This window comes from Micromonospora sp. CNZ280, from assembly GCF_011759515.1.
In genome coordinates this window covers 849,996-964,379 of record NZ_JAAOYP010000002.1, presented here as the reverse complement: position 1 = coordinate 964,379, position 114,384 = coordinate 849,996, and the positions used below count along the sequence as shown (strand labels likewise).

Here is a 114,384-nt window from a genome sequence, read left to right as displayed (position 1 = left end):
ACCAGAGCGCCGATCAGCATGGCCACCAGGCCGCTCTTCATGTCCGACGCGCCGCGGCCGTACACTGCTCCGTCTCGCACCGCGGGCGAGAACTGGTCGGCGCTGAAGGCGGGCACCACGTCGTAGTGGCCGTGCAGGTACATCACCGGTCCGGAGTCGCCGATCGAGCCGATGATCACGCGGTGCTCGTCACCCGACCGTGAGGTGTGGTGGCTTTCGAAAGGGATGCCGTAGCCGGCCAGAGTCCGCTCGATCCACGCCTGAGAGTCGACCAGGGATGAGCCCGGCGGATTCTCCGCCGGGATTGCGCAGAAGTCGATCAGTAGGCGGATCATCTCGTCACGCCGTTCGGCAACAGCGCTGCGGACACGCTCGGCGTGGACGGGGTCGATGGTCATGGCAGAGCCCCTTCGAATTGCATCGATGATGTCAAAGCGTCGGCGACGGCGGTGAGATCGCCGGCGGTGTGGCTGGCGGTGATGACGAACCGGATCCGGGCGCCGTCGGCGGCCGTGACGGGCGGCCCGAGTGGCAGCGCGAGAACGCCGGCCCGCAGCAGGGCGCCCGCGGTGCGCAGCGCAACTGCATAGTCCCCGAGAATGAGCGGTATCACGGGTGTCGGCGATCGCACCGCGAATCCCCGGCAGGCGAGGAGATCAACGAAACGGCGCTGATTCTCCCACAGCCGGTCGACCAGCGAGGTCGTGAAGATCAGATCAAGAGCGGCCAGCGCTGCCGCGGCCGTGGGCGGCGGCAGCGCCGCGGAGAAGATGTAGCCGCGGCCCCGGGCGCGGATCTGGTTGACCGCCCACGCCGGCCCGATGACCGCTCCGCCGAAGCCGCCCAGGGCCTTCGAGAACGAGCTGGTCGTGATCACGGCGTTCGGGTCGACGCCGGCGTGGACGGCGGTACCGCGGCCGTGGCCCAGCACACCGAGACCGTGGGCGTCGTCGACGACGATCAGGATGTCCTCGTCGGTACGTAGGTCGACCAGCGCCCGGACATCGGCGATGTCGCCGTCGACACTGAAGACGCCGTCGGTCACGATGAGCACTCGACGGGCGCCCGCAGCACGTGCGGTGGAGACGGCCTCACGAACCGCCCCGATGGACCCGTGCGGCACGATCCGCACGGCCGCACGGCTGAGCCGGCAGCCATCGACGATGCTCGCATGATTGAGCTGATCGCTGACGATGACGTCGCCCGCGCCGACGAGGGTGTCCAGGACGGCGTGGTTGGCGGCACTGCCCGACGGCATCACGACGGCCGCCTCGACTCCGAGGTGCCGGCACAGCGCCTGTTCCAGTTCCCCGTGCAGGACGCTGCGGCCGGAAACTGTCGGGCCCGCCCCGGGCCCTGCGCCGTATCGATCCAGGGCCTCGCGCGCCGCGGTCACCACGTGTGGGTGATCGGTGAGCCCGAGATAGTTCGGTGCCGTGATGTTCAGCAGGGTCCCGACGGTTGTCGCGATGCGGCGGCTGTTGGGACCCGTCAGATGAATTGATGTCAACGGCGGAATCCCGCCCGACGCTTTTTCGACCTCCAGCACCTCGACAGAATGACCAGGAAGTGGCTGGGGACGCACTAGCCAATTGGCGTACGATCGCCGGGTGAGCACCCCGATCGACCAGCTTCTCGACGGGTGGGTCCACCTGGAGGCCGAGAATCTCGCGGCGCGGCTGGCCCTGGCCCTGCGTCAGCTCATCGCGGTCGGGCTGCTCGCCCCCGGAGAACAGCTGCCCTCCGAGCGGTTGCTTGCCCAGTCCCTCCACGTCAGCCGGCCGACCGTGTCGGCCGCGCTCAACTACCTCCGTGACGCGGGCGTCATCGTGTCTCGGCAGGGCAGCGGTACCCGCGTGGCTGCCCGGACGGACCTGTCCCAACCAGCGGATCAGCCCGTACCGTTCACCAGTGCAGTGCTGGCGCCGCACACCGTCAACCTTGCGGCGGCCGTCCCGTTCGACGCTTCGCACCTACCCGGCCTGGCCCTGACCGCAACGGACCTGCTGACCGTTCTGCCTGACCACGGCGTGACGCCACTCGGCCTGGGCGCGTTGCGGCAGGCAGCCGCGAAGCACCTCACCGAGATCGGTCTGCCGACCGGCCCGGACCAGATCATCGTGACGGCCGGGGGTCACCACGCCCTCAGAGCCGCGTTCGACGTCCTCGCGTCGCCGACCGCCGCCGTGCTCGTTGAGGAGTACACCTACGGAGCGGTCGTCGACCTCGCCGAGCGCCACCGAGCAACTCTGGTCGGACTACCATCGGACGAAGACGGGGTCAGCCCCGGCGACCTGGAAAGTGCCCTGCGACGCACCCGGCCGGCGTTCGTCGTCCTCGCGACGTCGATCCATTCACCCACTGGCCGGTCCACCGCTCCAGAACGACTCCGCGAACTCGCGTGCGTGCTCAATGCCCACCAGGTGCCCGTCGTGGTCGACGAAACCTACGCGGACCTGCATTACCAGACGCGCCCAGTGCCACTGGCGAGCATGATCACCGGGCCCAGCATCACCATCGAATCGGTCTCCAAGACTGGTTGGGCGGGCCTGAGAACCGGTTGGATCCGATTTTCCGACGAGCTACGCCGACGCGTTCTCCCTGCCTTCGACCGCGACCTGGGGCAGCCGATTCCCAGTCAACTCCTGGCGCTTCGCGTGCTCGCCGCCTACGACCAGTTCCTGCCTGCCCGGCGGAGTGAACTCGCGCGGAAGTCGCGCCTGCTCTGCGAGCAACTCGCCCACCATCTGCCTGGCTGGCGGATCGTGGCCCCGGACGGCGGACTGACGCACTGGATCGACACCGGAGAGTCCGGCGGCGCGCGGATCGTCACCGCGGCGAGGGCGGCGGGACTGCTCATCGCGCCCGGGGAGATCTTTCATCATCGCCGTGCCACCTCGAGTTTCGTAAGGATCTGCCACGACCGTCCGGGCGCGGTGATAACCGCGGCGATTCAACGACTCGGCACGCTCGCGAGCCACTCGGCTTGATCACCAGCCTGGGCCTGTCCACCGTTGGGCTCCGACCCCGAGTCGATGCGGACATGACGTCCACTTGTTAGGCTGGCCTGGTGAACGGCCGCACCGACCTGTTGACCGGCAATCCGATCGGCGCTCGCGCGACCGGCGAACGGGCCGACGCGGCCAGGAACCGGGCGCGGGTGCTCGCCGCCGCGAGGAAATTGTTCACCGGTGGCGATGCTCGAAGCGTGACGATGGAGGACATCGCCCGCGCGGCGGGAGTGGGACGGGCGACTCTCTATCGGCGCTACCCCGACACCGCGTCGATCGCCCAGGCCCTCCTCGACGAGCACGAGCGCGACCTGCAGCAGCGGCTGATGTCGGGGCCACCGCCGCTGGGCCCCGGTGCCCCACCGGCAGAGCGGCTGGCCGCCTTCTACGCAGCGATGGTGGAGTTGCTCGAGGAGCACCTGCCGCTCGTGCTCGGTGCCGAGGTCGGGCCGGCGCGCTTCGCGACCGGGGCGTACGGCTTCTGGCGTGCGCATGTGCGGCTACTCCTCGTGCAGGCCGGCGCTCCGGAGGTCGACGCGCTCGTCGATGTCCTGCTGGCACCGCTGGCCCCCGATGTCTACCAGCAACAGCGCGAGCAGCGTCACGCCACGCCCGAGCAGATCACTGCTGCGCTGCGAGCCCTCGCCTTCGGCGTCCTCGACGGCCGATGAACCGTGCTGGCACGTCGGTGTGGCCAGCCGCGCCCGGCGGTCCCGTTGGTCGGCCTCCGGACCCACCCAGCGGCGACACCCGAGGGGCGGACGATGGCGCGACCTGGAGGAGACAACATGAACAAGATCGTCATCGTCGGCGGGTACGGCGCGGTTGGCCGCGAAGCTGCCAGCGCACTCGTCCGTGAGCTGGCCGAGACGACCGTCGTGGTGGCGGGGCGGAACCCGGCCGCGGCTCCACCCGTGCACGGAACCACGGCCGTGCGGGTGGACGTCGCCGATCCGCAAGGCATGGCCCACCTGCTCGATGGTGCCGACGCGGTGCTCATGTGCGCCGAGGTGAACAACGTCCCGCTGGCGCGCGCCTGCCTGGAACGGGGCATCCACTACCTCGACGTCACCGCGAGCGCCCCGGTCCTCGCCCAGTTGGCCGACCTCGACGCGCTGGCCCGGGCTCACCATGCCACGGCGGTGCTCAGTGTCGGTCTGGCCCCTGGCGTGACGAACCTGCTGGCGGCCCACTGCGTCGCCCACTCGGGCGCCGATGAGGTACGTATCGGCATCATGGCCGGCGCAGGCGAGCGGCACGGGCCGGCGGCCCTCCGGTGGACGCTGGACGGGTTGGGTCAACTGTCCGGCGCCTGGGCCATGGACTTCCCGGGGTACGGCCGTCGCACCGTGTACCGGATGCCGTTCTCCGACCAGTACACCCTGCCCGGCACCCTCGGCGTGGCCCGGGCGCGCACCGGGCTGTGCGGGGACTCCCGTGCGCTCACGACGCTGCTGGCGGCGGCGCGGTGGCCGGTCCTCGGCCGGGTGCTTCGGCACCGCGGCACCCGGGCGGCCCTGCTGGCCGCACTCACTCGCATCCATTTCGGCAGTGAGGCGTTCGCGGTGGCGGTCCAGGCCGGTGCCGCCACGGCGGCGTTCAGCGGGCATCGGCAGAGCCGGGCGACCGGGCTGGCCGCCGCACTGCTCATCCAGCGGCTGCCCGGGATGTCCGCTGGCGTCCGGCACACCGAGGAGGTGGTCGACCCGGTCGAGTTCCTCACCGAACTGGCGGGCCACGGCTTCGCCCTCACCCTTGCGTCACACCAGGGCACGCCACGTTAGTCGGCCCGGCCCGGGCTGCTCTCGAGGACATCGGAAGGCTCGGCCCAGCGGTTGTCCGGATCGATCCGCAAGCTGGCCATTTCCCGTCTTCGGCCGGGCAGCGGGAGGTTGCACGCTGGTCGTATGAACAGAGCACTGTTGGTCATCGATGTGCAGGAGTCGTTTCGCCAGCTTCCCGACTGGGATCTGGTCTCCGAGCCCGATATCGTCGGGCAGGTCAACCGTCTGGTGGACCTGGCCAGGGCGGAGGACGACCTCGTCGTCTGGGTTCTCGGGGGACGCCCCGGTTCGGGTACCGTCTTCGATCCCGCCCGGGGGTACGTCCGGTTGATGGACGGCCTGAGCCCGGCGCCCGACGAGCCGGTGTTGGTCAAGTCCGCCCACAACGCGTTCACCACCACCAACCTCCATCAGACGCTGACCCGGCGGGGCATCCGTGAGCTGACGGTCTGCGGTATCAAGACCGAGCAGTGCTGCGAGACGACCACCCGCCTGGCCGCCGACATGGGCTTCGACGTCACCTTCGCCATCGACGCGACGGCCACCTGCCCCATCCCCGACGAGGACGGCGGGCCCACCCTTGGGGTACGGGAGATCATCGAGCGCACCCGGTACGCGCTGTCCGGGCGGTTCGCGACCATCCGTACGGTGGATGACCTGACCGGCACGTCCATACACTGAACCTGCCATGCCCCGCGTCGCCTTCGTCCTCGTCCCCTCGGTGCATCTGCTGGAGGTGGCTGCGCCGGCTCAGGTGTTCTCGATCGCCACCGATCTGGGCCACGACTACCGGCTCCACTACGTCTCGGACGACGCCGAGGTGCCCAGCGTGCAGGGGCTGTCCCTGAACGTCGACGTCGACTGGCCACCCCTCGCCGCCGACGACCTGGTCGTCGTACCGGGCTGGCGTGGACCCGGCCGGGTGATCAGCGCCGCGAACGCCCGCCGGCTGCGTGAGCACCACGCAGCCGGCGGAACGGTGGTCAGCATCTGCGCCGGAGCCGATGCCCTCGGTCGGGCGGGCCTGCTCGACGGGCGGCGCTGCACCACCCACCACGCGATCCAGGACGAACTCGCCCGCGCCTACCCGCGGACGACGGTCGTGCGGGACGTCCTCTACGTGTCGGACGACCGGGTCGTCACCTGCGCCGGTGTGGCCAGCGCTGCGGACCTCGCCCTGCACCTGGTCGGCGTCCGCCACGGGCCGGCCGTGGCCGCCAGCATCGCGCGGGCCATGGTCGTCTACGTCGGTCGCGAGGGCGGCGATCCGCAGCTGAGCCCGATTCTTCGCCACCGGTCGCACGTCGACGAAGCGGTGCACCGCATCCAGGACCTGATCGACACCCGGTTCACCGAGCGGCTACCGTTGCGTCTGCTCGCGGATGTGGCCGGATGCAGCGAACGGTCCGTCACCCGCCTGTTCCGGCGGGCGACCGGCACCACACCCTTGGCATACCAGCAGATCCTGCGGCTGGAGAGGGCCGAGCACCTGATCGGTCGTGGGGCGACTGCGGATGCCGCAGCCCGTGAGGTCGGGTTTCAGGACGCGCGGATGCTGCGCACCATCCGAGCCAGGAGGCAGGCGCAGCACGGCTGATCCGCGGCCGTGCCGTCACCACCGGGTCCATCCCACCACCATGTGCGAGGCTTGCCCCATGCGCAGGATGTTTCTCCTCGATGCCCCCTCCAACCTCGGCCTGCGCCCGCCCCTCCCCGGCGTGGTCCCCGGTTGTTACAAGCTCGCCGGCGCACTACGCGATCAGCGACTCCTGGAGCGTCTGGGCGCGAGCGAAGGTGGCGTCGTGGTGCCGCCCCGATACGACCGAGGCGACTGGAAGCCCGGTGACGGCGTTTTCAACGCCCCGGCGATGGCGGCCTACAGCCGCCGGCTCGCGGACCGCCTGGAGATCCACCTCCACAACGGGGAGTTCCCGGTGGTGCTCGGCGGGGACTGCAGCATCCTGCTGGGAGCGGCGCTCGCGCTGCGCCGCACCGGCCGGCACGGGCTGGCCTTCCTTGACGGGCACTCCGACTTCCGCCACGCCGGCAACTCGGACGGGATCGGTGCCGCCGCCGGCGAGGATCTCGCCCTGGTGACCGGACGCGGCCAGCGCGACCTCACGGACATCGACGGCCTGGGGCCGTACGTGCGAGACGAGGACGTGTCGATCCTCGGCATCCGCGACGACGAGGAGGACCGGGACGAGCTGGCCGGACTGAACATCCAGTACGCCGTCGTCGAGGACATCCGGCGAGACGGTGCCGAGGCCGTCGCACGGATGGCACTGAGCAGGCTTGAGTCGCGGGAGCTGGACGGCTTCTGGGTACACCTGGACGCCGACGTCCTCGATCCGTCGATCATGCCCGCGGTCGACAGCCCGGACCCGAACGGGTTGACCGCCGACGAGGTGAGCCGGCTGCTGCGTACCCTGGCGGCTTCACCGCGGTGCGTGGGCTTCCAGCTGACGGTGTACGACCCGGATCTCGACCCCGACGCCACCGGCGCGGCGCTCCTCGCGGACATCCTCGAACACGCACTCGCCGGCTGAGTCTGCGCCGACGAGGCGCCGTTCGCGGCGACCGGACGGTGCCATCCGCCGCACGACGCCAACACTCGTGACCGCTGCGCACGGCTTTCTCGGCTGTGAGCTGGCCATACCGACGCGTCCCGAGGTCTGTCGGGACCCGGGACGCGTCGGGTTCTGAGGCAGGTCAGCGTAGCGCGCCGAGCCGCTGCTCGTACTCGTCGGTGTCGATCTCGCCTCGGGCGTAGCGTTCGGCGAGGATCCGGCGGGCGGAACCGAAGCTGTCGCCAGTTCCGCTCGGGTGGCTGCGGCTGGCGGCCAGCCACACCACCACACCCAGAGCCGCGATCAGCACCGGCCAGCCGACCATCATGCCGCCCATCGGCCACATCCATCCGATCCCGTGCATAACACTCACTCCTCTTCATATGTGTACTGCGGAAGCTGCGATGATCGCCGCTCACCGAGCGGCACCGCGGCCGGCAGCGTGGAGACGACGGCGGCAGACGGGCAGGCGAGGACGAGCAGACCGATCGCCAGGGAACTGGCGGGTACGCCGACTGCGAGCGCGCCGATGACCAGGATGGCCAGCGCTATGGGGTAGAGCGGCAGCTGCTGGCGTCTCGTCACCGTCTCCTCTTCGTGGGGCTACTGCCAACACTGCCGCCTGTTACCCCCGCCGGGTATGGCGCAAGGACCCTGACCCGGGGGCTGGTGGTCCCTACCCGCGGGGGTACCGGTCGAGGACAGTGGTACGGATCCATCGCCAACACCGACCAGCACCGAGCACTCCGGCCACCGACGGCGGATGACGGGCCGGCATCCTGGCGAGGGCTGTCCAGAGCCTGCGAGTAGCGGTCAGTCGGCCTCTGCTCGCACCGAGGGCGCGGGTCTCAGCGGCACCGCCAGCGTCTTCCCGCTGCTGATGGTCATCGGAGGGTGACCGCGTTCGGCCAGGTCGAGGGTGCCTGCCAAGGCGCCAGGCCGGTGGCTGCGAAGCACCACATCGAGGTCGAACAGCACCGCGTCGAGCCGTTCGAGCGGCAGACGCAGCGCGCCACCGTGGACCGTCTGGGTGCTCGTGTCCTGGTTGACCCAGACATGTCACCGCAGCGCGTTCAAGCGCCGGTGGTACTCCTCCGTGTCGAGTTCGCCCCGTGCGTAGCGCTCGCCCAGAATGCGCCGTGCAGAGTCCTGGCCATCCGACGCCGGGCGGCGGCCGTAGCCGGCGGCGAGCCACACCCCGCCCGCAACGATCAGTGCCAGTACCAGCCAGCCGATCAGCATCACGCCCATCGGCCAGACCCAACCGTTGCCGTGCATGGCATGTCCTCTCAGCGGTGCTGCGCGACGGCCGCGCCAGTTCCGGAGACGCTTGAGCGGGCGAACCTTCGCGTACCCCACCTGCGGCCGCACTCACCTGCTGTCCGGCGCCTCGTCGAGAGAGTCGGTGGGCGTCACTGGTCGCGGTGGAGTCGGGTGCGCACCGGCCGGGTGCCGTACCGCGGACCTCGCCGGTCGCTGGGGGAGTGGTGTGGTGAGCGGGCCGTAAGGCTGCCGACGATCAGTGATCGCGCTACTGGTGGTATGCCAGCGTTGCCATCATGCCGGCTTGACCGTGGTAGACGTTGTGGCAGTGGGTCATCCACCTGCCGGGGTTGGTGGCGTCGAAGTCAACGGCAACGGTCCGGTCCGGGGTGACGATGACGGTGTCCTTGCGGGTGCCGCTGCCGGTCACCGCGAACGTGTGCCCGTGCAGATGCATGGGATGGAACATCGTCGTGCGGTTGACGAATTCCAGCCGCACCCGCTCCCCGGGCTCGACCAGGAGCGGGTCGGCCTCATCGAAGGTGACGCCGTTGATCGTCCAGCGGTAGGGGGCCATCGACCCGTCCAGCATCAGCCGGTGCACCCGGTCGGGTCGCCGGCCGGTAAGCGCCGCGCTGTCGGCGGCGGGCAACGTGTGGGTGAGCAGTACGCGCCGGTCCAACTCGGCGAGCCGGGCCGTGACCGGAGCGGGGTCGCCCGGACAGGTGCGGATCAGGGCGAGGGCCTGCCCGGTCTTTCCCTCGGCGGCAGCTACCAGCGGAAACACCCCGGCGGTGAGCTCCACGACGACGTCGGCACGCTCGCCCATACCGAGCACGAGCGCGTCGGTCGTCGTCGAGGTGACCGGGAAGCCGTCGGTGTGGGTGACCGTCATCCGGTGCCCGGCGAGCGCGACCCGGAAGGCCGTGTCGGAGCCTGCGTTGATCAGCCGGATCCGCGCTCGCTGCCGTGGTCGGGCGCGGAAGGTGACCGGTGCGGCGGGGACGCGGCCGTTGATCAGGTAGTGCGGGTAGGCGACGTCGCCGGCGCCGCCGAGCAACGGGGAGGTCATCATTTCCATCCCCGCCATGTCCCCGTGGCCGCCGACGTCACCGGCACCGGTGTCCATGGCGCCGTGGCCCATGCTCGGCGTATGGCCCGCGCTGCCGTGGTCCATTCCCGGTGCGCCATCGTGGCCGGACATCGCCGTGAGGGCGGCGAGGACGTCGTCCGGGGTGCGGCCCGTGCCATCGACCCAGTCGTCGAGCACCACGATCCATTCGTGGTCGTAGTCGCCGGCATCGTGCGGATCGTCGACGATGAGGACTCCGTACAGCGCCCGGTCGAGCTGCAGCCCGGTGTGCGGGTGGTAGAAGTAGGTGCCAGCGTCGGGGACGGTGAACTCGTAGCGGTGCCGGGCCGCAGGGATGATCGGCGCCTGGGTGAGGCCGGGGACACCGTCCATGTCGTTGCGCAGCGCGACGCCGTGCCAGTGGACGCTGGTGCCGGCGGGCAGGTCATTGACCACGTCGACCCGAAGCAGGTCGCCGGCGCGGGCCCTGATCAGCGGTCCGGGCAGGTCGTCGGCGTAGCCCCAGGTTCGTACCTGCGGCCCGCCCAGGTCGATGGTGACCGGCCGGGGGTTCAGTGTCGTGGTGACCGTGGCTGCGTCACGACGGCGACGGGCATCGAGGGGGGACACTAGGTCGTCCTCGGGGCCTGCCGAGCCAGGATCGACGAAGTCGGCGGCCCGTGCGGCGCTGGCGGCGGTTGCGGACAGTCCCGCCGCGCCTGCCAGTCCGGCCAGCAGCCGACGGCGCGTGATGGCGGGCGTCATGACACCTCCTCGGTTCTCGGAAGCGGCGTCGACGGTCGTCGACGCGGTGGCGATGTCATGAGGAAGTCTCGCTGTAACCGTCCCCGTTAGGGCTGTTTTGAAGTTTCCATCCCCGATTGGGTAGTTGCTGCCGGCGGCGGGCGCGGCTGGCCAGGACTGCCTCGCTGCCGGCAACCGTGAAACACCCGCAGCATTCCCACCTCTCGTGCAGGCGGCTTCCATGCGTTCCTACTGCTGGGGGGTAGGGGTATTCGTAGGTGATGCCGGCCGAGGCGCTGACGCGGTGCGACGCAGGAGTTGGTCCTCGGGGCAGACGTACTTGTCGTATACCCCCAGGGGGTATATGGTGCTGGCCGGAGGTGGACGGCATGAGACACGAACACACAACCCACGCCGATGGCACGGTCATGACCGGTGCGGGGCATCAGGGCCATCACGTGCCGGTGGGCGAGCACCACGTCGGTGGACCGCACGACGGGCATCACGGCGGTGCCGGGCCGACGGGTGGCCACCACCACGCCGGGCACGGATCCGCCGGCGGGCACGGGGCCCATGACAAGCACGCGGGCCACGACCCGGAGCAGTTCCGGCGTAAGTTCTGGCTCAGCCTGGCGCTGACGGTTCCGATCGTGGCGACCAGCCACATGGTGATGGACTGGTTCGGCTACACCCTGGACTTCCCGGGCATGAGCTGGGTCGGCCCGGTGCTCGGCTCGGTGGTCTTCTTCTACGGAGGCTGGCCGTTCCTGGTCGGCGGCGTCCGCGAGGTCCGCGACCGGGCTCCGGGGATGATGCTGCTGATCTCGATGGCGATCGCGGTGGCCTACGTCGCCTCGATGGCCACCAGCCTCGGCGCGTTCGACCTGGACTTCTGGTGGGAGCTGGCCGCGCTCGTCACGATCATGCTGCTGGGGCACTGGCAGGAGATGAAGGCGATCGGCCAGGCACAGGGAGCACTCGCCGCGCTGGCGGCGCTCCTGCCCGACGACGCCGAACGGGTCGACGCCGACGGCACGGTGCACCGGGTGCCGGTGGGCGAGCTGCGGGTGGCAGACGTGGTCCTGGTCCGCTCCGGTGGCCGGATACCTGCCGACGGCCGGATCATCGACGGGTCCGCCGAACTGGACGAGTCGATGATCACCGGGGAGTCGCGGCCGGTGTCCCGCGGTGTCGGGGACCGGGTCGTGGCCGGTACGGTGGCGACCGACTCCGCGCTGCGGGTTCGGGTCGACGCGGTCGGGGAGGACACCGCGCTGGCCGGCATCGGTCGGCTGGTGGCGCAGGCGCAGGCCTCCAGCGGCCGGGCGCAGGTCCTGGCTGACCGGTTCGCCGCGATGCTCTTCTACGTCGCCACCGCCGCCGCGCTGGTCACCTTCGCAGCCTGGTGGGCCCTGGGTGACCTGGACCAGTCGGTGGTCCGGACCGTGACGGTCCTGGTCATCGCCTGCCCGCACGCCCTCGGGCTGGCCATCCCGCTGGTGATCGCGCTGTCCACGGCGGTGTCGGCGAAGGCCGGCATCCTGGTCAAGGACCGCCTCGCCCTGGAGCGGATGCGCACCGTCGATGCCGTGCTGTTCGACAAGACCGGCACCCTGACCAAGGGTGCCCACACCGTCACCGCCATGACCGCCGCCAGCGGCGTCAGCGAGGATGAGGTGCTCCGCGTCGCCGGCGCGGTCGAGGCCGACAGCGAGCACCCGCTCGCCAAGGCGCTGGTCAAGGTCGCGCAGGACCGGGGGCTGCGGGCGGTCGCCGGGAACTTCCGATCCCTGACCGGTCGCGGAGTCCAAGCGGTGGTGGACAGCACCACCTGGGCGGTGGGTGGTCCCGCCCTGCTGCGGGAACTCGGTGCGCAGGTTCCCGAGGACCTGGCCACCACCACGCAGGCGTGGTCGGCCCGCGGCGCGGCGGTGCTGCACCTGGTCCGGCTGCCGGAGACCGGCCAACCGGTCGCGGTCGGCGCGTTCGCGCTGGAGGACGAGGTCCGTGCGGAGGCTCGGGAAGCCATCTCCGACCTGCGCGAGCAGGGCGTCGCGAAGATCGTGATGATCACCGGGGACGCGCGCCCGGTCGCCGAGGCGGTCGCCGCGGACCTGGGGTTCCGGCCCGGGGTCGACGAGGTGTTCGCCGAGGTGCTGCCCGCGGACAAGGACCGGGCGGTGGCTGACCTGCAGGCCCGGGGGCTGACGGTGGCGATGGTCGGTGACGGCGTCAACGACGCGCCCGCGCTGGCCCGCGCCGACGTCGGCCTGGCCATCGGCGCAGGTACCGACGTGGCGATCGAGTCCGCCGGGGTCATCCTGGCCTCGTCGGATCCGCGCGGCGTCACTGGCGTGATCCGGCTGTCCCGGGCGTCGTACCGCAAGATGGTCCAGAATCTGGCCTGGGCCGCCGGATACAACGTGGTGGCGATCCCACTCGCCGCCGGCGCGCTGGCCTGGGCCGGGGTGACGCTCAGCCCGGCGGTCGGTGCGGTGCTGATGTCCGCGTCCACCATCGTGGTGGCGCTGAACGCCCAACTGCTGCGCCGGGTCAAGCTCACCCCCGGACAGCACTGACACACGCACGAACGGCGGCCCGGTCGGGATGCTCCGGCCGGGCCGCCGCGCGGCTGGGCGGGTGTCGCGACTGGTGTCGGGGTACTCGTTGGAGTGCAGAGGTGAGTACGGCTGATCTTGCAGAGGTCAGGTGTCGTGGTGGGCGCCTTGTTCGTCACGGTGGGTTGCGTTCTGCAGGCGTAGGCGGGTGAGGCCGAGCATGTCGATGAGCCATCCGGGTCCGCCGGTGATGCCGCGGGCGCGGAGATGGATGTCGACCTCGTGGTGGGTCGCCGGCCCGGTGTTGGCGAGGAAGTCCTCGCAGATCTGAAGCAGGAGCTGCAGCAGGTCGTCGTGATGGGTGTTGCTGGTGGTCGCAGGTTCGTCCGGGATGGCCGGGGTGGGCATCAGGCGACGTTCTCGATGGCGGTGAGGCGGTTCTTGAGTCGGTAGCTGGGGCCGTTGATGGGAACGACGTCGCAGTGGTGCAGGAGCCGGTCGAGGATGGCGGTGGCCAGGACCTCGTCGCCGAAGACTTGGCCCCATTCGCCGAAGCCCTTGTTCGACGTGAGCAGGGTGGAGCCCTTCTCGTAGCGTTTCGAGATCACCTGGAAGACGAGGTTGGCCTCGGGCCGTTCGAGGGGCTGATAGCCCACTTCGTCGATGACCAGGACGGTGGGGCGTAGGTAGGTCTGCAGCTTGCGGGCCAGCCGGCCGATCGCGTCGGCGGCGGTGAGGTGGCGGACCATGTCGTCGAGGGTGGTGAAGTAGACGGTGAACCCGGCTCGGCAGGCGGCGACCGCGAGGGACACCGCGATGTGGGTCTTGCCGACGCCCGGCGGGCCGAGGAACGCGACGTTGGCTTTGGCCTGCACGAACGCGAGGGTCGCGAGGTCACGGACCTTGCGGGGGTCCAGGTCGGGTTGGAAGCTGAAGTCGTAGTCGTCGAGGGTCTTGTGGTGCGGCAGCTTCGACAGGCGCAGCCCGGCGCGGAAGCGGCGTTCGTCGCGGACGGCGAGTTCCTCTTGCAGGACGAGGTCGAGGAACTCCAGGTAGCCCATGGCCTCGGTGTCGGCCCGACCGGTGAGCTCCTGCAGCGTCTTGGCCAGGTGAGGCAGGCCGAGTTTGGTGGCGCTGGCGTGGATGCGGTTGGTGACCAGCTCACTCACTTCGAGACGTCCTTCAGGTGTGGTCGGTTGGTGAACGGGCTGGCCGCAGCGATCTGCTCATAGACCGACAGCGGGCGGGCCTCGACGGCGATCTGGGCGGCGGCAGCCCGGTTGAGCAGGGCTTGCAGCGGTCCCTGGCCCCCGTCGAGGCGGGCGGGTCGGCGTGTGGTCGACTGCGGGCTGTCGGGGTCGCCGGTGGTGACGGCACGGGTGTGTCCGTCGGGCAGACCGTCCCAGTGGCTCTCATCGACCACGCGGGCGCCGCGGCCCACGGCCCGCTGGTGGGTGGCCAGCAGCGTGGCGCCGTCCAGGCCGCCGACGGTGGCGTGGATGGTGATGGTGGCGGCGGTCGCCCGGATCTCCACGAGTTGGCGATGGCGGACCCGTCGGGCCGGCACGGAGTAGAGGTTGCCGGCGTAGGCGACCAGGCAGTCCTTGCCGACGTGCCGCAGATGCCGGTCGGCGACCACATACGCCCTGGCCGGGATCGGTCGCAGCGCGGCGTGGTCACGGACCGCCCGCACGCCGATGATCTCACCGTGGGTGCGATGCCGCACGGCCCGCCGCTGCGGCACCCAGGCCACGAACGTGGCGTCGAGTTCGGCCAGCGACGCAAACGCCCGCCCGGCCAGGACATGATCACGGACGATGGTGACCTGCCGTTCGACCCGCCCTTTGCCGGTCGGACGGTAGGCGGCCAGCACATCGATGTCGAAGTCGTAGTGCCCGGCGAACGCGACCGCTTCCGGGTGCAGCGGCACCGCCTGACCCGGGGCGACGTGCCGACGGACCACGGTCTTGGTCCGGTCATAGACGATCACCCCCGGGACCCCGCCGAAGTGCGCGAACGCCCGCCGGTGACACTCCCAGAACGCGGCCAGGTCCTGGCTGGTGGTGAAGCAGCAGAACGGATCCCGCGAGTACGACAGCACCATGTGGAACGAGTACACCTTCGGGATCCCGACGTGGGCCAGGATGCCGCCCTCGTCGCCCCAGTCCACCTGCGCCTGCGCACCCGGAACGACCTCGAACCGGCGGTGCAGCCCCGCCAGCTGATCCGGGCTGATCCCCAACTCCGCAGCGATCCGCGGCCGGGCCTGCTGCAGATACAACTTCACCCGCTGGTAGTTACCGGTGAACCCGTACTGCTCGACAAGACGCTCATGGATCACCGTGCCCTTGAGCAGCAACTCCGCCCGCAACCACGCATCGACCACATGCGCGAACACATCGATCAACTGCCCACGAGCCGGCCGCGCCCGAACCGGCGGCACCACCTCACCGCCACCAGCAGCCAGGTACTTCTTCACCGTCCGCCAGTTCAGGCCCGTCTCACGAGCGATCTCCGAGACACTCGCACCAGCCTCGTGCAACGCCCGGAACCGGCGCACATCCAGCCACCGCTGCTCATCCAACGCCCCCACCGCCAGCCGCCCCACGCCGGTCCGATCACGACCCGAGCAGCCTCACCCTCAGTCACCCGCTGACGACGGACAAACAGTGCGCACCTCTGCAAGATCAGCTGTACCTAGCTCTGCACTCCAGGCCGTACCCCGACAACTGGGTTCAGGGCGTCATCTGCTGCCATGGCGCGCCGGTGTCGGCGCTGCGCAAAACCCGGCCGTCCTCCGTAGTCAGGTAGATGAGCCCCTCGTGCACGGTGAGTGCGACCGGGGCGGCCGGAGCGCGGCTGGCGGTGGACGACCAGGTTACCGCGCCGTCGACGCCTGCCCGACACGGCACGGGCATCCGACTGGTAGATGAGTCCAACGGGAGCGGGGAACCCGGCTACCTGCTGACCGGGGCCGGCTGTCAGCCCGTCCGCCTCCACGTGTCGTAAAGGTCGGTCGCGGTGGTCCACCGAGGCGGCGAGCGGGGCGTTCGTGCAGGGGACGTCACGACACAGTCGAGTCCCGCAGGCCCTGGACCGGGACTGACGGGCTCCGGTGGTGGTGGCGAGGCCGACAGCCGACACCTCGTCTCTCTGTCAACGTGGGGCGGGAAGCGGCGGCGGGATGGCGGGGTCGGCCCAGTCTGCCGCGAGGGATCGACTTGGCCGACCCCGGCGGTCAGTTGGCCAACTGGTAGCCGGCCTGGTCGACCGCCCGGCGGATGTCGGCGGTCTCCAGCGGGACGTCGCTGATGACGCTGACCACCCCGCGGGTGACATCGACCTCGACGGATCTCCCTTGCTCGTGGTGGGCTGCAAGGTGGATCGGGAGCGGGCCCAGCCGGCGGCGACGTGAGAATCAGCAATCCTGGCGTAGGGCCCTGGCCTGGGCCGGTCACCAGACACTGCGCCTGGTGCTCATCGATGGCCCTGGTTGCGCCGGTCATCCGGACCGCCGGGCCGTCCCATGGTCCGGCTTCGCTGTGGCCGTGCTCGCCAAGCCGTGCGTGCCTGGTCCCGATCTGCCTTGCGATCTCTCCGAGAGACTACCCATAGGGGGTATTGGACACAAGGAGCCCCATGTCCGCTCGTGGTTGACGTCGATCACTTGACACGGCATACCCCTAGGGGGTACACCTTCACCACCTACCCATACCCCCCAGGGGCATAGAGGAGTGGTTGTGATGTCGCACGGAAACAAGCGATGGTGGGCCCTCGGCCTCATCGCGCTCGCCCAGTTCATGGTCATCATGGACACGTCGATCATCGGCGTCGCCCTGCCTCGGATGCAGACGGATCTGGGCTTCTCGCCGGAGAATCTGTCCTGGGTGTTCAACGCCTACGTGGTGGCCTTCGGTGGCCTGCTGCTGCTCGGCGGCCGGCTGTCGGATCTGTTCGGCGCTCGCCGGATGTTCGTCGCCGGGTGGCTGGTTCTCTTGGTCGGCTCGGCCGCGGCGGGCCTGGCCGACGGCGTCGCCGTCGAGCTGGCTGCTCGCGCCATTCAGGGTGCCGGGGCGGCCCTGATCGCGCCGTCGGCGTTGACGCTGCTGATGATGCTCTTCGGCGCCGAGCCGCGGGAGCTCACCCGAGCCCTGGCCCTCTACGGAGCTGCCGCCCCCGCCGGTGGCACCGCCGGCGTGTTCCTCGGCGGTGTCATCACGGAGTACGTCAGCTGGCCGTGGGTCTTCTACATCAACATTCCCATCGCCCTGCTGGCCGTCCTCGCGACCCCGGCGCTGATGCCGGCGGGCGGCGCCCGTCGTGGCTCCCTCGACGTCGCCGGTGCCCTGACCGTCACTGCCGGTCTCGGTGGCGCGGTGTATGCCATCGTCCGCGCTCCTGAGGTCGGCTGGACGTCCGCTCAGACCTGGCTGGTGCTGGCCGGTGCCGTGGCGGCGCTGGTGGCGTTCGTTGCCATCCAGGCGGCCCGTCGCGAGCCGCTGATGCGGCTGTCCATCTTCCGCACGCCGAACCTCGCCGCGGCGAACGTGGCGCAACTGCTGCTCGGCGCGGCGTGGATTCCGATGTGGTTCTACCTGAACCTGTACCTGCAGCAGGTTCTCGGCTACAGCGCCTTCCCCAGTGGTGCCGCGCTGCTGCCGATGACAGTCCTCATCATGGTCGGAATGATCGCCATCGCGCCGCGGGCCATCGGTCGGTTCGGACCCAAACCGATGGTCGTGACGGGACTCGCGGTCCTCGCTGCCGGCCTCGGGTGGCTCGCCCTGATCCGGCCCGACGGCACCTTCGTCGCGGACGTCCTGCCCGCCTCACTCGTGGCGGCGCTCGGCATGTCCCTGGCCTTCATCCCGTCCCTCGGCACGGCGATCTCCAGCGCCCGGCCGGAGGAGGGCGGACTGGCCTCGGGCATCGTCAACACCAGCTACCAGGTCGGCTCGGCTCTCGGGCTGGCCGCCATGACCGCGGTCGCCGCCTCCTACGGCGCCAGCCAGCTCGGCGACGTGCCGGCCCTGACCGACGGCTACTCCGCCGCCTTCGTCGGCGCCGGCATCGTGGCTGCCGCGGCGGCTGTCATCGCCGGGATCACGCTGCGCACCGCCGCGCCGCGCCCGGAAACCGTCGTGACCCCGACGCCCGACCCGGCTGACCGGGCATCCGCACGCTGACCGATCCGATGAACTCCGTGGGGCGGCCGGCCGTCATGGCCGACCGCCCCACAGGTGGCCAACGGGGAGTGGCGGTCGCCGCCTGATATGGGGCGACAACGTCCGTCCTCCGATGTCACGGCCGGCTACGCAGGCCGGCGATCAGGGGCAGGTGCGCTTCATCCGGCGGCCGACGGCGACCATCATCTCGGTTGCCATCTCGTCGGCCCGGCCCTCGGCGGCCCCTTCGTGCATGCAGTGGCGCGCGTGCCCGTCGAGCAGGCCGAGCGCCACCTTGTCCAGCGCTGCCTGGATGGGTGAGGACGTCGATGCAGTACCGGTCGTCGTCGACCATCTTTCGATGCTCGGACTTGCCCCTCGGCGCGGCGTAGCCGCGCGAGCAGCCGGTCCTCGCTGGCGGTGTAGCCCCGGATCGGGGTCGGCGTCGGTGTGGTCATGGATCCCAAGGGAGCGTACCCCTCGGGGGTATGCGATGGCCGTGGACGGGAGTACCCCTGTCAGGGTTGACTGGCCGTTGCCGAGGTAGTGATGGCGTTGCACGGCTCGGATCACCGATGATGGAAACCGGCAACTGTTTGAGTACGAGGGCCACCATCGGGTGGCGGGCGGGTGCTACTCGCTAGCGCTTGGGCCGGGCAGGACCGGTACGGGGAAGTGGAGGTTGCGGTGACCGGGGTGGAGCTGATCGTGGCAGCGTTGGCGGGCGGCGCGGCGGCAGGTGTCACGGAGGTGACCGGCACTGCGATCCAGGATGGTTACGCGTCGCTGCGGGAAGCCTTGCGCCGCGCGTTGGCCAGGCGCGGCGAGCATGCCGTGCGAGCGCTCGACGCTGAGAGCAGTGACCCCGGCGTGTGGCGGGTGCGACTCGGTCAGGATCTCATCGACAGCGGCGCCGACCGCGACGAGCGGATCCTGGCGATGGCGCGCGAATTGCTGGCCCAGGTGGAGTCGGCCGGTAGGTATCAGGTGGACCTGTCACAGGCCAAGGGAGTCCAGCTCGGAGACAACAACGTCCAGCACAACACGTTCAACTGACGGCCGGCTACCGATGGCCAACATGGACAAGCCCGATCCGGCCCGGCCGGCGCTCGACGCACCGTACGCCCGGGGCCTCCAGGTCGGCAACAACAACATCCAGAACAACACCTTCCATCAGTACGGGTCGTTGGCGCGTTCGGCGTATCTGGAGCAGGTGCGGTCGCTCGCCCCCGTCGAACTGAAGGACCGCGAGCAGGAACTGCGGCAGATAACCGAGTTCTGCACCGGCGCGAGACAGCGCCCGTACGCGTGGTGGCAGGCTGATGCCGGCGTCGGCAAGACCACACTGATGTCGTGGTTCGTGCTGAACCCTCCTCCGGGTGTGCGGGTGGTGTCGTTCTTCGTCACGACCCGGCACGCCGGGCAGAGCAACCGTGCCGGGTTCGTCGATGTCGTAATGGAACAGTTGGCCGAGCTGCTGGGCGAGTCGATGCCCGCGCACCTGACCAGGGCTACCCGCGAGGCACACCTGCTCGGTCTGCTGAAGCGGGCGGCGCACGCGTGCCGGCGCCAGGGCCAGCGGTTGGTGCTGGTGGTGGACGGGTTGGACCAGGACTCCAGGGTTCGCGAGGGGGCGCGGTCGTACAGCATCGCCGGGCTGCTGCCCGCGCGGCCCGAGGCCGGGATGCGGATCGTCGTGGCCGGACGCCCGGCCGAACTTCCCGCCGATGTACCCACCGGGCATCCCCTGCGCGACCCGGGTGTCGTCCGGGTCCTTGATCGGCCCGCGTTCATGGTGAAGCAGGCTGAACTGGACGTGCTCATCGCGGCCAGGGCCGAGGAGCGCCGGCAGCGCTCGGAGGAGCAGCGTCTGCGTGCCGAGCAGGAGTTGGTGGCGCAGGCGGAGCGCGAACTGGCGCGGCTCAAGCAGGAGTGGGCCGCTGCCGAGGCCGACAGGCTGCGCCCGTTCGCTCGGATACGTGCGATGGCGATCGCCGTGACGATCACCGGCGGCTGGGCTCTCGCCGTCGTCGTCGTGGCATGGCTCAGTTTCGGCCTCTACGACGCCGACCTCGCGGTGGTCCTGACGCGGCAGGCGATGGCGGCCGGCGCGTTGGTCGCCATCGGCTTGGCCGTGCATGCCGCGCGCCTGGGCGCCGGGTACCGTCCCGCGCTGAAGGCGCGGACATCCTGGATTCCACGTCGGCGCGCCGCGCGCGCGGTCGGGGCGATGGCCGGCGGCGTCCTGCTCGTATCCAGCCTGATCGCCCACGATTACCTGGTCTACCGGGATGAGCGCCTGGTGCGCCCTGACCACGGGAGCCTGCCGTCCTTTGGTGAGCTGGTGACGATCGTGTTCCTCGTGCTGGCGGCGGTGGGATACGTGCTCGCCGGGCTGATCGGGGGTGCCGACCTGCTGAGTCCGTGGCGGGAGCGGCAGCGGGCGCGGGAGGCCGCGTACCGGACCGCCCTCGACGGCGCCGGACGCGCCACGGCCAGGGAGGGCTGGGACGCCGCGGCCGCGGCCACCAGGTCTCCCAACGCGGCGGTGCGAGCCAGGGCGTATCAAGAGGCGAGCAGTCTCCTGATACGGGACTATTCCCGCCTCGTCGACCGCGACGGGCGCAAGCGCCGCCGCTGAGGCCTTCGCCGGACCCACGAGGCGTGCGGCGGCCAGCAGTCAGCTCAGGATGTGCGCTGAAGCACGCGGCGGACGACGCCGACCGCGATCCAGCTGCCGCCGCCCAGGAGGCTCAGACCGAACAAGGCCACCTCGCCCGATCCACATCAGCATCGCAGGAGTGTCGCACCAACATCGCCTCTGGCGGGGCCAGGCGAGGACCGGTTCCGGCAACGGCGGGATGACCTGCGTCAGTCGTCGCAGACGACGAGTTCCACGTCGGCCGCGCGCAGCGCGTCGGCCACCGCCGGCGGTGGTGGCTGGTCGGTCACCACCATGTCGACCAGGTCGAACGTGACCAGTCGGATCGGGGCGGAGGTGGTGAACTTGGTGTGGTCGGCGAGGACGACCACCCGGTCGCAGATGTCGATCAGGGCGCGCTTGGTGGGGCGTTCCACGTCGGCGGCGACGTAGATGCCACCGGCGTTGATGGCCGCGGCGGCCAGGAAGAAGACCTCCGCGTGCAGGCCCTCCAGGCACCGGATGGTGATCTCACCGACCAGCGCCTGGCTGTCCGCGAGGAGTTGCCCACCGAGGGCCACGACCTGCACGTCGGGTAGGCCGAGCAGGTGTTGCAGCACGGGGATCGAGTGGGTGATGACGGAGCCCTGGAAGCCGGGTGGCAGGTGGGTGGCCAGCTCATACGCGGTGGTGCCCGCGTCGACGGCGACGGTCGCGTTGCGGTCGATCAGGGTCGCGGCGCGTTCGGCGATGCGTCGTTTGCTCTCCGCCTCCTGTCCGGCCCGGCTGGCGAAGCTGGCCGTGCGCAGGGTGCCGTGCGGCAGGCTCGCTCCACCGTGGACCACCCGCAACTCGCCGGTCTCCGACAACCGCTTCAGGTCGCGTCGGATGGTCATGTCGGAGACGCCGAACAGCTGGCTCAGGTCGGTGATGGAGGCGAAGCCGGTGGTGTGCAGGCGTCGCATTATCGCCTGACGCCGCGCCGCCGCGCTCGTCGGCGTGGCCACTTCGCTCGTCACCGCCACCGCCCTCTCCTCGTCGCGGTCGTCTCCGTTGCTGCGCCGGGCCCGTGCGGCCGCCATGTGGACCGGGGCGGGCGCGTCGGGCGCCGATGCGACCGCGGGGACTTCAACTCTACGGCCGAGCCTCGCACGCATTGACCGTCGCGTGTGCCGCGGCGTGCCCCGGGCTCCGCCGTACGTGCTCTGGTCATCCCACCTCCCCGATCCTGTGCCGGCCCACGCCGCCCCCTGGATCGTCGCTGAGCCTACCCCTGGGTGTTGACTTCCGAACACCCATATGTTTTGTTTTTAACACAGCAGGCGGTGGTGCCGGTCACCCTACCGCCCTTGACCAGCAGAAACACGTCGCGGAGGTCCGGATGGCGAGTAGCACGTCACCACCCCCGATCGTGTTCGTCGGCGCCGCCACCTTCGACGCGATCACGCTCGTCGATCACTTCCCGGAGCCGGACGAACGCCAGGTCGCCGCCGCCGTCCGGTACGCCGGCGGCGGCCCGGCCGCCACCGCCGCCGTCGCCGCCGCCCGGCTGGGCGTGCCGGCAGCCTTCGTCGGGGCGGTCGGCGACGACGACGAGGGGGAGCGGATCGTCGCCGGGCTGCGCGCCGAGGGCGTGGACACCACCGGGGTACGCGTCGTGCCCGGGCAGCCGTCCCAGGCCAGCGTCGTGGTCATCGACCGCTCCCGGGCCACCCGGGCCATCTGCACCCGCCCGGTGCCACCCCTGAGCCTCGGCGACGACCCGGCGCTGCCGGACCGGATCACCGGTGCCGCCTGGATGCACGTGGACCACCGCGGGTGGCCGGTGGCCCGGGCCCTGCTCGACCGGCTCCCGGCCGCCGCCCGACCCCGCATCTCGGTCGACGGTGGCAACCCGATCGCTGGCCTGCGGCTGGCCGACGTCGACCTGTACGTGCCCACCGTCGAGGCACTGACCGCCCGCTACGGGTCGCTGCCGGTGGCCGACCTGCTCGGCCGGGCGCTGGCCGAGGGCGCGAAGACCGTGGTGGCCACCCGGGGCGCCGGGGGATCGGTGGCCGCCCGGGCCGGACACCCACCGACGGAGGCGGCCGGCCTGCCGATCGACGTGGTGAGCACGCTCGGCGCCGGGGACGTCTTCCACGGCGCCCTGCTGGCGGCGTGGGTCCGCGACCTGCCCCTGGCGCAGTGCCTGCGCTACGCCAACGTCGCCGCCGCGCTGTCCTGCCGTGGGATCGACGGCCGCTCGGCCATCCCGAACCACGCAGAGGTGCTGTCCGCCCTGGACGGTGTCCTTCCCGATCGACAGGAGGAAAACCTGTGAGCTCAGGCCCCACCACCGCACCGGACCTGTCCGTGCTGCGCCGACCCTCAGGTGGGTACGCCATGCTCGCCATCGACCAGCGCGAGGCGATGCGGGCCATGTTCGCCGAGCACCAGGCGGCGCCGGTCAGCGACGAACAGGTGACCGCCTTCAAGCTCGCCGCGGCCCGCATCCTGACCCCGTACGCCTCCGCCGTGCTGGTCGACCGGCAGTTCGCCTTCGACCGGGTGGTCGCCGAGCGGGCGGTCGCTCCCGGCTGCGCCCTCATCGCCGCCGCCGACCGGTTCCACACCGCCCATGGAGAGCTCGTCGGCGAGGTCGACATCGACCCCGACGTGGTGCCCGAGCGGGTCCGGAACCAGGGCGCCGTCGCCCAGAAACTGCTGGTGCTCTACCGGCCCGACACCGACCCCGGCCCCCGGATCGCGATGGTGGAAGAGTTCGTCGACCGATGCCGGCGCGCCGGCCTGATCAGCATCGTCGAGCCCGTTTCCCGCCGGCCGCTCGACGGCCGTGCCTGGGACTGGGACGAGGGCGTGCTGGCCGCCGCCGCCGAACTCGGCTCGCTCGGCGCCGACCTGTACAAGGCCGAGGTGCCGCTGCGCGGCCAGGGCGACCCGGACGAGATCCGGCGCCGCTGCGCGCGGATCACCGAGACCGTGGCCAGCCCCTGGGTGGTGCTCTCCTCCGGGGTGCCCCAGGACGTCTTCCCCGAGGCGGTCCGGCTGGCCTGCGCCGAGGGCGCCTCCGGGTTCCTGGCCGGACGGGCCGTCTGGGCGTCCTGCATCGGCGCCACCGACCTGGAGACCGAGTTGGCCACCCACGCCGTCACGCGGTTGCGTCACCTCGGCGACGTGGTCGACGCCGCGATGGGGGAGCGGTGACCATGCCCCGCGTCGTGATGGTTCCGACCGCCCGCCCGACCTTCGTGATCGACGTGGCCCGGCAGCGGGCGGAGCAGGCCCGAGCGCTGCTGACCGACCTCGGCGCCACCGTCACCGGCCCGACCGACCTGGTGATGACCCCCGAGGACGTGGCCGGCGCGGCGCGCTTCGTCGACCCGGACGCCGACCTCGTCATCAACGTCTGTGCCTCGTTCTCCGACGCGACCCCGGCGCTCGCGCTCTACCGCGACCTGGGCCGGCCGGTGCTGCTCTGGTCGTTCCGGGAGCCCGGCCCGGTCGGCGACCGGCTCTGGCTCAACTCGTTGTGCGGAGCCAACCTCTTCGGCCACGCGCTGGTCGGCGTCGGTGCGCAGGTGCGCCTGCTCTACGGCGACCCCGACGAGCCGCAGGTCCGCGAGGCGCTGCGCCGCGCGCTGGCCGGTGAGCTGCCACCGGCGCCGCCGCAACCCGACCGCCACCGGGAACGCGGCGACCGCGCGGACGCCGAGCGCGCCCTGGCCACCCTGCGCGGGCGGCGCGTCGGCCTGCTCGGCGACGCGCCGCCCGGGTTCACCCCGAGCGAGTACGACCCGGCCCTGCTGGACCGCCTGTTCGGCCTCGACGTCGCCCCGCTGACCGTGGACGCCGCCTTCGACCGGATCGGCGCGGTCGGCGAGCCGCAGCGAGCGGCCGAGCTGGCGGCGGTGACCGCGGCCCGGCCCAGCCTCACCGGCCTCGATCCCACCGAGGTGGCACGGCACGCCGGGGTCACCTGCGCGATGCGGGACTGGACCGCGCAGGACTCCCTCGCCGCGGTGGCGGTCCGCTGCTGGCCGGAGTTTCCCACCCGGCTCGGCGTGTGCCCGTGCTCGTCGCTGTCCCGCCTGGCCGACGAGGGCACCCCGACCGTCTGCGAGCGCGACGTCTACGGCGCGGTGACGATGCTGTTGCTGGAGGCGCTCGGCTCGGGCACCACCTACCTGGTCGACACCGTCGACCTCGACGCCGCCGCCAACGTGGTCCGACTGTGGCACTGCGGATCCGCGGCGACCAGCCTGGCCGCTGACCCGGCCCGAGCGACCCAGGACGTGCACTGCAACCGCCGGATCGGGGTGGCGGGCAACTTCAGCCTGCGCACCGGCCCGGTGATCATGGCACGACTGACCGAGGTGCCGTCCGGTGACGGGCTGCGGCTCCTGATCGCCGCCGGTGAGTCCCTGCCGGCGGTCAACCGGTTCCAAGGCAACACCGCCGATGTCCGACTCGACACCGACGCCACCGCTTTCGTGCACGGGCTGGTCACCGGCGGCTTCCCCCACCACACCGTGCTCGCCTGGCGGGACGTCCGACCCGCGCTGCGGGCCGCCGCCGATCTGCTGAACATCCCCGTCGTTGAATGGTGACGACTCCGTCCCGAGGAGATGAGTCATGACTACCCACCCCCGTTCGTCCTACCGCCGCCGTGACCTGTTTCGCCTGCTCGGACTGACCGGCGTGGCCGCGGCCACCGCCGCCTGCGCCGGCCCCGGCGGCGACAGTGGCGGTTCCGGCGCGCCGAAGGCGGTCCAGACCGGCAAGCCGACCGGCGACGTCTCCTTCGCCCACTGGCGCGGCGAGGACCGGGAGACGTTCGACAAGCTGATGGCCGCCTTCACCGCGAAGTTCCCGGAGGCGAAGATCACGCAGGACATCGCGCCGTCCAACGACTACAACGCCCAGGCGTTGCAGCGGCTGCGCGGCGGCAACGTCGGTGACGCCTTCGCCACGTTCCGGGGCGCCCAGTTCGAGAACTTCGTCAAGGCGCAGGTCTACACCGACCTGTCCGGCTCCGCGATGCTCGACCGGTTCGAGCCGGGGCTGCTGCAGGCCGGCGCCCAGGGCGGCAAGCAGTACGGCCTGCCGTACCAGGTGGTCTTCCCGATGCCGCTGTACAACGCCGACATCTTCGAGCGGGCCGGCGTGTCCGAGCCGCCCGCCGACTGGGACGGCTTCCTCGCCCTCTGCGAGAAGCTCAAGGGCCAGGGCGTGGTACCGATCGCCTGGCCGGGTGGTGAGCCGGGCAACGCCGGCCAGCTGTTCAACTCGATGGTGTCCAACAACGCGCCCACCGACGACATGTGCACGAAGATCGAGCAGGGCGAGGCGAAGTGCACCGATGACTGGTTCCTCAAGACGTTGGACCAGTACGCCCAGCTCCGCCCGTACTTCCAGCCGAGCCCGACCGGCACGGCGGTGGAACCGGCGCAGCAGCTCTTCGCCACCGGCAAGGCCGCGATGCTCGCCACCGGCAGCTACCACCTCGCCGCGGTCCGCGCGCTCGGGGCGAAGTTTCCGATGAACGTCATCGCGCCGATCACCACCAGCAAGGACAAGGTTCGCAACGAGGGCGTCTACAACGCCACGTTCATCCTCGGGGTCAACGCCAAGTCCGACGTGCAGCCGGCCGCGCTGGCCTGGCTGGACTTCCTCAGCGACCCGGCCAACGCCGCCACCTACGCCAACGCCACCGCTCAGCACCTGACGGTCAAGGGGGTCGACTACACCAACGCCGACCTCAAGGCCACCCAGCCCTGGCTGAGCCGCAAGACGCTGCTCGCCCCCCGGTTCCAGTTCCTCGACCTGGACATCCGCAACGCCGTCGAGGGCGCCTGCGTCAAGGTAGTCGGTGGCACCGCACCCCAGCAGGCGGCCGAGGAGGCCCAGCGGATCGTCGACCAGCGCAGGTAAGTGCCGTGACCCCACGAACCGCACATGGACGCGCCGACCCGCCGGGTATCACCGGCGGCTCGGCGCGGCCGGGCGCCGCCACCGCCTCGCGCCCCGCCGCCCGGCGGCCGCGCCGCCGGGCCACCCGCGTGCACCCGGGCCTCTACCTGTTCCCGCTGCCGGCGGTCGCCCTGCTGGTCGTCTTCTTCGCCATCCCCACCGCGCAGGCCGTGCAGTACGCGATCACCGACTGGGACGGCTTCAGCGCCGGCTACAACGTCGTCGGCCTGGACAACTTCACCCGGGCGTTGACCGGCGACGACCTGTTCCGCAACGCGCTGGTCAACAACCTCAAGTTCATGCTGGTGGTGGTGATCGCGCAGACCGCGCTGTCGCTGCTGCTCGCCGTCCTGCTGGCCCGCAACTCCCGCGGCAGCGTCATCCTTCGGTCGCTGTTCTTCTTCCCCACCATCCTGTCCTCGGTGTCGGTGGCGTTCATCTGGAAGTTCGTCTACGACCCGAACTTCGGCCTGATCAACCGCTCGCTGGACGCCGTCGGGCTGGGCGGGATGCGCTCGTCGTTCCTCGGCGACGACCAGGCGATCTACTGGGTGGCGATCACCCAGGTCTGGTTCCACGCCGGGCAGATGATGGTGGTCTTCGTGGCCGGTCTGCAGTCCATCCCGGTCGAGCTCTACGAGGCCGCCGGCATCGACGGCGCCGGCCGGTGGGCGAAGTTCCGGCACATCACCTGGCCGATGATCGCGCCCGCGACGGCCATCGTGGTCGCCTACACCACGATCCAGTCGTTCAAGGCGTTCGACCTGATCCTCGGCCTCGGCGGCAACCCCCCGAAGTCGTCGCTGGACATCCTCTCCACCCGCATCTACACCACGTTCGCCAACTCGGACTTCGGTTACGCCGCCGCCGAGTCGCTGCTGTTCATGATCCTCATCGGGGTCGTGACCATCACGCAGCGACGCATGCTCCGGGCGACCACGGCGGACACCTGAGGGAGGCCCCATGCTCGCCACACTCGGCCGACGCGCCATCCTCGCCTGCTACGCGGTCCTGATCGTCGTACCGCTGACGGTGATCCTCTTCGGCACGTTCAAGACCACGGGCGCCCTGTTCGAGAACCCGTTCGCCCCGCCAACGTCGCTGTCGGCGCAGAACTACCGCACGGTGCTCACCGAGCAGAACCTCAGCGGCGCGTTCGTCAACAGCACCCTGGTGACCGTCGCGTCGGTGACGCTGACGCTGTTCCTCGGCAGCCTGGCCGCGTACGGGGTGGCCCGCATTCCCGGCTGGCGGGGCTGGCTCATCTTCGGGTTCCTGGTGCTGGGCATGTCCGTGCCCGCCCAGGCCAACATGATCCCGCAGTACGTGCTCTTCGGCCGGCTCGGCCTGCTCGACAGCCTGCTCGGCCTGATCCTGATCAACGTCGTGGTCACCCTGCCGGTTGCCGTGTTCATCCTCGGCGGATTCATGCGCACCCTGCCCAGCACCCTGTACGAGGCCAGCGCCCTCGACGGCTCCGGACCGTGGCGGACCTACCGCTCGGTGGTCATGCCGCTCTCCCTGCCGTCGCTGGCGGCCACCGCGATCTTCCTGTTCGTCATGCACTGGAACGAACTGCTCTACCCGCTGCTGTTCATCCAGTCCGCGGAGAAGCGGACCCTGCCGCTGGCGCTGCTCAGCTTCCAGGGCGAATTCCAGACCGACTACCCGCTGCTGTTCACCGGCGTCGTGCTCTCCTCGCTGCCGGTGGTGGTCGGCTACGTGCTGCTACAGCGCTACTTCGTCGCCGGTATGACCTCCGGCGCGGTGAAGGGGTGACCGGCATCGTGCACGACGCGGAAACGGGCACCCCCGAGATCCTGCGCCGGGTCAACCGGGTCCGCCGCGACGGCCCGGACGTCGTGGTCGACGTCGACGCCCACCCGGCCGTCCGGCTGCCCGGCACACCGGGTTGGCTGACCGGCGAACCCGTCACCGACCAGGGCGTGGAAACCACCATGCCCAACCTGCCGGACCTGCACCTGCCGCCGCTGACCACCAGAACCTGGCAGGTACGGGTGGCGTTCGCCGGGCCCCGCACCGTGCGGATCGTGGTGGCCCCCACCGGCGCCCGGGTGCTCACCGAGGACCCGACCTGGCTGGGGATCGTCACCGACCCCCGGCCGGAACCGGTCGACCCCCACATCGAGGAGCACCCCGCCCATCTCACCGTCAGCGCCGGTCAGGTGGGCGTACGGATCGGCCGGTTCCCGTTCGCCGTCACGATCACCGACGCCGACGGACGTACGGTGCTGCGCACCGGCGAACGACTGCGCCAGGTCGCCGGGTTCCCCATGGCCCCGCCCGTGCTCGGCGATGGCGAGCACACCACTCTGCACTGCGAACTCGGCCCGGAGGAGGAGATCACCGGCTTCGGCGAGCAGTTCGGCCGGCTGGTCAAGAACGGGCAGCGGCTGCTGCTGCGGGTCGAGGACGCGCTGGGCACCGGCACCGGCATGGCGTACAAGCCGGTGCCGGTCTGGCACTCCACCGCCGGTTACACCGGATTCCTCAACACCGGCGCCACCGTCACCGCGGACGTCGGGCACACCCGGCCCAGCGTGCTGGCCCTCACCGCCGCCGACGAGGCGATCGACCTGTACGTCTGCGTCGACCCCGACCCGAAGACCCGGCTCGGCGACTACACCGCGCTGACCGGCCGGCCGAACCGCCCACCGCTGTGGGCCTTCGGCTACTGGATGGGACGCTGCCGCTACCACTCCCGTACCGAGATGGAGGGCGTCGCCCGGGGCATGGCCGAGCACGACGTCCCCTGCGACGTGCTGCACCTCGACCCCGACTGGCTCGTCGTGGACCGGCTCAACACCGACTTCATCTGGAACACCGACCGCTTCGGCGACCGGGCCGCGTTCGTCAAGGCCCTCGACGCGTACGGCTGCCGGCTGTCGGTGTGGGAACTGCCGTACCTCGACCCCGCCTCCCCGCGCTACGCGGCGGCGGAGGCGGCCGGCTACCTGGTCCGCGACACCGGCGGGGCGACCGCCCGGTTGCGCGGCACCCCCACCCCGGACGGCCGGCCCCGCGCACTGATCGACTTCACCAACCCGCGGGCCCGCCGCTGGTGGCAGGACCTGCACGCCGACTTCCTCGACGACGGGGTGGCGGTGTTCAAGACCGACTTCGGTGAGGGGCTGCCCGACGACGCCGCCCTCGCCGACGGCACCCCGCCCCGGCACGCCCACAACCTCTACCCGCTGCGCTACAACGGCGCGGTCAGCGCGGCGATCGCCGAACGGACCGGCCGGGACCCACTGGTCTGGGGGCGCTCCGGCTGGGCCGGCTCGCACCGCTACCCCGGCCAGTGGGGCGGGGACGCCGAGTCCACCGTGGCCGGCATGCGCGCCACGGTCCGCGGTGGCCTGTCCTACGCGCTGTCCGCACCGGGATTCTGGAGCCACGACATCGGTGGCTTCTTCGGCCCCGAACTCACCCCCGCCCTCTACGTGCGGTGGACGCAGCTCGGCGCCCTGTCGCCGCTGATGCGCGCCCACGGGCTGCGCCCCCGGGAACCCTGGGCGTTCGGCCCGCGCGCGCTGGCCGTCAGCCGGGACTGGATCCGGCTGCGCTACTCACTGCTGCCGTACCTGTGGCGGGTCGCCACCGAGTCCGCGGCACGCGGCTGGCCGATGCTGCGGCCGTGCGCCCTGCACGACCCGCACGACCCGGTCGCCACCGGCCTCGACGGGCAGTTCCTGCTCGGCGAGGACCTGCTGGTCGTACCGGTCTTCGACGACGGCGACGAGCCGGTCCACCGCCGCTTCCACGTCCCGGCGGGACAGTGGACCGACCTGCTCACCGGCGAGCGCTACCAGGGCCCCGGCTGGCACCGAGTCGAGGTGCCGCTGGAGCGGATGCCCGTGCTGGTCCGCGACGGCGCGGTCATCCCCCGCGTCGACCTGCCGGAGGAGTTCCGCCGCACCGACGACCTGATCGGACTGCCGTGGACGCTGCACGTCTTCGGCGACGCCGACCACGACCTGCGCCTCGCCGGCTTCGACGGCACCGACACGACGGTGCGGATCCGGGGCGCGGTGGCAGAGGCGGCCGGCGGGCAGCCCGTCCGGCGGCAGGTGGTCCGGCATGGGTGACGACCTGCCCGGCAAGCTCGCCCGGCTGGCCGCCCTGGCCGACCGGCACGGCCTGGACACGCTGGTGCTGCGCGAGCCGGCGACGATCAGCTGGCTCACCGGCGCCCGCTCCCACGTGCCGCAGACCCTCGACGCGTCCTGCCTGGACATCGTCGTCGACTGCCGGGACCGGGGCGCCGACCCGGACGGTGGACGCCACGCCGCCGCCCGGCTGACCGTGGTCGCCAACGCCATCGAGGCGCCCCGGCTACGCGACACCGAGCTGGCCGACCGGGCCGTCGACTGGGCCGTCGTGCCGTGGTGGGAGGACCGGTCGGCGGCGTTGCCGACCGGTCCGGGCGTCGGCTCCGACCGGCCCGCTCCCGGCATGGTCGACCTCCGCGCCGACGTCGCGGCCCTGCGCCGGCAGCTCACCGCCGCCCAGGCCGAGACGCTGAGCGGCGTCTGCGCCGACGCCGCGCGGGCTGCCACCGCCGCCGCCGGTCGCTGCGTGCCCGGCATGACCGAGTACGCCGCCGCGGCGCTGCTCGCCGCCGAACTGCTCGACCGGGCGCTGGACCCGGTCGCGCTCTTCGTCGCCGCCGACCGCCGGGGGGCCGCGCACCGCCACCCGCTGCCCACCACCGCCAGCATCACCGACCGGGTGATGCTGGTCTGCTGCGCCCGCCGTGACGGCCTGATCGCCAGCGTCACCCGGATCCGCTGCTTCACCCCGCCCACGGGGGAGGACCGGGACGCCTACCGGCGGCTGCTCGACGTGGAGGCGGCCTTCCTCGACGCCAGCCGGGTGGGGACGCCGATCGGCGACGTGGTCGCCGCCGGCGTCGCCGCCTACCCCACGTACGGCTTCGACGCCACCGAGTGGCATCGGCACCACCAGGGCGGATTCTCCGGCTGGCAGCCCCGGGAACACCCCGCCCACCCCGGCTCGGCGGACCCGCTCACCGCGGGCAGCGTCGTGGCCTGGAACCCCTCGGCTGCCGGCTGGAAGGTCGAGGACACCTGCCTGGTCACTCCGGCCGGGCCGCGCCCCCTGGTGCACGACCCGGACTGGCCGAGCGTGACCGTCGCCGGCCGGCACCGCCCTGATCTGCTCATCGACTGAAGGAGGGTCACCGACGTGACGGGCACCATGCTCATCGACGGGACCTGGCACACCCCCGACCACCACCTCGACGTCACCGATCCGGCCGACGGCAGTGTCGTCGGCCAGGTCGGGTGGGGCGACGCGACCGACGCCCGGCGCGCCGCGGATGCCGCCGCCGCCGCGTTCGACACCTGGGCCGACACTCCGCCCCGGGTCCGCGCCGACCTGCTGCTACGGGCCGCCGAACTGATCGGCGAGCGGCAACGCTCCATCGGTGAGCTGCTGGCCCGGGAAGCCGGCAAGCGGCTGCCGGAGGCGCTCGCCGAGGTTTCCTTCAGCGCGGAGTACCTCCGCTGGTTCGCCGAGCAGGCCCGCCGGCCCCAGGGCGACCTGCTCACCAGCGAACAGCCGGGCCGCCGGCAGCTCACCCTGCGCCGCCCCACCGGGGTCGTGGCCAGCCTGACCCCGTGGAACTTTCCCTGCTCGATCCAGGCCCGCAAGCTCGCGCCCGCCCTGGCCGCCGGCTGCACGGTCGTCGCCCGGGTGTCGGAGAAGGCCCCGCTGGCGGTCACCGAGCTGATCCGGACGCTGACCGACGCCGGGCTGCCCGCCGGGGTGGTCAACCTCGTGCACGGACCGGCCGCGGAACTCACCGACGCGCTGCTCGACCACCCCGCCGTCCGGGTGGTCACCTTCACCGGTTCCACCGGCGTCGGCAGCCGGATCATGGCCCGCGCGGCGCGCCGGGTCGTCCGGCCACTGCTCGAACTCGGCGGCAACGCGGCGTTCGTCGTCTTCGACGACGCGGACCTCGACGCCGCCGTCGAGGGCGCCGTGCTGGCCAAGACCCGCAACACCGGCCAGTCCTGCGTGGCCGCCAACCGCTTCCTGGTGCACGAGCGGGTCCACGACGAGTTCACCGGCCGACTAGCCGAGCGGCTCGACGCGCTGCGCATCGGCAACGGCCTCGACGACCCCTGCCCCGACCTCGGCCCGGTGATCGACTCCGACCGGGTCGACGCGGTCACCGCGCTGGTGGACGAGGCGCTCGCCGCCGGCGCGCGCCGACTCACCGACGAACGGGCGGTGCCCCGGCACGGGCACTACCTGCCGCCGACCCTGCTGGCCGACGTGCCCGACCACACCCGCATCGCCCGCGAGGAGGTCTTCGGACCCGCCGCCGCCGTCTTCCGCTTCCGCGACGAGGACGAAGCCGTCGCCCGGGCCAACGCCACCGAGCTGGGCCTCGCCGGTTACGTCTACAGCCGGGACCCGGCCCGCATCTGGCGGATGGCCGACCGGATGCAGGTCGGCATCCTCGGCGCCAACGACCCGCTGCCGTCGGTGGCGTTCGCCCCGATGGGCGGGGTCAAGCAGGCCGGGCTCGGACGGGAGGGCTCCGCCGAGGGCCTGGCCGAGTTCACCGACCAGCGCTACCTCGCCTGGCGGCCGTGATTCCCGGTGACCTGGCTGCAGCTGACCGCACTCGCGGCGGCGGTCTTCGTCGGCGCGGGGACGCAGCGCGTCACCGGCCTGGGATTCGCGCTGGTGGCATCGCCGTTCGTGGTGCTGCTGACCGACCCGTTCAACGGGGTGCTCCTGGTGAACCTTTGCGGCACCCTCACCGCACTGGTCGTGCTCGTGCAGGTGTGGCGGGACGTGGACGTCCGGCGGGCCGGCCTGCTGCTCGGCCCGGCCGTGGTGGCCGTGCTGCCGGGCGCCTGGGTGGCCCGGAACCTGCCCGGCCCGGTGCTCTCCGTCGTCGTCGGCGGGCTGGTGCTGGCTGCGCTGGCGGCGGTGCTCGGCCGCGGTCGTACCCGCCGACCGGCCGACGCCACGCCCGACCTGGGCGGGGCCGTCCGCGACGTCAGCGCCAGCCTGCTGGCCGGGGCCGGGTCGGGTTTCATGAACGTCACCGCCGGGGTCGGCGGCCCGGCGATCACCGTCTACGCGATCTCCACCAGCTGGCCGCAACGCTCCTTCGCGGCCACCGCCCAGCTCATCTTCGCGACCCTCGGTGTCGCGTCGCTGCTCGCCAAGGGCAGCCTGCCGTCCCTGCCGGCGGCCGGGTGGGCCCTCGTGGGCGCCGGGCTCACCGTCGGCGTCCTCGTCGGTAACCGCCTGTCCGACCGGGTACCGGCGCGCCGGGCTCGGCAGGCCGTGGTGGCCCTCGCGCTGACCGGTGCGGCCATAACCGTGGTGAAAGGAGTGGTTCAGCTGTGAACAACGCTGTCCCCGGCGGTCTCGTGCTGGCCGTCGATCAGGGCACCACCAGCACCCGGGCGTTGCTGGTCGACGCCGACTGCCGCGTGGTGACGGCGGCGCAGGTCGAGCACCGGCAGCACTTTCCCCGGCCGGGCTGGGTGGAGCACGACGCCGACGAGATCTGGGCGAACACCCGTACCGTCATCGCCGACGCCCTCGACCGGGCCGGTCGCACCCCGGCGGAGCTGGCCGCGGTCGGCATCACCAACCAGCGGGAGACGGTGGTGGTGTGGGACCGCCGGACCGGCCGGCCGATCCACCGCGCCGTCGTCTGGCAGGACACCCGCACCGAGGAGCTGTGCCGTCAGCTCGCCGGCCCGGCCGGCCCTGACCGGTACCGGTCGCGCACCGGCCTGCCGCTGAGCACCTACGTCTCCGCGCCGAAGATCCGTTGGATCCTCGACCACGTGCCCGGTGCCCGCGAGGCCGCGCAGCGCGGGGACCTGGCCGCCGGGACCATCGACAGCTGGCTGGTCTGGAACCTCACCGGCGGTGTCGATGGCGGGCTGCACGTCACCGACGTCACGAACGCCTCCCGGACCATGCTGATGGACCTGGCCACGGTCGACTGGAACGCCGACCTCGCCGCCGAGCTGGGGGTGCCGCTCACCGTCCTGCCGGACATCCGCGCCTCCAGCGGCACCGTGGCCCGCGGCCACCGGGACGGGCCGCTGCCCGGCGTACCGGTCAGCGGCATCCTCGGCGACCAGCAGGCCGCGCTGTTCGGGCAGGCCCGCTTCGCCCCCGGCGAGGCGAAGAGCACCTACGGCACCGGCGCGTTCGTCCTGCTCAACACCGGCTCCGACCCGGTGCCGTCGAAGCACGGCCTGATCACCACGGTCGCCTACCAGTGCCACGGGCACGACCCGGTGTACGCCCTCGAAGGGTCCATCGCCGTCACCGGCGCCCTCGTGCAGTGGCTTCGTGACAACCTGGGCATCATCCGGCGCGCCGAGGAGGTCGAGGTCCTCGCCCGGCAGGTCGACGACAACGGCGGCGTGTACCTCGTACCGGCCTTCTCCGGCCTGTTCGCGCCGCACTGGCGGCCCGACGCGCGAGGAACGATCGTCGGGCTGACCCGCTACGCCGACCGCCGGCACCTGGCCAGGGCGGCGCTGGAGGCCACCGCGTTGCAGATCGGCGACGTGCTGGAGGCGATGCGCACCGACACCGGCCTGGACCTGCGTGAGCTCCCGGTCGACGGGGGCATGGCCGCCAACGACCTGTTGCTGCAGATCCAGGCCGACCAGCTGGGAATCCCGGTGGTGCGACCGGAGAACGTCGAGACGACCGCCATGGGCGCGGCGTACGCGGCCGGCCTGGCCGTCGGGATCTGGCCCGACCTGGACACGCTGCGCCGGCACTGGCGGGTTGGTGCCCGCTTCCATCCCACCCGGGACCTCACCTGGCGGCTGGAGCAGCGCGATACCTGGCGAGCGGCCGTGAGCCGATCATTGAACTGGACGGGGAGGTAAAGACATGATCAACCCAACGAGGCTGGGACCGTCGGAACGCGCCGAGAACTGGCGGCGACTGGGGTCCGAGCAGTTCGACATCCTGGTGGTCGGCGGCGGCGTCACCGGCACCGGCGTCGCCCTCGACGCCGCCACCCGCGGGCTGCGGGTGGCCCTGGTGGAGGCACGCGACTTCGCCGCCGGCACCTCCTCCCGGTCCAGCAAGCTCTTCCACGGGGGACTGCGCTACCTGGAGCAGCTCAACTTCGGGCTGGTCAAGGAGGCGCTGCGGGAGCGGGAACTGATGCTCACCCGGATCGCCCCACACCTGGTCCAACCGGTGTCGTTCCTCTATCCGCTGCGCCACCGGATGTGGGAACGCCCGTACGTCACCGCCGGGCTGACGCTCTACGACACGATGGCCGGCAAGCGTTCGGTGCCCCGCCACCAGCAGCTGTCCCGCAGCGCCGCGCGGCGGCTCTGCCCGTCGCTACGTCCGGACGCCCTGGTCGGGGCGATCCGCTACTTCGACGCCCAGGTCGACGACGCCCGGCACACCATGACCCTGGCCCGCACCGCCGCCACCTACGGTGCGACGGTGCTCAACTCCGCCGAGGTCGTCGAGTTCCGGCGCACCGGTGACCGCATCGTCGGCGCCCGGGTCCGCGACGTGGAGACCGGCGCGCACACCGACGTTTCGGCGACGGTCGTCATCAACTGCGCCGGGGTGTGGACCGACGAACTGCACCGGCTCGCCGGCCAGCGCGGGCAGTACAACGTGCACGCCTCCAAGGGAGTGCACCTGGTGGTGCCCCGGGACCGGATCCACTCCAGCACCGGCCTGATCCTGCGTACCGAACGGTCGGTGCTGTTCGTGATCCCCTGGGGCGCACACTGGATCGTCGGCACCACCGACACCACCTGGGAGTTGGGCAAGGCCCACCCGACCGCCACCGAGGCGGACATCACCTACCTGCTCGACCAGGTCAACGAGGTGCTGGCCACCCCGCTGACCCGCGACGACATCGAGGGCGTCTACGCCGGCCTGCGACCACTGCTGGCCGGCGGCACCGACGACACGACCAAGCTGTCCCGGGAACACGTCGTCACCCGCACCCAGCCCGGAATGCTCTCCGTGGCCGGCGGCAAGTACACCACCTACCGGGTGATGGCCGCCGACGCGGTCGACGCCGCCGCCGTCGACCTCGACCGGCCGCTGCCGCGCACGGTCACCGACCGGATCTCCCTGCTCGGTGCCGAGGGCTACCCGGCGCTGCGTAACCAGGTCTCCGTTCTCGGCCAACGGTACGGCCTGCCCACCTGGACCGTCCGCCACCTGCTGGGCCGCTACGGCTCACTGATCGGTGAGGTGCTGGCCGCCGGCGAGGACGACCCGTCGCTGCTGCTACCCATGCCCGGCGCCGAGCGTTACCTGCGGGCGGAGTTCCGCTACGCCGCCACCCACGAGTCCGCCCTGCACCTCGACGACCTGCTCGCCCGCCGGTCGCGCATCTCCATCGAGGAGAGCCACCGGGGTACGGAGACGGCCGAGGCGGTCGCCGACATCGTCGCGGACGTGCTGGGCTGGGACGAGCAGCGCAGGCGTGAGGAGGTCGAGGCGTACATCGCCCGGGTGGAGGCGGAACGGCGCTCCCACACCCAGGCTGACGACCCAGCCGCGGAGGCCGTCCGGGTGGCGGCACCGGACAGCCGGCTGACCACCGTGGTCGCCTGAGCGGGGGCGACGAGCGGCAGCGTCACCGGCGGGCGCCGGTCTCATGTGATCCGGTCCGTGGCCGAGGGCGTCACGGTCCCGCCGTGCCGGTGGGTCTCCATACGCAATCCCACCGGCGGCGGGATCCGTGGGCGAGGCTGCGGGTCAGGATCGATCGCGTAGGCGTGCCAGCCGCTCGCGTACGCCGTCGAAGTGGGCCCGCACGGCGGTAACGGCTGCCTCCTTGTCGCCGGCGACAACGGCTTCGTGGATCGCCCGGTGACGGTGCATGACCTCCTGCGGTGACTCGGTCGGTGCGCCGAGGTCCAGCCGTAGCTGGTGGTACACGTCCCAGAAGGCGCCCAGCAACTGGCCGACGAGGGGGTTGCGCAGCGGTAGGTAGAGCACGTCGTGGAAGAGCCGGTCGGTCTCCGGTGAGACGGTCCCCAGACGGGCCTCGACCGCCATCTGGTCCAGCACGTCGGCTGCGGCATTCAGATCGGCCTCGCGGTGCCGTTCGATGAGCTGGATGACCAGGCCGCTCTCCAGCGCCTCCCGGACCTGCATCAGGTAGGCGAGCTGGTGGCCGCCGCCGGCGGGGGTGATCCGGCCGTGGAAGGCCAGTTCGTCGACCAGTCCGCCGAGGGACATCTGCCCGACGAACATGCCGAAGCCGTGCCGGATCTCGACGATGCCCACGGCCTGCAACGCCTTGAGCGCCTCCCGGACCGAGTTGCGGCTGATGCCGAGTTCTCTCATCAGCTCCGTCTCGGTGGGCAACGCGTCGCCGACGCCGAGGCCCCGGTCGAGGATCAGTCGTTTCACCGCCTCCCGGGCCTCGGCAGCGCGACTCGTTCGCGGGCGGACGGGACGGTCGGCAACGCTCATGCTCGGGGGGCAACCTTCCGCTGGACATCCTATGACTTTCGTCGGCCGACCCTTTCCGGCCGGTCGCCGAGGCCGAAACATCCGGGAAACCTCAATGACTCATTCCCTTGACCCGATTGCTTCGGCCACTCTAGCCTCCATCCTAGCCGGGGAGGTGGGATGTGGAACGTCCCACGTCCTAGCAGTTACCTCAGTCACCCAATCGGTAGGAGGCACCGTGAGCGCCCCGGTATCCCGCCCTCACTACAGCCGCCGCGACTTCCTGCGCTTCAGTGGGATGCTCGGCGCGGCGGCGGTGGTGACGGCCAACATCTCCGCCTGCCAGTCCGGACCGGCGTCCACCAGTTCGGTGGGTGCCGGTGCCGACAAGGACCTGGTCACCGCGGTCATCGGCTACGGCAACGACCAGAGCTGGGACCCGACGATGACGGCCTCGGCGTTCTCCATGGCCGCCAACAACCACATCTACGAAGGGCTGATCGAGACCGACCCGGTCACCCGCGAGCCCTACCCGGCGCTGGCCACCGCGCTACCCACCGACACCGCGTCCACCGCGTGGCGGTTCACCCTGCGCGAGGGCGCCACCTGGCACGACGGCCAGAAGGTGACGGTGGACGACGTGCTCTTCACCTTCGAGCGGGTGCTCGACACGTCCACCCTGGTCAGCTCGTTCTTCCGCGCCTGGCTGAAGGAGGTGCGGCGGGTCGACGACCGCAGCGTGGAGCTGGTCTTCCATTTCCCCTTCCCGGACGCCCTGCGCCGCCTCTCGATTGCCAAGATCATGCCGAAGCACGTGTTCGGCGCTGCCGGCGGCTGGGACGCCGCCAAGGGCGGCAAGGCGGTCGGCTCGGGCCCCTACCGGCTCACCGCGCACAACCCGAAGTCGAACACCACCTTCGAGGCGTACGCGGACTACAACGGTCCGCGCAAGGCCCGGTTCAAGAAGATGAACTGGCTGTCGATCGTCGACAGCTCGGCGCGGGTCGCGAAGATCTCCGGGGCGTCGGCCGAGGCGCAGATCGCGGACAACATCCCGTACGCCAACATCGACCAGCTGAAGAAGTCCGGCCTCACCGTCGAGGGCGGCAAGGGCATGAACCACATGTTCCTGATGTTCAATACCGGCGCCAAGCCGTTCGACGACGTACGGGTCCGCCAGGCACTGCTCTACGCGATCGACACGCAGAAGATGATCGACGTCGCGCTCAAGGGCCACGGCACCGCGTCCACGAGCTTCCTCAACGAGCAGAACCCGTCGTACGCGAAGGCGAAGACCGTCTACAGCTACGACCCGGCCAAGGCAAAGGCCCTGCTCGCCGCGGCGGGCGTCACCAACCTGTCGATCACCCTGATGGCGGTCAACGTCAGTTGGATCGCCGACTGCCTGCCCACCATCGCCAACTCCTGGAACGCCATCGGCGTCAAGACGACCCTGCAGCCGCAGGACACCAGCGCGCTGTTCACGAAGATGGACCAGTCTCAGGACTACCAGGTCGTGGCCGCAGCGTCGAACCCCAACCAGTTCGGCCTCGACGCCGACCTCATCCTCCGCTACAACTACTCCCCGGGCGGCACCTGGATGAAGTACACCAAGTGGGACAGCAGCGCCGAGGCCAAGAGTCTCTTCGCGCTCATGGACCAGGCCACCCGGGAGCCGGACCAGAGCCGCAAACTCGCCCTGACCCACCAGTACCTGGACGTCATCGCCGAGCAGGCCGTCCTCTACCCGGTGGTGCACACCGAGTTGATGACCGCCTGGGACCCCAAGCGGCTCACCGGCATCCGCCCGCAGGCCTACCCGGGCATCAACCTGCTCCAAGCCGAGCGCGTCTGACAGCAGGGCTGCCGGGCGGCCGGACCGTCACCGCCCGCCCGGCAGCCCCTCCGGCCCGGCCGTCCCACCCGCCGAGGAGTCACACCGTGGCAGTGATCGCCAGAATGCTGGTCCGTCGCCTGCTTCTCCTGATCCCGCTCCTGCTGGGCGTGATCCTGTTCGTCTTCATCATCATGCGGTTCTCGCAGAACAAGCCCGAGTACGCGTACTTCCAGGGCGCGAACCCGACCCCGGAACAGATCCATCAGTTCCAACTGGAGAACGGCCTGCTGGATCCGCTGCCGATCCGCTATCTCCGGTTCGTGGGCGACCTCCTTCAGGGCGACATGGGCACCAGCGTCCTCACCAAGGCGCCGGTGCTCGACTCCGTACTCACCGCGCTGCCGCTGACCCTTCAGCTGACCTTCCTCGGCCTGCTGATCGGCGTCGTCACCGCGCTGGTCTTCGGCGTCACCGCGGCGCTCTTCCGGGACCGCTGGCCGGACCAGCTGATCCGGGTGCTGTCCCTGACCGGCGTCGCCGCGCCGTCGTTCTGGCTGGCCCTGCTGATGATCCAGTACCTCGCCGTCGACGCCGGGGTCTTTCCCACCGGCGGATACATCAACCCGGCCGACTCCTTCACCGGCTGGCTGCGGTCCCTCACCCTTCCGGCGCTGGCCCTGTCACTGCCGGTCGCGGCCCAGCTCACCCGCATCGTCCGGACCTCGATGGTCGAAGAGCTCGACAAGGACTACGTCCGCACGGCGATCGGCAACGGCCTACCGCCCGTCGTCGTGGTCGGCCGGAACGTGCTGCGCAACGCGCTGATCAACCCGCTCACCGTGCTCGGCCTGCGGGTCGGCTATCTCCTCGGCGGCGCGGTGGTCATCGAAACGATCTTCTCTCTGCCCGGAATGGGCAAGCTGATGATCGACGGAGTGACCAACGGCGACCCGGCCGTGGTGCAGGGCGCCGTACTGACCATCGCCACCGGCTTCGTGGTGGTCAACCTCGTCGTCGACATCCTCTACCTACTGGTCAACCCACGCCTGAGGAGTGCTGGCTGATGCGGCGACGACTCACTGAACGGCTGGCCCGGCCGGGCATCGGATTCCGCCGGCTCCCACCCCTGTCCTGGGTCGCGCTGGGCGTCCTGGTGGTGGTCGGCCTCGCCGCCCTGCTCGCCCCGATCATCGCGCCGCACTCTCCGCTGACCCAGCACTCCGCCAGCGGCGGCCCGTCCGCCACCCACTGGATGGGCCTGGACAGCGCCAACCGCGACATCTTCAGCCGACTCCTGCACGGCGCCCGGTGGTCGCTGGTCATCGGGCTCGGCGCCACCGGCCTGGCCCTGCTCGCCGGCGCGCTGATCGGAGCCCTCGCGGCCACCGCACGAAAGTGGGTCGATGAGGGCGTCATGCGCGTCCTGGATGTGATCATGGCCTTTCCCGGCATCGCCCTGGCGGCCGTGCTGGTCGCGGTCTTCGGCGGCGGGGTCGGCGTCCTGGTGGCCGCGATCGGGTTCCTGAACACTCCGCCCGTCGCCCGCATCGTCCGGGCGAACGTGCTCGCCCAGTACGGGGAGGACTACGTCGCCGCCGAGAAGATCATCGGGGCGCGTACACCGTTCATCCTCGTCCGGCACGTGGCGGTCAACTGCGCCGCACCCATCCTGGTGTTCTGCACCGTCATGGTCGCCGACGCGATCGTGTTCGAGGCGTCGCTGTCGTTCATCGGCGCGGGCGTCCGGCCGCCCGACCCGTCCTGGGGCAGCGTCATCGCCGACGGCAAGAACCTGGTGCTGCTCGGCGGATGGTGGGCCACCGTCTTCCCCGGCCTGTTGATCCTCATCACGGTGCTGGCGCTGAACATCCTGTCCGAGGGCATCTCCGACGCCTGGGCGACACCGGCCGCCCGCCGCCCACCCGCCCGCCGCTCCGGCGACGTCGACCCGATCGAGCAGGCCCGGCCCGGATCGGGCGAGGTCACCGAACTGCCCGGGCTCGCCGAGGCCGCCCGCCGGCTCTCCGAACGGGCCCGCCCCCTGCCCGACGGCCCCGCGATCCTCGAGGTGGAGAACCTCGCCATCGGCTTCGACGGCCGGCACGACGGGGTGGACATCGTCGACGGGATCTCCTTCGACGTGCGGCCCGGAGAGGTGCTGGGGCTCGTCGGGGAGTCCGGCTGCGGCAAGTCGCTGACCGCCCTGACCGTCATGGGCCTACAACCGCGCGACGCCCGGATCCGCGGCAGCATCCGGTTCGCCGGCACCGACCTGCTCCGCATGCCCCGCGCGGCGCGACGGCGGCTGCTCGGCCACGACCTGGCCATGATCTACCAGGACGCGCTCTCCTCACTCAACCCGGCGATGACCGTCCGCGCCCAGCTCAAGCAGCTCATCCGGCGGGGCGGCCGGCGTACGGCGAGGGAGCTGCTGGCACTGGTCGGGCTCGACCCGGACCGGACCCTCTCCGCCTACCCGCACGAGCTCTCCGGCGGCCAGCGGCAGCGGGTCCTCATCGCCATGGCCCTGTCCCGGGACCCGAAGCTCATCATCGCCGACGAGCCGACCACCGCGCTGGACGTGACCGTGCAGGCACAGGTGATCCAGTTGCTGCTGCGGCTACGGGCGGAACTCGGTTTCGCGCTGATCCTCGTCTCGCACGACCTCGCGCTGGTCGCCGACGTGACCGATCGGGTCGTGGTGATGTACGGCGGGCAGATCGTCGAGACGGGGGTGACCGCCGAAGTGGTCGGCGCACCCGCCCACCACTACGCCCGGGGCCTGCTCGGCTCGGTGCTGTCGCTGGAGGCCGGCGCGGCGCGACTGTCCCAGATCCGCGGCGTCGTGCCGGCCCCCGCCGACTTCCCGGCCGGCTGCCGGTTCGCCGACCGCTGCCCCATGGCGACCGACGTGTGCCGCACCGCCGCTCCCGAACTCGCCGGTGACCAGCGCCGCCACGCGACGGCGTGCCACCACCCGGCGATCACGCTCACCCAGCCGCTCGCGGCGGGAACGGAGGCCCGGTGAACCCGACCGAAACACCTCTGCTGGAGCTCGCCGACGTGCACGTCGTCCACCGGGCCCGCTCCGGAGGCATCTTCGCCCGCGACCGCGTGTACGCGTTGACCGGCGCGGACCTCACCGTCAGGGCGGGGGAGACCGTCGGGATCGTGGGTGAGTCAGGCTGCGGCAAGTCGACGCTCGCGCGGGTACTGGTCGCGCTCCAACGGCCCACCGCCGGGACCGTCCGTTTCCGCGGTGAGGACGTGTGGTCGACGCCGGAGTCGCGACGCCGACGGACGATCGGCGCTACCACCGGCATGGTGTTCCAGGATCCGTCCACCGCGTTGAACCGCCGGCTGTCCGTTCGGCAGATCCTGCGGGATCCGTTGGACGTGCACCGGCGAGGCACACCGGGCGACCGGGAGCGGCGGGTACGCGAGCTGCTCGACCTCGTCGGGCTACCGGCCAGCTCCGCCGACCTGCTGCCGGGTCAGCTCTCCGGTGGGCAGCGGCAGCGGGTCGCCATCGCCCGGGCCCTGGCCCTCGAACCCGACCTGGTGGTGGCCGACGAGCCGACCAGCGCACTGGACGTCTCGGTACGGGCCCAGATCCTCAACCTGCTGCTGGACCTCAAGGACCAGCTCGGGCTCGCCATGGTGTTCGTCTCGCACGACATCCAGACCGTGCGGCGGATGAGCGACCGGGTGGTCACCATGTACCTGGGGCGGATCGTGGAGCAGGCGCCAGCCGGGTCCGTACCTCGGCAGGCCCGCCACCCGTACACCCGGGCGCTGTTCTCGGCGACCCCGGGCCTGCTCTCGCCGATCGACCCGATCCCGCTGTCCGGCCTGGTGCCGTCGGCGACCCGGCCGCCGTCCGGCTGCCCGTTCCGCACCCGGTGTTGGAAGGCGGACGACATGTGCGTCCGCGACCTGCCCGCCGTGCAGGGCCTGCCGGACGGGCACCTGTTCCGCTGCCACCACCCGGTACCGGGCGGCGCCACCGACACCGAACTGATCAGCCAAGCACAGGAGCGTCCATGACCAACGCCGCCGCACTCACCGGCGTCATCCCCCCGGTGTGCACCCCGCTGACCCCCGACTTCGAGGTGGACACCCGATCGCTCACCCGCCTCGTCGACCACCAGCTCCGGGGCGGGGTGGACGCGCTGTTCGTGCTCGGATCCTCCTCGGAGGTGGCCTTCCTGCCCGACGCACACCGGCGGGTGGTGCTGGAGACCGTGATCGGGCACGTCGCGGGTCAGGTGCCGGTGCTCGCCGGCGTCATCGACATGACCACCCTGCGGGTGCTCGACCACGCCCGGGTGGCCGCGCAGGCCGGAGCGGCGGGCCTGGTGGCGACCGCGCCGTTCTACGCCCGCACCCACCCGATGGAGATCGACACGCACTTCCGGACCATCGCGGACCGGACCGGCCTGCCGCTGTACGCGTACGACCTGCCGGTGTCGGTGCACACGAAGCTCGGGGCGGAGCTGGTGCTCGCGCTGGCCGCCGACGGGGTGCTGGCCGGCATCAAGGACTCCAGCGGCGACGACGCCGGGCTGCGGTCGCTGATCCTCCGCCGGCGTGACCGGCCGGACCTCACCGGGTTCAGCGTGCTGACCGGTTCGGAGCTCACCGTCGACTCGGCGCTGTGGATGGGCGCCGACGGGGTCGTGCCCGGTCTCGGCAACGTCGACCCGGACGGCTACGTGCGGCTGCACCAGGCCGCCACCAAGGGCGACTGGGTGGCGGCGCGCACCGAGCAGGAGCGGCTGTACCGGATGTTCGAGCTGGTGTTCGTCGGAGCCCATCGGATGGGGATGAGCTCCTCACCGCTCGGCGCCTTCAAGGCCGCACTGCACCTGCGGGGCATCATCGACCACCCGACGACGGCGCTGCCCCAGGTCCCACTGAACAGCGAGGAGACAGCCCGCATCGGCCGTTACCTGGCCGACGCCGGGCTGCTCTGACTGTCAGGAGGTGCCGCTTCCCCCGACGGGCACCCGCTTGCCGAGCCAGCGGAGCTGCTCCACCCGCTGAAAGGCGGCCCCGCCCTCGTGCCCGTTGTACGGCCACACCACGATGTCCTTGTCGGCGCTGGCGCAGTGGTGGTACGCCGCGAAGACGGTCGACGGCGGGCAGATCCGGTCCATCAGCGCCACCGACACCAGCACGGGCGCGGTGATCCGGGAGGCGAAGTTCAGCCCGTCGAAGTACCCCAGGGTGTGGAACACCCGATCCACCTCGTCCCGGCGGGTCTGCAGGTACGACCCCAGTTCGCCGTACGGCCCGGCGTCGGTGACGTCGACCGCCCGGCGGAAGTGGCACAGGAACGGCACGTCCGCGAGCACCCCGGCCAGGCCGTCGAGCAGCCCAGCCGCGGCCAGCGCGATCCCACCGCCCTGGCTGCCCCCGGCTACGACGATCCGGGTCGGGTCGACGTGCGGGATGAGCCGCGCGGTCTCGACCGCCCGGACGGCGTCGCTGAAGACCCGCCGGTAGTAGTAGCGGGCGGGGTCGGTGACGCCGCGGGTGAGGAAGCCGTTGGCCTGCGGCGCCCCGGACGGGTCCGGGTCGGGCGTGTCCCCGGTCAGCGAGCCGGCAGCGCCCTGGCCCCGGGTGTCCATGACCAGGTGGGCGTAGCCGGCGGCGCTCCAGAAGAGCCAGTCGTGCGGCAGGCCCCGGCCGCTGCCGTAGCCGATGTACTCGACGACGCAGGGCAGCGGCCCGGACCGGTGGCGGGGCAGCAGCAGCCACCCGCGTACCGGCTGGCCGGCGTGACCGGCGAAGGTGACGTCGTACACCTCCACCGTGGCCAGCCCCGCGTCGTACGGCTCCAGCCGCGCCGGCCAGGCGGCGGCTGCGGACTCGCCGATCGTCGCGGCCCAGAAGTCGTCGAAGTCGTCGGGCTCGGTCCGGGCGGGGCGGTAGTCGCGCAGCGTGTCCAGTGGCCAGTCGGTGAGCACAGCGTCTTCCCTGATCGGTTCGTGGTCGGCGCACGGTGGCGCCCACGCGCTGGTGGGCGCCACCGTGCTGGTCGGTGGCGGCCGGTCAGCCTACGGTCTCCAGCGGGAGCCGAAGGCCGAGCCCGCCGCCGATCGGCAGGTTCCGCTCCCGGATCAATTCGAGCTCGGTGGGGGACAGGGCCCGACGGTAGAGGCGGACCTCGTCGAGCGTCCCGTGGAAGCGGTCCGCCCCGTCCACCCGCTGCCCGAGGTGGATGCCGGTGACACCGAACTCCTTGCCGGCGGTGACCGAGCCGGGCGGCACCGCGGCGGCGGCCACCTCGGCGCCGTCGACCTGCAGGACCAGCCGGCCGTCGACGCGTTGCAGCACCACGTGGTGCCAGTTCCCGTCGTTGTACGCCTCGGCGGAGGCGACCGAGATGTTGAACCGGTCCACCATGATCAGTGCGCGTATCCGGCTGCTCGCCGGCTCGGCCCTCAACCAGACCTGGGGCGTCGTGCCACTACCGGTGCGGTAGGCCCACATGATGGCGTGCGAGCCCTTCGTCTCGGTGTACCGGATCCAGGTCGCAAACGTGAAATCCCCGTCGCCGAGGTCCACCGAGCGGTCGAACGGCACCTCGATCCGGTCGTCCAGCCCGTCCAGCGCCAGCCCGTCGCCGTAGCGGCCCGCCGTCGGCTGCGCGCCGCCCCGGACGTACGCCGGGTTGTGGTGGGGCGAGGTGTCAGGGGTGGTCGGGCCTGGCGCCGGTGGGCTCGGGATCCCCGGTGGCGTCCCGTTCGGGGTCGCCAGGTACGCCTCGTTGAAGCGGGCGTACCGGATGCTCTCGTACGGGCTGGTCCGCCCCGCCTCGTACAGCAGCGCCGCCTCGTCGCCGTCGAGCCGGACCAGGTCGGAGTACGCGCTCGGCCCCCAGTGGAAGACCTTGCCCTCGTCCCAGGTCTGCCAGCTGCGCCCCTCGTCGAACGAGGAACGGACCGTCATCACCTCCCGCGCCACCGGGTGGGCGGGGGACGAGAGCAGGATCCGGTTCCGGCGGTCGCCGGCGTCGGTCGCGCCGAACCGCAGCAGTGAGGCCTGCACGTCCGGCATCTCGAGACGGGGGATGGTCCGGAAGGGGGCGTCGAAGCTACCTCCGCCGTCACTGCTGACCGCGTACGCCCGGTGGCCCGGATCGGTGCCACGTTCCCGGGCCAGCGCGTAGATCCGGCCGTCGGTCCGCTCGACGACGGTGACCTCCTGGGCGATCACCGAACCGTCGTCGCGGGACGTCTCGGCGCCGATCTGCCAGGTCAGTCCACCGTCATCGCTGTAGAGCAGGTGGGTGCCGTAGACGTGTGCGCCGACCCCGTCGTAGCTTTCGAAGCTGGCGCCGACCACGAGCCGGCCGGCGTGTGGCCCCCGCTGGAGTTGGATGCCGTGCATCGGGCCGGTGGCGTACCAGAAGTTCCACTCCGGCCGCTTGGCCTCCGTCAGCTCGCGTACCGGCGACCAGGTCGCGCCGTTGTCGTCGCTGGTGACCAGGTAGGGGTCACGGTCGCAGCCGTTCGGGCAGGGGGCCGGACCGTTGCTGGTCCCCACCACCACGACCCGACCGGTGCGCTGGTCGACGATCGGCACCGGGTTTCCCCGGGTCTGGCCGTTGCCATCGACCACCACCTGGAGCGGGCCCCAGGTGCGCCCGCCGTCGGAGGACCGGCGCAGCACCAGGTCGATGTCCCCGTCGTCGCCGCAGTCGGCGACTCGGCCCTCGGCGAACGCCAGGATCATGCCGTTCATCGCGCGGACGACGGCCGGGATCCGGAAGCAGGCGTATCCGAAGGTTCTCTGCTCGTAGAGCACCTGCTCATCGACGAACGGAACGGTGCCGCCCGCCCCGTCCAGCCCGTCGCTCGCCTCGGCGGCACTCGCGGGCGGCGCCGTGGTGAGCGTGGCGGCGAGCATGCTGGCCACGGCGAGCAGGACAAGGGCCGGGCGGCGGTGCCGCCGCCCGGTGCGGCTGGATGGTCGGTGCCCTTCTCTCATGTCGCGCCCTTCCATGTCGGGTGGTGGTGCCGGTCATCCTATGTGGGACGTGGGATGTCCGGAAGATGGTTGGGGGCAGCGTCGAGAAGCAGTGGCGAAGGGGCGGGCCACCGCGGTAGGCCGCCGGGCCATGTGCCCGGCTGGTCCCGGAGTCGGCTCCCCGTGAGGCCCCAGGTGCAGCCGGCCGGCTACGGCCGGCCGGGTGTCCGCGTTCGCCACCCCGAAGGGCTGGGGCGGCAAGGGGTGGCCGCCAGGGAGGGGCGGCGGGCGGGATCAGGCGGGTTGCTGGCCCGCTTCGTCGAGCCAGCGCTCGGCCCGGGCGATCCGGGCCTTGACGTCCCGGAAGTGCAAACGCATCGCTTCCTGCGCGCTGCTTCCGTCGCGGTTGCGCAGCGCCTCGACGATGCGGCGGTGGTTGGCGACGATGTCGGACGCCCGGTCCTCCGGCGGGCCGAGGGCCGGCTCGACCTCGTGGTAGACGTCCCAGAACAGCCCGATCAACTGCAGGACCAGTTCGTTGTTGCAGGACTCGTAGAGCAGAGAGTGGAAGGCGCGGTCGGCCTCCTTGTCCCGTTCCATCGCCGTGACCAGGGCGTCCAGTGCGGCGAGTCGCGCCTCGCTGACGTCGCGCGCCACGGAACCGATGAGGCCCGTCTCCAGGATCTCGCGGACGGCGACCAGATCGTGCAGCGCCCGGACCCCGTGCCCGGGCCGGGTCCGCACCCGGAACGTCAGTGACGGGGTGAGCACGTCCAGTGGCGCGTGCCCCACGAACGTGCCGAATCCGTGCCGGATCTCCACGATGCCCAGCGCCTGTAGGGCGCGGATCGCCTCCCGCACACTGTTGCGGCTGGCGCCGAGCAGATCCATCAGCTGCGGTTCGGTCGGCATCAGGGCACCGGGTGCGAGCCGGCGCTCGTGGATGAGGGCGATGATGCGGTCCTGCAGCGTCTCCCTCGTGCGTGCCCGCATGTTCCCTCCCACTTCCGCGCCGCCACGTCTTCTCGCTCCAAACATCCCACGTCGTGCCATCGACGCGGCGGGGCGGTGGGAAGAATTTACACGGCTCATGCCTTGACGGTCACTGTGGCCCCACCTAGTGTGCCCGGATGGCGGATGACATCCCATGTCCGTCTCGCCCTGATTCGGAAGCACCCAGAGGTGGTCGCCCGACGACGAGGAGTGGACTATGACCATGCCCAACATCTGGTTCGGCGGTGACTACAACCCGGAGCAGTGGCCGGAGGACGTCTGGGTCGAGGACATGAAGCTGATGGCCGAGGCTGGCGTCTCACTGGTCTCGGTGGGCATCTTCGCCTGGGCCCAGGTGGAGCCGCGACCGGGCGAGTACGACTTCGGCTGGTTCGACCGGGTGCTGGACCATCTGGCGGAGGCGGGGATCGGGGCCAGCCTCGCGACCATGACCGCCTCGCCACCGCCCTGGTTGTCCCGTCTGCACCCCGAGGTGCTGCCCACCCGGGCCGATGGGGTGAGGCTGTGGCCCGGCGCCCGCCAGCACTACTGCCCGTCGAGCCCGGTCTACCGGGAGCACGCCGCCCGGCTGGTCGAACAGCTCGCCCAGCGCTACGGCAGCCATCCCGCGCTGCGGCTGTGGCATGTCGGCAACGAGTACGGCTGCCACGTGCGGGCCTGCTACTGCGACGTGTCCGCGGCCGACTTCCGGCGCTGGCTGCGCGACCGCTACGGCGACGTGGACGCCCTCAACGCCGCCTGGTCCACCGCCTTCTGGTCTCAGCGCTACGACGACTGGTCGGAGGTACTGCCGCCACGTACCGCGCCCACCTTCGGCAACCCGGCCCAGAAGCTCGACTTCGCCCGGTTCAGCAACGACGCCATCCTCGCCTGCTACACCATCGAACGTGACATCCTGCGGCGGCACACCCCCGGCGTACCGCTGACCACCAACCTCATCGGCCTCGTGCACAAGCCGATCGACTCCTTCCGCTGGGCCGCCGAGCAGGACGTCGTGAGTCTCGACAGCTATCCCGACCCGTATGATCCGCGTACGCACGTCGACGCCGGGTTCGGCTACGACCTGGTCCGCTCGGCGCGACGGGGTCAGCCCTGGCTGCTCATGGAGCAGGCGCCGAGCGCGGTCAACTGGCGGGAGCGCAACGCGCCGAAGCCGCCGGGAGTGATGCGGTTGTGGAGCTGGCAGGCGGTCGCCCAGGGGGCCGACGCGGTGCTGTTCTTCCAATGGCGGCAGGCCGCGGGCGGTGCCGAGAAGTTCCACTCGGCGATGCTGCCGCACACCGGAGAGCACAGCCGGACCCACCGCGAGGTCCGTGAGCTCGGCGCCGAGATCGCGGCCGCCGCCGAACTCGCCGGCACCCGGGTGCAGGCCGACGTGGCCCTGCTGCACGACTGGTCGAACTGGTGGGCGGTGGAGGGCGACGCCCACCCGGCGCCGCTCGATGTCCTGGCGGCCCACCGGGCGCACTACGCGCCGCTCTTCGATGCCCATGTGACCTGCGACGTCGTGCCGCCCGACGCCGACCTGGCCGGCTACCGCCTGGTGATCGTGCCCAACCTGTACCTGCTCTCGACCGCGACGGCCGACGCGCTGCGCGAGTACGTGCACCGCGGCGGCACCCTGCTGGTGTCGTACTTCACCGGGGTGGTCGACGAGACTGAGCGGCTGCACCCGGGAGGTGCGCCGGGGCCTCTGCGTGACCTGCTCGGGTTGCGGGTGGAGGAGTTCTGGCCCCTGCCGGTCGACGGCACGATCGGCCTGGACCTCGACGGCCGGCACGGTCGCGGCCTGGAGTGGTCGGAGTGGGTCGAGCCGGCCGGGGCGCAGGTGATGGGCACGTTCACCGACGGCGAGTTGGCCGGCCGACCCGCGCTGCTCCGGCACCGCTACGGAACCGGCGCCGCGTGGTACCTCGCCACTCGCCCCGACCCGGCGCTGATGCGCGCGGTGCTCGACCAGGTCCGAGCGGAGGCGAAAGTCGCGCCGGTCCTGCCCGGCCTGCCCGACGGCGTGCAGGCCGTGCGTCGCCACGGCGACGACCGTTCGTACCTGTTCCTGCTCAACCATGGCGGCACGCCGGCGACCGTGGCACTGCCGTCCGTCGCCGTCGACCTGCTCGGTGACCAGGACGCGGCGGCCGACCTCGTCACCCTGCCTCCGCGCGGTGTCGCTGTGCTGCGTTCCTGATCGGGCGGGTGTGCGCCGCGACGCTCGTCGCGGCGCACACCCGTGCGTCACCCGAGCTTCCGCAGCTCGGCCGCCGGGATCCGGCGGAAGGTGATCGTCTCGTACGGGCCGAAGTTGCCGGTCTCGTAGAGCACGCCGACGGTTCGGGAGTCCAGCTGCACCAGGTCGGAGTACCCGGCGGGAAGGCCGGACAGCGCCAGGGCCGGCCGCCAGGTCGCACCCTGGTCGGTGCTGATCCGCAGCGTCATCGCGGCCCGGCTGGCCGGGTCGGCGGGCCCGGAGAAGAGCAGCGGCGCCTTCGGACCGCTCAGCTGCAGGACGCTGGCCTGCACGACCGGGCCCACGAGGGTCGCCTGCGGCCGGTACGGCAGCACCAGCGACTCGCCGCCGTCGGCGCTCCAGGTGTCGGCCCGGTTGCCGGGCGCGCTGCCGTTGTGTTCGCGGGTGTTGAGGTAGAGCCGGCCGTCCGGCAGCTCCGCCGCCGTGGTCTCGTTGACGTTCACGTAGCCGTTGGGGTTGTCGTCGACCGCGCCGATCTGCCAGGTCTCGCCGGCGTCGTCGCTGTAGAGCAGGTGACCACCGTAGTACCTGGCCTCCGTACCGAGATCGCTCGATCCGGCCGGGGGTGCGATCGAGTGGTTGGCCGGTACCACCAGCCGGTCCCGGTGGGCCGCACCGGTCAGACGCAGGGCGTGGCCGGGTCCCGTCGCGTACCACCGCCAGTTCTCCGCCTTCGCCTGCCCGGTGATCTCCCGCGGGGCCGACCAGCTGACTCCGTCGTCGTCGCTGTGCTGGACGAAGACCCGGCGGCTCTGCTCGGGCGTGACCTCACCGCGCATGATCTCGGCTTCGGACGCGTCGGCGGCATTGGTCGTGGACAGCAGGACGAGACGGCCACTCGCCGTGAGGACCGGCGCGGGGTTTCCGGCGGTGTCCGGACCGCGGTCGTGAACCATCTGCAACGGCCCCCAGGTGCATCCGCCGTCACCGGATCGCTTGAGGACGAGGTCGATGTTGCCCGCGTCGGCCAACGAGCCGTGTCGCCCCTCGGCGAAGGCGAGCAGGACGCCGGACCGAGTGGTGACGACGGCGGGGATCCGGAATCCGGTGTAGCCCTCGGTGCCGGAGACGAACGGCACGGAGGTGTCGCACCGGTGCGCGGGTGTTGTCGGTTCGGCCGTCGCGGGCGGGGCTCCGAGGGCCAGGGAGACGGCGATCGCGGCAGCGCCGAGCGCGATCATCGAGCGGGGTGTACGGGACATGCGCACCTCTTTCGTGACGGTGGGTGGCAATTTCGTGGATCCGCGGGTGGTGGCGCCCCGCCGGACGACCGCTGGCGGGGCACCGACCCTGCGGCTACTGCTCGGGGTTGACGGTCGTGAACGGGAGGCGAAGCCGGAGTTGGCCGGCGATCGGGACGTTGTGTTCCCGGACATCCCGCAACTCTTCAGGGGTGAGGGCGCGGCCGTAGATGCGGAACTCGTCGAGGGTGCCGCGGAACCGGTTGACGCCGTCGATCCGTTGACCGAGGTGGATGCTGCCGATGCCGAACTCCTTTCCGGTGGTCACCGAGCCGCGCGGAGCGGCCAGGTTGGCGACGGTGGCGCCGTCGATGAGGACCGTGACCCGGGTCGCTGTGCGTTGCATGACGACGTGGTGCCAGAGCCCGTCGTTGTACGCGCCCGCGATGGTGATGTTCGCGTCGCCCTGGCCGGTGCCGACGACGCCCCGGATGCGGTTGCCTGCCGGTTCGGCTCGCAGCCAGATCTGAGCGGCTCCCGTACCCACCTGGTGGAACCACCAGATCACGTGGCTGCCGGTGGTTTGGCTGTACCGGAACCAGGTCATGATCGTGAAGTGGTTGTCCTCCAGGTCGACGTCCGGGTTGTACGGCACCTCCACGTGGTCGTCGACGCCGTCGAGCGCGATCCCGGTGCCGTACCGCCCCTCGGTCAGCGTCGCACCGTTGCGGACGTAGGCGGTGTTGTCGTAGCGCGGTGCTGCGTCCGGGGTCGTCGGTCCGGGCGCCGGGGGCGGCGGCAGATCCGGAGGCGAACCGTTCGGGGTGTCGAGGTACGCCTCGTTGAACCGGACGAACTGGATCACCTCGTACAGGGCGGCGACACCGCCTTCGTACAGCACCCCTGCCACGGGGCCCGCGACCGGATCGGTCTCGATCTCGACCAGGTCGGAGTAGCCACCCGGACCCCAGGTGATGACCTTGCCTTCCTGCCAGGTCTCCCAGGTCTGGGCCTCGTCGTACGAGGACCGGATTGTCAGTGCCTCGCGCTTGCCGGGGTTGGCTGGTCCGGAGAACAGGATGCGGTTCCGCGCGTCACCTTCGTCGGTGGCGGTGAGGCGTAGCAACGCTCCCTGCACGACCGGCATCGTCAGCTCGGGCACCATCCGGAACGGTGCGTCGTAGCTTTCGCCGCCGTCGCTGGAGATCGCGTACGCCCGGGTGCCCTCAGCCGTACCGGCTTCCCGCACGTTGACGTAGATCCGCCCGTCGGTCAGTTCCACCAGCGTCGACTCGTTGACGAGGATGTCGTCCTCCGCGCCACCGGCGCTGGCGCCGCGATGCCAGGTTTCGCCGCCGTCGTCGCTGTAACCGAGGTGGACTCCGGCGATGCGCCGCCCGTCAGACGCGAAGGACTCGTGGTTGGCGCTCATCACCAGCCGCCCGGCGTGCGGGCCGCGTTTGAGCTGGATGGCGTGTACCGGACCGGTGGCGTACCACGCGGACCACTCCGGCAGCATCAGGTCGGTCATCTCTCGCGGCGCGCTCCAGGTCGCTCCCCGGTCATCGCTGACCTGCAGGAACGGAACGCGGCCACCGCTGCCGGCGCCTGGGTTGTGGGTCGTGAACAGCACGACCCGACCGGTCCGTTCGTCCACGATCGGCATCGGGTTGCCGTGCGTGTCACCGTTGCCGCGCGACACAACCTGCAGCGGCCCCCAGGTACGGCCGCCGTCGTGGGACCGCTTCAGCACCAGGTCGATGTCGCCCCTGTCGCCACAGTTGTCGATCCGGCCTTCGGCGAACGCCAGCAGGTCCCCGTTGGTGGCCCTCACGATCGCCGGGATGCGGAAGCAGAAGTACCCGTCCGTGTTCGCGGTGTAGACCGCACGCTCCTCGTGGTACGGCTCCGCGGCGTGCGCGGTGCCGCTGGTGAGCAGGGCGGCAGCCATCGCCGCGATCACCATGGTGGACAACAGTCGGCGGTGTCTTCTGCTGTGTCTCTGCCTCGTCATGGAATGCGATACCTCCACTGGTCACCGCTGGGGCGGCTCGTGTCGAGCGGCAGGTGAGTCCCGACTGCTGGTTGTCGCACCTGCTGCGCTCGTGGATTGTCCGCAGCTCTTCCCAGGTGCTCCGTCGGAAACAGCTAGGAACGGTTGGCGGACATCCTACGTCCTATGTCCAGCATCGCAAGCCCCTCAGCCATCGGGCACGTTCCGCCGACCGCACCGAATCGACCAACCCGACTCCACCAGACCCGGGAACATTAAGGTCTCCACAGAACCCGGCGGTTCACCCGTGCGCGGGGACGCGCAGCCCATCGAGGAGGGAGCGATGAGTTTCGCTGCCGAGTCGGGTCTGTACCAACGCCAAGCAGATGGAGGTCGTGATGGGCGAAGCTGAGGTCCTGCTGGAAGACATCGTTTTCGGCGAGTCGCCGCGCTGGCACGACGGGCGGGTCTGGTTCTCCGACTGGGGCGCCAACCAAGTGATCTCGCTCGACGCCGACGGTCGCCACGAGGTGGAGGCGACGGTCACGTCGTTCCCGATGTGTATCGACTTTCTGCCGGACGGGCGGCTGCTCGTGGTGGACTCGGCGCAGCGTCGGTTGCTGCGCCGGGAGCCGGACGGGTCGCTGGTCGAGCACGCCGACCTTTCCGCGGTCTCGGACAAGCCGTGGAACGACATCGTGGTCGACGAGCGGGGCAACGCCTACGTCAACAGCATCGGTTTCGACTTTCCCGGCAGCGAGTTCGCCCCGGGCCTGGTCGTGCTCGTCAGCCCCGAGGGGCACGTCGAGCAGGTGGCCGACGACCTCGCGTTCCCCAACGGCATGGCGATCAGCCCGGACGGCGCGACGCTCATCGTCGCCGAGTCGTACGCGAGCCGGCTCACCGCCTACGACATCGGCGGCGACGGGGTTCTCAGCAATCGGCGGGTGTGGGCGGCGACACCCGACGACCACCCCGACGGGATCTGCATGGACGCCGAGGGTGCGGTCTGGTACGCCGACGTCGGCAATCAGCGCTGTGTCCGGGTACGCGAGGGCGGCGAGGTGCTCACCACCGTCGACTTCGATCGCGGCGCCTTCGCTTGCGTGCTCAGCCGCAGTCGAGATCCGCGCTTGTTCGTCGTGGGCCAGACGTATGGTGGACCGGGGTCGTCGCGGCCCAGCGGGAGGCTGGTGGCGTTCCCGGCGCCCGCGCCCGGAGCCGGGAGACCGTGACCCGGCGGAGCGAGGATCAGGGTCATGGTCGGTCACGCCCGGGGCGGACCGGCGACAAGCGGCCCCGGCATGAGCGGAACCCTGATCGAGCGCTGCCGGTGGCAACTGAGGCGGCTACGCAGAGCCGAACCGCTCGTCGGCGGGATTCACGCCGGGAATGACCGCCGGTCGGGGCTTGGGCCTGCCCACGGTGGCGCTGTGCGCCGAGGGCGGGACGAGGTCGCGCGACTACTCTGCGTGGGTCTGAGTGCGCGCGTCGCTGGCGATGATGTCGCACGGCGTCCAGTCGACGTCCTCCAGCGGGATCGAGGCGTAGCCGACGGCGCCGCCGAACCGCTCCCGCACAGCGGCAGCGGAGGAACTGCGCGAGTCCGGCTACGCGGGGATGACCATGGACCGGGTCGCCGCCCGGGCCGGGACCAACAAGAACGCCATCTACCGCCGGTGGCCGCATCGGGCGGCGCTGGGCATCGCGGCGTACCGCCACCTCTCCGACGCCACGATGCCGAACCCCGACACGGGCACCCTGCGGGGCGACGCACTCGAGATGCTGCGGCAGGCGAACGAAACGTGGTCGTCGCCGCACGGAGCGGTCCTGCGCGGCCTGCTGGCGGCTGCGGCGGATGACCCGGCGCTGCTCGATCTCATGCGAGAACGGTCGGGCGCGGACACCATGGACCGCGCCTGGCTGACCATGCTCGAACGCGCCGTAGCGCGTGGCGAGGCGCCACCGGCGGCCGTCCATCCGCGCGTCGCGACCACGCCGACGATGCTGCTACGCGCCGATTACGCGATGCGCGGCATCCCCTCGGTACCCGACGAGGTACTGATAGAAATCGTCGATGAGGTCTTCCTGCCGCTCGTACGCGGCCGCGCCTGAACACACCACACACTGACGCGACCAGGCGCAACTCGATGCTCGCCGGAGACATGCTCCGCGCATCCGGTCCATGCATCCGCTCACCGGAGCCACGATTCTTCAGTCGCGAATGAGCGCCGGGCGCCGCGGCAGCGGGCTCCGGCCGCGGCCGAGAGCCCGTTGCCCCGCGACGGATCAGTAGACGGTTACGCCGTACGCGTTGACCGCCTCGCGTACCGGCTGGTAGAAGGTGGTGCCGCCGGATCGGCAGTCGCCGCTGCCGCCGGAGGTGATGCCGAGCGCCTTGGACCCGTCGTACAGCGCGCCGCCGGAGTCGCCGGGCTCGGCGCACACGTTGGTCTGGATCATGCCGCTCACCTTGCCGCCGCCTTGGCCGACGTAGCGGACCGAGACGTTGAGCGCGGTGACCGTTCCGCTGCGGGTACCCGTGGTCGACCCGGTCCGCTTGACCGACTCCCCGACGTACGCGTCCGCGACGGAAAACCCGCCGGGGTGGCTCAGCGACGTGTTGTCGTAGCGGACCAGCGCGTAGTCGTTGCCCGGGTAGCTGGAGCCGATGGTCGCCCCGATGAGCGTGGTGTGGCTGGAGTTCGTGTACCAGGTGTTGGCCACGTCTCCGCAGTGCCCGGCGGTCAGGAAGTAGTAGGTGTTGCCGCTGACGACGTTGAAGCCGAGCGAGCAGCGGTAACCCCCGCCGTAGATGGCGTCGCCGGCGGACAGCAGCGGCTTGAAGATTCCCGAGGCGCGCTCGACCCGGACCGCGCCGGCCTTGTCGCCGGCGCTCTGCCTGATCTTCGCGATCTCGGCGCGGCTGACGGTGCTGTCGGCGACCACGACGACGCGGCCGGACGCGGTGTCCACGTGCCAGGCGATGCCCTCGACGCCCGACCTGTCCACCGCGTCGGTCACCTCGGCGAGTTGGCGGGGACTGTAGTCCCGGGGGGATGCCGACGCGGCGGTCGGCTGGGTGAAGGCGGCGGTAGCGATCACACCGACGGCTACGGCCAGCAGTTGGGCGGATCGAGCGGTGCGGCTGCGGGAGGGATTCCTGGTGATCCTCACTGTCTCCTCCTACGGGAGTGATGGGCCAGACGGGTGGTGGCCCGGTGAGTCGCCGCCAACGGACGGCAGGTGCCGGCGCCACTGACGGTGGCCAGTGGCGGTACGACCTGAGTGGCCGGTGGGGGACGGGTGGAGGCCATGCCCGGTCCGTGGAAGCCGCACATCCGGCTTTCCGCATCGATAAGCGTTCATCAATGGCGTAGCGTTACGTGCGACACACACCGGGTGCCGAAGAGGGCTGCCACGGACCAGGACTCCGGGGTTCGCGAGGGGGCGCAGTCGTACAGCTTCGCCGCGCTGCTGCCCGCGCGGCCCGAGGCCAGATGCGGATCGTCGTGGCCGGACGCCCGGCCGAACTCCCCGCCGATGTGCCCATCGCGACCCGTAACGCGCTTGCCTGGCAGTGGCCGCTAGCCCACCAACCTCACCAACCACCGCGTGAGAAGTCGCGGCATCGCGAACCAGTGCCGAATCATGGCAGCCCGCAGAGCCGCATGAGCAGGCGTTGAGCGCCGTTCCTGCTGGTTGCGGAGTGGCGGCTCCAAGCTCCGCCACAACATCTGATCGCGAGCGTCATCGTGGCTGCTTTCGGCGCTGGTGCGAGAGGTCGGTGTGGTGGCGCATCCCGGGGTGGCTGTCGGGGTCGGTGTGGACGGTGGCGCTGACCAGTCTGGGTAATGCGTGGGTGAGCTGGTGCTCGGCGTCGGCGGCGATCTCGTGGGCGGCCATGAGGCTGAGGCGAGCGTCGACAACCAGCTCGGCTTCGGCGTGCAGGCGGTGGCCGATCCAGCGGAGCCGTACCGCGGCTACGTCCTGGACGCCGTCGACGGCGCGGAGTGTGGTCTCGGCTTGGTCGACGATGGCGGGGTCGACGGCGTCCATGAGGCGGTGGTAGACCTCGCGGGCGGCGTCCTTGAGCACGAAGGTGATGGCGATGGCGATGGCCAGGCCGATGACGGGGTCGGCCCAGTGCCAGCCGAGGGCGGCGCCGGCGGCGGCGGCGAGGACGGCGAGGGAGGTGTAGCCGTCGGTGCGAGCGTGCAGGCCGTCGGCGATCAGGGCGGCGGAGCCGATGCGGCGGCCGACGCGGATGCGGTAGCGGGCGACCAGTTCGTTGCCGATGAACCCGACGAGGCCGGCGGCGGCCACCCACGGCAGGTGGGTCACCTCGGCGGGGTGCAGCAGTCGGCTGCCGGCCGTCCAGGCGGCGGCGACAGCGGATCCGGCGATGACGACCACGATGATGATGCCGGCCAGGTCCTCGGCACGGCCGTAGCCGTAGGTGTAGGCGCGGGTGGCGGCGCGGCGGCCGAGCAGGAAGGCGATCCCCAGCGGTACGGCGGTCAGGGCGTCGGCGACATTGTGCAGGGTGTCGCCGAGCAGGGCGACCGACCCGGACAGCACGACGATGACCGCCTGGGCGATGGCGGTGATCCCGAGGCCGACCAGCGAGATCCACAGCGCGCGTAGTCCCTCGCGGGAGGACTCCAGAGCGGGGTCGACCTTCGCGCGTGAGTCGTGTGAGTGCGGCACCACCGCGTGCCGCAGCCGGTGCCACCAGGTGGCGGGGTGGCCTCCGCTGTGCCGGTCATCGTGCCGGTGATCGTGTTCGTGCTCCTGGTCCTGCACAAGCTCCTCCTACCCGTCCGGCTCGGAAGATCGGGGCCGACGTGCCGCCGGCGATAATATGTGCTCATGTACGCACGCGACAAGGTTGTAGATGCACATGACCTGCAACAACGCCTGCCCACAGATAGCCAGGTGGAGGCAGCAACGGAGATGCTGCGGATGCTGGGCGACGGCACCCGGCTGCGGTTGATGGCGCTGCTGGCCGAGGGCGAGCACGACGTGACGGCGTTGGTCGCGGCGGTGGGTGCGGCGCGGCCGGCGGTGTCGCAGCACCTGGGCAGGCTGCGGTTGGCCGGGCTGGTGACCGTGCGGCGGGAGGGCCGCCGAGCCCTCTACACGGCCCGGGGCGGGCATGTCCGGCGGCTCGTGGCCGAGGTCATCCACGCTGCCTCGCACCGGGTGGCCGGCATCCCCGAGCACGACTGAACGCGCACGGCGACGCCTATCGGAGACCGTGGAGCGGTGTGTGCGGATGGGCCGGTGTCATGACCATGCGCGCTGGGCGCGGCGCCATCGCTGTGGGGTGATGCCGTAGCGGTCGCGGAAGCGGCGGACGAGATAGGTGGCGTCGCGTAGGCCGGTTCGGGCTGCCACGGCGTCGAGCGGCAGGTCGGTCTCGCGCAGCATTCGCCGGACCTCGGTCATGCGCCGTTCGGTGATCCATTCCAGCAGGGGGCGGCCTGTGCGCCGACGGAGCACGGTCGTGAGGTGCCCCGGGGTGTAGCCGAGCCTGCGGGCGACATCGGTGGCGGAGACCGGTTCGCGGAACGTCGCCTCGATCTCGGCGAAGACCCGCTCGACCAGTGGGTCCGGCGCGGCGGGATCGCAGGGTGCCAGTCGCGCGGCCGCGACCAGAAGCCGGGTGAGCAGTGCGGCGACGGCCTCGCCGGCGCCGAGACGGCCTGGGTCGGCGAGTTCGTCGGCCAGGTCCGCCAGCCACGCCGACCAGTTGGCCCGGTCGGGCTCCGCGATCCGACCGTGGCCCGCGCTGAAGGCGAACAGGGCGAGGAGGGGATGGTGTGCCCAGCCCAGTGGGGAGACCGAGGTCAGGGCAGGGACGGCGTCCGGTGTGAACGCGACCGACCACGCGCGGCCGCGGGCGAGTTCAGCCGCGGCCGTGACGCCGATGACCTGTCCGGGCGATAGAGCGTGGACCTCGCCAGCGCGCAGCGGCCGTTCGGCGCCGTCGACGGTGACTGAGCCCATGCCCTCCTCGACATAGACCAGGACGAGGAAGTCGTGGGCGTGCCGGTGGTCCGGCGGGAGCCTGGAGTGGGCGGCTTCGGTGTCGAAACGGCTCACCGAGACCGGAGGCAGGCCGGGGCGTTGCCGGTAGCGGTAGACCGGCGTCCCGTCGGACCGTACCGTGCGCAGCCCCGACGGGACCCCCGGCACGTCATTGACCGAAGAATGTCCCATGGTTACCACGATAAATCCTGCTCGGCGACCGCAGAATATCCAAGACTTGGAGGTGGCGACACCGGTTGGTCAGGGGGCCGCCGAGGCAGACCCGTCCCCGCATGCACAGGAGGCACTCATGGCAGCTTCGACCCACGTACGCATCCTCGACCAGCGAACTCCGGAGGATCGGGACCGCCCCTTCCTGCCGGGCGCGGGAAGGGCCTGGCTTCTTCCGTTCTACGACGCCTTCACCCGGTTGGCCGGCGTCCGCGCACTGCACGAACGTGTGGTCGAGCTCGCCGACATCGAGCCCGGCCAGACGGTGGTCGACGTCGGCTGCGGCACGGGCAACCTCTCGTTCGCGGTGCTCGCGGCCCAGCCGAGCGCGCGGGTGACCGGCCTCGACCCGGACGGAGACGCCCTGCGCACGGCAGCGCGCAAGGCGCGCCGCCGCAGCGCCGCTCTGACCCTCGTTCAGGGTTACGCCGACCGGATCCCCGCTGAGGACGCCTCGCTCGACCATGTTGTCTCGTCGTTGGCCCTGCACCACGTCGATGACGACGCTCGGATCGCGTTCGCGCGTGACGCGCTGCGGGCCCTTCGGCCGGGAGGAAGGGTCACGGTCGTCGACTTCGGCGGCCCAGCGTCCAACGTCGAGGACGCCGGGCACCCAACACACCGCCATGGCCACAGCCCTGTCCATGCCCTCCGGCACCTGACCCGCCTCATGCGTCGCCGGGTGGCGGCCAGCCCGGTCGTGGCCCGCAACCACGGCGACGGCATCGTCACGCTCCTGGCCGACGCCGGCCTCGGCGACGCCCGGGAGGTCGCGCACGCCGACCACAGGTTCGGCCGGGTCACGTTCGTGCAGGCGACTCGCCCCTTGAGCCGGACCTGATCGCGGCGTCGACAGACCCAACCACGCCACGCAATGGCATCAGCAGCATCAGGTTTTCAGCGGGATCCGCCTATCGTTGCGGGCCGCCTATTGTGCGTGCCAGGTGGCGGCGAGCAGTCTGGTGGCGAGCCGGGGCGGTGTCGCGCGCAGCAGGGTGTCGCGCAGCCACGCGACGGCGCCGGTCTGCGAGGTCATCCGTGATTGCCGGGATGCCGCGGCCATCAGTCGACTGGTACGGGGCCGGCGTTCGGCGTCGTAGCGGAGCAGTCGTTCGGGAACATCGGCCGGGTCGGCCCCGCTGAGGTGCCGGCTGAGCGCGGCCGCGTCTTCGAATGCCTGGCTCGCGCCCTGTCCGAGATCGGGGGTCATGGCGTGAGCGGCGTCGCCGAGCAGCGCGATACGACCGACCGCGAACGACGGCAGCGGAGTGGCGAGGCGTGCGATGGCGTCGACGTGGACAGCGGCGAGCGGCGTCGCCTTGATCAGCGCCGGAACCGCCGGGTGCCAGTCGGCCATCAGAGCCAGGACCTGTTGACGCGCGTCGTGCGCGGAGGGCCGCGCTTCGGGCAGCGCGGTGTCGGTGAACCAGTACAGATCGCGCTCACCGACCGGGAACAGCCCGAACATGGCGCCGGTCCGGCGGTCGACCATGATGCTGGCCAGCAGTGCGGTGACGTCGAGCCCCGCAGGCGTGGGCAGCATGCCGCGCAGGTCCAGCCGGCCGATCTGCCGTACCCCGGGATGGGCGGGAAACAGCTGACGGCGCAGGCTGCTGCCGATGCCATCGGCCACGATCACCGCATCCGCCGTGGTCACCGGCTGGCCGTGGCTGACGACGACCACGCCGGCCGGATCGGGCTCCAGCCGTTGTACCGGCGCGGCGGTGTGCGCCAGGTGGGCGGGCAGTGGCGCACGCAGCGCCCGGTGCAGCTCCGCTCGGCTCACCACGTGCGCAGTACCGACCGTTCGTCTGGCGTGGACCGCGTCCGTCACCAACAGCGGCCGTCCGCGCCAGTCGCGCAACCCGCCGGTGGTGGCACGCATCGCCTGGCCGCGCACGTAGTCACCCAGGCCGAGCGCATCCAGCGCCCGGACTCCGTTGGGCATGAGCACCACCCCGGTGCCCGTCTCGCGGAGCTCGGCGCCGCGCTCGTACAGCACCACCTCGTGTCCCTGTCGATGCAGCCCGACCGCCGCGGACACCCCGCACAGGCCACCGCCCACCACCACGGCTCGCATGAGTTCACCTTCACTACGGTCGTCCTACTACGATCGTAGTCCTATCATGGTGGGGTGCCGCCGACCAACCCCGCCCGTCGCCAAGCGCTCACCGATGCCGCCATCGAGCTGCTCGCCGCGTCCGGAGTTCACGGCGTGACCCACCGGGCCGTCGAGAAGGCCGCCGCGCTGCCCCCGGGAACGGCCTCGAACTACTTCCCCAGCCGCGAGGCGCTCCTGGTCGCCACCGCGCGCCGCATCGTCGAGCTGCACCACGCCGACATGGACCGGGCCGCCCGACACCACCACACCGACACGACGGCCCCGCCGACCCGCGCGAGCATCGCCGACCGACTGGCGGCCCTGCTGACCGACGCGCTGCTCACCGCAGCCATCACGCTTCGGACCCGGTATCGAGCGATCTACGAGCTCCAGCTGGAGGCGGTGCGCCGGCCGGCCCTCGCCTCGGCTCTCGCCGGTCTGCAGGACAGCTCGATCGGTCTGACGGCCGACCACCACGGCGCCCTCGGCCTGCCCATCCCCGCCGAGGCCATTCCGACGCTGGTCACTCTCTACGGCGGCGCGCTGTTCGTTCTGGTCACCACGCCGGTCGACCGCGTCAACAGGCAGCTCGTCGAGCCGCTCGCCCGCGCCATCGTGCGCGGCGCGCTGCCCGATGTGGACGGTTCAACGACGCAGTGAGCCGATGACAGCCTGCTGAGCGGGCCCGCGTCGCTCCGCAGAGCGGCAAGCTGCGCGAAGAGGTACGCGGAGCCGATGTCGGGGCCGACCCGGGGCCGGCCCCGCGCTCGGTCAGCTCTTCTTTGCGTTCTCCACCTTGACCGGGATCTCCTTCGTGGTGGGCGGCGGCCCACGGACCGGCACCGACCGTCACTGCGGGTCGACCACCCGGCTCACGATCCAGGCGTGCTTGCCGACCTGCCGGCCGCGGGCGAAGCCGAACTCCTCGAACAGTTCGACCGTCGCGCTGAACAGGAACCGCCCCTGCGCGACCCGGCCGACGGTGACCTCCGAGATGGCCTCGACGAGGCCGCCGCCGGACCGGGCGATCAGGTGCAGCGCGCCGGACACAGCGGCCCGGGCCACGCCCTGACCCCGATGCTGCCGATCCACGAAGATGCAGGTCATCCGCCAGTCCGGCCACGGCGGGGCGTCCTGGTCGTACGCGCGCCGGTGCTTGATGCCGGGCAGTTCCTCCGGGCTGCCGTACTGGCACCAGCCCTGCGCGAAGCCGTCCCCGTCGAGCACGAGGGCGGCGTGGGCGCGGCCGGTCCGTACCAGCTTCTCCTTGGCCGCCCGGCGATCCATCCCCTTCTGCGCCCGGTCCAGGTGGTAGCCGATGCACCAGCATCCGCCGTACACGCTGTTGTTGCGCTCGACCAGCTCCACGAACGCCGGCCACGTCGAGGCGTCGAGGGCCCGGACCGTGTACGACATGTCAGGCCTCGGCCGCCGCGGCGAGGAGCTGGGCCAGCTCGGCCGGCCGCGTGAACATCGGCCAGTGGCCCGAGTCGATGTCGAGGAGTTCGAGGTGCTTGGCCTTGGCCAGCTCGGGCAACTCGCCGGCGTCGATCCACTCGCGGGCCTGGGCCGGGGTGAACTCGGGGCACACCAGCGTGACCGGCACCTCGTACCGTCGCTCGTCGCGGAGGCGCACGACGCCCTGCGCGACGCCCGCCGGCACCGGGATGGCCGCCGAGGCGATGCGCCGCCGGTCCTCCTCGTCGAGATCGGCCGAGTCTGGCCCCTCGAACGGCTCCCAGCCCGGGAACGGCATGACCCTGTCCCGCACGTCGAAGAAGGCGGCGTACGGCTTCCCGTCGACGGACGGGAAGCCGCCGATGAGCACGACCCGGGCCACCCGCTCGGGGCGCGCGTCGGCTGCCAGCCAGGCCAGCGTGGCGGCGGCCGAGTGCCCGACCACGACGGGCGGGCCGGACGCGGCGTCGACCGCGGCGAGCACGGCGGCCACCTGATCGTCCAGCGTCGCCGCCGCGGAACCGTCGCCCTGACCGGGGAGGGTGAGCGGCACGGGACGGTGGCCCAACCGTTCGAGCTGCGGCGCCACCTCGTCCCAGGCGGACCCGTCCAGCCACAGGCCGGCGATGAGCAGGATGTCCATGATCGTTTCCTCCAACGGTCGACTAGGCGGTGAGGCTAGGACCTATTCCGGACGATCGACTTCCGGTTTCGGGCGGATCCCACTAACCTCCTGATGTGCGGAACGACGTCAGCCCCACCGCACGCGCGTTGCGCGCCCTGGAGATCCTGCAGAGCCGGCCCGGTACGACGGCCGACGAGCTCGGCGCTCGGCTGGGCGTCAGCGAGCGGGCGGCGCGCCGGTACGTGGACATCCTGCGCGAGGCCGGCATCCCCGTCGAGTCGTCCCGAGGTCCGTACGGCGGGTACCGGCTCGGGCGGGGCGTCCGACTGCCGCCGGTCGTCTTCACCGAGGCCGAGGCGCTGGGACTGGTGATGGCCGTACTCGACGGCCAGCCGGCGGCGGTCGACGGCGACGACCTCGTCGGCTCGGCGCTCAGCAAGGTCATCCAGGCGCTGCCGGACGGGCTCCGCCGGCAGGCGGCCGCCCTGCGGCAACACGCGTCGGCAGCACCCGACCGGCGCGCGTCCCGCCCCGATCCGGCCACCACCAGCGCCCTCGTCGCCGCCTCGGCGGCCCGGCGCCGGGTGGTGCTCACCTATCAGGGCGAGTCCGGCACCGAGTGGGAGGGGGAGGTGGATCCCTGGGCCGTCGTGGTGCGCTTCGGGCGCTGGTACCTGTTGTGCCACTCGCACCGGGCCGACGCGATCCGCACGTACCGCATCGACCGGGTGCGCGGCGTCCGGCCGACCGACGAGGGGTTCGAACCGCCCGACGGCCTGGACGCGGTGGCCACCCTGGAGGAGAACCTCGGCCGCGGATGGCAGTTCACCACCCGGGTCGTGTTCGACGCGCCCCCGGCCGCGGTGGCCCCCTGGATCCGGCCGCCAATGGGTCGACTCGAACCGTACGGCGACGGCTGCGTGCTCCTCGGCAGCACCCGCAACCCGGCCATGTACGCGCAGGAGTGGCTGGCCACCGTGCCGATCGACTTCCGGGTCGAGGGCGGGCCGGAGCTGCGGGACGCGATGGGCACGCTCGCGGCCCGCTTCACCGCCGCCGTCGGGCCGCCGACCACCCGGGTACCGCGTCAGCCCGCCAGCCGGCGCGGTGACCCGGATGAGGGTGGCTGACACACACCGCGTCCACCTGGCCCTTGACCTCGCAGCCCGGCCAGCGGCCTTCGGCGTCAGCGGTTACGCCGCACGTCCCGCGTGCTTCCACCCGGAGCGTCGGCGTCGATGCCGAAGCTGATGATGCGGCGTGGGTGGATCCGGATGATCGGGCCGCCGACATGGCCGGCGGAGTCGGCGGGGTCGGTCAACGCCTCGGCATCGCCCCGGATCTCCAGGCAGCGGACCGTCCACGGGTCGACCGAGGCTACGTCGTCGACCACGAACGCCACCTTGGAACCGGCGGCGACGTTGCGGAACTTCTGGCTCGCTGCCATGTTGTGACCGCCGATGTCGATGGTGTGCAGCCGCTCGTTGTACCCGAACCCGACGGGGTTGTTCTGCACTGTCCCGTCCGCGCGGACGGTTGCCAGCCGTCCCAGGCGCTGCTCCCGTAGATAGGCCAGCTCGCGCTCGGTGAAGACCGCCATGGTTGCCTCCTCGTCGTGCGACGGGAGTCAGCATGGGAGTTGAAGCGCACTTCAAGTCAAGCCATGGCCTCCCGCCTCGCCGAGCTTCGCGGTCCACCAGGTGCGGCCTCTACCCCTGGCGGACGGCGGCCGGCGCCGTGGCTATCGGCAAACCGCCGCGCCGGGTGCTGGCCGCCGACCTCCGCCTCGCCGAGCGGAGCGGTCAATCCCTGGAACCTTCGGAGGCTCGGCCGTCTGATGGGAGGGCCCCGGCGATGCAGTCGAGAACGCGCTGGAGCCCGTTCCGGAACTGGTCGTCGCGGCTCAGGTGCGGCTGGCGCGCCTCCATCACGATCTTGGTGAACATCGGGTACTTGCCGCTCTTCACCAGCTGGTCGACGTACGGGTAGCTCCGCGCCATCCACTCCGACTCGCTGAGCCCGCTGCGGCGGAATTCCTCGGCCGAGCTGATCTCCTCGCGGACAGTGCCCTCGACGTAGCCGTTCAGCATGGCGATGAGGCCGAGGTTCTCGTCGATGGGGATGAAGGCGTCGAGTACCCCCATCAGCCGTTCGATCAGGAGCAGCTGGTTGGGGCCGAAGCTGGGCAGTGACCGCTGCACGGTGGCGATCCACGGGTGCCGCAGCCACATGGCCCGCAGCCCGTCGGCGTAGCGGGTCAGGTCGGCGCGCCAGTCGCCCGAGGGCATGCCCGTGACGTCGATCTCGCCCATCACCCGGTCGGCCATGAGCTCTACCAGGTTGTCCCGGCTCGGGACGTACCGGTAGAGGGACATCGCGCCGGTGCCGATCTCGGCGGCGATCCGCCGCATGGTGGCGGCCTCCAGCCCCTCGGCGTCGGCGATCCGGATCGCCGCCTCGGTGATCTGCGCCCGGCTGTAGGCGGGCTTCGGCCCGTACGTCGGGCGCTCGGGCCGCATCCAGATGTTCACGTACTCGGCGTCGGCCACCCTCGCACCCCCTACTTGCGTACACGGTACTCAGTAACTTAGCCTGGCCGCGATAACCGCGTACAATGTACCCAGTAGGGGTGATCATGGCGGACCCGGTCGTCTTCGCCGAAGGGCTGCACAAGTCCTTCCGCGGCACCCATGCGCTACGAGGCCTGGACCTGAGCGTCCCGGAAGGGACGGTCTGCGGCGTGCTCGGACCGAACGGCGCCGGGAAGACGACAGCGGTGCGCATCCTGGCGACCCTGTCCGATCCCGACGCCGGGCACGCCCGCGTCGCCGGATACGACGTCGTCCGCGAGGCCGGCAAGGTGCGCGAGCGCATCGGGCTCGCGGGCCAGTACGCCGCCGTGGACGAGAAGCTCACCGGCCGGAGCAACCTGCGCATGTTCGGGCACCTCTACCACCTGCCCCGCCGCGAGGCGCACCGGCGGGCCGACGAGCTGCTCGACCGCTTCGGCCTGATGGACGCCGCCGACCGCCCGATCGCCGGCTACTCCGGCGGCATGCGGCGCCGCCTCGACCTGATCACCAGCCTCATCCTGCGCCCCAGGGTGCTCTTCCTGGACGAGCCCACCACCGGCCTGGACCCGCGCAGCCGCGGCGAGATCTGGGACAGCGTCCGCGACCTGGTGGCCGACGGCACCACGGTGCTGCTCACCACGCAGTACCTGGACGAAGCCGACCAGCTGGCCGACGACATCGCCGTCGTCGACCAGGGACAGGTGATCGCCACCGGCACGCCCGACGAGCTGAAGGCCACGATCGGGGACCGCCTCGACGTCACCATCGAGGACCCCGCCGCGATGCCCACGGCGACGACCGTCCTGAACATCCTGGCCGGCGCCGAAACCACGCCGACCGGCGCCGACCGGCTCAGCGTCGCCCTGCCCGCCACCGGCCTCCGGCTCGCCGACGTCGTACGCGAACTCGACCTCGCCGGGGTCGGCGCGGCCGACGTGCGGCTGCGCCGCCCCACCCTCGACGAGGTGTTCCTGCGCCTCACCGACCGTAAGGAGGCCGTCCGATGACCGCCCTCGCCTCACCACTGGGCCGCCTGCGCTGGACGCTCACCGACGGGCTGACCCTGGTCGGCCGCGAGCTGGGACGGCTGCGGCAAGAGCCCGGGCAGATTGTCGCCGCGCTGGTCTTCCCGGTCATCATGGTGGTGCTGTTCGGGTACGTCTTCGGCAGCGCGATCCAGGTGCCGGCCGGCGGTGACTACCGCGAGTACCTCATGCCCGGCCTGTTCGCGATGGTGACCTTTTCCGCGTGGTTGGGGGTCATGACGCGGATGGCCACCGATGCCTCCCGCGGTGTGATGGACCGGTTCCGCTCCATGCCGATGGCGCGCTTGGCGGTGCCGTTCGGGCAGACCGGCGCCGACCTGCTGACCGGCCTGCTGATGCTGGCCATCATGGTGGGCGCGGGCCTGCTGGTGGGCTGGCAGCCGCACCGCGGCCTGATCGCCACGGCTCAGGCGTTCCTGCTGATGATCGTGTTGCGGTACGCGCTGAGCTGGGTGGGTGTCTATGTGGGCCTGGCGGTGAAGAACGACCAGGTCGCCGACGCGATGGTGCCGCTGGGCGTGCCGTTCACGATGCTGTCGAACGCGTTCGTCCCAACCGACGGCATGCCGGGCTGGCTGCGCTTCCTGGCCGACTGGAACCCGGTGAGCGCGCTCACCGCCGCCGCCCGGGAACTGTTCGGCAACCCGGGTGCCCCGTCCGACGACGTGGCCTGGCCACTCGCGCATCCGGTGACCGCCGTCCTGCTCTGGTCGGCCGCGCTGCTGGTGATATTCGTCCCGCTGTCGCTCCGCGCCTACACGCGCAGCGGACGCTGAACGCCCCGGTTGTGGACACCGCACTAGCCTCGATCCCGGTTCCGGTTGTCGTCGGCTGGGGTGAACGCCGCGGCGTGGTCGCGGATGAAATCTCCGATGCCGCGCGGGGGGTGGCCGAGCAGGTCCGCGACCGAATCGGTGGTGAAGTCTCCCCAGCCGGAGACATACGCCTGCGCGTACTCCTCGAGCATGTCGACGATCCACGTCGGGACGCCGTAGCCGAGCAGCGTGTTGCGCTGGGCGTCGTCACTGACCGGTCGGTACGTGACGAACCTGTCGAGTGCGAGACTCAGTTCGTCGGCGACGTCGTCGAACGTCAGCGAGCGCGGACCGGTGAGGGTGTACGTGCGGCCGTGGTGGCGGTCCGGGTCGTCGAGGAGCACGCGGGCAGCGCATTCGGCGATGTCGCGTACGTCGATCATCCCGATCCGCGCCGCGGCCATGTTCAGTGAGAACGTGCCGGTGGCGGCGATGTCGCCTGCCTCGTTCAGCAGGTTCTGCATGAACCAGTGTGGACGCAGGATGGTCCAGCGCATGCCGCACTGTTCGGTCTCCCGATCGGAGAGCGCGTGCAGCCTGCCGCTGCGGTTCGGCGCTTCGGGTGCCGCGCCGACGACGGACAAGCGCACGATGCGCTCCACACCGGCCTGGCGCGCGGCCCACACGGCGTTCATGTTGTGCTCCGGAGCGCGCGGCCCGTTCGGGGTGAGCAGCCACACGTCCTGCACGCCCGCGAAGGCGGGAGGCAGCGACCGGGGGTCACCGAGGTCACCGACGACGACGTCGGCGCCCTGCTCGCGTGGGCCGTCGGCCTTGAACTCATCGCGGACGAGAGCGCGAAGGTTCACGTCGTTGCCCTTCAGCGCGCTCAGCAGTGCGGTGGACACGGTTCCGGTGGCTCCGGTGATCAGTACGGTGCGTGACACGCTCATGCTCCCTTGGTGGTAGCGGGGATGCGGACCAGGTTGCGGACGGCGTCCGGGGTCAGTTGTGCGGCGGCGATGGTGGTCAGGGCGAGCGCGAAGCCGACACCCTGCCAGGGCGTCAGCGACTCGTTGAGGAACAGCCAGCCCAGGATCGTGGCGACCGCGGGGGACAGCAGGGCGAGGAACGACATGGCAACCACGGGCAGCTTGCCGATGCCGTGGAACCAGGCGACGTACGACAGCAGTGCGCCCACGAGTGACAACCAGGCGTAGCCGCCGATCGCACGGTGGTCCAGTGCGGGCGGAATTCCCTCGAGGCCGAGCGCGAGCGGAACGAGCACGAGCCCGCCGAGGGTGAGCTGCCAGCCGGCGATGGTCGCCGCGCCAGCGCCCGCCGGGCGTCCCCAACGCTTGGTCAGGACGATCCCGCCGGCCATCACACCGGCCGCGGCAATGCCGGCCAGAACGCCCACCAGGTCGAAGGAGAGTTCGCCGCGCAGGACGATCAACCCGACCCCCACCACGCCAACCAGACCCCAGCCGACCCGCCAGCGCGTGGGCTCCTCACTGAGCAGCAGGTATGCCAGGCATGCGACGAACAACGGCTGGACGGCGACGAGGGTCGCCGCGACGCCGCCCGGTAGTCGATAGGCGGCGACGAAGAGCAGTGCGTTGAACGCGCCGATGTTGAGGGTGCCGAGCAGCAGCGAGCGCCACAGCCACTGGCCGCGCGGCAGGCTACGGGTGATGGCGAGCAGGATCAGCCCCGCCGGCAGGGCGCGGATCACGGTGGACACCAACGGATGGCCGGGTGGGAGGAACTCGGTGGTGACCAGGTAGGTGGTGCCCCAGCTGATCGGTGCGGTCGCGGTCAGGGCGGTCAGTCCCAGAGTGCTGCCGGGCCGGGACGCGCTGCCCGCGTCCCGCCGGCTCGGGGCCCGCGTCATCCAATCTCCTTAACGTTGAAATGTTCAACGTTGGCGAGAGTAGCCATCTGATAGGCTAGCGTCAAACATTTTCACGTTGAGAGATCCAGGAGGCGGCAGGCCGGTGGAGGACAACGTCGACTGGCGGCTGAATCAGTGGCGGACCGAGCGACCCGACATCGACCCCACGCCGATGGGCGTGGTGGCCCGGATCCAGCGCGCCTCCCGGCTCCTCGAGCGTGAGCTTCGCGTCAACTTCGCCGCGCATGGCCTGCAACTATGGGAATTCGACGTGCTGGGCACGCTGCGCCGGTCCGGGCCTCCGTATCAGCTCACCGCAGGGCAGTTGGTCGAGTCGGCGATGGTCACCTCCGGAGCGATCACCAACCGGATCGATCGCCTCGTTGCCAGGGGTTTGGTGACCCGCGAGGTCGATCCCGCCAACCGGCGCAGCGTGCTGATCACCCTGACCGAGCGCAGCCGGGAGCTGATCGACGAAGTCGTCGTCGCCCATGTCGACCTGGAGGCGAAGCTGCTCGACGGGCTGAGCGGCCGTGACCAGGAACAGCTCGCCGGACTACTGCGCAAGCTGCTCGCCAGCCTCGGCGACTACTCGCCCGGCAATCCCCTGAACCCTTAGCGGCCACCAACCCGTGCTTCGCACCGACGTTGCCGTGGCAGCTCACGCAGCACGGCGCGCTCCCTGACGCGCCAACGCTCCCGGGCCGGTGGGCGTCGGCGGGCCGGGTCGGTGCGTGCGGCGGCGGTCATCGTGGCTCCACGTCGATCATGCCCCGGGCGCCGCGTTCGGCGTCGACCATGACGTGGTCGACGAACGGGTAGGACCCGGCTTCGGGGAGGACGGCCTCGACGAACCCGCCAGCCGCCGGGCTCAGCTGCAGTACCTGGGCCCCGCCCGGGTCGCCGGGGCGGAGCTGCCACTGTCCCTCGGCGTACCGGGTGTCGAACTGGGCGCCGACGATGTGGAAGGCGCTGCCGCGGTTGGGTCCGGCGTTGAGCACCCAGATGCGTACGCGGTCGCCGACCCGCGCGGTCAGCGGCCGGTGGGCGTACTGGGAGACGTAGCCGTTGAACACCACCGCGTCGGGCCGTTCGGCCTGCATCTTGGCCAGGTCGCCGGATTCGCCGTCGGCGCCGAGGTACAACTCGGACTGCACCAGCACGTACTCGTGGTCGACCGGGGTGAGGTCGGGCGGGTCGATGATGACGGCGCCGTACATGCCGTTGCCGATGTGGTGCAGCATCGGCATGGTCGAGCAGTGGTACATCCAGATCCCGGCCTTCGTGGCGGTGAACCGGTAGAGCAGTCGCTCGCCGGGGTCGATGGGGCGCATGGGCCGGTCGGGGGCGAGGGCGCCGGCGTGGAAGTCCACGCCGTGGTCGAGGGTGCCGTCGTTGGTCAGGGTGATCTCGAAGGTGTCGCCGACGCGTCCGCGCAGCACCGGCCCGGGTGCCGTGCCGTTGAACGTCCAGAGTCGCTGTCGCACTCCGGGGGCTACCTCCCGGACGACCTCCTGCACGCGCAACTCGATGCGGTGCACCCGGGCGGTCGGGGTGGGCGGGGCGGCGGCGTCACGGGCGGCGAAACCGGCCGGCGGCACGGCCATCGCGTCGATGTGTGGCGTGGCCGTCGGATCCGTCGTGGTCGGGGCGTGCTGGGCGTGGCTGTCGGTACCGGCCGGTGTGGTGGTGATGGTCAGGGTCATGCCGGCCTGGCGGTGCCCGGGCAGCGAGCACCAGCCCTCGACGGTGCCGCCGATGATGCCGGCGTCCAGGCGGACGGTGCCGCCGCGGGCAAGGGTGGGGGTCTTGGTTCCGGTCGCCAGGACGAGGTCGTGGCGGCGGTGGTCGCGGTTGGTCAGTTCGATGACCAACCGGTCCCCGGCGGGGACCGTGATCCGGTCGGGGTCGAAACGCATCCCCTCGGCGGTGACGGCGACGGTGGTGGTGTGCCCGGTGGGCGTCACGCCGGCCGCGGCGGCGGTGACGGCGGTGGTCGGTGCGGTGCCGCGTTGGGCGGCCACGCCGGTCAGCACGGCGAGCAGGACCAGGGCGAGGCCGACCGCGACGCCGCCGAGCGGGCGCGCCGGCGCGGCCGGGGGTGGGGCGGCGGGTGACATCACTGTTGTCTCCGGGAAGCGAGCAGGACGTGCCCGGCGGGAACGAGGAACTGCACCAGGGCGGCGAGGACGAGCAGCGAGGTGGTGATCCGCACGTACGGGGGTGTCGGCAGGATGAAGGCGGCCAGGGCGGCGTTGGCCATCGCGACGCGTTGCGGCCAGTTGCGGTCCAGTCGTTCGGTGCGCTGCCGGACCAGGACCGGGCCACCGCCGAGGGCCATCGGCAGCAGGTATGTCAGCGCACCGAGCAGAACCTGGCCGACGAAGCCGACGAGGAGCGGCACGAGAACGACGCTGAAGCGGTCGGCCGCCGCGACCGCGGTGGGTGCGGACACCAGGGTCCAGGCGTCGACACCGAGCGCGATGAGCAGCCAGCCGCCGGCGGCCGCGATGGACCAGCTCGGGAACGAGGCGGGCGCCTTCTGCCGCGCGGCCCGCCCGGCCGGTAGGGCGGTGAGCAGCACGGCCACGGCGATCAGCGCCAGCCCACCGGTGGCCAGCGGCGGCCACCAGGCCAATACCCCGATGCCGAGCGCCGCGAGCCCGGTCACCGCGAGCGGTAGTGCCTGGCGGGCGGTGGTGCCGGCGCCGTCGGCCATGCGGGTGCGCAGGACGGTGGGCCACAGGGTGAGCAGGGTGCCCAGCACGGTGAGCGTCACCCAGCCGAGCAGGTTGACGTGGGCGTGGAACAGCACCAGTCGCGGTCGGGTCTCCACATCGGCGACGAGCATCCAGGCACCGACCGGGATGCCGATCAGCAGCGCGCCCGTCGCCGCCAGGTAGTAGTGCACGGTGACGGCGAAACGGGCGGGTAGCGCGGCGCGCAGCCGCGCCGCCAACCAGGCCAGGTGGGACGCGACCGCGGCAAAGATCGCGGCGGCGCCGATCACACCGGGCCACGGTCGCTCGGTGACGCCCGCGGCCAGTACGCCGACGACGCCGAGGTTGAGCACGGTCAGCCGGATGCCCTCGCGGCGTCGGGTGGTCGGCGCCGGGCAGCGCAGCACCGCGGTGGTGAAGTGGGCGCTCCAGATGACGATCGCGTTGCTGGCGGCGCCGAGCAGCAGCAGGTGGATGGCGAGCCATCGCCAGGACGGCAGGAACGGGTGGGTCAGCGCGACGGCAACGAGCAGGACCAGGTACGCCAGGGGCAGCAGGCCGACGCGCCGGTGCCAGCGTGCCCGCCCGGTCGGTCCGCCGTTCACCGGTGTCGCATCCCGGTCCGCCGTGGCGGTCATGGCCGGCCCGCCGGGACGACCTGCCGGCCGGAAGAGGGTGCCCGTACATTTCGGAGTGGCGTCCGACGTCGCACCGACAGGGCGACGGCGCAGCCGGCGAAGCCGAGGACCGCAGCCACGTTGACCACGCCGGCCCAGCGCCATACCTGCTCCATCCCGCCGGCGTCGCCGAGGCCGACCCGGGCCAGCAGCGAGCTGTGAAGCACGACGAGGGGCGCGTAGAGCAGCCGGTGGTAGGGCAGCGGCCGGCGCAGCACCGCCGGCAGGATCACCGGCGCGTGCACGAAGATCATGGACATGACGAAGCCGAGGAAGAGGGCGTGCATCGTGGCGTCGTACCGAGGACCGTCCGAGGCCGGGCCGGCGCCGGTCCACAGCACGCCGGCCAGCGCCAGCCACCCGTACCCGGCCAGCAGGCCCGCGGCGATGTAACGGGGCAGCGCCCGCGCCCGAACGGTGTGCCGGGCGACGTCGTAGACCGCGAGCCACGCTGTGACGGCGAGCAGGCCGGCGCCGAGCAGGTAGCTGCCGGTGGCCGGCCACAGCGTGGTCGCCGTGGCGCCGATCAGCAGAGCGGCCAGCGCCGCGAGGAACCACCGCTCCGCGTACGGGTGGCGCAGCGCGACGTGCGCCAGCTCGAGGCGCTCGCCAGCGATCGTCGCCACGACGAAGACCGCCAGCCACGGCACGATCTCGGGGATCGGGTAACCGGCCAGCCACAGCAGTGTGGCCGCGTACCACCCGAACGCGCCGGCGGCCTGGGCGAGCAACGCGGCGCCGGGCTGACGTCGCCACAGTGCCCGGTAGATCGCGAGCAGCACCACCGACGCCACCATGAGCAGCGCCTTTGCGGCCAAACTCGCTCCGGTGGTCACCAGCACGAGCCCGCCCAGCCCGGAACAGGCCGGGGCGAGCAGCGCCCAACGGGCGCCGAGCGCGACCGCACGTTCCAGCGCGATCAGCGTGCCGACGAAGCCGAGGACCATCAGCGGTCCGTGCACCTGCTCCACCGCCACCGGCGGCGTGAGCACCGGAGTGCCGAGCAGCAGCAGGCCCCCGTACAGGCCGGCGAGCAGCGTACCGGCGGCCGCGGCCAGGACGGGCAGCCGCCAGCCGACCGGAACTCCGGTCGGGCGGCTCACGGCTGCTGCCCGGTCGCGGGTGGCATCGCTGCCCACAGGCGTACGACGCACGCGTCGGGCGCGCCGAAGGGCTCCAACTTCACCGACTCGTCGGGCACGCCGTCGTGTTGCAGGATTCCCCGGACGACGCCGAGGTGCAGCCCGCACATCGCGTCCGGATTCTGCCCTACCAGCTCCAGGAACGGGCAGGTCAGCAGATGCACCTCCGCCCCGGCGTCGCGGTCCTCGGTCGGCTGCCGTTGTGGGCTGAACCCCAACCCGTCCAACACCGTCACGACCGCGTCGACCGGATCGTCGTGGCGTGGACCGGCGGCGGCCAACTGCCGGCCCCACCCCTGGCCGACCTGGGCGGCCGCGGCCCGGACATCGCCGCGGGTGCGGGACAGGTGCGCAAGCAGGGCTGCGGCCAGCGCTCGGTACGGGGCCGGGGCGGGATCGGCCGCCGACGCTCGGTACCGCCAGGCGGGACGGCCCGGCAACCCGCCGCTGGCGCGCGCCTTGACCAGCAGTCCGGCCTCGGTGAGCCGGTCCAGGTGGGCCCGGGTCGTGGACAGGTGTTGCCCGGTACGCGCGGCCACCTCGGCGGCGGTGACGCCGCTCGCTGCGGCCCGTACCAGGCGCAGGATCGCCGCTCGGCTGGCCGAGCCCAACGCCCGGTACCGGGAAGTGTCGATCGTCTCCCCGCTGGGGCCTTTCCGCGGAGTTTCCACGTTGAATAACGTTACAACGTCAATTGACGTACAAACCCTGGGAGGGTCTCATGTCACAGCCGGGTCTCGCCGCCGACGAACGGGCCGCTCGCGCGGTCGTCCACCACCACAGCGAACTCGCCACAACGCTGACCGGGCACGTCGCGCAACTGATCGACGCGGTCGACGCCGGCGTCGACCGGCAGGCGTGGGTGGCGCGCCGCGACGCGTTCGTGACCTGGCTGCGCGCTGAGCTACTGCCGCACGCGTACGCTGAGGAGGCGACCCTGTACCCGGCCGCCAGCGAGTTGCCGGCTGGCAGGCTTCTGGTGCAGGGGATGCTCGGCGAGCACCGGGCCATCGGGGCGCTGCTCGCCGAACTGGAGGAGACCACCTCCGCGACGGTGGCTGCGGCCACCGCCCGCGCGCTGCAAGCGGTCTTCGCCACCCACCTGGCCAAGGAGAACGACCTGGTCGTGCCGCTGCTGGTCGCCGCCGACACGGTGTCCCTGGCCGGGCTGCTCGACGGCATGCACGACGTCATCGGCACCGGAACCGGCTCGTCCCCAGGCGGCTGCTGCGGCGGCGGGTGCGGCTGCGGCGGGGACGCCGCCGGCGCGGACGGCAACGCCTCGCTGCTGACCATCGACCCCCGGCTTGACGTGCGTGACCTGCCACATGGGCAACGCCACGCCCGGGTTTTGGCCGCCATCGACGCGCTGCCCGCCGACCGTGCGATGGTTCTGGTCGCCCCGCACGCGCCCCGGCCGCTGCTGGCGGAGATCGACACCCGCTACGCCGGCCAGGTAACCGCCGAATGGCTGCAGAACGGACCGGACGTCTGGCAGATTCGTCTGCGCCGGCTCTCCGTCGCGCCCTGACCCTGTCTCCCGGTCGACGCCGGCGGATCAACGAGAAGATGGCGCTCAACGCCGGGTCATGGAGCTGCCCCTGCGGAGCGGCCCACGATCGGGACGTCAACGCCGCCTGCAACGTGTTGGCCGCCGGACGGGCGGACAACTCAACGGACCGTGAAGCCCACCTGAGACCGGGACGGCCTGGCCAAGTTCGGCCACGGCTTGGCCGCACCGGCCTTGTGTGCAAGGGTTGGCAGCGAAGCCGATCGCTGGACCGAGTAACCAGGTGGGGCGGATGGGAACCATCTATCGTGAGGCGAAGCTCAAGGTGACGGCGGACGTGGCGTGGGATTTCTTGGATCGCTACACACGCTCGGAGGTGCACGTCTTCTCAGCCTGTAAGGGCGAGCGCCAGGAGGACGACTACCGCGTGGTCACGCTGACCGACGGCACCGAGATCTGGGAGCGCAACGTGACCGTCGACCCCGCAGTGATGCGGGCCGTCTACACGATACCCAGGTTCCCCGGGGCAGAGCACCACCAGGCCGAGATGCGTGTGCTGACGGACGGCGACGGTGCGGCGACTTTGGTCTGGATAACCGACCTTCTGCCGCACGAGCTGGTGGAACGTCTCAGCGAGGCCTATGAGGCCATGTTCAGTGAACTGGTAGCGGCGATCAACGAGTACGGCGCACAGTCGGGCTGACGACTCCTGACAGGAAGAGGCTTCCGGGCCCAACTGGCCGGACGATGCCGAGCCGATCCGCCATCCGCGCCCCTGAACCCGAACTCTTCACCCCGCGCCGCTGGCGCCAGTGGACATGTACCCAGTCCCTTACCGTCTGCCATCCTCGCCGGATCTGCGCGTCGGGAGCTAGGACTTCCATCCGGGGTCGCGGCCGGTGAGCCCGAGGACGCGGTCGAGCAGGGAGGCGCTGGCGGGCAGGGTGATCGACGGCCCGAACAGGCCGGGGGTTCCGTCACTGCCCGCCTGTTGGGACACCAGGCGGTAGACCGTCTCGACGGTCTGGTTGTCGACGTCGTAGGGCTGTCCGGTCGCGCTGGCGAGGTCCCACCCGTGGACGACCAGCTCGTTCAACGCGACGATGCCCATGATCTCGGCCGGCAGAACCACCCCGCCGGCCGCGGTCTCGCCCGTCCAGGCGGCCGGCACGCGCCATGCGCCAACCAACTCATCGAGCTGCACCGGCAGTCGGCTTCGCCACTGTGGATCGAGGTTGGCAACCGAGGGATTGCCCGGGCCAGCCGGCGCCGCGTCGGATCCCTTTTCAGCGGCTATCCTGAACGCGACCGTCAGCCCCATGAGGTGATCGAGCAGATCGCCGACCGTCCACCTCTCGCACGGGGTGGGACTGGCGAGCTGATCGTCGGTCACTCCTTGCAGCAACGTCTCCAACGTGCGGCCCGCGGGCGCGAAATCCGGCCTGTCGTTACTGTCGATCATTTTCGCTTCTCCTCTGTCGGGAACACTGCTGGACGCTACGCGCCGGGACCGACATGACAGTTCGCTCGAGCAGGATCGTGCTGTGGAGCGACTGATACACCGCACCACCCGTGGGGCTACCCTGCGGGCATGCCGACGGAGGACGAGGTGTTTTATGCGGTGATCCGACGGATCACCACCGGCGGGTACCTCGACGGGCTGCCCGACAGCCGGTCAGCGGCCCTTCGACCGGCGTCGCCTGCTGCGGTCGCGGAGGCCGAGGAACTGGCCGGTCGGTCACTGCCGTCGCTGATGCGTCGGCTCTACCTGGAGGTCGGCAACGGCGGGTTCGGTCCTGGCTACGGTCTCCTCGGCCTGCGGGGCGGGCATCGGATGGGCGAACTCGACGCGCTGGTCGGGCTCAAGCGCGGCGTCCTCATCCTCTGCGACTGGGGTTGCGGTATCACCAGCGAGCTCGACCTTGCCACGGGCCAGGTCTGGGGCTGCGATCCAAACCCCGCACCGGACGGAGTGTCGTGTAGGTTTCCGCAGCACATGACAGTCGTCGATTGGTTCGCCAAGTGGGTGGCGGGCACGCTGTACCAGCCGTGGCTGGTACAGGACCCGACGACCGGCGAATGGCGGGGCGCGACCGACATCGAGTGCGCGGAGATGCTTCAGGAGGCGTTCGGCCCCAACGGTCCGGAGGACTGATCGTCAAACCGATGGCGCACGCGCCGGAGCCGAGCATGAGGTGGGGCGAGCCCTGGCGCGCATCAGGTGGTGCACCACCATCAGGGGCACCACGCCGGCCGGGTACCAGGCCAGGTCCACGGGGTCGAACTGCACGCCCAGCGCCAGCCGCGCCGCCAGGCTCCGCGCGGCCAGTTCGGCCGGCACCCCGGTCAGTTGCGCGCACTCCACCAGCCAGCAGAACCCGGTGGCGATCATCCCGGCCGGTACCGGCGCCATCCGCGGCCACAGGAACAGCACCCCGGCCCAGACCATCGACGCGTACAGCGCGGTGCCCGAGTACTGCCGTAGCGCACCGTCGTCGACGACGCGGATCAGCAGTGCCAGGCCCAGGAACAGCAGCGCGGCCACCGGCATGAGCAGCCGCACCGTACGGGCCGTGATCGACATTTACGCGATGGTACCCAACCCACCGGCGGTGCGGGTCCGCTGCGATGCGGGTGCGGCGACCACCGCGGCACGAGCCCGGCGTCCAGGTCCCCGGCGACAATCGGCGGCCACGGCCCTCCGGGGGTGGGATACCGCGCCATGTCCTCGGCCACCGCGACCGGGTCGAGGGACGCGGTGACAGTGTGCACCGTACGGCGCAGCGGCCGGGCCGCACCCGCGGCGTGCCGACCGTCACGGTCGGCTCGTCGACCGGCCGGTACGCCACCGACGGCGGGCGTCGCGGCGCCGCCGCCCGCTACCTGCTCGACATGGCTGTCCAGAGACCCGACTCCAACCATCCCGGCTCCTACCACTCCGCGACCCTGCACCCCGCGGACGGGCACTTGGCCACCAACTGCCAAGGCGTCTACCTCATTCGCTGGCAGTAGGGCGCGCGCCACCCTCGTCCCCGCGTTCGGTCAGGCTGGACCGCCTACGAGGAGATCCGCTGTCATCGCCCGAGAAACCACACCATGGCGTGCCGAAGAAGTCGGTCCGGGAACGTCCGTGAACTGTCCGGCTAGATGATCATGCCTGTCGCGGTGATCTAGGGTAGGGCGGATGCAGGTGACCGAGATCCGCAGGTATCCGATCAAGTCGCTACTCGGTGAGCGGTTGACGACTGTGGAGGTCGAGCAGCGCGGATTGGTTGGTGACCGGCTGTGGGCGGTGCGGGACGCGGACGGGAAGCTGGGCAGCGGGAAGAACACCCGCCGCTTTCGCCGGATGCCGGGATTGTTCATGCTCCGCGGGCACTGTGGTGACCCGGTGCCGGTCGTCGAGTTGCCCGACGGGCGCCGCTTCGGCGCCGATGACCCGGCCGTACACGAGGCGGTCAGCGATGTGCTCGCCCGTCGCGTCACCATCGAGCGCGAGGCGGAGGTCAAGCACCATGACCGGTGAGCCTGCTCAGCACAGCAGCGCTGCGCCGACTTCATGATCTTCTCGGGGAGCCGGTCGACCCGGCGCGGTTCCGGGCATACCTCCTCATCGACGTACCCGGGAGTGACTTCGTCGAAGACGGATGGCTCGGCCGAGCCATCCGCGTCGGATCGGAGGTCGTGTTGCGACCACGCCGACGGCTGACCCGGTGCGTCATGATCGACCTTGCCCAGGAGGGCCTCCCCGAGCACGGACACCTCCTGAAGACCGTCGCGGAGCACAACGACATGACGCTCGGCGTCTGGGCAACAGTCGAACGCCCTGGTCGTGTCGGGTTGCGGGATGCCGTCGAGCTTCTGCCGGGGTGACACCAGCACCGCATCCAGCTGCACGCGTACCACGCAGGTCCGTCTGCCGACGCGCGCCGGCCTGACGCATCGGTGGGGCCGCCGCAACACAGGGCGACCGGCGCAGGTGACCGCTCAGGTCACGGTTGACCGACGGCTCGGTCACGAGGTTCACGCTTGTGTATCGGCTCGGCCACGGCGGGATCGGGTGCCCGGCGGGACTGCGTCAATGACCGTGACGGATCCCGATGCGACCTGCCGGGATCGCCACCTCGCAATCCAGCCGGGAGGTTTCCGATGCCTCATCTGAAACGATCGGTGATGCTGCCCTTGGTGGTCGCCGCCATGACGACGATCACCGCCTGCTCCTACGGCGGCTCCGATGAAGGCGCCGACGCGGTCCGCGAGCCGATCCGCTCGTACGGCAGCACGCCCTGGTCCGGCGGGGAGGAGACCAGGACGGAGGAGGACGCGGCGTCCACCTTCGGTGTCGACATCGACACCGCCTCGTACGGCTACGCCCGCCGGCTCATCGGGCAGGGCCGCCTCCCGGAACGGTCGCAGGTGCGGCCGGAGGAGTTCGTGAACTCGTTCCGGCAGGACTACCCCGAGCCTGCCGGCGACGGCTTCGCCGTGCACGTCGACGGCGCCCGTCTGCCCGGGACCCACCAGGCCGCGGCTGGTGAACGGCTGCTGCGGGTCGGCCTGCAGACCCGCTCGGAGGACCGGGACAGCCGCCCGGACGCCGCTCTCACCTTCGTCATCGACGTCTCCGGTTCGATGGGGGAACGAGGCCGGCTCGACCTGGTGCAGGACTCGCTGCGCACCCTGGTGGACCAGCTACGCCCCACCGACTCGATCGCCATCGTCGAGTTCAGCACGAAGGCGCGGGTGGTCCGTGAGATGACGCCCGTCTCCGACGCCCGACGGCTGCACACCGCGATCGACTCCCTGCGCAGCCAGGACAGCACCAACCTGGAGGCCGGCCTGGTACTCGGCTACCAGGTGGCCCGCGACGGTTTCCGCGCCGGCCGGACGAACCGGGTGATCCTGCTCTCCGACGGGCTGGCCAACACCGGCAACACCACGTCGGAGCCGATCCTGCGCCGGGTACGCGAGGAGGCGGCCAAGCAGATCGCGCTGCTCGGCGTCGGCGTCGGCAGCCAGTACGGTGACCAGCTGATGGAGCAGCTGGCCGACCGGGGCGACGGCTTCGCGGTATACGTCAGCGAACGGGAGCAGGCCCGGAAGGTGTTCGTGGACCAGCTGCCCGCCACGCTGAGCGTCCGGGCGCTCGACGCCAAGGTGCAGGTCACCTTCGAGCAGTCGACGGTGAGCTCCTACCGTCTGATCGGCTACGACAACCGGGCGATCGCCGACGACGACTTCCGCGACGACCGGGTCGACGGGGGCGAGGTCGGCCCCGGGCACAGCGTCACCGCGCTCTACGTCGTCCGGCTGGCCGACGGAGTGTCCCCAGCCGCCAAGGTCGGTCGGGCGCAGGTGCACTGGAGTGATCCGAGGGACCGCGAGCCGGCCGAGACGTCCCGGTCCGTGACCGTGGCTGACCTGGACGAGGACTTCGCCGAGGCCTCCCCGCGACTGCGCACCTGCTACGCGGCCGCGTACTTCGCCGTGGCCCTGCGGGGCGTCGAGGAGGCGCGCCTGGATGACCTGGCGACGATCGCCGACCGGGCCGCCGACGCCACCGAGGACGCCGAGGTCCGGGACCTCGGCCGGGTGATCCGCCAGGCGGCCGAGCTGCGCTGACCGCTACCGCGGCCGGAGGCCGACCAACCGGTGTCGGCCTCCACGCCGTTCAGATCGCCGCCCGCCACGCCGATCCCGCACACCACGATGTGCGTCAGGTGGGTGAGCGGTGCGAGATCACCTGAGCCTGCTCGCGCAGCACCGCCGTCGTGCGCTCGACCCAGTCCGCGATGACGAGGAGCTGCTCGGTCGTGAAGTGGCTGGTCACCTCCGCCATACCGGCCACCATGCGCCCGACGGCCTCGCTCACCGCGGCGTCCGCCGGCTCCGTCGCCTCGATGACGATGCGGCGCCTGTCGCCCGGGTCGGGTGTCCGCCGGGCAAGTCCCGCGGCGATCAGCCGGTCCACCAGGCCGGTCACGGCGCCCGCCGTGAGCCCGGTCCGCTGGGCCAGCTCGCGTGCCGACATGGGACCTTCCCGGCGCACGATCCCGAGCGCCTTGTGGTCAGCGGCCGACAGTCCCATGAGTGAGCCCAGCGCCTCGTGGAACAGCACGACGGCGTCGCTCAGGTCCGTGCCGAGTCGGGCTCCTACCTGCGCTGCCGCCTCTGACGCTCGCTCATCCATCGCCATGGACACATCCTTCACCATCACCTATGGTTTAGGCCATTAAATAGTTTAGTCGACTGAAGGAGCTGTCATGACGACAGGGTGGGTCGAGTCCCGAGCCGTGCTCGTGAATGCCCTGCGGTTCTTCGTCCGCCACTACCCGGTGGTCTTCGCGTTCGGCGTACTGGCCTCGACGCAGCGCTTCCTTGCCGTGGGCGGTGGTGAGGACTGGGCGTGGACCGGCGGGATCGCCGGCGAGCTGTTCACCAACGGGGCCCGTCTGCTGTTCCTCGTCTGGGCCGCCCGGACCATGCTCCGCACGCTGCGCCCCACCTGGTCCGACGTCAGGCACAGCACCGACTACCTCGCCGGCCACAGGGCCGCCATGCTCTGGAACGGGGTCGTGCTCGTCGCGCTCACGCTCGTCTTCAAGGTGGGAGTCGACACGTGGATCGCCGGCCTGGCCGAACCACGAACGGCGCTCGCCTGGACGTTGGCCGTCAAGAACGTGACCATCATCCCGTTCATGGCCGTGTGGGCCGTGGCCATCGTCCGTGCGGCACTCGAGGAGCGCGCGGGTGGGGGGCGTGACGTGGCGGTTTCGCGCGCTCCGGCAGCCGAGTCATGACGGCTACCGGACGCCCCGCTTGGTCAGAGCCCGGCCGCGGCGTCGTACCGGCGGCGCAGGTCGGCCATTTCCGATTCGGCCAGCGCTTCCTTGAGCGCCAGCTCCGCGTACGTGTCCGGGAACATCTCCCGCAACCGGTCGACGAACCTGACGTCGGCGGTCGCCTCGACGACCTGGATGCCCGGCGGCTCGGTGGACATGTCCATGATCACGGGGCCGGCCAGTTTGACCGCCCAGTCCCAGGGGCGCTTCTGCTCGGCGACGCCGCAGAGGTGGAAGCCGTAGACCGTCCGCACGTCGGCGAGCGTGGTGGCGTCGGCCGGCTCGTGGCCGTAGACGCGGACCCCGCAGATCACCGTCGGCTTCGCCGCCTCCCCGGTGGCCGCCTGCTGGGCGGTGTGTCCGGCGTGGTTGTGTTGCCCTGGGTCCGCATGTTCGAGTGTCGTCCGCATCCGGGTCAGGATCTGCGCCTGCAGATCCGCCGGCTCCGCCTCCGAGCCGGCCGAGGTGGTCAGTACGACCGCGCCGGCCGTCACCGCCAGGACCGCGGCCACCCACACGAAGCGGTTCCGGTACCACCCCGCGAAACTCTTCTGGGGAATCATGCTGCTGCTCACCTCGTCGCCGGGTTGTGGTGCGTTGGCAGACCGCATCGGACGCCTCCGGCGTGTCGGACGTCGAGCGGGTCGGCCGTCGCGATGACACGGACCGGGGATACGTACAGCGGGGACAGTTGCCCGGGGATGTCTGCCCGTCGTCGTGGAGGTGGCCCGGCGATGCGGCGCGCGTGCGTCTGCCAGAGCGGCGCGCTGCCGGCACTGCGATGCTCCCGTGCTGGCCGTTCTCAGCGCGGTTGCCCCCGCGCTGCGGCGATGTGAGCCATTCCAGCACGCCCGCCCCCGGTTGGGCAATATCGATGACCCTCAGCGTGCGATGGCCCGCCCGACCCCGGGCCCGGTCGCCTCGGCGCACCGAATTCATCGAAAGACATTGATGTGTGGACGGGAAGCTGCGAAGCTCGTACTGGAAGCGCTCCCATGGCGGATCCAGCCGAAGAACGGAGGACGTACCATGCGTTCACGCAGCCCCGATCAACCCGGCGGGCGATCCCGGCCGGCCGTGCGCCAGCCCCTTCGAGCAGCTGTCCTGCTGCTCACCATGATGGTCGGCATGCTGCCCTGGGCCGGTGCGGCCCAGGCCCACGGCACCGTCATCAACCCGGCATCTCGCGCCTACAAGTGTTGGCAGACCTGGGGAAACAACCACACGAACCCGGCCATGCAGCAGCAGGACCCCATGTGCTGGCGGGCGTTCCAGGCCAACCCCGACACCATGTGGAACTGGATGAGCGCATTGCGGGACGGCCTCGGCGGGAACTTCCAGGGCCGTACCCCCGACGGACAGCTGTGCAGCAACGCTCTGTCCAGGAACGACAGCCTGAACCAGCCCGGAGCGTGGAAGACGACCAACGTCGGCCGCAACTTCACGATCCAGTTGTACGACCAGGCCAGCCACGGTGCTGACTTCTTCCGCGTCTACGTCAGCAAGAACGGGTTCAACCCGGTCACCCAGCGCCTCGGATGGGGGAACCTCGACTTCATCGCGCAGACGGGGAGGTACGCGCCCGCGCAGAACATCTCGTTCAACGTCTCGACCTCCGGGTACACCGGACACCACATCGTCTTCGTCATCTGGCAGGCATCGCACCTCGACCAGGCCTACATGTGGTGCAGTGACGTGAACTTCGTCTGATCAGGGAGCCACTGCTCCGGCCCGGGGACGTCGTCCTGGGCCGGAGCAGCAGTGGTGTGACGGCCAACCGCCGCAGACATCGACACCACCGGGTCGGGTGCGGCACCCGAGGGATCCCCGCACTCGACCTGGGCAAGCGGTCAGACTCTGGCCCCTTGCCCGACCCTGGCCGGTGAGGCTGGGGTCGGCTTCGGTGCCCGGCGTCCGGGCATCCACCAGTTGGCCCTGCCGCACAGTTCCATCACCGCGGGGACGAGGACCATCCGGACGATGGTGGCGTCGATGAGCACCGCGACAGCCATGCCGAGGCCGCCCTGCTTGACGGCGATGTCGGGGCCGAGCAGGGAGGTGGTGAAGACGGCGATCATGATGGCGGCCGCGGCCGTGATGACCTTGGCGGTGCGCGCCAGCCCCTGGGCGACGGCGGTGCGGGTGTCGCCGGTCCGCTCGTACTCCTCACGAACCCGTGCGGTGAGGAAGACCTGGTAGTCCATGGACAGGCCGAACAGGACCGGGAACATCATCATCGGGACCCAGGTGGTGACCGGCATGGCGGTGGGGAACCCGAGGGCCGGGCCGAGCCATCCCCACTGTACGACCGCGACGATCACGCCGTAGGCGGCGCCGATCGACAGCAGGTTCATCACAGCGGCCTGCAGGGCGATCGTGACCGACCGGACCAGCGCGATCAGCAGCACCATGGAGATCGCGATGACGACAGCGATCATCAGGGGCAGGCGCGAGCCGGACTCCTCGGCGACGTCGATGGTGCTGGCGTTCGGTCCGCCGACGTACACCCGTTGGCCGCCGGGTGCGGCGGGCAGCACGTCGTCGCGGAGGTCGCGTACCAGGTTCGCGGTCGCCTCCTCCTGATACCCGGTCGTGGGGAAGGCAGTGAAGGTGACGGCCTGCCCGTCCACGCTGACCCGAGGTGGCGTGGCGTAGGCGATGCCGTCGGCCTTGCTGACCGCCTCGACCACGGGACGCAGATCGGCGTCCCTGGAGTCGACCCGGGTGGCGAAGATCAGGGGTGCGCCGTAGCCGGGACCGAAGCCCTCGGAGAGGATCTCGTACGAGATGTAGCTGCTCCGGTCACGGGGCTGGACGCTGGCGTCGGGCTGGCTCAGCCGCATCGACAGCGTGGGGGCGGCCAGCACCAACAGGCTCACGCCGGCGAGGAGCGCGGCGGCCAGCGGCCTGCGCTGCACCACGCCGGCCCACCGCTCGGCGAGCGTACGGCGCTCCGGAGACGTGGCGCTGTCGGGCTGGCTCCGGCGGGACGCGCGACGAGGCAGGCGCAGCGAGTTGATCCTGTGTCCGGTGAAGCCCAGGAACGCGGGCAGCAGGGTCACCGCGGCGATCATCGTCACCAGCACGATCACCGACGTGGCGACGGCCACCCCGGTCATCAGCCGCTGTCCCATGACGACCAGGCCCAGCAACGCGATCACGACGGTCGTGCCGGCGAACAGTACCGCGCGACCGGCGGTGGAGATGGCCTTGACGGTGGCGCTCTCGGGGCCCTCGCCATCCTGCAGGCCGTCCTTGTAGCGGGTCACGATGAACAGTGCGTAGTCGATGCCGACGCCGAGGCCGATCATCGCGCCGAAGGCCAGGGTGAAATCCGGAGCGGGGACCAGGTGTCCGATCACCTTGGTCAGCGCGAGGCCGCTCACGATCGCCAGGAGGGCGGTCACGATCGGCAGGCCCATGGCCACCAGTGAACCGAAGGCGATGAACAAGATCACTGCTGCCGCCAGGATGCCCACGCTTTCGGCCGGACCCTGCGGGGATGTCTCGGCCTTCTCCGCCATGTACCCGCCCAGCCCGAGCGTGACGCTGTCGTCGGAGGCGGCCTTGACCAGGTCCACCAAGGGCTTGACCTCGGTCTTGGTCACGTCCTTGTCGCTCAGCGGGATGGTCGTACGGGCGATCCGACGGTCCTCCGTCACCAGGTTCTCGCCCTGGTACGGCGACGTCACCGGCCCGGTGATGGGTGAGGCGTCCAGATCGGCGATGACCTTCTCGATCTTCTGCCGGGCGGCCGGGTCGTCGATTCCCTTCCCTGCCTTGATCGCGAGGGTCAGCCTGTCTCCCTGCTGCTCGGGGAAGTGCTTCTCGAGCAGCGCCTGCGCCTTGGCGGATTCGGAGTCCCCACCGGTGAAGTCGTTGTCGGGGGCGGCGCCATACCCGAAGCCGATTATCGCCATGGCGATCACGCCGACGATCCAGGTCGACAGGACCAGGCGACGGCGCCGGTAGCAGAACCGGGCCAGTTCCGCCAGAGCTCCATCCGTACGGGGAGCCTCGGATGTCATCATCTTCTCCTCGAATTGCCGAGCGGTGCGCTCGATCGTGCGGCCGGTGTCTTCCCTACCGTTCGCCGCGAACCGTCTGTTTCCATTTCGTCGATGGTCATTTCGGCGCCGAAAATGCGCGTCAGCAGTGGCGCCTTGTCCCGTGGTGCGTTCTTCAGCGGGACGAGAAGCGCCGACTCGGCGAGGTCTTCCAGCACGCTGGTGATGACGGCCAGGTCGGCAGGGGAGAGGGACGGGGCTCGACGGGCCAGCCGATGCAGTTCGGCGTCGATGACGGCCCGGCTGTGCCGGTGGAGCAGGGCAAGGAGGTTCGAGGTGGGGTCGTCCGCGCACCCGACGGACTGGCGAGCGGCGCGGGCCAGTTCAGTGGCCATGGCTTCCGCCGTGCGAGCCGGCGAATGGCGTGGTGACGCCGTCGTAGCGGAGTCGCAGCATCATGCCCTGATGCGCGTGGGGAAGGTTGTGGCAGTGGTTCATCCAGATTCCGGGGTTCGTGGCCCGGAACGCGACCTCCCAGGTCTCGCCCGGGCGGACATCGAAGGTGTCCATCCACAGCGGGCTACCGGTGGACGGCGTCCCGTCCCTGGACAGGATCAGCACGGGATGGCCGTGCAGGTGCCAGGGGTGCGTCTCCAGGCTTCGGTTGACGACGGTGAACCGGACGAGGTCGCCTTCGGCGACGAGCTGGTCCGGGATGGCGGGGTGGCCCCGACCGTTGACGGTCTGCGCGTACGCCGGTCGGCCGTCGACCATGGCCACTCCTCGGTCGAGGACCATGGTGAAGTGCCGGTCGGCATCGCGGATGTCGAAGGGCGCGGCCGCCGGAGCGCCGTACCGCAACAGGTCGAGCTCCGGCAGGTCGGACGTGTCCTCGATCCGCGCGTCACCCGCGGCGTCGCCGTGCGGGCGCAGGCGCAGTCCGCCGTCACGATCGTCGTCGACGACGAGTGCCACGGACGTGCCCGGCATGAGGAACACCAGGTCGTATCGCCCGCCCGCGGGCAGGTGCAACCCCACGTCGCTGACCTCGCCGGGTTGGTTGAGGTTCCGGCCGTCCACGGCCGCCACCCGGAACGGGGTTCCGGCCAGGACGACGCGGTGCGGATCCGAGTCCGTGTTGATCAACCGCAACCGCACGGGCGTACCGGGTGCCGCGGAGTGGTCGGTCCTGCCGTCCCTGCCGGCGATCGTGACGATGCCGTCGAGGGAGTGCACGGGCAGGGTCAGGTCCACCTGCTCCGCCGCCGGGTCCTCGTCGGCTCGCCGCCCGTCGCGCGGCGTCACGACGAGCGCGCCGTACAGCCCCTTGCGTACGCCGACATGGGATGCGTAGTGGGTGTGGTACCAGTAGGTGCCCACCTGTTCGGCGCGGAACCGGTAGACGAAGTCCGCACCGGGTGCCACGGCCAGCTGGGTCAGCCCGGGCACGCCGTCCTCGCCGCACGGTACGTCGTAGCCGTGCCAGTGCACGGTGACGCCGTCGGAGATGTCGGCGTTGCGCAGCCGCACCTCGATCAGGTCACCCTGGGTCGCGGTGATCGCCGGACCCGGGACCTCGCCGTTGTAGGTCCACGCGTCGACCTCTCGTCCGGACGGCAGCCGTACGGTGGCCTTCTTTGCGGTGAGCACGTGTCGCCGCACGGTGCCACCCGGTGCCGGCGAGCCGGCACCCCGCAGGTCGGCGACCGACACGGCCGCACGGGACGAGCGTACGCGGCCTCCTCCCAGGGCCACCGGTTCGGCGGAGAGGAACGAGAGCCCGGCGCCGGCGCCGGCGGCGGTCACCACGACCGCGCCACCCGTCCAGCCGATGAACCGGCGGCGCGAGATCGGCGCCTGCGTGCCGCCGGCGTCAGCGGTGCTCCCGGCGGGAGCCGTGACCGCTCGCGCGGTCAGCAGTGCGCCGGCGCCCACGAGCGAGATCGTGATCAAGGCCGTGCTCCAGGTGAGCGGGTATCCGGCCAGGAAGGTCACGACGAGACCGGCCAGCGCCGCGTACGCCGCGGTGAGCACCGCGACCACGCCGCCTGCCGACCTGCCGTCGCCCCGCCCGCTCCTCGCCGCGAGCAGGTGCCGGCCGGCGAGCAGCACTGCGGCGGTCCCGGCGGCCCCCAGCATCGGCAGCCCGAGCAGCACCTTCTCCTGGACGAACCACCAGCCCCGGCTGGCCAGTACCGCCACGGTGCCCACCCGGACCAGCGTCACGACCACCGCCGTGATCAGGGCGGTGAGCGCCAGCCGGGTACGTCGGAGCGTCAGGGTGACGCCGGCCGCGAACCACGTGGCGACGCTCAGCAGCGCGACGAGGTGGTCCAGGATGATCCACAGCCCGGTGGTCATGGCACCTGTCGCGTCGGTGCGGCTGGCCCGGACAGCAGCTGCCTGGCCTGGCGGGCGATCCTCCCGGTCACGGCCAGGATGGCGAGACCGTTGACCGCGTGCAGACCGAAGACCAGCTCGCCGGCGGTCGTGCTGCCGCCGGTGCCGTCGAACGCGGTGGCGATCGCCCGGATCACGAACTGGACGACCGCGAGCCCGGCGACCAGGCCGCTCAGCCCGATGAGCCGCCCGGGCATCCGGGCAACTGCGGCGACGACGGTCACCAGGACCGCGATCAGGACGACTCCGCCGCCCAGCGCGCGGTGCGGCTGGAAGGCCTCGTCGGTGGGTGCCGTGTCGAAGGCACCGCTGGCCGCCAGGAAGAACTGTGCGACGACGGCCAGCATCAGCAGGGCCGCCAGGCCGGCGAACGTTCTACGCATGGCGTGCTCCTCGAGGTGGGTGAAGGTGATCGCTCATGGCGGTGATCATCACGCCGGGCAGGCTGCCGTGGCCTCGGACGGCGGATGGCGGCAGCTACGCAATCGGGCGTAGCCGGGCTCGTAGCTCCCTACGCCCGTCGGCGTAGCGGGTCGCGCGTTCCTGCTGAGCGTCGTCCGTGGGCGAGGTCCGTAGGATCACGGCATGCAACGCCGTGCCGTGTCGTTCCCCCCGCGTCTGGTGGCGCAGGACGTGGCGCTCGCGCTCTTCGTCACCGTGATGCAGGTGCAGGGCACGGTCGCCAAGGTCGCCATGGAGGGGGCACCCCGCCCGCTCACCGACTTCGGTCACCTCGGATATCTGCTGCTGACGGTGAGTGGCCTGGTCGTGGCCCTCCGGCGCCGGTGGCCGGTTCCGGTGTTCGTCACCGCCGCACTCGCCAGCCTGGTGTACTACAGCGTCGACTTCCCGGACGGGCCGGGCTGGCTCGGGCTCTTCGTCGCCCTGTACACCCTCACCGCGTACGGTGACGGGCGCCGTTCGGTGGTGATCGCCGGCGTCGGTATCGCGGTGCTCGCCACCGAGTGGCTGATCGTCGCGGCCGACATCGAGCCGCGCGCCGCCATCGGTTGGGTGTTCTTCCGGATCGGTGCGTCGGTCATGAGCGCCGCCCTCGGTGAGTCCGTGCGGTCCCGGCGGGTCATCGCGGCCGAGGCTCAGGAGCGTGCTGAGCTGGCTGAACGAACGCGCGAGGAGGAAGCGCGGGCGCGGGTCGACGCCGAACGGCTCCGGATCGCCCGCGAGGTCCACGACACCGTCGCGCACGCCATCGCGATCATCAACGTCCAGTCCGGTGTCAGCGCGCACGTGCTCGACAAGCGGCCGGATGTGGCACGCGAGGCGCTGCAGACCATCGAGCAGACCAGTTCCCGGGCGCTGCGGGAGATGCGGGCCATCCTCGGGGTGCTCCGGGACGACAACGACGGACGCCTGCCATACCCCGGGCTTGAGCAGATCGACGAACTCACCGCCAAGGCACGCGACGCCGGCCTCGACATCAAACTCGAGCAGAGTACGGCCGCCGCACCGCTGCCGAGCGCGGTGGGAAGTGCCGCCTACCGGATCCTGCAGGAATCGATCACCAACGTGATCCGCCATGTCGGCCCGACCCAGGTGACGGTGGCGCTGAACCCAGGGGTCGACGCCCTGGAGATCCGGGTGACCGACGAGGGCCGCCGTGCCGCCCCAGGCGATGGCGCCGCGAATCCGCACCTACCGGCTCAGCATCGGACCAGCACCGGCAGCTCGGCCAGGCCCGGCCGCGGGATCCTCGGCATGCGGGAGCGCTGTCAGCTGCTGGGCGGAGACCTTGACGCCAGGCCGACCCCGGGCGGCGGGTTCGAGGTCACCGCCCGGCTGCCCCTCGCGCCGACCGGGTCCCGCCTGTGAACGCCGCCGCCGGGTCACCGCCCACCGACGCTCCCATCAAGGTGCTGCTCGCCGACGACGAGGGTCTCGTGCGGTCCGGGTTCAAGGTCCTGCTCGATCTCGAGGACGACATCACGGTGGTGGGAGAGGCCACCAACGGCACCGAAGCCGTCGAGCGGGCCCGCGCCACCCGTCCGGACGTCGTCCTCATGGACATCCGCATGCCGAAGCTGGACGGCATCCAGGCCACCACCCAGATCACCGCGACGCACGGGTTGGAGCACGTTCGAGTTCTCATCCTCACCACCTACGACACCGACGAGTACGTCTTCGAGGCACTGCAGGCCGGTGCCAGCGGCTTCCTGCTCAAGGACGCCGGGCCTTCCGAACTCCTGCACGCCATCCGGGTGGTCGCCGCCGGAGAAGCGCTGCTCGCGCCGCGGATCACCCGACGTCTCATCGGCCAGTTCACCGCGCGACGTACCGCCGCCCGGGCCGCGGAGGACCGGCTCGCGGTGCTGACCCAGCGCGAGCGCGAGGTGCTGGCCCTGGTGGGGCAGGGGCTGAGCAACAACGAGATCGGTGCCGAGATGTTCCTCAGCCCGGCCACCGCGCGCACCCACGTCAGCCACGCGATGGCGAAACTGGGTGCGCGCGACCGCGCGCAACTGGTCGTCATCGCCTACCAGACAGGACTGGTCACCCCTGACAAGGCATGACCGCGTGGCGAGCAGGTCCTGGCCCACCGCGTAAAGCGGCCGTCGTTTCTGTACAAGACAGCGGCGATGCCCGCTCTCTATCCTGGGCGACGGCGTTCCGACGATGAGGAGAAAGACGCATGCGTGAGCTGGTCTACACCGGGTTCATGTCACTCGATGGCGTGGTGGACTCGCCCGGCGGCGGGCCGGGCGAGGAGCACCGCAGCGGTGGCTGGGTGTTCAAAGACGTCGAGGTCCTGCCCGAGGCCTTCGCTCTCAAGGGGGAGGAGCTCGCCGAGACCACCGCGCTGCTGTTCGGTCGCCGCAGCTACGAGGTGTTCGCGCCGGTGTGGCGTGACTCGGAGGACCACGCCGCCTACAAGGACCTGCCCAAGTACGTCGTGTCCAGCACGCTGCCCGAGAGCGCACTCGTCGAGGGTTGGGGCCCGACGACGGTCCTGCGCTCCACCGACGACGTTCTCGACCTCAAGAAGAGCGAGGGCGGCGCGATCTTCATCCACGGCAGCGCCGAGCTGGCCCGGCGCCTGTCGGACGCACGCCTGATCGACCGCTATCACCTGCTCGTCTTCCCCGCCCTGCTCGGCGCCGGGAAGAGCCTGTTCAGCAGTGCGGACAACGAGAAGCAGGTGCTGCGCCTGCGGGACTCCGCCGCGTACCCGAACGGTGTGGTGAAGCTGATCTACGACGTCGCCGGCTGAGCCAGATCCAGGGCGATGGCGCCGCCGGCACCCTTCCGCAGCTGCCGCGGCGTGCGTCCCACGTACCGCTGCAACGCTCGGGCCAGGTGCGGCTCGTCGTAGTACGCGAGCCGGCCGACGACGTCGGCGGCCGCGAGGCCGCCGGCCAGCAGCATCGCGGCCTCGCGGGCGCGTTCGATCTGTCGTACGGCGCCCTGGGTCAGCCCGGTCGCGGCCCGGAACCGGCGTTCGACGGTGCGTGCCGACACCGCGGGACGCCCCCCGATGCGCACCTCGGTGACCAGCGGATCCCGGACCACGGCTCCGGCGCGGACGAGGCGGCCGACCAGGGCTTCGACGTCGTCGGGGCCGGGCGTCTCCCAGCGCGTACCGTCCAACCGGAACGTCCGGCGCGTGGCGTCGGGCAGTTCGGCGCCCGCGTCGACCAGGGCCGGCGTGGGCACGGCCCGCAGCGACGTGCCCAGCGAGAACTCGATGCCGACGAACGTCGCGCCCGGCGGCACGGGCGCGACGCCGGCGCCGGTCTCAGGGCCGGAGACAGCCGCGTGCGCGCTGCCCTCCTGCTCCCAGAACACCAGGCCCCAGTTCACCGTCGCGACGGAGGTCATCTGCTTCACCTGCACGCTCGTGCAGGTCCACACGGTGTCGATCCACGGCGAGTCGGACGCGCGTGTCGTGAACCGCAGCCCCACGCGAGCAGAGTAACGGCAGCGGCCGTCGGCGTCAGCGGAGGTCCGCTCGGGACCGCGGCCACGATCCGTCGACGAACGACCTGCGTCCAGCCTGACCCGCCGGCAGCAGCCCGGACATCCGGGCGAAGGATCATCGTGAGCCTGGAGACGGCAGCGCGGGCTCGCCTTGCGGTGCGCCGTCCTCAGGACTGCTCGGTGACTCGGGGTCGCGCAGGGTTCGGAACATCAGCCAACTCAGTAACGGCATGACGATGAGCGGTGTCAGTCCGATCTGCAGCGAGGTGGCGTCGGCCAGCCGCCCCAGGATGGGGCTGGCGAGGCCGCCGACGCTGACGGTGAGGCCCAGGGTGATCCCACTCGCGGTGCCGACCTTCGTCGGCAGGTAGTCCTGCGCGAGGGTCACCTGCAGGGAGAAGGGGATGTAGAGGCCGGCCGAGGTCAACGCCACGAACAGGTAGATGGCGGGTCCGGGCACCAGCACCACCCCGGCGATCGCGATCGCGGTGATCGCGTAGGACCGGCGGGACACCGCCACCCGGCCCCACCGATTCGCCGCGGAACCACCCAGGATCGAGCCGACGACGCCACCGAGGTAGAGCACGAACAATGCCGCCGTGCCGGCCGCCGCACTGCCGTTCACGCGCTGCTGGGCGTAGAGGGACACGAACGTGCTGAGGCCGATGAAGGCGATCGACCGGAACACCACGGCCACGGTCAGCCGCGTGAACGAGGCCCTGTCGTCGCGCCCGATCGGCGCCGGTCTTCCGCTCCCGGTGCTCCGGCGCCTGGCAAGAGCGTGCAGCACGGGCAACGCCATAGCGGTGCCGGCGAGGGCCGGCACGATCATCAGCGGTGTCCAGCTCAAACCTCCGACAGCCGTGACCACGGCGACCAGGAGCGGGGCCAGCGCGAAGCCGATGTTGCCGCCGGTGACGAAGTAGGCCATGGAGCGGTGGCTGCCTGCGCTGGCCGCACGAGCGAGGCGCGCGGACTCGGGATGGTAGGCGGCCACGCCGATGCCGGAGAGCGCCACGAACAGCAGGGTGAGGGTGTAGTTGCCGCTCACTCCGCTCAACGCGATGCCGACCCCGCCCAGCAGGGTGCTGACGGGCAGCAACCACGGCAGCGCCCAACGGTCGGTGAGCGCGCCGAAAGCTGGCTGCGCGACCGAGGACAGCACGGACGCGGCGAGCACGATCCCGGATGCCGCCGCGTAGGTGTAGGCGCGCTCGGCGACGAACAGCGGCACCAGAGCCGCGACGGCGCCCTGGTAGATGTCGACGCAGGCATGACCGACCGAGAGCAGAGTGACCAGCGTTCTCCTTCGCACCCCTCGATGGTTCCAACCGGCACGCTGTCTGACTTCCGATAAACTGCCATCTAATGACGGAAATACGCCACGATCCGGTTGCCCCCACGCGCACCCAGCGGCTCGCGTCCGGCGGTGAGATCGACGCTCACCGGCACGATGACCACCAGATCGTCTACGCCGGACGCGGGGTGCTGGCCGTGACGACCAGCGAGGGATCATGGATCGCGCCGGCCACGCGCGCGATCTGGGTGCCAGCGGGCACGGTGCACGCCCACCGCGCCTACGGCGACCTCGACCTGCACCTGGTCGGATTGCCCGCTGAGGACAATCCGCTCGGCGTGGACACCCCGACGGTGCTGTCCGTCAGCCCGCTGCTGCGCGAGCTGATCGTCGCCTACACCCTCGGCACGGACGACGACAGCCCCGAGCGAGCCCGTCTGCGCGCCGTGCTGCTCGACCAGGTGAGGGCCGCCCCCCAGCAGCGGCTGCACGTTCCAGCCCCGACCGCGCCGTTGCTGCTGACCCTGTGCGCCATGTTGCAGGCCGACCCGGGCGACAACCGGACGCTCGCTGAGCTCGGTAGTGCGGTCGGCGCCAGCGACCGCACCCTGTCCCGGCTGTTCCGCAGCGACCTCGGGATGACCTTTCCGCAATGGCGCACCCAGCTGCGCCTGCATCACGCTCTCGTCCTGCTGGCGGGCGACACACCGGTGACCGCCGTGGCGCATCGGTGTGGCTGGTCGTCGGCCAGCACGTTCATCGACGTGTTCCGACGCACCTTCGGGCACACCCCCGGCTCCCATCCCGCCGGCTGACCATGGCAGGACCACCGTCGGCGCAGCGAGCGCGGCATCGACCTCTGGCGGTTCCGAGACGGCAGGATCTGCCGCAAGGACGCCTATCGGAAGACCCGTGACTGACGACCGCCGACCGCCGGAGCTGCACGGGGATCGGGCTACCGGAGCGTCACGGCGATCGCCGGTCCGAACGCGACGCTGAGCAGGTAGGCGAGGTTGAACAGACCCAGGGCTTCGGCCCGGTGAGAGGCGGGCACGACGCCGGTGGCGTGCAGGGCGAGGACTCCCTGACCGGTGGCGGCAGCCAGGGAGGCGAGCGCCATCGCCGCGAGCAGCAGCGGTACGGCGGTGGTGACGGCCGCCAGCAGCGGCGCGGCGGCACCCGCGACGAGCAGCGCCACCGCCACCACCCGGCGTGGCGCCCGCCCGGACGCCGCGACCAGGAACCCCGAGCAGAACCCGCCGAACAGGTACGGCGCCAGCAGCACGACTCCGCTGCGCGTGCCGGCCCACCCCGCGTGCTCTCGCAGCAGCTCCGGCGCGGCGTATAGCAGGGCGAAGTTCACCACGCCCAACGCGAAGGCCAGCGCGGACGCCGCGAGGAACCGGCCGTTGCGTGCTACCGCGGCGGGCAGGAAGCCGTCCGGGCGGACCCTCATCCGGGCCACGAGCAACAACAGCAGCGCGACGGTTGCCGGGCCGGCCACCAGCGGCCGGTGCGGAACGACAACGGCCGCGGTGACCAGCATGGCCACTACAACCATGCCGAGGGGATCGAACGACGCCGGCGCCGCGTCCGGCGGTGTGGCGCCGCGGCGAGCCGCAGGTACCGCGAGCGCCGCCAGCAGAGGCAGCGCCAGCGCCGCCTGCCACGAGATCATGTCGGCAACCAGCGCGCCGGTCAGCGGACCGGTGGCTCCGACGACCGCCAGCGAGGCGGCGGCCACCCCCATCCGGCGAGGCGAGTCGGCCAGTTTCATCGCCGTCACGGTGAGGCCGGCAGACCCCAGTGCCTGTACCGCCGCACCGGCAACCAACGTCGGCATGCTCGGGATCAGCACGAGGAGCAGCGTTCCCGCGGCCAACAGCGCGGTCGCGACGGTCAGGACCGCCCGTACCCCGCGGCGGGCCAGCAGCGCAGCCAACAGCGGAGTCCCCAACGCGATCCCCCACCCGAAGGCGGTCACGCCGGCGGCCGCCGCCTGTTGTCCGGTACGGAGCACCTCCGCGAGGTCGTCGAGGACCAGGGCCGGCGCTGCGATCCCGTACGACAGCGGACCGGCCAGCAGAGCGAGCCAGGGCGTGGCCACCCGGTCCGGTCCGGGCAGGCTGCGGTGGTGAGCGACAGCGCTGCGGTGTAGGTGATCCATCTCAATCCTCCGGTGTCGGCTGGATCCACCGTGCCGAGGGCGCTTACCGCTGGCTGACGGGTCGCTGACGTACCCGGTGTCATTCCTGCCGGCCCGCCCGTCCGGGCGGACACGGCTGATCCAGGCAGCTCCGGGACGGTCGGCGAAGCTTTCCGGGGCGGTACCGCTGACTTGGCTAGGGTGAAGCGGTGCGGTTCGGGGTGCTGGGCGAGATCGCCGTGTGGACATCGGCTGGCGATCCGGTCGCCGTGCCCGGCCTGAAGGTTCGTGCCCTGCTGGCTGACCTGCTGGTCCATGAAGGGCGCCCGGTGACCGCCGACCGGCTGATCGAGGACCTCTGGGGTGCTGAGCCGCCGGGTAACGCGCTCGGGGCACTACAGGCCAAGGTGTCGCAGTTGCGCCGCGCGCTGGAGACGGGCGAGGCGGGCGGCCGCGCGCTGGTCGAGTCCGGTGATGCGGGCTACCGGCTGCGGATGCCGTCGGAATCGGTCGACGCCGGTCGCTTCACCGCCCTGTTGGCGCGTTCCCGGGCGCAGCGGGAGCCGGCGCGGCGGGCGGCGGCGCTGACCGAAGCCCTGTCGCTGTGGCGTGGTTCCCCGTACGCCGACTTCAGCGACGAGCGATTCGTCCGCCAGGCCGCCCAACGGCTGAACGACCAGTACCTGGCCGCGCTGGAGGAGCTGGCCGAGGCCCGGCTCGAACTCGGTGAGCACCACCTGCTCGCCGGTGAGCTGGCCGACCTGGTCGCACGCCACCCGTGGCGCGAGCGACTACGAGCCGCGCACCTGCGCGCGCTGTACGGCTCGGGACGCCAGCGTGACGCCCTGGCCGCCTACGAGCAGTTCCGTCGGCAACTGCGCGACGAACTCGGCGTCGATCCGGGCCAGGAGTTGGCCGAGCTGCACCGGGCGATCCTGCGCCAGGACCCCGCGCTACAGCCGCCGGCGCCGCCGTCGAGCCGGGCCCGCACCAACCTGCCGGCACCGCTGTCACCCGGCCCGCACGGCGGACTGATCGGGCGCGACGAGGCCGTCGAGGCGGTACGGAAGCGGCTGGCGAACGAGCGGCTGGTGACCCTGACCGGTCTGGGCGGCGTGGGTAAGACCAGGTTGGCGCTCGAGGCCGCTCGTCTGCTGACCGACACGTTCCCCGGCGGGGTGTGGCTCGTCGAGCTGGCCGGCCAGCCACCCTGCGGCGACCTGGCGACCTGCACCGAGGTCGTCGACCTGGTGGCGGCCACTCTGGAGATCCGGGACGACGGTCCGCCCGGCCTGCCGGGTGATCGCCCTCGCGAGCCGATGGACCGGCTCGTCGCCGCGCTGCGGGACCGGCAGATGCTGGTGCTGCTCGACAACTGCGAACATGTGGTGGCGCCGATCGCTCAGCTGGTCGAGAAACTCCTCGGTGCCGCGGCCGACCTGCGCATCCTGGCGACGAGCCGGGAACCGCTCGGAATCACCGGCGAGGTGGTCTTTCCGGTACCGCCGCTGGCCCTGCCGCAACCCGGGGCCCCCGCCGAGGAGGTCGCCGAGGCCCCGGCGGTCCGGCTCTTCGCAGCCCGCGCCCAGGCCATCGCGCCCGGATTCACCGTCGATCACGGCAACACGGACACCATCGCCACCATCTGCCGGCGCCTCGACGGGGTACCGCTGGCGCTGGAACTGGCCGCGTCCCGGCTGCCGGTGCTGGACCCGACCGAGCTGGCGGCGCGGCTCGACGACCGCTTCCGACTGCTGTCATCCGGCCGGCGCACCGCGCCCCCACGTCAGCAGGGCCTGCGCGCCATGATCGACTGGAGCTGGGAGCTGCTGTCGGCTCCCGAGCGCGCGGTGCTGCGCCGGCTGGCGGTCTTCGCCGACGGTGCCACCCTGGCGGCCGTCGAGCAGGTGTGCCCGGGCGGCGAGGTGGCCTCGGGCGAGGTCCTCGACGTGCTGGCACGCCTGATCGACCGGTCGCTGGTCATGGTGCGGCACGCGGAGCGCCCGCGACGCTACCGACTGCCGGAGACAGTAGCCGCCTACGGTCTCGAACAGCTCGACAGCGCCGGCGAACTGCCCGCGACCCGTCACCGTTTCGCCAGCTGTTTCGCCCGTCTCGCCGAGCAGGCCGCCGGGCGCTTACGTGGTCATGATCAGAGTCAGGCGCTGGGTGAACTCGACGCCGAGAACGCGAACCTGCGCGCGGCACTCGACATCGCCGCCACCGACGGTCACGCCAGCGTCGGCTTGACGCTCGCCACCTCGTTGTCCTGGTACCGGCTGCTCCGGGGACGGTTCGGAGAGATGAGCCGGTCACTACGAACGGCGTTGGGCATTGTCCCCACGAGCGAGGACGACGTCGCACCGGAGGCCCTGCGGCGGCATGCGGACATGTGGCTGACCGCGCTCGCCACCCGGGACGGCGATCCGAGCGCTCCCCGGCGACGGGTCCTGGCGCGGTACCAGGACGCCGACGGGCCGGACAAGGCGTTCGCGCAGTGGTTGTTCGCCTCCATGATGCTCGGCTCCGGAGATGCCGCCGAGGCCGCCGACCTGGTCAACGCGGCGCTGACGGCGTTCCGTGCCAACGGGGACCGGTGGGGCATCGCCGCCGCGTGCGCCACCAGAGCGGACCTCGCGCTCGTACTGCGCAGCGATCTGCCCGCCGCGCAGCGAGACTGCGAGGTCAGCCGGTCGCTGTTCGGGCAACTGGGTGACCGCTGGGGTCAGGTCCACCCGACAAGCCTGTTGGGAAGCCTGGCGGAGATCCGCGGCGACTACGATCGCGCCGAGGCATACCACCGCGAGGCGCTGCGCATCGCCGAACACCTGCGGCTGTGGACGTCGGTGTCCCGGCAGCTGGCGAGCATCGGTCGGCTCGCCCTCCTGAGGGGCGACCATGAACAGGCCGTTGCCTGTCATGAGCGCGCGCTACAGGTGGCGCAGGAGCAGTCGAGCCCGTCCGCCGCCGCTTTCGCCGTCACCGGACTGGCGATCATCGCGCGGCGGCGGGGTGACCTCGACGCCGCCGAGACCCAGCAGCGGGATCTGCTGGACTGGAACCGCCGCGCCGGATACCTGCCAGGATGCGCGCTCGCGCTGGCCGAGCTGGGGTTCATCGCCGAGCACCGTGGTGACGCCGTCCTCGCCGAGCGCCGCCATCGTGAGTCGCTCGACGCGGCGCGAGCCACCGGAGATCACCGGGCAGTCGCCTTGGCCTTCGAGGGCCTGGCCGGCGCCGCCAGCCTCGGCGGCGATCATCGCCACGCCGCGCGGCTGCTCGGCGCGGCCCGGACACTGCGGGAGGCAGCCGGAGCGCCGCTGCCCGCCGGCGAGCAGCAGGACGTGCAGCGCATCACCTCCCGCATCCGGGAGGCGCTCGGCAGCGAGGAACTCGCTGCCGAGATGAGCCGTGGCGCGGAGGTCGACCTCGACGAACCGGCGCTCGGCGACGCCGGTAAGGGGCTGGTCAGCGAACGGTAAGCCGGCTCGGCACGGTTGACCGAGAACCGAGCCGACCCAGGAGGTAACCATGCAGGCGGACGCCAGGATTGCCGTCATCTACTACTCCGCCACCGGCACCGTGCACCGACTCGCGCAGGCATTCGTCGACGGCGCCGCCGACGCCGGCGCGGAGGTCCGGCTGCGGCGGGTGGCCGAGCTGGCGCCGGATCAGGTCGTCGATGCCAAGCCGCAGTGGCGAGCCCACCTCGACGCCACCGCCGACATCCCGCTCGCCACCCTGGACGACCTCCGGTGGGCCAACGGGTACGCCTTCGGCACGCCGACCCGTTTCGGCAACGTCTGCGCACAGTTGCGCCAGTTCCTCGACACCACGAGCGCCCCGTGGCAGGCGGAGGAACTGGCCGACAAGCCGGCGACCGGCTTCACCGCCACCTACGAAGAGCACGGAGGCCAGGAAGCGACCCTGCTCAGCCTCTACCAGACCTTCCACCACTGGGGGGCGATCATCCTGCCCACGGGCTACCTCAACTACGACGTCGCGCACGCCGCTGGCGGAAACCCGTACGGCGTCAGCCAGGTGGAGAGCCGCGCCAGCCGGGATGCCGCGTACGCCAAGGCGGTCCTCGAAGCGGCCCGCTTCCAGGGCGCGCGCCTCGCCCGCACGGCGGCCGCCGTCGCTGCCGTGCGCGCGGACAGCCGGCGCGGGTAGCGCCGACGACGCTAGCAGTACGGGCCGGGAGGATGCGGGCCACGACACGGCTGCCGGTCGGTGTGGCTCCTCCCGGCTCGGGACAAGGTGAGGATCCGTTCGGTTTCGACGAACGGTCCCGTGCGAAGGCGATGGACGGGGAGACGATTCCGGCCTGAGGTCGTTGATGAACTTGCGGCGGCCGGGTGAGAGGCACCGGGGAGCGAGGGCCTCCTTCAGTTTGTCAGTGACGGATAAGGAACGACAGTTGTCCATGGAGGAGATGGCCGAGCGGGTCGGCGAGCTGTTGGACCTCGCTGGCGTGTTCATCATCGCGGTCGGAGTCGTCATCGCGACCGTCGTCTTCGTCTACCGCTACCTGCGCGTCCGGGAGCTGATCGCTGTCTACCCGCAGTTTCGGCAGGGTGTCGGCCGGGCGATCCTGCTCGGGCTGGAGTTCCTGGTGGCTGGCGACATCATCCGTACGGTGGCCGTCTCGCCCACGTTCCAGAGCGTCGGTGTCCTGGCGCTGATCGTCGCGGTGCGTACCTTCCTGAGCATCTCGCTGGAGGTCGAGTTGGAGGGCCGGTGGCCCTGGCAGGCCCGGGCCAGGGTGGCTACGGGCACGACTCCGGCCGGTGGCTCCGGGCGTGCCCGGCCCGCCGCCGAGTGACCTGCCCATCTGTCCGGCAGCTCCGCCATGGTTCTCGGGGCGCTGGGCGAGGCGGTCAGGGCCCTCGGCCGGCGGGTCCTCCGGTATCACGGTGTCGACCCGTCGACCGCCGAATTGTCGAACCAGCCGAGCGAGATCACGACCTGAGGCCGCGGGCTCTGCCCGGCCACACCGAGGACCGGATCGTTCCGCACCTCAGCGGACGGCTCCGCCGCGGGCCCGGCAGGTGTCCCGGACGTGCCAGAAGTCGCGCAGGTAGTCGTCGTGCATGCCGCGTCCCATGATCCGCAGCAGGGTCTCGTCGGCCTGCCGCAGGGCCGAGACGGCGTAGTTGTGACTGCCGGTGAAGACCCGGGGCACGATGTCGTCGTCGTACGCGCCGTCGATCAGCATGTACTTGTTGTGCGTCCGGACGTCCAGCCCCGGGCCGATGTTGAAGTTGCACCTGGTGAGCTGGATGTTGCTGCCCAGCGCGTTGAGCACCGCGGTGTTGGCCTCGGTGTAGACGACGTCGACCCAGCAGCCGGCGTTGCGCAGCGCGGTGAGCCGCTTGGCCACCTCGGGCCGGGTGAACGAGTACATGTTGACCCGGATGTCGGTCTGCCGGCGGGTGCCCGCGTCGTCGTAGCTGCACGAGGTCACCGCGTTCAGGATGCTCACCACGGTGTCGGTGGCCGGGTCGGAGACCGGCTGGCCGGACCGTTCCCGGCGGGGGAAGAAGTGCGCCTTGTAGGTGCTGCCGGTCGGCGTCACCCAGTAGTAGTCGTTGTCGCCGGTCGAGCTGTACCGGTGCGAGCGCAGGTCCGCGAAGTACGTCCGGTAGGCGTTGTACGTGCTGGCGTCGCTGAACGTCACCCCGTTGTTGTACGCCTCGTTCGCGTCCCACCAGGTCAGGTTCGCCGAGCCCTGAAACACCACGTTGGACACGATCGCCCCGGTGTCGAGCACGACCTTCGAGGCGGTCAGGAACTTGTTGTGGTTGTAGGCGGTGACCGTCGAGTCGGTGTAGTGGATCGCCCGGGTGCCGATGCAGCCGCGGTCCTGGCTGGGAAACCGGTCCGCGCAGTGCACGATGTACGAGCCGGCGGTGTCGGTCGAGCCGAGGACCGGTTGCAGCCGTTGGAACGGGCGCCCGGTAGCCGAGGACTGGTCGACGATGATCTTCACCCGGACGCCCCGTTGGTGCGCCCGGATCAGGCGGCCGGGGAGGTCCGGGGTGCTGGCCGAGTCCGTCACGTCGGAGAACGAGAAGTGGAACCAGGACATCTGGATCTCCTCGCCCGCCGGGACCCGGTCGATGATCCGGGCCAGCTGCATGAAGATCGCGTTCTGCTCGGCGACCGAGCCGAGCGGCCGGCTGAACACCGGTTTGTTCAGCACCGGGTCGGGCTCGGCGGCGCTGGCCGGCGCGGGCAGCAGGGCGGGGACGCCGGCGGCGGCGAGGACGGTCATGAAGACCAGTGCCGAACGGGTCGGGCGTCGTGGCAGAAATCGACGAATAGGCATGGATGGATGATCCCACCGGCGTCGGCCGGCGTGCCACCCTCGATGTGCCCCGGGCCGGAAGGTCGCGACCGGCCCGCCGCCTGCGCGCCGCGGCGCCGGCCTGGTCGAGGCCGGCGCCGCAGTGCTTCAGCGCAGCTTGCCGAAGAACTCCCGGACGTCGCCGACCAGCAGGTCGGGGGCCTCCATGGCGGCGAAGTGGCCGCCGCGGTCGAACTCGGACCAGTGGACGACGTTGTGCTCGAGCTCGACGGTGCGTCGGATCGACACATCGAGGGGGAACACCGCGACTCCGGTGGGCACCGGCGACCGCTCACTGGCGCTCCAGGCGCCGGCGTGCGCGGTCTCGTAGTAGCTGTTGGCCGAGGACCCGGCGGTGCCGGTCAGCCAGTACAGCATCACGTTGGTGAGCAGCAGATCCCGGTCCACCGCGTCCTCGGGCAGCTCGGCGGCCGGATCGGTCCACTCCTTGAACTTCTCCACGATCCAGGCCAGCTGCCCGACCGGGGAGTCGTGCAGCCCGTGCGCCAGGGTCTGCGGCCGGCTGATCTGGATCATCATGTAGCCGGACTGCTCGGTGTGCAGGTACTCCAGCTGCTTCAGCCGGGCCCGCTCGGCCTCGGTCAGGTCGCCGATCTCGTCCGGGTCGACCTGGGTGAACGCGGACAGGCCGTTCGCGTGCACGCCGACGACCTTGTCAGGGTTGAGCCGGCCGAGCCCGGGGGCGACGACGGCGCCGGTGTCCCCGCCCTGCGCGCCGTAGCGGTCGTAGCCGAGCCGGTCCATCAGCTCGGCGAACGCCCTGGTCACCCGGTTGGTGTCCCAGCCGGCCTCGGTGGTCGGCCCGGAGAATCCGCTGCCGGGGATCGACGGGATCACCAGATGGAACGCGTTCGCCGGGTCGCCGCCGTGCGCCCTGGGGTCGGTCAGCGGGCCGATGACGTTCAGGAACTCCACGATCGAGCCGGGCCAGCCGTGGATCAGGATCAGCGGCAGCGCGTCCGGCTCGGGCGAGCGGACGTGCAGGAAGTGGATGTTCTGGCCGTCGATCTCGGTGGTGAACTGGGGATACGTGTTCAGCTTCCGCTCGTGGGCGCGCCAGTCGTAGCCATCGCGCCAGTATTCGGCCAGCCCCTTGAGGTAGCTGACCGGTACCCCGCGGCTCCAGCCGACGTCGGGCAGGTCAGTGGTCCACCGGGTCCGAGCGAGCCGGTCCCGCAGGTCGTCCAGGTCGGTCTGGGGAACGTCGATGGTGAAGGGCCGGATCGCGCTGTCGTTCTGCATACCCGTAAGCCTAGGAACCGGCTAGGTCAGGTTCGGTCCTAGGCGAATGGCAGACTTCAACCCATGTGGGAAACCTCGGCACGGTTGCTGCGACTGCTCTCGCTCCTGCAGACTCGACGCGACTGGTCCGGCGGCGAACTGGCCGAGCGGCTGGAGGTCAGTCCGCGTACCGTGCGCCGCGACGTCGACCGGCTGCGCGGCCTCGGCTACCCCGTGCTGGCCACCGCGGGCGCCGCCGGCTACCGGCTGGGTGCCGGCGCGGACCTGCCGCCGCTGCTGCTCGACGACGACGAAGCCGTCGCTGTCGCGATGGGCCTGCGGACGGCCGCCGGCGGTTCGATCACCGGCATCGAGGAGACCTCGGTGCGCGCCTTGGCCAAGCTCGAACAGGTACTGCCGTCCCGGCTGCGCCACCGGATCAACGCCCTGCACTCGGTGACGGTGCCGATGGCCAACACCGGCCCCACCGTCGACCCGAGCACCCTCACCGCCATCGCCGCGGCCTGCCGGGACTCGCTGTGCCTGCGCTTCGACTACCGCACCCACGACGGAACCAGCAGCATCCGCACCACCGAGCCGCACCGGCTGGTGCACGCGGGTCGCCGCTGGTACCTCGTCGGCTGGGACGTCGACCGCCGGGACTGGCGCACCTACCGGGTGGACCGCCTCGACCCGCGCACGCCGACCGGCCCCCGGTTCACCCCGCGCACCCCGCCGGATCCCGATATCGCCGGCTACACCTCGCGGGCGGTCTCCACGTCCGCCTACCGCTACCAGGCCCGCATCACCCTGCACGTCAGCGCCGAGACCGCGGCGGAGCGGATCGTGCCCACCACCGGGACGCTGGAGCCGATCGACGAGCACAGCTGCACCCTGCGGGCCGGGTCCAACTCGCTGGACGAGTTGGCCATCTACGTGGCGACGAAGGGGTTCGACTTCCAGGTGCACGAACCGCCGGAGCTCGTCGAGCACGTCCGGACGCTGGCGGCCCGGCTGGCCGGCGCGGCCGAGCAGGTGTCCGGTGCGGACAGCCCGGGAGCGGAGGCCGGCGGCGGGTCGCGGTGACATGGGCCGGGGCGGCGGGGACCGCTCCGGCTGACCCGGGGTCAGGCCCGCCCTGCCGGCGGCGACGGCCGGCGCGCGGTTACCCTGCGGCGGTGATGGTCGGTGCGGACGGGGAGCGCTTGGCGGCGTCGCTGGGGGAGTGGCTCGACGGCGTCACGTTCACCGACCTGACCACCGACCAGGTCACCGCCCGGCTGATCGAGGTGGTGGTCGGCTGGGCGACGGAGCAGGGCTGGCGGGTCTACCGGCGGGCGCCCAGCGTCCTGCCGCTGCCGCCGCCGAGGTCCGCACAGCGGTCGGTGCTCGACGTGGCCTGTGCGCGCCCGGACGGACCTCCGGTCGTCATCGAGATCGATCACGGTACGCGCCGCCGGACCTGGGAGAAGCTGCTCGCCGAAGCCGACGCGGGACGGATCGCGCTCTGGGTGCGCTGGGGCGCCGGCCGGTTCACCGCGCCACCCGCGCCGATCCGGATGGTGACCTGCCAGGTGGACGGGCGGCCGGACCCGACCGGTCGGGGACGGCTGCACAGCCGCTCGCCGCGAGTGGAGAAGCTGCCGCCGGCGCACTCGACCCTGCGGGTCGAGGAGGCCGTCGAGCTGCCGCTGCCGCCGCCCGCGGCGCCGCCCGCCGGAGCCTGAGCGGAGCTGTCTCGACGGGGATGTCGGCCGATCCCTGTTTTCGTTAACACATCGCCGGGCAGGACCATGCGCCACCGGCTGCCGCCCGGTGCGCTGCACTATCCCTTGATAGCCGTCCAACTCGGACAGAGCTGCAGCGCCGTACGTTACGGAGCTGTTGCCGAGGAGTATCTTGACGAGCCTTTATGTGAGCGCTAACACTGAGAGCCGTGATGGTGCGGAGGTGGTCATGAGCAGTGCCGACGGGGCCGGCGAGCGGTACGTGGTCGGAGTCGACTACGGCACGCTCTCCGGGCGGGCCCTGGTGGTCCGGGTACGCGACGGCGCCGAGGTCGGAACCGCGGTGCACGAGTACCGCCACGGCGTGATCGAGTCGACGCTCCCCGACGGCGGGCCGCCGCTGCCCCCCGACTGGGCGCTACAGGACCCGGAGGACTACCGCGACGTCCTGCGCCACGCCGTCCCCGCCGCGCTGGCCGCCGCCGGCGTACGCCCCGGCCAGGTCATCGGGATCGGCACGGACTTCACCGCCTGCACCGTCCTGCCGACCCTCGCCGACGGCACCCCGCTGTGCGAGATCCCGGAACTGCGCCACCGGCCGCACGCCTGGGTGAAGCTGTGGAAGCACCACGCCGCCCAGCCACACGCCGACCGGATCAACGCGCTGGCCCACGAGCGGCGCGAGCCGTGGATCGGCCGCTACGGCGGCAGGATCTCCGCCGAGTGGCAGTTCGCCAAGGGCCTGCAACTCCTCGCGGAGGACCCGGCGACCTACCGGCGCGCCGAGCGGTTCATCGAGGCGGCCGACTGGATCGTGTGGCAGCTGTGCGGCACCGAGACCCGCAACGTCTGCACCGCCGGCTACAAGGGCATCCGTCAGGACGGCCGGTACCCGTCGAGCGACTACCTGAGCGCCGTCGACCCGGGCTTCGCCGACTTCGTGACCAAGCTGGACGGTCCACTGCTGCCGCTGGGCGCCCGCGCCGGCACCCTCACCAGCCGGGCGGCGGCCTGGACCGGGCTGCCGGCGGGCATCGCGGTCGCGGTCGGCAACGTCGACGCGCACGTCACCGCGGCCGCCGCCCAGGCGCTGACGCCCGGCCGGCTGGTGGCCATCATGGGTACGTCCACCTGCCACGTCCTCAACGGCGACCGTCCCGCCGAGGTACCCGGCATGTGCGGTGTCGTCGACGGCGGCATCAGCCCCGGGGCCTGGGGCTACGAGGCCGGGCAGAGCGGCGTCGGCGACATCTTCGGCTGGTTCGTCAAGCACGCCGCTCCGGCCGGTGCGGACTCGCACCAGCGGTTGACCGAGCTGGCCGCCGCCCAGCCGGTCGGGGCGCACGGCCTGATGGCGCTCGACTGGTGGAACGGCAACCGCTCGCTGCTGGTCAACCACGACCTGAGCGGGCTGATCATCGGGTTGACACTGGCCACCCGACCGCAGGACGTCTACCGGGCGCTGCTGGAGTCCACCGCGTACGGCACCCGGATGATCATCGACGCGTTCGTCGACGCCGGGGTGCCGGTCACCGATCTCGTCGTGGCCGGCGGTCTCACCTCGAACCGGCTGCTGATGCAGATCTACGCCGACGTCACCAACCGCCCGCTGAGCATCATCGGCTCCGCCCAGGGGCCGGCGCTCGGCTCGGCCATCCACGCGGCGGTCGCGGCCGGGGCGTACCCGTCGATCCACGAGGCGTCGGCGGCGATGGGCCGGGTGCACGAGGGCGCCTACCGGCCCGACCCGGACAACGTGCGCGCCTACGACGCCCTCTTCGCCGAGTACAGCGCGCTGCACGACCACTTCGGCCGCGGCGGCAACGACGTCATGCTCCGCCTGCGGGCGATCCGGAACGCGGCCCTCGACGGGTCCCCGGCGCAGGCCGACCCGGTTCTGGAGGTGGCCGGATGAACACCGACCTGACCCGACAGGTGTCCGCGCTTCGGCGGACCGTGGCCGACCTGCACCGCGAACTCACCCGGTACGACCTGGTGGCGTGGACCGCCGGCAACGTGTCGGCCCGGGTCCCCGATCGGGAGCTGATGGTCATCAAGCCCAGCGGCGTCGACTACGACGACCTCACCGCGGAGGCCATGGTGGTCTGCGACCTCAACGGCAACGTCGTCGACGGCGCCGGCGCCCCGTCCAGCGACACCGCCGCCCACGCGTACGTCTACCGCGCGATGCCGGAGATCGGCGGCGTCGTGCACACCCACAGCGGGTACGCCACCGCCTGGGCGGCCCGGGGCGAGGCGATCCCGTGCTGGCTGACCGCCCAGGCCGACGAGTTCGGCGGGGAGATCCCGGTCGGGCCGTTCGCGCTGATCGGCGGGGACGACATCGGCAAGGGGATCGTCAGCACCCTGTCCGGGCACCGCTCACCCGCGGTGCTCATGCGCAACCACGGGGTCTTCACGATCGGCCGGGACGCCCGCGCGGCGGTCAAGGCCGCGGTGATGTGCGAGGACGTCGCCCGCACCGCGCACCTGGCTCGCGCCCTCGGGCAGCCGCTGCCGATCGCGCAGGCCGACATCGACTCGCTCCACGACCGGTACCAGAACGTCTACGGCCAACGCCCGGCGACGGGCTGAACGGGCGCCACCGCAGCACCTCCCGGCCGGCGCCGCTCATCCGCCGCCACTGTCGCACCCACCCTCCACCACAACCGGGCCGCACACCGTCGAGGCGCGATCCGGACGACCCAACCCCCGAGGAGAACCGATGAGAACCACGGGAACAGCACGGGCCATGATCGCGACCATCGCCACGATGCTGCTCGCGGGCAGCCTGGCGGCCTGCGGCAACAGTGACACCGGCGGCGACTCCGGCGGTGGCGACGACAAGATCGTTCTGGGCTTCTCCCAGGTCGGCGCGGAGAGTGGCTGGCGGACGGCGAACACCACCTCGATCAAGGAGGCCGCCGCCCAGGCGGGGATCGAGCTGAAGTTCGACGACGCCCAGCAGAAGCAGGAGAACCAGATCAAGGCGATCCGGAACTTCATCCAGCAGAAGGTCGACGTGATCGCCTTCTCGCCGGTGGTGGAGTCCGGCTGGGACACCGTCCTCAAGGAGGCCAAGGACGCGGGCATCCCGGTGATCCTCACCGACCGTGCCGTGGACTCTCCGGACAAGACGCTCTACAAGACGTTCCTCGGGTCGGACTTTGTCAAGGAGGGCCGCCTGTCCGGCGAGTGGCTGGTGGCGAACACCAAGGACGCCACCGGGCCGGTGAACATCGTCGAGCTGCAGGGCACGACCGGCTCCGCGCCGGCCAACGACCGCAAGAAGGGCTTCGCCGAGGCCATCGGCGCCAACCCGAGCCTCAAGATCATCGCCTCGCAGTCCGGTGACTTCACCCGGGCCGGCGGCAAGCAGGTGATGGAGCAGTTCCTCAAGGCCAACCCGGACATCGACGTGCTCTTCGCGCACAACGACGACATGGGCCTGGGTGCCCTCGAGGCGATCACCGCGGCGGGCAAGACGCCCGGCAAGGACATCGTCATTATCACCATCGACGCGGTGAAGGACGGCATGCAGGCCCTCGCGGACGGCAAGTTCAATTTCATCGCGGAGTGCAGCCCGCTGCTCGGGCCACAGCTGATGGAACTGGTGAAGAAGGTCCACGCCGGCGAGGCGGTGCCGCCCCGGATCGAGACCGAGGAGACCACCTTCACGCAGGAGCAGGCCAAGGAGGCGCTGCCCAACCGCAAGTACTGACCGACGCCGGGGTCGCCGTCCGACGGGCGGCGACCCCGCCCCGTCGCTCGACTCCCTACCGACACCATCCAGAAGAGGTCTGATGGGATGACGGGTAGCCCTCCGGTCCTGACCATGACCGGGATCAGCAAGACCTTCCCGGGGGTCCGTGCGCTCCACGACGTCGACTTCCGGCTGTTCCCCGGCGAGGTCCACGCCCTGATGGGCGAGAACGGCGCCGGCAAGTCGACCCTGATCAAGGTGTTGACCGGCGTCTACGACATCGACGAGGGCACCATCAGCCTCGCCGGTGAGCGGGTCGCCTTCACCGGCCCGATGCAGGCGGCCGCCGCCGGCGTCAGCACCGTCTACCAGGAGGTCAACCTCTGTACCAACCTGTCGGTGGCGGAGAACATCTTCATCGGCCGGGAGCCGCGCCGTCTGGGCGCCGTCCGGTGGGGGGAGATGCGCCGGCGGGCGCGGGAACTCCTGGCCCGGCTCGACCTCGACCTCGACGTCACCGCGCAGCTCGGCACGTACTCGTTGGCCGTGCAGCAGATGGTCGCCATCGCCCGGGCGATCGACGTGCGGGCCCGGGTGCTGATCCTCGACGAGCCGACCTCCAGCCTGGACGCCGGCGAGGTGGCACAGCTGTTCCGGATCATGCGCCAGCTGCGTGACCAGGGCATCGCGATCCTGTTCGTCACCCACTTCCTCGACCAGGTGTACGCGGTCGCCGACCGCATCACGGTGCTGCGCAACGGCACCCTGGTGGGGGAGTACCGGACCGGCGAGCTGCCGCAGTTCAGCCTCGTCGAGAAGATGATCGGCAAGGAGCTCGACGTCCTGGAGCGCCTTGACGAGCAGCAGAAGCGCACGACCGCCATCCGGTCCGGCGCGGCGCCGCTGGTGGACGCCGCGGAGCTGGGCCGCAAGGGTGCGGTCGCCCCGTTCAGCCTGCGTATCCACGCCGGCGAGGTGGTCGGCCTGGCCGGTCTGCTCGGCTCCGGCCGCACCGAGGTGGCACGGCTGCTCTTCGGCGCCGACCGCGCCGACCACGGGCAGGTCACGCTGGACGGCGGGAAAGTGTCGTTGCGCAGCCCGGTCCAGGTGATCGACCGCGGGGTCGGCTTCTGCTCGGAGAACCGCCGGGCGGAGGGCGTCATCCCGGAGCTGTCGGTCCGCGAGAACATGGTCCTCGCGATGCAGGCCGCCCGCGGCTGGCTGCGACCGATTCCCCGGCGGCGGCAGGACGAGCTGGTGGAGAAGTACATCCGAGCGCTCAGCATCCGGCCGGCCAATCCCGACCTGCCGGTGCGCAACCTCTCCGGCGGCAACCAGCAGAAGGTGCTCCTGGCCCGCTGGCTCATCACGGAGCCGCGCCTGCTGATCCTCGACGAACCCACCCGCGGCATCGACGTCGGCGCGAAGGCCGAGATCCAGAAGCTGGTGCTGGAACTCTCCGACGGCGGCATGGCGGTGCTGTTCATCTCCGCCGAGCTGGAGGAGGTGCTGCGGCTCAGCCACCGCGTCGCCGTCATGCGCGACCGGACGATGGTGGCCCAGCTCGACAACGACGCCGCCCTCGATGCCGACCGCGTCATGCAGACCATCGCCAGCGGGGCCGGCGGTACGGAGGTGGACCGATGAACACCGTCGCCGACCGCCTCCGCCCACTGACCGGCCACCGCCTGTTCTGGCCCGCGCTCGTGCTGGTGGTCATGATCGCCGCGAACGCGATCCACCGCCCCGGCTTCCTGTCCATCGAGGTCAAGAACGGGCACCTCTACGGCACCCCGATCGACATCCTGCGGCTGAGCGCGCCGCTGATCCTGGTCGCGCTGGGCATGACCCTGGTCATCGCGACCGGCGGAATCGACCTGTCCGTCGGCTCGCTCTGTGCCATCAGCGGAGCCATCGCCTGTCTCCACATCAGCGAGGCGCCCGACCAGAACAGCCTCGCCACCGTGTCCACGGCGCTCGCGCTGGCCGTCGGCGCCGCCCTCGTGCTCGGCGCCTGGAACGGCGTCCTGGTCGCCGTCATCGGCATCCAGCCCATCATCGCCACGCTGATCCTGATGGTGGCGGGTCGGGGCCTGGCCCAGCTCATCACCGAGGGCCAGATCATCACCATCAACTCGGGCCCGTACCGCGCGATCGGGCTCGGGCACGTCCTGACCCTGCCGCTGGCGATCTTCATCGCCCTCGCGGCGACCCTGCTGGTCGCCGCGTTCACCCGCCGCACGGCCCTCGGCCTGATCGTGGAATCCGTCGGCGGCAACGCCGAGGCCAGCCGGCTGGCCGGCATCCGCTCCAGCCGCACCATCTTCCTGGTCTACGTCGTCAGCGCCGCCTGCGCCGCCATCGCCGGCTTCATGATGACCGCCAACGTCTCCAGCGCCGACGGCAACGCCGCCGGCCTCTGGGTGGAACTCGACGCGATCCTCGCGGTGGTCATCGGCGGCACGTCGCTGGCCGGCGGCCGGTTCTCGCTCAGCGGCACCATCCTCGGCGCGCTGATCATCCAGACCCTCACCACCACGGTGTACGCCATGAACATCTCGCCGCAGACATCCCTGCTGTTCAAGGCGGTCGTCGTGATCGCCGTCTGCCTCATCCAGTCGCCGCCCTTCCGCGCCACGCTCACCCGCCGGCGGCGCGGTGGCACACCGCGGCCGGCACCGCGGCAGCGCGAGAAGGAGCAGGTGTCGGCATGAGCAGCAACACGTTGACCACCGGTCGCACCTGGCGGCCCACGCTGTCCCGCCGGCACGTGCCGGTCCTGGCCACCCTGGCCCTGCTGCTGGTCATGTACGGCGTCGGGGTGTCCCAGTACCGGGCGTTCTCCGACATCCAGGTCGTCTTCAACGTCTTCATCGACAACGGCTTCCTCCTCGTGGTCGCGGTCGGCATGACCTTCGTGATCCTCACCGGCGGCATCGACCTGTCGGTCGGCTCGGTGGTCGCGATGACCGCGATGGTGTCGGCCGCCCTGCTCCAGGACGGCCTGCCCGCGGCCCTGGTGCTCGTCATCGCCCTGCTGATCGGCCCGGTGCTCGGGTTCCTGATGGGCTGCGCGATCCACGTCTTCGACATCCAGCCGTTCATCGTGACGCTCGCGGGAATGTTCTTCGCCCGGGGCATGTGCACGTTCATCAGCGACTCGTCCATCCCCATCACCGACGGCTTCTGGACGGCGGTGTCGCAGGAGCGCATCGGTGACCCGCGGGGCAACTTCGTGTCGGTCAGCGTGCTCATCGCGTTCGCGGTCGTCCTCACCGCCGCGTACGTGCTGGCGTACACCCGCTTCGGCCGCACCGTGTACGCGATCGGCGGAAGCCCCCAGTCGGCGCTGCTGATGGGCCTACCGGTGGGCCGTACCCGGATCGCCGTCTACACGGTCAGCGGGCTCTGCTCGGCGATCGGCGGCATCCTGCTGTCGTTCTACA

104 protein-coding genes and 1 pseudogene (2 of these 105 running past the window's edge) are annotated in these 114,384 nt (G+C 71.2%); 61 read left to right on the top strand and 44 right to left on the bottom strand.

What is annotated here, in order from left to right:
* Positions 1 to 398: the beginning of an ArgE/DapE family deacylase gene (locus FHX32_RS19440; protein WP_167184891.1), read on the bottom strand. 829 nt of this gene lie to the left of the window's left edge; the window shows 398 of its 1,227 coding nt (coding positions 1-398); it begins with the start codon at positions 396 to 398; its stop codon lies off the left edge, out of view.
* Positions 395 to 1,549, bottom strand: a complete 1,155-nt coding sequence (locus tag FHX32_RS19435) for an aminotransferase class I/II-fold pyridoxal phosphate-dependent enzyme (protein WP_167184887.1) — start codon at positions 1,547 to 1,549, stop codon at positions 395 to 397. Before FHX32_RS19435 ends, FHX32_RS19440 begins: the two co-directional genes overlap by 4 nt.
* 61 nt (positions 1,550 to 1,610) lie before the next feature.
* Here FHX32_RS19435 and FHX32_RS19430 point away from each other — a divergent pair, with 61 nt between their 5' ends.
* From FHX32_RS19430 to FHX32_RS19405, 6 genes are all read left to right on the top strand, one after another.
* A complete protein-coding gene (locus tag FHX32_RS19430) occupies positions 1,611 to 2,990 on the top strand; it encodes an aminotransferase-like domain-containing protein (protein WP_167184884.1) in 1,380 nt (459 codons plus the stop codon).
* Between the two features lie 80 nt (positions 2,991 to 3,070).
* Complete coding sequence (locus tag FHX32_RS19425; protein WP_167184881.1) at positions 3,071 to 3,682, top strand: TetR/AcrR family transcriptional regulator; 612 nt, start codon at positions 3,071 to 3,073, stop codon at positions 3,680 to 3,682.
* Between the two features lie 117 nt (positions 3,683 to 3,799).
* The gene (locus FHX32_RS19420; RefSeq protein ID WP_167184878.1) at positions 3,800 to 4,795 is read left to right on the top strand and encodes a saccharopine dehydrogenase NADP-binding domain-containing protein; all 996 of its coding nucleotides are present in this window, start codon (positions 3,800 to 3,802) and stop codon (positions 4,793 to 4,795) included.
* 123 nt (positions 4,796 to 4,918) lie between these two features.
* A complete protein-coding gene (locus tag FHX32_RS19415; protein WP_167184875.1) occupies positions 4,919 to 5,476 on the top strand; it encodes an isochorismatase family protein in 558 nt (185 codons plus the stop codon).
* Positions 5,477 to 5,483: 7 nt separating this feature from the next.
* Positions 5,484 to 6,392, top strand: coding sequence for a DJ-1/PfpI family protein (locus tag FHX32_RS19410; protein ID WP_167184872.1), 909 nt, complete (start codon positions 5,484 to 5,486; stop codon positions 6,390 to 6,392).
* A 58-nt stretch (positions 6,393 to 6,450) separates the two neighbouring features.
* The gene (locus tag FHX32_RS19405) at positions 6,451 to 7,344 is read left to right on the top strand and encodes an arginase family protein (protein ID WP_167184869.1); all 894 of its coding nucleotides are present in this window, start codon (positions 6,451 to 6,453) and stop codon (positions 7,342 to 7,344) included.
* Positions 7,345 to 7,507: 163 nt separating this feature from the next.
* Here the strand turns inward: FHX32_RS19405 and FHX32_RS19400 are convergent, their stop codons facing one another.
* From FHX32_RS19400 to FHX32_RS19385, 4 genes are all read right to left on the bottom strand, one after another.
* The gene (locus FHX32_RS19400) at positions 7,508 to 7,729 is read right to left on the bottom strand and encodes an SHOCT domain-containing protein (protein ID WP_167184866.1); all 222 of its coding nucleotides are present in this window, start codon (positions 7,727 to 7,729) and stop codon (positions 7,508 to 7,510) included.
* A gap of 5 nt (positions 7,730 to 7,734) precedes the next feature.
* On the bottom strand, positions 7,735 to 7,950 hold the full coding sequence (locus FHX32_RS19395; RefSeq protein WP_167184863.1) for a hypothetical protein: 216 nt from the start codon (positions 7,948 to 7,950) through the stop codon (positions 7,735 to 7,737).
* A gap of 474 nt (positions 7,951 to 8,424) precedes the next feature.
* Positions 8,425 to 8,643 (bottom strand): SHOCT domain-containing protein, encoded by a 219-nt coding sequence (locus FHX32_RS19390; RefSeq protein ID WP_167184860.1) that lies wholly within the window; start codon positions 8,641 to 8,643, stop codon positions 8,425 to 8,427.
* Between the two features lie 253 nt (positions 8,644 to 8,896).
* On the bottom strand, positions 8,897 to 10,465 hold the full coding sequence (locus FHX32_RS19385; protein ID WP_167186247.1) for a multicopper oxidase family protein: 1,569 nt from the start codon (positions 10,463 to 10,465) through the stop codon (positions 8,897 to 8,899).
* A 368-nt stretch (positions 10,466 to 10,833) separates the two neighbouring features.
* On the opposite strand from FHX32_RS19385, the gene FHX32_RS19380 reads away from it, so the two are divergent.
* Positions 10,834 to 13,023 carry a heavy metal translocating P-type ATPase gene (locus tag FHX32_RS19380; protein ID WP_486481195.1) on the top strand — a complete coding sequence of 730 codons (2,190 nt, stop codon included), beginning with the start codon at positions 10,834 to 10,836 and terminating at the stop codon, positions 13,021 to 13,023.
* Positions 13,024 to 13,149: 126 nt separating this feature from the next.
* On the opposite strand, the gene FHX32_RS19375 is transcribed toward FHX32_RS19380, so the two are convergent.
* The 3 genes from FHX32_RS19375 to istA are packed head-to-tail and all read right to left on the bottom strand — an operon-like array spanning position 13,150 to position 15,595.
* Entirely contained in the window at positions 13,150 to 13,410 is a 261-nt protein-coding gene (locus FHX32_RS19375) for a hypothetical protein (RefSeq protein WP_167184858.1), read from the bottom strand.
* Positions 13,410 to 14,171, bottom strand: coding sequence for an IS21-like element helper ATPase IstB (istB, locus tag FHX32_RS19370; protein ID WP_109906332.1), 762 nt, complete (start codon positions 14,169 to 14,171; stop codon positions 13,410 to 13,412). Before istB ends, FHX32_RS19375 begins: the two co-directional genes overlap by 1 nt.
* A complete protein-coding gene (gene istA / locus FHX32_RS19365) occupies positions 14,168 to 15,595 on the bottom strand; it encodes an IS21 family transposase (protein ID WP_486481242.1) in 1,428 nt (475 codons plus the stop codon). Before istA ends, istB begins: the two co-directional genes overlap by 4 nt.
* 1,150 nt (positions 15,596 to 16,745) lie before the next feature.
* On the opposite strand from istA, the gene FHX32_RS19360 reads away from it, so the two are divergent.
* Positions 16,746 to 18,188, top strand: a complete 1,443-nt coding sequence (locus FHX32_RS19360) for an MFS transporter (protein ID WP_167184852.1) — start codon at positions 16,746 to 16,748, stop codon at positions 18,186 to 18,188.
* A gap of 141 nt (positions 18,189 to 18,329) precedes the next feature.
* Here the strand turns inward: FHX32_RS19360 and FHX32_RS19355 are convergent.
* A pseudogene (locus tag FHX32_RS19355) lies at positions 18,330 to 18,625 on the bottom strand (metal-sensitive transcriptional regulator).
* A gap of 229 nt (positions 18,626 to 18,854) precedes the next feature.
* Between FHX32_RS19355 and FHX32_RS19350 the strand changes: the two are divergent.
* Positions 18,855 to 19,223 (top strand): hypothetical protein, encoded by a 369-nt coding sequence (locus tag FHX32_RS19350; protein ID WP_167184849.1) that lies wholly within the window; start codon positions 18,855 to 18,857, stop codon positions 19,221 to 19,223.
* Positions 19,224 to 19,245: 22 nt separating this feature from the next.
* Positions 19,246 to 20,808, top strand: coding sequence for a P-loop domain-containing protein (locus FHX32_RS19345; RefSeq protein WP_167184847.1), 1,563 nt, complete (start codon positions 19,246 to 19,248; stop codon positions 20,806 to 20,808).
* Positions 20,809 to 21,038: 230 nt separating this feature from the next.
* Here FHX32_RS19345 and FHX32_RS19340 read toward each other — a convergent pair whose 3' ends face one another.
* On the bottom strand, positions 21,039 to 21,833 hold the full coding sequence (locus tag FHX32_RS19340; protein ID WP_167184844.1) for a DeoR/GlpR family DNA-binding transcription regulator: 795 nt from the start codon (positions 21,831 to 21,833) through the stop codon (positions 21,039 to 21,041).
* Positions 21,834 to 22,189: 356 nt separating this feature from the next.
* Here FHX32_RS19340 and FHX32_RS19335 point away from each other — a divergent pair, with 356 nt between their 5' ends.
* From FHX32_RS19335 to FHX32_RS19280, 12 genes are read left to right on the top strand one after another with little or no spacing between them, the layout of a single operon-like run.
* Positions 22,190 to 23,131: a PfkB family carbohydrate kinase gene (locus FHX32_RS19335; protein WP_167184840.1), complete on the top strand. Its 942-nt coding sequence runs from the start codon at positions 22,190 to 22,192 to the stop codon at positions 23,129 to 23,131.
* A complete protein-coding gene (locus FHX32_RS19330) occupies positions 23,128 to 24,015 on the top strand; it encodes a hypothetical protein (RefSeq protein WP_208418882.1) in 888 nt (295 codons plus the stop codon). Before FHX32_RS19335 ends, FHX32_RS19330 begins: the two co-directional genes overlap by 4 nt.
* 2 nt (positions 24,016 to 24,017) lie before the next feature.
* On the top strand, positions 24,018 to 25,418 hold the full coding sequence (locus FHX32_RS19325; protein WP_167184838.1) for a hypothetical protein: 1,401 nt from the start codon (positions 24,018 to 24,020) through the stop codon (positions 25,416 to 25,418).
* Between the two features lie 25 nt (positions 25,419 to 25,443).
* On the top strand, positions 25,444 to 26,742 hold the full coding sequence (locus FHX32_RS19320) for an extracellular solute-binding protein (RefSeq protein ID WP_167184836.1): 1,299 nt from the start codon (positions 25,444 to 25,446) through the stop codon (positions 26,740 to 26,742).
* 5 nt (positions 26,743 to 26,747) lie between these two features.
* Positions 26,748 to 27,734 carry a carbohydrate ABC transporter permease gene (locus FHX32_RS19315; protein WP_486481194.1) on the top strand — a complete coding sequence of 329 codons (987 nt, stop codon included), beginning with the start codon at positions 26,748 to 26,750 and terminating at the stop codon, positions 27,732 to 27,734.
* A gap of 10 nt (positions 27,735 to 27,744) precedes the next feature.
* A complete protein-coding gene (locus FHX32_RS19310) occupies positions 27,745 to 28,560 on the top strand; it encodes a carbohydrate ABC transporter permease (protein WP_167184834.1) in 816 nt (271 codons plus the stop codon).
* Positions 28,557 to 30,890 (top strand): TIM-barrel domain-containing protein, encoded by a 2,334-nt coding sequence (locus tag FHX32_RS19305; protein WP_167184832.1) that lies wholly within the window; start codon positions 28,557 to 28,559, stop codon positions 30,888 to 30,890. Before FHX32_RS19310 ends, FHX32_RS19305 begins: the two co-directional genes overlap by 4 nt.
* Positions 30,883 to 31,995 carry a M24 family metallopeptidase gene (locus FHX32_RS19300; RefSeq protein WP_167184830.1) on the top strand — a complete coding sequence of 371 codons (1,113 nt, stop codon included), beginning with the start codon at positions 30,883 to 30,885 and terminating at the stop codon, positions 31,993 to 31,995. Before FHX32_RS19305 ends, FHX32_RS19300 begins: the two co-directional genes overlap by 8 nt.
* Before the next feature lie 15 nt (positions 31,996 to 32,010).
* Positions 32,011 to 33,432, top strand: a complete 1,422-nt coding sequence (locus FHX32_RS19295; protein WP_208418881.1) for an NAD-dependent succinate-semialdehyde dehydrogenase — start codon at positions 32,011 to 32,013, stop codon at positions 33,430 to 33,432.
* Between the two features lie 6 nt (positions 33,433 to 33,438).
* Positions 33,439 to 34,200, top strand: coding sequence for a sulfite exporter TauE/SafE family protein (locus FHX32_RS19290; protein ID WP_167184827.1), 762 nt, complete (start codon positions 33,439 to 33,441; stop codon positions 34,198 to 34,200).
* Positions 34,197 to 35,717, top strand: coding sequence for a glycerol kinase GlpK (gene glpK / locus FHX32_RS19285; RefSeq protein WP_486481193.1), 1,521 nt, complete (start codon positions 34,197 to 34,199; stop codon positions 35,715 to 35,717). The genes FHX32_RS19290 and glpK overlap by 4 nt, the downstream gene beginning before the upstream one ends.
* A gap of 7 nt (positions 35,718 to 35,724) precedes the next feature.
* A complete protein-coding gene (locus tag FHX32_RS19280) occupies positions 35,725 to 37,431 on the top strand; it encodes a glycerol-3-phosphate dehydrogenase/oxidase (protein ID WP_486481241.1) in 1,707 nt (568 codons plus the stop codon).
* Positions 37,432 to 37,575: 144 nt separating this feature from the next.
* Here FHX32_RS19280 and FHX32_RS19275 read toward each other — a convergent pair whose 3' ends face one another.
* Complete coding sequence (locus tag FHX32_RS19275; protein WP_167184822.1) at positions 37,576 to 38,298, bottom strand: FadR/GntR family transcriptional regulator; 723 nt, start codon at positions 38,296 to 38,298, stop codon at positions 37,576 to 37,578.
* A 217-nt stretch (positions 38,299 to 38,515) separates the two neighbouring features.
* On the opposite strand from FHX32_RS19275, the gene FHX32_RS19270 reads away from it, so the two are divergent.
* The 5 genes from FHX32_RS19270 to FHX32_RS19250 all read left to right on the top strand — a co-directional run bounded on the left by FHX32_RS19270 (position 38,516) and on the right by FHX32_RS19250 (position 45,090).
* Positions 38,516 to 40,132 (top strand): ABC transporter substrate-binding protein, encoded by a 1,617-nt coding sequence (locus FHX32_RS19270; RefSeq protein WP_486481192.1) that lies wholly within the window; start codon positions 38,516 to 38,518, stop codon positions 40,130 to 40,132.
* An 86-nt stretch (positions 40,133 to 40,218) separates the two neighbouring features.
* The gene (locus FHX32_RS19265; RefSeq protein ID WP_088994190.1) at positions 40,219 to 41,178 is read left to right on the top strand and encodes an ABC transporter permease; all 960 of its coding nucleotides are present in this window, start codon (positions 40,219 to 40,221) and stop codon (positions 41,176 to 41,178) included.
* Positions 41,178 to 43,142 (top strand): dipeptide/oligopeptide/nickel ABC transporter permease/ATP-binding protein, encoded by a 1,965-nt coding sequence (locus FHX32_RS19260; RefSeq protein WP_167184815.1) that lies wholly within the window; start codon positions 41,178 to 41,180, stop codon positions 43,140 to 43,142. The genes FHX32_RS19265 and FHX32_RS19260 overlap by 1 nt, the downstream gene beginning before the upstream one ends.
* A complete protein-coding gene (locus tag FHX32_RS19255) occupies positions 43,139 to 44,161 on the top strand; it encodes an oligopeptide/dipeptide ABC transporter ATP-binding protein (protein WP_486481191.1) in 1,023 nt (340 codons plus the stop codon). The genes FHX32_RS19260 and FHX32_RS19255 overlap by 4 nt, the downstream gene beginning before the upstream one ends.
* Positions 44,158 to 45,090, top strand: a complete 933-nt coding sequence (locus FHX32_RS19250) for a dihydrodipicolinate synthase family protein (RefSeq protein ID WP_167184812.1) — start codon at positions 44,158 to 44,160, stop codon at positions 45,088 to 45,090. Before FHX32_RS19255 ends, FHX32_RS19250 begins: the two co-directional genes overlap by 4 nt.
* 3 nt (positions 45,091 to 45,093) lie before the next feature.
* Here FHX32_RS19250 and FHX32_RS19245 read toward each other — a convergent pair whose 3' ends face one another.
* From FHX32_RS19245 to FHX32_RS19235, 3 genes are all read right to left on the bottom strand, one after another.
* Positions 45,094 to 46,086: an acetylxylan esterase gene (locus FHX32_RS19245; RefSeq protein ID WP_167184809.1), complete on the bottom strand. Its 993-nt coding sequence runs from the start codon at positions 46,084 to 46,086 to the stop codon at positions 45,094 to 45,096.
* A gap of 85 nt (positions 46,087 to 46,171) precedes the next feature.
* Positions 46,172 to 48,112 carry an exo-alpha-sialidase gene (locus tag FHX32_RS19240; protein ID WP_208418880.1) on the bottom strand — a complete coding sequence of 647 codons (1,941 nt, stop codon included), beginning with the start codon at positions 48,110 to 48,112 and terminating at the stop codon, positions 46,172 to 46,174.
* 273 nt (positions 48,113 to 48,385) lie between these two features.
* Positions 48,386 to 49,084, bottom strand: coding sequence for a FadR/GntR family transcriptional regulator (locus FHX32_RS19235; RefSeq protein WP_167184807.1), 699 nt, complete (start codon positions 49,082 to 49,084; stop codon positions 48,386 to 48,388).
* Positions 49,085 to 49,301: 217 nt separating this feature from the next.
* Here FHX32_RS19235 and FHX32_RS19230 point away from each other — a divergent pair, with 217 nt between their 5' ends.
* A complete protein-coding gene (locus FHX32_RS19230) occupies positions 49,302 to 51,293 on the top strand; it encodes a beta-galactosidase (RefSeq protein WP_208418879.1) in 1,992 nt (663 codons plus the stop codon).
* A gap of 47 nt (positions 51,294 to 51,340) precedes the next feature.
* Here FHX32_RS19230 and FHX32_RS19225 read toward each other — a convergent pair whose 3' ends face one another.
* Both FHX32_RS19225 and FHX32_RS19220 read right to left on the bottom strand, forming a co-directional pair.
* A complete protein-coding gene (locus tag FHX32_RS19225; protein WP_208418878.1) occupies positions 51,341 to 52,555 on the bottom strand; it encodes a sialidase family protein in 1,215 nt (404 codons plus the stop codon).
* Between the two features lie 94 nt (positions 52,556 to 52,649).
* A complete protein-coding gene (locus FHX32_RS19220) occupies positions 52,650 to 54,500 on the bottom strand; it encodes an exo-alpha-sialidase (protein ID WP_486481240.1) in 1,851 nt (616 codons plus the stop codon).
* Between the two features lie 425 nt (positions 54,501 to 54,925).
* On the opposite strand from FHX32_RS19220, the gene FHX32_RS19215 reads away from it, so the two are divergent.
* Entirely contained in the window at positions 54,926 to 55,762 is an 837-nt protein-coding gene (locus tag FHX32_RS19215) for an SMP-30/gluconolactonase/LRE family protein (RefSeq protein ID WP_109902330.1), read from the top strand.
* Positions 55,763 to 56,153: 391 nt separating this feature from the next.
* Positions 56,154 to 56,642 carry a TetR-like C-terminal domain-containing protein gene (locus tag FHX32_RS19210; RefSeq protein WP_486481190.1) on the top strand — a complete coding sequence of 163 codons (489 nt, stop codon included), beginning with the start codon at positions 56,154 to 56,156 and terminating at the stop codon, positions 56,640 to 56,642.
* 174 nt (positions 56,643 to 56,816) lie between these two features.
* Here the strand turns inward: FHX32_RS19210 and FHX32_RS19205 are convergent, their stop codons facing one another.
* Both FHX32_RS19205 and FHX32_RS19200 read right to left on the bottom strand, forming a co-directional pair.
* Complete coding sequence (locus tag FHX32_RS19205) at positions 56,817 to 57,704, bottom strand: S1 family peptidase (RefSeq protein ID WP_109902238.1); 888 nt, start codon at positions 57,702 to 57,704, stop codon at positions 56,817 to 56,819.
* 573 nt (positions 57,705 to 58,277) lie between these two features.
* The gene (locus tag FHX32_RS19200; RefSeq protein WP_167184801.1) at positions 58,278 to 59,333 is read right to left on the bottom strand and encodes a cation diffusion facilitator family transporter; all 1,056 of its coding nucleotides are present in this window, start codon (positions 59,331 to 59,333) and stop codon (positions 58,278 to 58,280) included.
* A 66-nt stretch (positions 59,334 to 59,399) separates the two neighbouring features.
* Between FHX32_RS19200 and FHX32_RS19195 the strand changes: the two genes are divergently transcribed.
* Positions 59,400 to 59,759, top strand: coding sequence for a metalloregulator ArsR/SmtB family transcription factor (locus tag FHX32_RS19195; protein ID WP_167184797.1), 360 nt, complete (start codon positions 59,400 to 59,402; stop codon positions 59,757 to 59,759).
* Positions 59,760 to 59,816: 57 nt separating this feature from the next.
* On the opposite strand, the gene FHX32_RS19190 is transcribed toward FHX32_RS19195, so the two are convergent.
* Complete coding sequence (locus tag FHX32_RS19190) at positions 59,817 to 60,752, bottom strand: AraC family transcriptional regulator (RefSeq protein ID WP_167186211.1); 936 nt, start codon at positions 60,750 to 60,752, stop codon at positions 59,817 to 59,819.
* Positions 60,753 to 60,804: 52 nt separating this feature from the next.
* Between FHX32_RS19190 and FHX32_RS19185 the strand changes: the two genes are divergently transcribed.
* A complete protein-coding gene (locus FHX32_RS19185) occupies positions 60,805 to 61,632 on the top strand; it encodes a class I SAM-dependent methyltransferase (RefSeq protein ID WP_486481239.1) in 828 nt (275 codons plus the stop codon).
* Between the two features lie 87 nt (positions 61,633 to 61,719).
* On the opposite strand, the gene FHX32_RS19180 is transcribed toward FHX32_RS19185, so the two are convergent.
* Positions 61,720 to 62,871: an FAD-dependent monooxygenase gene (locus FHX32_RS19180; protein WP_167184794.1), complete on the bottom strand. Its 1,152-nt coding sequence runs from the start codon at positions 62,869 to 62,871 to the stop codon at positions 61,720 to 61,722.
* 54 nt (positions 62,872 to 62,925) lie between these two features.
* On the opposite strand from FHX32_RS19180, the gene FHX32_RS19175 reads away from it, so the two are divergent.
* Positions 62,926 to 63,552 (top strand): TetR family transcriptional regulator, encoded by a 627-nt coding sequence (locus FHX32_RS19175; protein WP_167184791.1) that lies wholly within the window; start codon positions 62,926 to 62,928, stop codon positions 63,550 to 63,552.
* Positions 63,553 to 63,741: 189 nt separating this feature from the next.
* On the opposite strand, the gene FHX32_RS19170 is transcribed toward FHX32_RS19175, so the two are convergent.
* Positions 63,742 to 64,308, bottom strand: a complete 567-nt coding sequence (locus FHX32_RS19170; RefSeq protein WP_167184788.1) for a GNAT family N-acetyltransferase — start codon at positions 64,306 to 64,308, stop codon at positions 63,742 to 63,744.
* 1 nt (position 64,309) lies between these two features.
* Positions 64,310 to 64,993 carry an alpha/beta fold hydrolase gene (locus FHX32_RS19165; RefSeq protein WP_167184785.1) on the bottom strand — a complete coding sequence of 228 codons (684 nt, stop codon included), beginning with the start codon at positions 64,991 to 64,993 and terminating at the stop codon, positions 64,310 to 64,312.
* A gap of 95 nt (positions 64,994 to 65,088) precedes the next feature.
* On the opposite strand from FHX32_RS19165, the gene FHX32_RS19160 reads away from it, so the two are divergent.
* A complete protein-coding gene (locus tag FHX32_RS19160) occupies positions 65,089 to 66,105 on the top strand; it encodes a WYL domain-containing transcriptional regulator (RefSeq protein ID WP_167184782.1) in 1,017 nt (338 codons plus the stop codon).
* Positions 66,106 to 66,161: 56 nt separating this feature from the next.
* On the opposite strand, the gene FHX32_RS19155 is transcribed toward FHX32_RS19160, so the two are convergent.
* Both FHX32_RS19155 and FHX32_RS19150 read right to left on the bottom strand, forming a co-directional pair.
* On the bottom strand, positions 66,162 to 66,575 hold the full coding sequence (locus FHX32_RS19155; RefSeq protein WP_167184779.1) for a PPOX class F420-dependent oxidoreductase: 414 nt from the start codon (positions 66,573 to 66,575) through the stop codon (positions 66,162 to 66,164).
* A 202-nt stretch (positions 66,576 to 66,777) separates the two neighbouring features.
* Complete coding sequence (locus FHX32_RS19150; protein ID WP_167184776.1) at positions 66,778 to 67,524, bottom strand: TetR/AcrR family transcriptional regulator C-terminal domain-containing protein; 747 nt, start codon at positions 67,522 to 67,524, stop codon at positions 66,778 to 66,780.
* A gap of 86 nt (positions 67,525 to 67,610) precedes the next feature.
* Here FHX32_RS19150 and FHX32_RS19145 point away from each other — a divergent pair, with 86 nt between their 5' ends.
* Positions 67,611 to 68,555, top strand: coding sequence for an ATP-binding cassette domain-containing protein (locus tag FHX32_RS19145; RefSeq protein WP_167184773.1), 945 nt, complete (start codon positions 67,611 to 67,613; stop codon positions 68,553 to 68,555).
* A complete protein-coding gene (locus FHX32_RS19140; protein WP_167184770.1) occupies positions 68,552 to 69,370 on the top strand; it encodes an ABC transporter permease in 819 nt (272 codons plus the stop codon). Before FHX32_RS19145 ends, FHX32_RS19140 begins: the two co-directional genes overlap by 4 nt.
* A gap of 23 nt (positions 69,371 to 69,393) precedes the next feature.
* Here the strand turns inward: FHX32_RS19140 and FHX32_RS19135 are convergent, their stop codons facing one another.
* Together FHX32_RS19135 and FHX32_RS19130 are read right to left on the bottom strand one after the other, a co-directional pair.
* Positions 69,394 to 70,296, bottom strand: coding sequence for an SDR family oxidoreductase (locus FHX32_RS19135; protein ID WP_167184767.1), 903 nt, complete (start codon positions 70,294 to 70,296; stop codon positions 69,394 to 69,396).
* A 2-nt stretch (positions 70,297 to 70,298) separates the two neighbouring features.
* Positions 70,299 to 71,243 (bottom strand): EamA family transporter, encoded by a 945-nt coding sequence (locus FHX32_RS19130; protein ID WP_167184765.1) that lies wholly within the window; start codon positions 71,241 to 71,243, stop codon positions 70,299 to 70,301.
* Between the two features lie 103 nt (positions 71,244 to 71,346).
* Here FHX32_RS19130 and FHX32_RS19125 point away from each other — a divergent pair, with 103 nt between their 5' ends.
* On the top strand, positions 71,347 to 71,862 hold the full coding sequence (locus tag FHX32_RS19125; RefSeq protein WP_167184763.1) for a MarR family transcriptional regulator: 516 nt from the start codon (positions 71,347 to 71,349) through the stop codon (positions 71,860 to 71,862).
* A gap of 127 nt (positions 71,863 to 71,989) precedes the next feature.
* On the opposite strand, the gene FHX32_RS19120 is transcribed toward FHX32_RS19125, so the two are convergent.
* From FHX32_RS19120 to FHX32_RS19105, 4 genes are read right to left on the bottom strand one after another with little or no spacing between them, the layout of a single operon-like run.
* The gene (locus FHX32_RS19120) at positions 71,990 to 73,363 is read right to left on the bottom strand and encodes a multicopper oxidase domain-containing protein (RefSeq protein ID WP_167186205.1); all 1,374 of its coding nucleotides are present in this window, start codon (positions 73,361 to 73,363) and stop codon (positions 71,990 to 71,992) included.
* On the bottom strand, positions 73,363 to 74,568 hold the full coding sequence (locus tag FHX32_RS19115; RefSeq protein ID WP_486481189.1) for a hypothetical protein: 1,206 nt from the start codon (positions 74,566 to 74,568) through the stop codon (positions 73,363 to 73,365). Before FHX32_RS19115 ends, FHX32_RS19120 begins: the two co-directional genes overlap by 1 nt.
* Before the next feature lie 29 nt (positions 74,569 to 74,597).
* Positions 74,598 to 75,743, bottom strand: coding sequence for a hypothetical protein (locus FHX32_RS19110; protein ID WP_486481188.1), 1,146 nt, complete (start codon positions 75,741 to 75,743; stop codon positions 74,598 to 74,600).
* Positions 75,740 to 76,453 (bottom strand): helix-turn-helix domain-containing protein, encoded by a 714-nt coding sequence (locus FHX32_RS19105; protein WP_167184755.1) that lies wholly within the window; start codon positions 76,451 to 76,453, stop codon positions 75,740 to 75,742. The genes FHX32_RS19110 and FHX32_RS19105 overlap by 4 nt, the downstream gene beginning before the upstream one ends.
* 50 nt (positions 76,454 to 76,503) lie before the next feature.
* Here FHX32_RS19105 and FHX32_RS19100 point away from each other — a divergent pair, with 50 nt between their 5' ends.
* The gene (locus FHX32_RS19100) at positions 76,504 to 77,313 is read left to right on the top strand and encodes a DUF2249 domain-containing protein (RefSeq protein ID WP_167184752.1); all 810 of its coding nucleotides are present in this window, start codon (positions 76,504 to 76,506) and stop codon (positions 77,311 to 77,313) included.
* Between the two features lie 271 nt (positions 77,314 to 77,584).
* Positions 77,585 to 77,995 (top strand): SRPBCC family protein, encoded by a 411-nt coding sequence (locus FHX32_RS19095; RefSeq protein WP_167184749.1) that lies wholly within the window; start codon positions 77,585 to 77,587, stop codon positions 77,993 to 77,995.
* Between the two features lie 168 nt (positions 77,996 to 78,163).
* On the opposite strand, the gene FHX32_RS19090 is transcribed toward FHX32_RS19095, so the two are convergent.
* Positions 78,164 to 78,754, bottom strand: coding sequence for a TIGR03086 family metal-binding protein (locus FHX32_RS19090; protein WP_167184745.1), 591 nt, complete (start codon positions 78,752 to 78,754; stop codon positions 78,164 to 78,166).
* Positions 78,755 to 78,883: 129 nt separating this feature from the next.
* Here FHX32_RS19090 and FHX32_RS19085 point away from each other — a divergent pair, with 129 nt between their 5' ends.
* Complete coding sequence (locus FHX32_RS19085; RefSeq protein WP_167184742.1) at positions 78,884 to 79,447, top strand: hypothetical protein; 564 nt, start codon at positions 78,884 to 78,886, stop codon at positions 79,445 to 79,447.
* Positions 79,448 to 79,450: 3 nt separating this feature from the next.
* On the opposite strand, the gene FHX32_RS19080 is transcribed toward FHX32_RS19085, so the two are convergent.
* Positions 79,451 to 79,876: a ribosomal maturation YjgA family protein gene (locus FHX32_RS19080; protein WP_167184740.1), complete on the bottom strand. Its 426-nt coding sequence runs from the start codon at positions 79,874 to 79,876 to the stop codon at positions 79,451 to 79,453.
* A gap of 182 nt (positions 79,877 to 80,058) precedes the next feature.
* On the opposite strand from FHX32_RS19080, the gene FHX32_RS19075 reads away from it, so the two are divergent.
* From FHX32_RS19075 to FHX32_RS19065, 4 genes are all read left to right on the top strand, one after another.
* Entirely contained in the window at positions 80,059 to 80,304 is a 246-nt protein-coding gene (locus tag FHX32_RS19075) for a hypothetical protein (RefSeq protein ID WP_167184737.1), read from the top strand.
* A 178-nt stretch (positions 80,305 to 80,482) separates the two neighbouring features.
* The gene (locus FHX32_RS35215) at positions 80,483 to 80,818 is read left to right on the top strand and encodes an MOSC N-terminal beta barrel domain-containing protein (protein WP_486481187.1); all 336 of its coding nucleotides are present in this window, start codon (positions 80,483 to 80,485) and stop codon (positions 80,816 to 80,818) included.
* Positions 80,815 to 81,165 (top strand): MOSC domain-containing protein, encoded by a 351-nt coding sequence (locus FHX32_RS35210; RefSeq protein WP_486481186.1) that lies wholly within the window; start codon positions 80,815 to 80,817, stop codon positions 81,163 to 81,165. The genes FHX32_RS35215 and FHX32_RS35210 overlap by 4 nt, the downstream gene beginning before the upstream one ends.
* Before the next feature lie 300 nt (positions 81,166 to 81,465).
* Entirely contained in the window at positions 81,466 to 82,914 is a 1,449-nt protein-coding gene (locus FHX32_RS19065) for a YfbK domain-containing protein (protein ID WP_208418874.1), read from the top strand.
* A 94-nt stretch (positions 82,915 to 83,008) separates the two neighbouring features.
* Here FHX32_RS19065 and FHX32_RS19060 read toward each other — a convergent pair whose 3' ends face one another.
* Positions 83,009 to 83,488, bottom strand: coding sequence for a MarR family transcriptional regulator (locus FHX32_RS19060; RefSeq protein ID WP_208418873.1), 480 nt, complete (start codon positions 83,486 to 83,488; stop codon positions 83,009 to 83,011).
* 67 nt (positions 83,489 to 83,555) lie between these two features.
* On the opposite strand from FHX32_RS19060, the gene FHX32_RS19055 reads away from it, so the two are divergent.
* The gene (locus tag FHX32_RS19055) at positions 83,556 to 84,092 is read left to right on the top strand and encodes a hypothetical protein (RefSeq protein ID WP_167184731.1); all 537 of its coding nucleotides are present in this window, start codon (positions 83,556 to 83,558) and stop codon (positions 84,090 to 84,092) included.
* 23 nt (positions 84,093 to 84,115) lie between these two features.
* Here FHX32_RS19055 and FHX32_RS19050 read toward each other — a convergent pair whose 3' ends face one another.
* Positions 84,116 to 84,697, bottom strand: a complete 582-nt coding sequence (locus FHX32_RS19050) for a hypothetical protein (protein WP_167186198.1) — start codon at positions 84,695 to 84,697, stop codon at positions 84,116 to 84,118.
* Between the two features lie 514 nt (positions 84,698 to 85,211).
* Between FHX32_RS19050 and FHX32_RS19045 the strand changes: the two genes are divergently transcribed.
* A complete protein-coding gene (locus FHX32_RS19045) occupies positions 85,212 to 85,844 on the top strand; it encodes a lytic polysaccharide monooxygenase auxiliary activity family 9 protein (RefSeq protein ID WP_486481185.1) in 633 nt (210 codons plus the stop codon).
* Positions 85,845 to 85,984: 140 nt separating this feature from the next.
* Here the strand turns inward: FHX32_RS19045 and FHX32_RS19040 are convergent, their stop codons facing one another.
* From FHX32_RS19040 to FHX32_RS19025, 4 genes are read right to left on the bottom strand one after another with little or no spacing between them, the layout of a single operon-like run.
* Positions 85,985 to 88,162, bottom strand: coding sequence for an MMPL family transporter (locus FHX32_RS19040; RefSeq protein ID WP_208418871.1), 2,178 nt, complete (start codon positions 88,160 to 88,162; stop codon positions 85,985 to 85,987).
* Positions 88,162 to 88,536: a hypothetical protein gene (locus FHX32_RS19035; RefSeq protein ID WP_167182772.1), complete on the bottom strand. Its 375-nt coding sequence runs from the start codon at positions 88,534 to 88,536 to the stop codon at positions 88,162 to 88,164. The genes FHX32_RS19040 and FHX32_RS19035 overlap by 1 nt, the downstream gene beginning before the upstream one ends.
* Positions 88,526 to 90,502, bottom strand: a complete 1,977-nt coding sequence (locus FHX32_RS19030) for a multicopper oxidase domain-containing protein (protein ID WP_167184728.1) — start codon at positions 90,500 to 90,502, stop codon at positions 88,526 to 88,528. The genes FHX32_RS19035 and FHX32_RS19030 overlap by 11 nt, the downstream gene beginning before the upstream one ends.
* Positions 90,499 to 90,924: a DUF6220 domain-containing protein gene (locus FHX32_RS19025; RefSeq protein ID WP_167184726.1), complete on the bottom strand. Its 426-nt coding sequence runs from the start codon at positions 90,922 to 90,924 to the stop codon at positions 90,499 to 90,501. Before FHX32_RS19025 ends, FHX32_RS19030 begins: the two co-directional genes overlap by 4 nt.
* A 202-nt stretch (positions 90,925 to 91,126) precedes the next feature.
* Between FHX32_RS19025 and FHX32_RS19020 the strand changes: the two genes are divergently transcribed.
* The 3 genes from FHX32_RS19020 to FHX32_RS19010 all read left to right on the top strand — a co-directional run bounded on the left by FHX32_RS19020 (position 91,127) and on the right by FHX32_RS19010 (position 93,767).
* Entirely contained in the window at positions 91,127 to 92,371 is a 1,245-nt protein-coding gene (locus FHX32_RS19020; protein ID WP_167184723.1) for a sensor histidine kinase, read from the top strand.
* Positions 92,368 to 93,069 (top strand): response regulator transcription factor, encoded by a 702-nt coding sequence (locus tag FHX32_RS19015; protein WP_167184721.1) that lies wholly within the window; start codon positions 92,368 to 92,370, stop codon positions 93,067 to 93,069. Before FHX32_RS19020 ends, FHX32_RS19015 begins: the two co-directional genes overlap by 4 nt.
* A gap of 119 nt (positions 93,070 to 93,188) precedes the next feature.
* Positions 93,189 to 93,767, top strand: coding sequence for a dihydrofolate reductase family protein (locus FHX32_RS19010; RefSeq protein WP_167184718.1), 579 nt, complete (start codon positions 93,189 to 93,191; stop codon positions 93,765 to 93,767).
* Here FHX32_RS19010 and FHX32_RS19005 read toward each other — a convergent pair.
* Together FHX32_RS19005 and FHX32_RS19000 are read right to left on the bottom strand one after the other, a co-directional pair.
* Positions 93,749 to 94,459, bottom strand: coding sequence for a helix-turn-helix domain-containing protein (locus tag FHX32_RS19005; RefSeq protein WP_167184715.1), 711 nt, complete (start codon positions 94,457 to 94,459; stop codon positions 93,749 to 93,751). The genes FHX32_RS19010 and FHX32_RS19005 overlap by 19 nt on opposite strands.
* A gap of 130 nt (positions 94,460 to 94,589) precedes the next feature.
* Entirely contained in the window at positions 94,590 to 95,789 is a 1,200-nt protein-coding gene (locus tag FHX32_RS19000; protein WP_167184712.1) for an MFS transporter, read from the bottom strand.
* Between the two features lie 53 nt (positions 95,790 to 95,842).
* Between FHX32_RS19000 and FHX32_RS18995 the strand changes: the two genes are divergently transcribed.
* The gene (locus FHX32_RS18995) at positions 95,843 to 96,586 is read left to right on the top strand and encodes an AraC family transcriptional regulator (protein ID WP_167184709.1); all 744 of its coding nucleotides are present in this window, start codon (positions 95,843 to 95,845) and stop codon (positions 96,584 to 96,586) included.
* 140 nt (positions 96,587 to 96,726) lie between these two features.
* Here the strand turns inward: FHX32_RS18995 and FHX32_RS18990 are convergent, their stop codons facing one another.
* The gene (locus FHX32_RS18990) at positions 96,727 to 97,938 is read right to left on the bottom strand and encodes an MFS transporter (protein ID WP_167184706.1); all 1,212 of its coding nucleotides are present in this window, start codon (positions 97,936 to 97,938) and stop codon (positions 96,727 to 96,729) included.
* 188 nt (positions 97,939 to 98,126) lie between these two features.
* On the opposite strand from FHX32_RS18990, the gene FHX32_RS18985 reads away from it, so the two are divergent.
* From FHX32_RS18985 to FHX32_RS18975, 3 genes are all read left to right on the top strand, one after another.
* Positions 98,127 to 101,399 carry an AfsR/SARP family transcriptional regulator gene (locus FHX32_RS18985; protein ID WP_486481184.1) on the top strand — a complete coding sequence of 1,091 codons (3,273 nt, stop codon included), beginning with the start codon at positions 98,127 to 98,129 and terminating at the stop codon, positions 101,397 to 101,399.
* 49 nt (positions 101,400 to 101,448) lie between these two features.
* Positions 101,449 to 102,090: an NAD(P)H:quinone oxidoreductase gene (wrbA, locus tag FHX32_RS18980; protein WP_167184703.1), complete on the top strand. Its 642-nt coding sequence runs from the start codon at positions 101,449 to 101,451 to the stop codon at positions 102,088 to 102,090.
* A 253-nt stretch (positions 102,091 to 102,343) separates the two neighbouring features.
* Positions 102,344 to 102,742 (top strand): DUF1622 domain-containing protein, encoded by a 399-nt coding sequence (locus FHX32_RS18975; protein ID WP_486481238.1) that lies wholly within the window; start codon positions 102,344 to 102,346, stop codon positions 102,740 to 102,742.
* 195 nt (positions 102,743 to 102,937) lie between these two features.
* Here the strand turns inward: FHX32_RS18975 and FHX32_RS18970 are convergent, their stop codons facing one another.
* A complete protein-coding gene (locus FHX32_RS18970) occupies positions 102,938 to 104,248 on the bottom strand; it encodes a phospholipase D-like domain-containing protein (protein WP_486481183.1) in 1,311 nt (436 codons plus the stop codon).
* Positions 104,249 to 104,374: 126 nt separating this feature from the next.
* Positions 104,375 to 105,529, bottom strand: a complete 1,155-nt coding sequence (locus FHX32_RS18965; protein ID WP_167184698.1) for an epoxide hydrolase family protein — start codon at positions 105,527 to 105,529, stop codon at positions 104,375 to 104,377.
* Between the two features lie 63 nt (positions 105,530 to 105,592).
* Between FHX32_RS18965 and FHX32_RS18960 the strand changes: the two genes are divergently transcribed.
* From FHX32_RS18960 to yjfF, 8 genes are all read left to right on the top strand, one after another.
* A complete protein-coding gene (locus FHX32_RS18960) occupies positions 105,593 to 106,594 on the top strand; it encodes a WYL domain-containing protein (RefSeq protein WP_167184695.1) in 1,002 nt (333 codons plus the stop codon).
* A gap of 95 nt (positions 106,595 to 106,689) precedes the next feature.
* Positions 106,690 to 107,235 (top strand): hypothetical protein, encoded by a 546-nt coding sequence (locus tag FHX32_RS18955; protein ID WP_167186183.1) that lies wholly within the window; start codon positions 106,690 to 106,692, stop codon positions 107,233 to 107,235.
* 229 nt (positions 107,236 to 107,464) lie between these two features.
* Entirely contained in the window at positions 107,465 to 109,150 is a 1,686-nt protein-coding gene (gene araB / locus FHX32_RS18950) for a ribulokinase (protein WP_167184692.1), read from the top strand.
* Positions 109,147 to 109,830 (top strand): L-ribulose-5-phosphate 4-epimerase, encoded by a 684-nt coding sequence (locus tag FHX32_RS18945; protein ID WP_208418868.1) that lies wholly within the window; start codon positions 109,147 to 109,149, stop codon positions 109,828 to 109,830. Before araB ends, FHX32_RS18945 begins: the two co-directional genes overlap by 4 nt.
* A 130-nt stretch (positions 109,831 to 109,960) precedes the next feature.
* The gene (locus FHX32_RS18940) at positions 109,961 to 110,956 is read left to right on the top strand and encodes an ABC transporter substrate-binding protein (protein ID WP_167184689.1); all 996 of its coding nucleotides are present in this window, start codon (positions 109,961 to 109,963) and stop codon (positions 110,954 to 110,956) included.
* 87 nt (positions 110,957 to 111,043) lie between these two features.
* The gene (locus FHX32_RS18935) at positions 111,044 to 112,585 is read left to right on the top strand and encodes a sugar ABC transporter ATP-binding protein (RefSeq protein WP_167184686.1); all 1,542 of its coding nucleotides are present in this window, start codon (positions 111,044 to 111,046) and stop codon (positions 112,583 to 112,585) included.
* Positions 112,582 to 113,652, top strand: a complete 1,071-nt coding sequence (locus tag FHX32_RS18930) for an ABC transporter permease (protein ID WP_167184683.1) — start codon at positions 112,582 to 112,584, stop codon at positions 113,650 to 113,652. The genes FHX32_RS18935 and FHX32_RS18930 overlap by 4 nt, the downstream gene beginning before the upstream one ends.
* On the top strand, positions 113,649 to 114,384 hold the 5' portion of the coding sequence (gene yjfF, locus FHX32_RS18925; RefSeq protein ID WP_167184681.1) for a galactofuranose ABC transporter, permease protein YjfF. The gene runs 257 nt beyond the window's last position; 736 of the gene's 993 nt are visible here — the first part of the coding sequence; it begins with the start codon at positions 113,649 to 113,651; the stop codon falls past the right edge of the window. Before FHX32_RS18930 ends, yjfF begins: the two co-directional genes overlap by 4 nt.

Bases quoted from the DNA above. Each gene is read 5' to 3' on its own strand.
- FHX32_RS19420 (WP_167184878.1), top strand. From the start codon at position 3,800: ATGAACAAGATCGTCATCGTCGGCGGGTACGGCGCGGTTGGCCGCGAA.
- FHX32_RS19415 (WP_167184875.1), top strand. From the start codon at position 4,919: ATGAACAGAGCACTGTTGGTCATCGATGTGCAGGAGTCGTTTCGCCAG.
- FHX32_RS19410 (WP_167184872.1), top strand. From the start codon at position 5,484: ATGCCCCGCGTCGCCTTCGTCCTCGTCCCCTCGGTGCATCTGCTGGAG.
- FHX32_RS19405 (WP_167184869.1), top strand. From the start codon at position 6,451: ATGCGCAGGATGTTTCTCCTCGATGCCCCCTCCAACCTCGGCCTGCGC.
- FHX32_RS19400 (WP_167184866.1), bottom strand. From the start codon at position 7,729: ATGCACGGGATCGGATGGATGTGGCCGATGGGCGGCATGATGGTCGGC.
- FHX32_RS19390 (WP_167184860.1), bottom strand. From the start codon at position 8,643: ATGCACGGCAACGGTTGGGTCTGGCCGATGGGCGTGATGCTGATCGGC.
- FHX32_RS19385 (WP_167186247.1), bottom strand. From the start codon at position 10,465: ATGACGCCCGCCATCACGCGCCGTCGGCTGCTGGCCGGACTGGCAGGC.
- FHX32_RS19380 (WP_486481195.1), top strand. From the start codon at position 10,834: ATGAGACACGAACACACAACCCACGCCGATGGCACGGTCATGACCGGT.
- FHX32_RS19375 (WP_167184858.1), bottom strand. From the start codon at position 13,410: ATGCCCACCCCGGCCATCCCGGACGAACCTGCGACCACCAGCAACACC.
- FHX32_RS19360 (WP_167184852.1), top strand. From the start codon at position 16,746: ATGTCGCACGGAAACAAGCGATGGTGGGCCCTCGGCCTCATCGCGCTC.
- FHX32_RS19345 (WP_167184847.1), top strand. From the start codon at position 19,246: ATGGACAAGCCCGATCCGGCCCGGCCGGCGCTCGACGCACCGTACGCC.
- FHX32_RS19335 (WP_167184840.1), top strand. From the start codon at position 22,190: ATGGCGAGTAGCACGTCACCACCCCCGATCGTGTTCGTCGGCGCCGCC.
- FHX32_RS19325 (WP_167184838.1), top strand. From the start codon at position 24,018: ATGCCCCGCGTCGTGATGGTTCCGACCGCCCGCCCGACCTTCGTGATC.
- FHX32_RS19320 (WP_167184836.1), top strand. From the start codon at position 25,444: ATGACTACCCACCCCCGTTCGTCCTACCGCCGCCGTGACCTGTTTCGC.
- FHX32_RS19310 (WP_167184834.1), top strand. From the start codon at position 27,745: ATGCTCGCCACACTCGGCCGACGCGCCATCCTCGCCTGCTACGCGGTC.
- FHX32_RS19300 (WP_167184830.1), top strand. From the start codon at position 30,883: ATGGGTGACGACCTGCCCGGCAAGCTCGCCCGGCTGGCCGCCCTGGCC.
- FHX32_RS19275 (WP_167184822.1), bottom strand. From the start codon at position 38,298: ATGAGCGTTGCCGACCGTCCCGTCCGCCCGCGAACGAGTCGCGCTGCC.
- FHX32_RS19260 (WP_167184815.1), top strand. From the start codon at position 41,178: ATGCGGCGACGACTCACTGAACGGCTGGCCCGGCCGGGCATCGGATTC.
- FHX32_RS19250 (WP_167184812.1), top strand. From the start codon at position 44,158: ATGACCAACGCCGCCGCACTCACCGGCGTCATCCCCCCGGTGTGCACC.
- FHX32_RS19240 (WP_208418880.1), bottom strand. From the start codon at position 48,112: ATGAGAGAAGGGCACCGACCATCCAGCCGCACCGGGCGGCGGCACCGC.
- FHX32_RS19235 (WP_167184807.1), bottom strand. From the start codon at position 49,084: ATGCGGGCACGCACGAGGGAGACGCTGCAGGACCGCATCATCGCCCTC.
- FHX32_RS19230 (WP_208418879.1), top strand. From the start codon at position 49,302: ATGACCATGCCCAACATCTGGTTCGGCGGTGACTACAACCCGGAGCAG.
- FHX32_RS19225 (WP_208418878.1), bottom strand. From the start codon at position 52,555: ATGTCCCGTACACCCCGCTCGATGATCGCGCTCGGCGCTGCCGCGATC.
- FHX32_RS19220 (WP_486481240.1), bottom strand. From the start codon at position 54,500: ATGGTGATCGCGGCGATGGCTGCCGCCCTGCTCACCAGCGGCACCGCG.
- FHX32_RS19215 (WP_109902330.1), top strand. From the start codon at position 54,926: ATGGGCGAAGCTGAGGTCCTGCTGGAAGACATCGTTTTCGGCGAGTCG.
- FHX32_RS19210 (WP_486481190.1), top strand. From the start codon at position 56,154: ATGGACCGGGTCGCCGCCCGGGCCGGGACCAACAAGAACGCCATCTAC.
- FHX32_RS19195 (WP_167184797.1), top strand. From the start codon at position 59,400: ATGTACGCACGCGACAAGGTTGTAGATGCACATGACCTGCAACAACGC.
- FHX32_RS19190 (WP_167186211.1), bottom strand. From the start codon at position 60,752: ATGGGACATTCTTCGGTCAATGACGTGCCGGGGGTCCCGTCGGGGCTG.
- FHX32_RS19180 (WP_167184794.1), bottom strand. From the start codon at position 62,871: ATGCGAGCCGTGGTGGTGGGCGGTGGCCTGTGCGGGGTGTCCGCGGCG.
- FHX32_RS19170 (WP_167184788.1), bottom strand. From the start codon at position 64,308: ATGTCGTACACGGTCCGGGCCCTCGACGCCTCGACGTGGCCGGCGTTC.
- FHX32_RS19165 (WP_167184785.1), bottom strand. From the start codon at position 64,993: ATGGACATCCTGCTCATCGCCGGCCTGTGGCTGGACGGGTCCGCCTGG.
- FHX32_RS19155 (WP_167184779.1), bottom strand. From the start codon at position 66,575: ATGGCGGTCTTCACCGAGCGCGAGCTGGCCTATCTACGGGAGCAGCGC.
- FHX32_RS19145 (WP_167184773.1), top strand. From the start codon at position 67,611: ATGGCGGACCCGGTCGTCTTCGCCGAAGGGCTGCACAAGTCCTTCCGC.
- FHX32_RS19140 (WP_167184770.1), top strand. From the start codon at position 68,552: ATGACCGCCCTCGCCTCACCACTGGGCCGCCTGCGCTGGACGCTCACC.
- FHX32_RS19130 (WP_167184765.1), bottom strand. From the start codon at position 71,243: ATGACGCGGGCCCCGAGCCGGCGGGACGCGGGCAGCGCGTCCCGGCCC.
- FHX32_RS19120 (WP_167186205.1), bottom strand. From the start codon at position 73,363: ATGTCACCCGCCGCCCCACCCCCGGCCGCGCCGGCGCGCCCGCTCGGC.
- FHX32_RS19100 (WP_167184752.1), top strand. From the start codon at position 76,504: ATGTCACAGCCGGGTCTCGCCGCCGACGAACGGGCCGCTCGCGCGGTC.
- FHX32_RS19095 (WP_167184749.1), top strand. From the start codon at position 77,585: ATGGGAACCATCTATCGTGAGGCGAAGCTCAAGGTGACGGCGGACGTG.
- FHX32_RS19090 (WP_167184745.1), bottom strand. From the start codon at position 78,754: ATGATCGACAGTAACGACAGGCCGGATTTCGCGCCCGCGGGCCGCACG.
- FHX32_RS19085 (WP_167184742.1), top strand. From the start codon at position 78,884: ATGCCGACGGAGGACGAGGTGTTTTATGCGGTGATCCGACGGATCACC.
- FHX32_RS19080 (WP_167184740.1), bottom strand. From the start codon at position 79,876: ATGTCGATCACGGCCCGTACGGTGCGGCTGCTCATGCCGGTGGCCGCG.
- FHX32_RS19065 (WP_208418874.1), top strand. From the start codon at position 81,466: ATGCTGCCCTTGGTGGTCGCCGCCATGACGACGATCACCGCCTGCTCC.
- FHX32_RS19060 (WP_208418873.1), bottom strand. From the start codon at position 83,488: ATGGCGATGGATGAGCGAGCGTCAGAGGCGGCAGCGCAGGTAGGAGCC.
- FHX32_RS19055 (WP_167184731.1), top strand. From the start codon at position 83,556: ATGACGACAGGGTGGGTCGAGTCCCGAGCCGTGCTCGTGAATGCCCTG.
- FHX32_RS19050 (WP_167186198.1), bottom strand. From the start codon at position 84,697: ATGATTCCCCAGAAGAGTTTCGCGGGGTGGTACCGGAACCGCTTCGTG.
- FHX32_RS19040 (WP_208418871.1), bottom strand. From the start codon at position 88,162: ATGACATCCGAGGCTCCCCGTACGGATGGAGCTCTGGCGGAACTGGCC.
- FHX32_RS19035 (WP_167182772.1), bottom strand. From the start codon at position 88,536: ATGGCCACTGAACTGGCCCGCGCCGCTCGCCAGTCCGTCGGGTGCGCG.
- FHX32_RS19030 (WP_167184728.1), bottom strand. From the start codon at position 90,502: ATGACCACCGGGCTGTGGATCATCCTGGACCACCTCGTCGCGCTGCTG.
- FHX32_RS19025 (WP_167184726.1), bottom strand. From the start codon at position 90,924: ATGCGTAGAACGTTCGCCGGCCTGGCGGCCCTGCTGATGCTGGCCGTC.
- FHX32_RS19020 (WP_167184723.1), top strand. From the start codon at position 91,127: ATGCAACGCCGTGCCGTGTCGTTCCCCCCGCGTCTGGTGGCGCAGGAC.
- FHX32_RS19010 (WP_167184718.1), top strand. From the start codon at position 93,189: ATGCGTGAGCTGGTCTACACCGGGTTCATGTCACTCGATGGCGTGGTG.
- FHX32_RS18995 (WP_167184709.1), top strand. From the start codon at position 95,843: ATGACGGAAATACGCCACGATCCGGTTGCCCCCACGCGCACCCAGCGG.
- FHX32_RS18990 (WP_167184706.1), bottom strand. From the start codon at position 97,938: ATGGATCACCTACACCGCAGCGCTGTCGCTCACCACCGCAGCCTGCCC.
- wrbA (WP_167184703.1), top strand. From the start codon at position 101,449: ATGCAGGCGGACGCCAGGATTGCCGTCATCTACTACTCCGCCACCGGC.
- FHX32_RS18975 (WP_486481238.1), top strand. From the start codon at position 102,344: ATGGAGGAGATGGCCGAGCGGGTCGGCGAGCTGTTGGACCTCGCTGGC.
- FHX32_RS18970 (WP_486481183.1), bottom strand. From the start codon at position 104,248: ATGCCTATTCGTCGATTTCTGCCACGACGCCCGACCCGTTCGGCACTG.
- FHX32_RS18965 (WP_167184698.1), bottom strand. From the start codon at position 105,529: ATGCAGAACGACAGCGCGATCCGGCCCTTCACCATCGACGTTCCCCAG.
- FHX32_RS18960 (WP_167184695.1), top strand. From the start codon at position 105,593: ATGTGGGAAACCTCGGCACGGTTGCTGCGACTGCTCTCGCTCCTGCAG.
- FHX32_RS18955 (WP_167186183.1), top strand. From the start codon at position 106,690: ATGGTCGGTGCGGACGGGGAGCGCTTGGCGGCGTCGCTGGGGGAGTGG.
- araB (WP_167184692.1), top strand. From the start codon at position 107,465: ATGAGCAGTGCCGACGGGGCCGGCGAGCGGTACGTGGTCGGAGTCGAC.
- FHX32_RS18945 (WP_208418868.1), top strand. From the start codon at position 109,147: ATGAACACCGACCTGACCCGACAGGTGTCCGCGCTTCGGCGGACCGTG.
- FHX32_RS18940 (WP_167184689.1), top strand. From the start codon at position 109,961: ATGAGAACCACGGGAACAGCACGGGCCATGATCGCGACCATCGCCACG.
- FHX32_RS18935 (WP_167184686.1), top strand. From the start codon at position 111,044: ATGACGGGTAGCCCTCCGGTCCTGACCATGACCGGGATCAGCAAGACC.
- FHX32_RS18930 (WP_167184683.1), top strand. From the start codon at position 112,582: ATGAACACCGTCGCCGACCGCCTCCGCCCACTGACCGGCCACCGCCTG.